This is a genomic window from Mucilaginibacter lappiensis, assembly GCF_900155965.1.
Lineage (GTDB): Bacteria > Bacteroidota > Bacteroidia > Sphingobacteriales > Sphingobacteriaceae > Mucilaginibacter > Mucilaginibacter lappiensis.
This window is the reverse complement of sequence record NZ_FTMG01000005.1, coordinates 1-115,343: the sequence shown is the minus strand read 5'-3', so window position 1 is coordinate 115,343 and position 115,343 is coordinate 1. Positions and strand designations below refer to the sequence as shown.

At 41.4% G+C, this 115,343-nt stretch carries 112 protein-coding genes, 1 tRNA gene and 1 riboswitch (1 of these 114 running past the window's edge); of the genes, 48 read left to right on the top strand and 65 right to left on the bottom strand.

The window, feature by feature from the left end:
• From BW976_RS11720 to BW976_RS11690, 7 genes are all read right to left on the bottom strand, one after another.
• Positions 1-278 carry the 5' portion of a hypothetical protein gene (locus tag BW976_RS11720; RefSeq protein WP_076373484.1) on the bottom strand. It extends 112 nt beyond the left edge of the window, so the window shows 278 of its 390 coding nt (coding positions 1-278); its start codon is at positions 276-278; the stop codon falls past the left edge of the window.
• Between the two features lie 4 nt (positions 279-282).
• Entirely contained in the window at positions 283-471 is a 189-nt protein-coding gene (locus BW976_RS11715; RefSeq protein ID WP_076373483.1) for a hypothetical protein, read from the bottom strand.
• A 164-nt stretch (positions 472-635) separates the two neighbouring features.
• Positions 636-1,064 carry a hypothetical protein gene (locus tag BW976_RS29345; RefSeq protein ID WP_076373482.1) on the bottom strand — a complete coding sequence of 143 codons (429 nt, stop codon included), beginning with the start codon at positions 1,062-1,064 and terminating at the stop codon, positions 636-638.
• A 64-nt stretch (positions 1,065-1,128) separates the two neighbouring features.
• On the bottom strand, positions 1,129-1,563 hold the full coding sequence (locus BW976_RS11705) for a hypothetical protein (protein ID WP_076373712.1): 435 nt from the start codon (positions 1,561-1,563) through the stop codon (positions 1,129-1,131).
• Positions 1,564-1,574: 11 nt separating this feature from the next.
• Positions 1,575-2,888 carry a hypothetical protein gene (locus tag BW976_RS29340; protein ID WP_175614093.1) on the bottom strand — a complete coding sequence of 438 codons (1,314 nt, stop codon included), beginning with the start codon at positions 2,886-2,888 and terminating at the stop codon, positions 1,575-1,577.
• A 443-nt stretch (positions 2,889-3,331) separates the two neighbouring features.
• Positions 3,332-4,546, bottom strand: a complete 1,215-nt coding sequence (locus BW976_RS11695) for a tyrosine-type recombinase/integrase (protein ID WP_076373480.1) — start codon at positions 4,544-4,546, stop codon at positions 3,332-3,334.
• A gap of 150 nt (positions 4,547-4,696) precedes the next feature.
• Positions 4,697-4,768: transfer RNA gene (locus BW976_RS11690), tRNA-Arg, on the bottom strand.
• Positions 4,769-4,893: 125 nt separating this feature from the next.
• Between BW976_RS11690 and BW976_RS11685 the strand changes: the two genes are divergently transcribed.
• Positions 4,894-5,757, top strand: a complete 864-nt coding sequence (locus BW976_RS11685; protein WP_076373479.1) for a capsular polysaccharide synthesis protein — start codon at positions 4,894-4,896, stop codon at positions 5,755-5,757.
• Here the strand turns inward: BW976_RS11685 and BW976_RS11680 are convergent.
• The 5 genes from BW976_RS11680 to BW976_RS11660 all read right to left on the bottom strand — a co-directional run bounded on the left by BW976_RS11680 (position 5,746) and on the right by BW976_RS11660 (position 8,954).
• The gene (locus BW976_RS11680) at positions 5,746-6,120 is read right to left on the bottom strand and encodes a DUF1801 domain-containing protein (protein WP_076373478.1); all 375 of its coding nucleotides are present in this window, start codon (positions 6,118-6,120) and stop codon (positions 5,746-5,748) included. The genes BW976_RS11685 and BW976_RS11680 overlap by 12 nt on opposite strands.
• Positions 6,120-6,515: a hypothetical protein gene (locus tag BW976_RS11675; protein WP_076373477.1), complete on the bottom strand. Its 396-nt coding sequence runs from the start codon at positions 6,513-6,515 to the stop codon at positions 6,120-6,122. Before BW976_RS11675 ends, BW976_RS11680 begins: the two co-directional genes overlap by 1 nt.
• Positions 6,516-6,578: 63 nt before the next feature.
• Positions 6,579-7,229 carry a hypothetical protein gene (locus BW976_RS11670; protein WP_076373476.1) on the bottom strand — a complete coding sequence of 217 codons (651 nt, stop codon included), beginning with the start codon at positions 7,227-7,229 and terminating at the stop codon, positions 6,579-6,581.
• 89 nt (positions 7,230-7,318) lie between these two features.
• Positions 7,319-8,122, bottom strand: a complete 804-nt coding sequence (locus BW976_RS11665; protein ID WP_076373475.1) for a helix-turn-helix domain-containing protein — start codon at positions 8,120-8,122, stop codon at positions 7,319-7,321.
• A 19-nt stretch (positions 8,123-8,141) separates the two neighbouring features.
• The gene (locus BW976_RS11660) at positions 8,142-8,954 is read right to left on the bottom strand and encodes an oxidoreductase (RefSeq protein ID WP_076373474.1); all 813 of its coding nucleotides are present in this window, start codon (positions 8,952-8,954) and stop codon (positions 8,142-8,144) included.
• 231 nt (positions 8,955-9,185) lie between these two features.
• Between BW976_RS11660 and BW976_RS11655 the strand changes: the two genes are divergently transcribed.
• On the top strand, positions 9,186-9,914 hold the full coding sequence (locus tag BW976_RS11655; RefSeq protein WP_139332282.1) for a hypothetical protein: 729 nt from the start codon (positions 9,186-9,188) through the stop codon (positions 9,912-9,914).
• A 15-nt stretch (positions 9,915-9,929) separates the two neighbouring features.
• Here BW976_RS11655 and BW976_RS11650 read toward each other — a convergent pair whose 3' ends face one another.
• From BW976_RS11650 to BW976_RS11610, 9 genes are all read right to left on the bottom strand, one after another.
• On the bottom strand, positions 9,930-10,328 hold the full coding sequence (locus tag BW976_RS11650) for a response regulator (protein WP_076373472.1): 399 nt from the start codon (positions 10,326-10,328) through the stop codon (positions 9,930-9,932).
• An 80-nt stretch (positions 10,329-10,408) separates the two neighbouring features.
• Positions 10,409-11,017 carry a TetR/AcrR family transcriptional regulator gene (locus tag BW976_RS11645; protein ID WP_076373471.1) on the bottom strand — a complete coding sequence of 203 codons (609 nt, stop codon included), beginning with the start codon at positions 11,015-11,017 and terminating at the stop codon, positions 10,409-10,411.
• Positions 11,018-11,141: 124 nt separating this feature from the next.
• Positions 11,142-11,885, bottom strand: coding sequence for an SDR family oxidoreductase (locus BW976_RS11640; protein ID WP_076373470.1), 744 nt, complete (start codon positions 11,883-11,885; stop codon positions 11,142-11,144).
• A gap of 185 nt (positions 11,886-12,070) precedes the next feature.
• Positions 12,071-12,664, bottom strand: coding sequence for a LutC/YkgG family protein (locus BW976_RS11635; protein WP_076373469.1), 594 nt, complete (start codon positions 12,662-12,664; stop codon positions 12,071-12,073).
• On the bottom strand, positions 12,661-14,046 hold the full coding sequence (locus BW976_RS11630) for a lactate utilization protein B (protein ID WP_076373468.1): 1,386 nt from the start codon (positions 14,044-14,046) through the stop codon (positions 12,661-12,663). The genes BW976_RS11635 and BW976_RS11630 overlap by 4 nt, the downstream gene beginning before the upstream one ends.
• Positions 14,039-14,782 (bottom strand): (Fe-S)-binding protein, encoded by a 744-nt coding sequence (locus BW976_RS11625; RefSeq protein WP_076373467.1) that lies wholly within the window; start codon positions 14,780-14,782, stop codon positions 14,039-14,041. Before BW976_RS11625 ends, BW976_RS11630 begins: the two co-directional genes overlap by 8 nt.
• A 267-nt stretch (positions 14,783-15,049) precedes the next feature.
• Positions 15,050-15,697, bottom strand: coding sequence for an START domain-containing protein (locus BW976_RS11620; protein WP_076373466.1), 648 nt, complete (start codon positions 15,695-15,697; stop codon positions 15,050-15,052).
• A 131-nt stretch (positions 15,698-15,828) separates the two neighbouring features.
• Complete coding sequence (locus BW976_RS11615) at positions 15,829-18,504, bottom strand: alpha-L-rhamnosidase (protein ID WP_084192166.1); 2,676 nt, start codon at positions 18,502-18,504, stop codon at positions 15,829-15,831.
• Between the two features lie 264 nt (positions 18,505-18,768).
• Complete coding sequence (locus BW976_RS11610; RefSeq protein ID WP_076373465.1) at positions 18,769-18,978, bottom strand: hypothetical protein; 210 nt, start codon at positions 18,976-18,978, stop codon at positions 18,769-18,771.
• A gap of 281 nt (positions 18,979-19,259) precedes the next feature.
• On the opposite strand from BW976_RS11610, the gene BW976_RS11605 reads away from it, so the two are divergent.
• The 6 genes from BW976_RS11605 (at position 19,260) to BW976_RS11580 (ending at position 25,261) form a co-directional block, all read left to right on the top strand.
• Positions 19,260-20,015, top strand: a complete 756-nt coding sequence (locus tag BW976_RS11605; RefSeq protein WP_076373464.1) for a YdcF family protein — start codon at positions 19,260-19,262, stop codon at positions 20,013-20,015.
• A gap of 41 nt (positions 20,016-20,056) precedes the next feature.
• Positions 20,057-20,758 carry a response regulator transcription factor gene (locus tag BW976_RS11600; RefSeq protein WP_076373463.1) on the top strand — a complete coding sequence of 234 codons (702 nt, stop codon included), beginning with the start codon at positions 20,057-20,059 and terminating at the stop codon, positions 20,756-20,758.
• Positions 20,742-22,109, top strand: coding sequence for a HAMP domain-containing sensor histidine kinase (locus BW976_RS11595; RefSeq protein ID WP_076373462.1), 1,368 nt, complete (start codon positions 20,742-20,744; stop codon positions 22,107-22,109). Before BW976_RS11600 ends, BW976_RS11595 begins: the two co-directional genes overlap by 17 nt.
• Positions 22,110-22,214: 105 nt before the next feature.
• Positions 22,215-22,694 (top strand): hypothetical protein, encoded by a 480-nt coding sequence (locus BW976_RS11590; RefSeq protein ID WP_076373461.1) that lies wholly within the window; start codon positions 22,215-22,217, stop codon positions 22,692-22,694.
• Between the two features lie 25 nt (positions 22,695-22,719).
• Entirely contained in the window at positions 22,720-23,652 is a 933-nt protein-coding gene (locus BW976_RS11585) for a bestrophin family protein (RefSeq protein WP_076373460.1), read from the top strand.
• A 310-nt stretch (positions 23,653-23,962) separates the two neighbouring features.
• Positions 23,963-25,261, top strand: coding sequence for a glycosyltransferase family protein (locus BW976_RS11580; protein WP_076373459.1), 1,299 nt, complete (start codon positions 23,963-23,965; stop codon positions 25,259-25,261).
• Between the two features lie 107 nt (positions 25,262-25,368).
• Here the strand turns inward: BW976_RS11580 and BW976_RS11575 are convergent, their stop codons facing one another.
• Entirely contained in the window at positions 25,369-26,451 is a 1,083-nt protein-coding gene (locus BW976_RS11575; RefSeq protein ID WP_076373458.1) for an acyltransferase family protein, read from the bottom strand.
• A 90-nt stretch (positions 26,452-26,541) separates the two neighbouring features.
• Positions 26,542-27,630, bottom strand: coding sequence for an acyltransferase family protein (locus BW976_RS11570; RefSeq protein ID WP_076373457.1), 1,089 nt, complete (start codon positions 27,628-27,630; stop codon positions 26,542-26,544).
• 249 nt (positions 27,631-27,879) lie between these two features.
• Here BW976_RS11570 and BW976_RS11565 point away from each other — a divergent pair, with 249 nt between their 5' ends.
• From BW976_RS11565 to BW976_RS11540, 6 genes are all read left to right on the top strand, one after another.
• On the top strand, positions 27,880-28,620 hold the full coding sequence (locus tag BW976_RS11565; RefSeq protein ID WP_076373456.1) for a proteasome-type protease: 741 nt from the start codon (positions 27,880-27,882) through the stop codon (positions 28,618-28,620).
• Between the two features lie 82 nt (positions 28,621-28,702).
• On the top strand, positions 28,703-29,551 hold the full coding sequence (locus BW976_RS11560; RefSeq protein WP_076373455.1) for a transglutaminase-like domain-containing protein: 849 nt from the start codon (positions 28,703-28,705) through the stop codon (positions 29,549-29,551).
• Between the two features lie 194 nt (positions 29,552-29,745).
• Positions 29,746-29,855, bottom strand: a riboswitch (SAM riboswitch).
• A 264-nt stretch (positions 29,856-30,119) separates the two neighbouring features.
• On the top strand, positions 30,120-31,454 hold the full coding sequence (argH, locus tag BW976_RS11555) for an argininosuccinate lyase (RefSeq protein WP_076373454.1): 1,335 nt from the start codon (positions 30,120-30,122) through the stop codon (positions 31,452-31,454).
• A 58-nt stretch (positions 31,455-31,512) separates the two neighbouring features.
• Positions 31,513-32,622 (top strand): TlpA disulfide reductase family protein, encoded by a 1,110-nt coding sequence (locus BW976_RS11550; protein ID WP_076373453.1) that lies wholly within the window; start codon positions 31,513-31,515, stop codon positions 32,620-32,622.
• A gap of 18 nt (positions 32,623-32,640) precedes the next feature.
• Positions 32,641-32,844 carry a YwbE family protein gene (locus BW976_RS11545; RefSeq protein ID WP_076373452.1) on the top strand — a complete coding sequence of 68 codons (204 nt, stop codon included), beginning with the start codon at positions 32,641-32,643 and terminating at the stop codon, positions 32,842-32,844.
• 161 nt (positions 32,845-33,005) lie between these two features.
• Positions 33,006-33,701, top strand: coding sequence for a DUF1345 domain-containing protein (locus BW976_RS11540; RefSeq protein WP_076373451.1), 696 nt, complete (start codon positions 33,006-33,008; stop codon positions 33,699-33,701).
• Here BW976_RS11540 and BW976_RS11535 read toward each other — a convergent pair.
• The 8 genes from BW976_RS11535 to BW976_RS11500 form a co-directional block, all read right to left on the bottom strand.
• Complete coding sequence (locus BW976_RS11535; protein ID WP_076373450.1) at positions 33,698-34,624, bottom strand: DUF72 domain-containing protein; 927 nt, start codon at positions 34,622-34,624, stop codon at positions 33,698-33,700. The two genes, BW976_RS11540 and BW976_RS11535, sit on opposite strands and share 4 nt — an antisense overlap.
• Positions 34,625-34,889: 265 nt before the next feature.
• Complete coding sequence (locus BW976_RS11530) at positions 34,890-35,648, bottom strand: SDR family NAD(P)-dependent oxidoreductase (protein ID WP_076373449.1); 759 nt, start codon at positions 35,646-35,648, stop codon at positions 34,890-34,892.
• A gap of 289 nt (positions 35,649-35,937) precedes the next feature.
• On the bottom strand, positions 35,938-36,342 hold the full coding sequence (locus BW976_RS11525) for a helix-turn-helix domain-containing protein (RefSeq protein WP_076373448.1): 405 nt from the start codon (positions 36,340-36,342) through the stop codon (positions 35,938-35,940).
• 10 nt (positions 36,343-36,352) lie between these two features.
• On the bottom strand, positions 36,353-37,978 hold the full coding sequence (locus tag BW976_RS11520; RefSeq protein ID WP_076373447.1) for an amidase: 1,626 nt from the start codon (positions 37,976-37,978) through the stop codon (positions 36,353-36,355).
• A 130-nt stretch (positions 37,979-38,108) separates the two neighbouring features.
• A complete protein-coding gene (locus tag BW976_RS11515; protein ID WP_084192164.1) occupies positions 38,109-38,651 on the bottom strand; it encodes a YbhB/YbcL family Raf kinase inhibitor-like protein in 543 nt (180 codons plus the stop codon).
• A 172-nt stretch (positions 38,652-38,823) separates the two neighbouring features.
• Complete coding sequence (locus BW976_RS11510) at positions 38,824-39,669, bottom strand: helix-turn-helix domain-containing protein (protein ID WP_076373445.1); 846 nt, start codon at positions 39,667-39,669, stop codon at positions 38,824-38,826.
• An 18-nt stretch (positions 39,670-39,687) separates the two neighbouring features.
• Positions 39,688-40,956 carry an alkaline phosphatase family protein gene (locus BW976_RS11505; protein ID WP_076373444.1) on the bottom strand — a complete coding sequence of 423 codons (1,269 nt, stop codon included), beginning with the start codon at positions 40,954-40,956 and terminating at the stop codon, positions 39,688-39,690.
• A gap of 103 nt (positions 40,957-41,059) precedes the next feature.
• Positions 41,060-42,640 (bottom strand): GDSL-type esterase/lipase family protein, encoded by a 1,581-nt coding sequence (locus BW976_RS11500; protein WP_076373443.1) that lies wholly within the window; start codon positions 42,638-42,640, stop codon positions 41,060-41,062.
• A 183-nt stretch (positions 42,641-42,823) separates the two neighbouring features.
• Between BW976_RS11500 and BW976_RS11495 the strand changes: the two genes are divergently transcribed.
• Positions 42,824-43,285, top strand: coding sequence for a hypothetical protein (locus tag BW976_RS11495; protein WP_076373442.1), 462 nt, complete (start codon positions 42,824-42,826; stop codon positions 43,283-43,285).
• Between the two features lie 176 nt (positions 43,286-43,461).
• Here BW976_RS11495 and BW976_RS11490 read toward each other — a convergent pair whose 3' ends face one another.
• The 13 genes from BW976_RS11490 to spt all read right to left on the bottom strand — a co-directional run bounded on the left by BW976_RS11490 (position 43,462) and on the right by spt (position 57,729).
• Positions 43,462-43,884 (bottom strand): BLUF domain-containing protein, encoded by a 423-nt coding sequence (locus BW976_RS11490; protein WP_076373441.1) that lies wholly within the window; start codon positions 43,882-43,884, stop codon positions 43,462-43,464.
• Positions 43,885-44,029: 145 nt separating this feature from the next.
• Positions 44,030-44,791 carry an MBL fold metallo-hydrolase gene (locus tag BW976_RS11485; protein ID WP_076373440.1) on the bottom strand — a complete coding sequence of 254 codons (762 nt, stop codon included), beginning with the start codon at positions 44,789-44,791 and terminating at the stop codon, positions 44,030-44,032.
• Complete coding sequence (locus BW976_RS11480; RefSeq protein WP_076373439.1) at positions 44,788-45,060, bottom strand: hypothetical protein; 273 nt, start codon at positions 45,058-45,060, stop codon at positions 44,788-44,790. The genes BW976_RS11485 and BW976_RS11480 overlap by 4 nt, the downstream gene beginning before the upstream one ends.
• Before the next feature lie 215 nt (positions 45,061-45,275).
• Positions 45,276-45,842, bottom strand: coding sequence for a CAP domain-containing protein (locus tag BW976_RS11475; protein ID WP_076373438.1), 567 nt, complete (start codon positions 45,840-45,842; stop codon positions 45,276-45,278).
• Positions 45,843-46,013: 171 nt separating this feature from the next.
• A complete protein-coding gene (locus BW976_RS11470; RefSeq protein ID WP_076373437.1) occupies positions 46,014-46,781 on the bottom strand; it encodes a hypothetical protein in 768 nt (255 codons plus the stop codon).
• Positions 46,782-46,996: 215 nt separating this feature from the next.
• A complete protein-coding gene (locus BW976_RS11465; protein WP_084192163.1) occupies positions 46,997-47,977 on the bottom strand; it encodes a phosphatase PAP2 family protein in 981 nt (326 codons plus the stop codon).
• Positions 47,938-48,564, bottom strand: a complete 627-nt coding sequence (locus BW976_RS11460; RefSeq protein WP_076373436.1) for a sterol desaturase family protein — start codon at positions 48,562-48,564, stop codon at positions 47,938-47,940. Before BW976_RS11460 ends, BW976_RS11465 begins: the two co-directional genes overlap by 40 nt.
• A 239-nt stretch (positions 48,565-48,803) precedes the next feature.
• The gene (locus BW976_RS11455; protein WP_076373710.1) at positions 48,804-49,520 is read right to left on the bottom strand and encodes a CDP-alcohol phosphatidyltransferase family protein; all 717 of its coding nucleotides are present in this window, start codon (positions 49,518-49,520) and stop codon (positions 48,804-48,806) included.
• A gap of 28 nt (positions 49,521-49,548) precedes the next feature.
• Positions 49,549-52,110: a DUF5686 and carboxypeptidase-like regulatory domain-containing protein gene (locus BW976_RS11450; RefSeq protein ID WP_076373435.1), complete on the bottom strand. Its 2,562-nt coding sequence runs from the start codon at positions 52,108-52,110 to the stop codon at positions 49,549-49,551.
• A 653-nt stretch (positions 52,111-52,763) separates the two neighbouring features.
• Complete coding sequence (locus BW976_RS11445) at positions 52,764-54,080, bottom strand: inositol-3-phosphate synthase (protein ID WP_245834683.1); 1,317 nt, start codon at positions 54,078-54,080, stop codon at positions 52,764-52,766.
• Positions 54,081-54,311: 231 nt separating this feature from the next.
• Positions 54,312-55,298, bottom strand: a complete 987-nt coding sequence (locus BW976_RS11440) for an NAD-dependent epimerase/dehydratase family protein (protein ID WP_076373433.1) — start codon at positions 55,296-55,298, stop codon at positions 54,312-54,314.
• Complete coding sequence (locus tag BW976_RS11435) at positions 55,295-56,413, bottom strand: hypothetical protein (protein WP_076373432.1); 1,119 nt, start codon at positions 56,411-56,413, stop codon at positions 55,295-55,297. Before BW976_RS11435 ends, BW976_RS11440 begins: the two co-directional genes overlap by 4 nt.
• 104 nt (positions 56,414-56,517) lie before the next feature.
• Positions 56,518-57,729: a serine palmitoyltransferase gene (gene spt / locus BW976_RS11430; protein WP_076373431.1), complete on the bottom strand. Its 1,212-nt coding sequence runs from the start codon at positions 57,727-57,729 to the stop codon at positions 56,518-56,520.
• Positions 57,730-58,096: 367 nt separating this feature from the next.
• On the opposite strand from spt, the gene BW976_RS11425 reads away from it, so the two are divergent.
• The 4 genes from BW976_RS11425 to BW976_RS11410 all read left to right on the top strand — a co-directional run bounded on the left by BW976_RS11425 (position 58,097) and on the right by BW976_RS11410 (position 65,005).
• On the top strand, positions 58,097-59,440 hold the full coding sequence (locus tag BW976_RS11425) for a TolC family protein (RefSeq protein ID WP_076373430.1): 1,344 nt from the start codon (positions 58,097-58,099) through the stop codon (positions 59,438-59,440).
• 103 nt (positions 59,441-59,543) lie between these two features.
• A complete protein-coding gene (locus BW976_RS11420; protein ID WP_076373709.1) occupies positions 59,544-60,743 on the top strand; it encodes an efflux RND transporter periplasmic adaptor subunit in 1,200 nt (399 codons plus the stop codon).
• A gap of 26 nt (positions 60,744-60,769) precedes the next feature.
• Positions 60,770-63,949, top strand: coding sequence for an efflux RND transporter permease subunit (locus BW976_RS11415; RefSeq protein ID WP_076373429.1), 3,180 nt, complete (start codon positions 60,770-60,772; stop codon positions 63,947-63,949).
• 504 nt (positions 63,950-64,453) lie between these two features.
• Positions 64,454-65,005 carry a hypothetical protein gene (locus tag BW976_RS11410; protein ID WP_139332280.1) on the top strand — a complete coding sequence of 184 codons (552 nt, stop codon included), beginning with the start codon at positions 64,454-64,456 and terminating at the stop codon, positions 65,003-65,005.
• Positions 65,006-65,178: 173 nt separating this feature from the next.
• Here the strand turns inward: BW976_RS11410 and BW976_RS11405 are convergent, their stop codons facing one another.
• Positions 65,179-66,372: a pyridoxal phosphate-dependent aminotransferase gene (locus tag BW976_RS11405; RefSeq protein WP_175614092.1), complete on the bottom strand. Its 1,194-nt coding sequence runs from the start codon at positions 66,370-66,372 to the stop codon at positions 65,179-65,181.
• Positions 66,373-66,462: 90 nt separating this feature from the next.
• On the opposite strand from BW976_RS11405, the gene BW976_RS11400 reads away from it, so the two are divergent.
• Genes BW976_RS11400 through BW976_RS11385 form a run of 4 tightly spaced genes read left to right on the top strand, consistent with a single transcriptional unit; the run spans position 66,463 to position 69,747 of the window.
• Positions 66,463-67,437, top strand: a complete 975-nt coding sequence (locus BW976_RS11400; protein WP_076373427.1) for a cation diffusion facilitator family transporter — start codon at positions 66,463-66,465, stop codon at positions 67,435-67,437.
• Positions 67,437-67,880 (top strand): NUDIX domain-containing protein, encoded by a 444-nt coding sequence (locus tag BW976_RS11395; protein WP_076373426.1) that lies wholly within the window; start codon positions 67,437-67,439, stop codon positions 67,878-67,880. The genes BW976_RS11400 and BW976_RS11395 overlap by 1 nt, the downstream gene beginning before the upstream one ends.
• On the top strand, positions 67,877-69,142 hold the full coding sequence (gene bioA / locus BW976_RS11390; protein ID WP_076373425.1) for an adenosylmethionine--8-amino-7-oxononanoate transaminase: 1,266 nt from the start codon (positions 67,877-67,879) through the stop codon (positions 69,140-69,142). Before BW976_RS11395 ends, bioA begins: the two co-directional genes overlap by 4 nt.
• Positions 69,143-69,144: 2 nt before the next feature.
• Positions 69,145-69,747: a hypothetical protein gene (locus BW976_RS11385; protein WP_076373424.1), complete on the top strand. Its 603-nt coding sequence runs from the start codon at positions 69,145-69,147 to the stop codon at positions 69,745-69,747.
• Between the two features lie 194 nt (positions 69,748-69,941).
• On the opposite strand, the gene BW976_RS11380 is transcribed toward BW976_RS11385, so the two are convergent.
• The 4 genes from BW976_RS11380 to BW976_RS11365 form a co-directional block, all read right to left on the bottom strand.
• Positions 69,942-71,819 carry an LTA synthase family protein gene (locus BW976_RS11380; RefSeq protein ID WP_076373423.1) on the bottom strand — a complete coding sequence of 626 codons (1,878 nt, stop codon included), beginning with the start codon at positions 71,817-71,819 and terminating at the stop codon, positions 69,942-69,944.
• 170 nt (positions 71,820-71,989) lie between these two features.
• Complete coding sequence (locus BW976_RS11375; RefSeq protein ID WP_076373422.1) at positions 71,990-72,634, bottom strand: DUF4412 domain-containing protein; 645 nt, start codon at positions 72,632-72,634, stop codon at positions 71,990-71,992.
• A gap of 76 nt (positions 72,635-72,710) precedes the next feature.
• Positions 72,711-74,804: a ComEC/Rec2 family competence protein gene (locus BW976_RS11370; protein ID WP_076373421.1), complete on the bottom strand. Its 2,094-nt coding sequence runs from the start codon at positions 74,802-74,804 to the stop codon at positions 72,711-72,713.
• Positions 74,805-74,907: 103 nt separating this feature from the next.
• On the bottom strand, positions 74,908-75,243 hold the full coding sequence (locus tag BW976_RS11365) for a MerR family transcriptional regulator (RefSeq protein WP_076373420.1): 336 nt from the start codon (positions 75,241-75,243) through the stop codon (positions 74,908-74,910).
• Positions 75,244-75,359: 116 nt separating this feature from the next.
• On the opposite strand from BW976_RS11365, the gene BW976_RS11360 reads away from it, so the two are divergent.
• Positions 75,360-75,977 carry a hypothetical protein gene (locus BW976_RS11360; protein ID WP_076373419.1) on the top strand — a complete coding sequence of 206 codons (618 nt, stop codon included), beginning with the start codon at positions 75,360-75,362 and terminating at the stop codon, positions 75,975-75,977.
• A gap of 435 nt (positions 75,978-76,412) precedes the next feature.
• Entirely contained in the window at positions 76,413-79,118 is a 2,706-nt protein-coding gene (gene alaS, locus BW976_RS11355; RefSeq protein WP_076373418.1) for an alanine--tRNA ligase, read from the top strand.
• Between the two features lie 161 nt (positions 79,119-79,279).
• Here the strand turns inward: alaS and BW976_RS11350 are convergent, their stop codons facing one another.
• The gene (locus BW976_RS11350; protein ID WP_076373707.1) at positions 79,280-79,642 is read right to left on the bottom strand and encodes a winged helix-turn-helix transcriptional regulator; all 363 of its coding nucleotides are present in this window, start codon (positions 79,640-79,642) and stop codon (positions 79,280-79,282) included.
• 162 nt (positions 79,643-79,804) lie between these two features.
• Between BW976_RS11350 and BW976_RS11345 the strand changes: the two genes are divergently transcribed.
• From BW976_RS11345 to BW976_RS11330, 4 genes are all read left to right on the top strand, one after another.
• Positions 79,805-80,554 carry an SDR family oxidoreductase gene (locus BW976_RS11345; protein WP_076373417.1) on the top strand — a complete coding sequence of 250 codons (750 nt, stop codon included), beginning with the start codon at positions 79,805-79,807 and terminating at the stop codon, positions 80,552-80,554.
• A gap of 434 nt (positions 80,555-80,988) precedes the next feature.
• A complete protein-coding gene (gene gatB, locus BW976_RS11340; RefSeq protein WP_076373416.1) occupies positions 80,989-82,458 on the top strand; it encodes an Asp-tRNA(Asn)/Glu-tRNA(Gln) amidotransferase subunit GatB in 1,470 nt (489 codons plus the stop codon).
• A 1-nt stretch (position 82,459) separates the two neighbouring features.
• Positions 82,460-83,584 carry a TlpA disulfide reductase family protein gene (locus tag BW976_RS11335; RefSeq protein ID WP_076373415.1) on the top strand — a complete coding sequence of 375 codons (1,125 nt, stop codon included), beginning with the start codon at positions 82,460-82,462 and terminating at the stop codon, positions 83,582-83,584.
• A gap of 97 nt (positions 83,585-83,681) precedes the next feature.
• A complete protein-coding gene (locus tag BW976_RS11330) occupies positions 83,682-84,371 on the top strand; it encodes a response regulator transcription factor (protein ID WP_076373414.1) in 690 nt (229 codons plus the stop codon).
• Positions 84,372-84,451: 80 nt separating this feature from the next.
• Here BW976_RS11330 and BW976_RS11325 read toward each other — a convergent pair whose 3' ends face one another.
• Both BW976_RS11325 and BW976_RS11320 read right to left on the bottom strand, forming a co-directional pair.
• Positions 84,452-84,679, bottom strand: a complete 228-nt coding sequence (locus BW976_RS11325) for a hypothetical protein (protein ID WP_076373413.1) — start codon at positions 84,677-84,679, stop codon at positions 84,452-84,454.
• Positions 84,680-84,863: 184 nt separating this feature from the next.
• A complete protein-coding gene (locus tag BW976_RS11320) occupies positions 84,864-85,346 on the bottom strand; it encodes a hypothetical protein (RefSeq protein WP_076373412.1) in 483 nt (160 codons plus the stop codon).
• 155 nt (positions 85,347-85,501) lie between these two features.
• Between BW976_RS11320 and BW976_RS11315 the strand changes: the two genes are divergently transcribed.
• Complete coding sequence (locus tag BW976_RS11315) at positions 85,502-86,221, top strand: RluA family pseudouridine synthase (RefSeq protein ID WP_076373411.1); 720 nt, start codon at positions 85,502-85,504, stop codon at positions 86,219-86,221.
• 475 nt (positions 86,222-86,696) lie between these two features.
• Positions 86,697-87,707, top strand: a complete 1,011-nt coding sequence (locus BW976_RS11310; protein WP_076373410.1) for a glutamine synthetase beta-grasp domain-containing protein — start codon at positions 86,697-86,699, stop codon at positions 87,705-87,707.
• Positions 87,708-87,768: 61 nt separating this feature from the next.
• Here BW976_RS11310 and BW976_RS11305 read toward each other — a convergent pair whose 3' ends face one another.
• Positions 87,769-88,164, bottom strand: coding sequence for a gamma-glutamylcyclotransferase family protein (locus BW976_RS11305; protein ID WP_076373409.1), 396 nt, complete (start codon positions 88,162-88,164; stop codon positions 87,769-87,771).
• A gap of 119 nt (positions 88,165-88,283) precedes the next feature.
• Here BW976_RS11305 and BW976_RS11300 point away from each other — a divergent pair, with 119 nt between their 5' ends.
• From BW976_RS11300 to BW976_RS11280, 5 genes are all read left to right on the top strand, one after another.
• Positions 88,284-89,642, top strand: a complete 1,359-nt coding sequence (locus tag BW976_RS11300; RefSeq protein ID WP_076373408.1) for a glutamine synthetase family protein — start codon at positions 88,284-88,286, stop codon at positions 89,640-89,642.
• Positions 89,643-89,720: 78 nt separating this feature from the next.
• Positions 89,721-90,758, top strand: a complete 1,038-nt coding sequence (locus tag BW976_RS11295) for a hypothetical protein (RefSeq protein WP_217696241.1) — start codon at positions 89,721-89,723, stop codon at positions 90,756-90,758.
• A 119-nt stretch (positions 90,759-90,877) separates the two neighbouring features.
• Positions 90,878-91,750 (top strand): HAD-IIA family hydrolase, encoded by an 873-nt coding sequence (locus BW976_RS11290; protein ID WP_076373406.1) that lies wholly within the window; start codon positions 90,878-90,880, stop codon positions 91,748-91,750.
• A 542-nt stretch (positions 91,751-92,292) separates the two neighbouring features.
• Positions 92,293-93,348: a UDP-glucose--hexose-1-phosphate uridylyltransferase gene (locus BW976_RS11285; RefSeq protein WP_076373405.1), complete on the top strand. Its 1,056-nt coding sequence runs from the start codon at positions 92,293-92,295 to the stop codon at positions 93,346-93,348.
• A gap of 62 nt (positions 93,349-93,410) precedes the next feature.
• A complete protein-coding gene (locus tag BW976_RS11280) occupies positions 93,411-94,571 on the top strand; it encodes an aldose epimerase family protein (RefSeq protein ID WP_076373404.1) in 1,161 nt (386 codons plus the stop codon).
• A 207-nt stretch (positions 94,572-94,778) separates the two neighbouring features.
• Here BW976_RS11280 and BW976_RS11275 read toward each other — a convergent pair whose 3' ends face one another.
• The 3 genes from BW976_RS11275 to BW976_RS11265 are packed head-to-tail and all read right to left on the bottom strand — an operon-like array spanning position 94,779 to position 96,983.
• Entirely contained in the window at positions 94,779-95,366 is a 588-nt protein-coding gene (locus BW976_RS11275; RefSeq protein ID WP_076373403.1) for a nucleotidyltransferase family protein, read from the bottom strand.
• A 5-nt stretch (positions 95,367-95,371) separates the two neighbouring features.
• Positions 95,372-96,523 carry an XdhC family protein gene (locus BW976_RS11270; protein ID WP_076373402.1) on the bottom strand — a complete coding sequence of 384 codons (1,152 nt, stop codon included), beginning with the start codon at positions 96,521-96,523 and terminating at the stop codon, positions 95,372-95,374.
• A 13-nt stretch (positions 96,524-96,536) separates the two neighbouring features.
• Positions 96,537-96,983: a hypothetical protein gene (locus BW976_RS11265; protein WP_076373401.1), complete on the bottom strand. Its 447-nt coding sequence runs from the start codon at positions 96,981-96,983 to the stop codon at positions 96,537-96,539.
• Between the two features lie 135 nt (positions 96,984-97,118).
• Here BW976_RS11265 and moaA point away from each other — a divergent pair, with 135 nt between their 5' ends.
• The 5 genes from moaA (at position 97,119) to BW976_RS11240 (ending at position 102,212) form a co-directional block, all read left to right on the top strand.
• Positions 97,119-98,147 (top strand): GTP 3',8-cyclase MoaA, encoded by a 1,029-nt coding sequence (gene moaA / locus BW976_RS11260; protein ID WP_394333016.1) that lies wholly within the window; start codon positions 97,119-97,121, stop codon positions 98,145-98,147.
• A 107-nt stretch (positions 98,148-98,254) separates the two neighbouring features.
• Positions 98,255-99,448, top strand: coding sequence for a molybdopterin molybdotransferase MoeA (locus tag BW976_RS11255; RefSeq protein WP_076373400.1), 1,194 nt, complete (start codon positions 98,255-98,257; stop codon positions 99,446-99,448).
• 88 nt (positions 99,449-99,536) lie between these two features.
• Positions 99,537-100,007: a cyclic pyranopterin monophosphate synthase MoaC gene (moaC, locus tag BW976_RS11250; protein WP_076373399.1), complete on the top strand. Its 471-nt coding sequence runs from the start codon at positions 99,537-99,539 to the stop codon at positions 100,005-100,007.
• Positions 99,988-101,157, top strand: a complete 1,170-nt coding sequence (locus BW976_RS28875; RefSeq protein ID WP_175614091.1) for an NTP transferase domain-containing protein — start codon at positions 99,988-99,990, stop codon at positions 101,155-101,157. The genes moaC and BW976_RS28875 overlap by 20 nt, the downstream gene beginning before the upstream one ends.
• Positions 101,157-102,212 (top strand): HesA/MoeB/ThiF family protein, encoded by a 1,056-nt coding sequence (locus tag BW976_RS11240; RefSeq protein WP_076373398.1) that lies wholly within the window; start codon positions 101,157-101,159, stop codon positions 102,210-102,212. The genes BW976_RS28875 and BW976_RS11240 overlap by 1 nt, the downstream gene beginning before the upstream one ends.
• Before the next feature lie 175 nt (positions 102,213-102,387).
• Here the strand turns inward: BW976_RS11240 and BW976_RS11235 are convergent, their stop codons facing one another.
• From BW976_RS11235 to BW976_RS11225, 3 genes are all read right to left on the bottom strand, one after another.
• Positions 102,388-102,810, bottom strand: coding sequence for a molybdenum cofactor biosynthesis protein MoaE (locus tag BW976_RS11235; protein WP_076373397.1), 423 nt, complete (start codon positions 102,808-102,810; stop codon positions 102,388-102,390).
• On the bottom strand, positions 102,803-103,234 hold the full coding sequence (locus tag BW976_RS11230) for a GNAT family N-acetyltransferase (protein WP_076373396.1): 432 nt from the start codon (positions 103,232-103,234) through the stop codon (positions 102,803-102,805). Before BW976_RS11230 ends, BW976_RS11235 begins: the two co-directional genes overlap by 8 nt.
• A 119-nt stretch (positions 103,235-103,353) precedes the next feature.
• Positions 103,354-103,596, bottom strand: a complete 243-nt coding sequence (locus tag BW976_RS11225) for a MoaD/ThiS family protein (RefSeq protein ID WP_076373395.1) — start codon at positions 103,594-103,596, stop codon at positions 103,354-103,356.
• Positions 103,597-103,824: 228 nt separating this feature from the next.
• Here BW976_RS11225 and fdhD point away from each other — a divergent pair, with 228 nt between their 5' ends.
• The 4 genes from fdhD (at position 103,825) to BW976_RS11205 (ending at position 107,880) form a co-directional block, all read left to right on the top strand.
• Complete coding sequence (gene fdhD, locus BW976_RS11220) at positions 103,825-104,715, top strand: formate dehydrogenase accessory sulfurtransferase FdhD (protein WP_076373394.1); 891 nt, start codon at positions 103,825-103,827, stop codon at positions 104,713-104,715.
• Between the two features lie 64 nt (positions 104,716-104,779).
• Positions 104,780-105,136, top strand: a complete 357-nt coding sequence (locus tag BW976_RS11215) for a DUF7009 family protein (protein WP_076373393.1) — start codon at positions 104,780-104,782, stop codon at positions 105,134-105,136.
• Positions 105,133-107,451, top strand: coding sequence for an FdhF/YdeP family oxidoreductase (locus BW976_RS11210; protein WP_076373392.1), 2,319 nt, complete (start codon positions 105,133-105,135; stop codon positions 107,449-107,451). Before BW976_RS11215 ends, BW976_RS11210 begins: the two co-directional genes overlap by 4 nt.
• Positions 107,452-107,628: 177 nt before the next feature.
• Positions 107,629-107,880 (top strand): hypothetical protein, encoded by a 252-nt coding sequence (locus BW976_RS11205; RefSeq protein ID WP_076373391.1) that lies wholly within the window; start codon positions 107,629-107,631, stop codon positions 107,878-107,880.
• A 13-nt stretch (positions 107,881-107,893) separates the two neighbouring features.
• Here the strand turns inward: BW976_RS11205 and BW976_RS11200 are convergent, their stop codons facing one another.
• The 4 genes from BW976_RS11200 to BW976_RS11185 all read right to left on the bottom strand — a co-directional run bounded on the left by BW976_RS11200 (position 107,894) and on the right by BW976_RS11185 (position 110,586).
• On the bottom strand, positions 107,894-108,610 hold the full coding sequence (locus BW976_RS11200; protein ID WP_076373390.1) for a beta propeller repeat protein: 717 nt from the start codon (positions 108,608-108,610) through the stop codon (positions 107,894-107,896).
• A 97-nt stretch (positions 108,611-108,707) separates the two neighbouring features.
• On the bottom strand, positions 108,708-109,589 hold the full coding sequence (locus tag BW976_RS11195) for a hypothetical protein (RefSeq protein WP_076373389.1): 882 nt from the start codon (positions 109,587-109,589) through the stop codon (positions 108,708-108,710).
• 2 nt (positions 109,590-109,591) lie between these two features.
• Complete coding sequence (locus tag BW976_RS11190) at positions 109,592-109,948, bottom strand: VOC family protein (RefSeq protein ID WP_076373388.1); 357 nt, start codon at positions 109,946-109,948, stop codon at positions 109,592-109,594.
• Positions 109,949-110,028: 80 nt separating this feature from the next.
• The gene (locus BW976_RS11185) at positions 110,029-110,586 is read right to left on the bottom strand and encodes a Crp/Fnr family transcriptional regulator (RefSeq protein ID WP_076373387.1); all 558 of its coding nucleotides are present in this window, start codon (positions 110,584-110,586) and stop codon (positions 110,029-110,031) included.
• Between the two features lie 114 nt (positions 110,587-110,700).
• On the opposite strand from BW976_RS11185, the gene BW976_RS11180 reads away from it, so the two are divergent.
• Complete coding sequence (locus tag BW976_RS11180) at positions 110,701-111,015, top strand: ferritin family protein (RefSeq protein ID WP_076373386.1); 315 nt, start codon at positions 110,701-110,703, stop codon at positions 111,013-111,015.
• 77 nt (positions 111,016-111,092) lie between these two features.
• On the opposite strand, the gene BW976_RS11175 is transcribed toward BW976_RS11180, so the two are convergent.
• On the bottom strand, positions 111,093-112,100 hold the full coding sequence (locus BW976_RS11175) for a Kelch repeat-containing protein (RefSeq protein ID WP_076373385.1): 1,008 nt from the start codon (positions 112,098-112,100) through the stop codon (positions 111,093-111,095).
• A gap of 164 nt (positions 112,101-112,264) precedes the next feature.
• Between BW976_RS11175 and BW976_RS11170 the strand changes: the two genes are divergently transcribed.
• A complete protein-coding gene (locus tag BW976_RS11170) occupies positions 112,265-112,834 on the top strand; it encodes a Crp/Fnr family transcriptional regulator (RefSeq protein ID WP_076373384.1) in 570 nt (189 codons plus the stop codon).
• A 68-nt stretch (positions 112,835-112,902) separates the two neighbouring features.
• Positions 112,903-113,925 carry an alpha/beta hydrolase family protein gene (locus tag BW976_RS11165; RefSeq protein ID WP_076373704.1) on the top strand — a complete coding sequence of 341 codons (1,023 nt, stop codon included), beginning with the start codon at positions 112,903-112,905 and terminating at the stop codon, positions 113,923-113,925.
• Positions 113,926-114,076: 151 nt separating this feature from the next.
• On the opposite strand, the gene BW976_RS11160 is transcribed toward BW976_RS11165, so the two are convergent.
• The gene (locus tag BW976_RS11160; protein ID WP_076373383.1) at positions 114,077-115,105 is read right to left on the bottom strand and encodes an IS110 family RNA-guided transposase; all 1,029 of its coding nucleotides are present in this window, start codon (positions 115,103-115,105) and stop codon (positions 114,077-114,079) included.
• Positions 115,106-115,343: the final 238 nt, after the last annotated feature.

Here is a 115,343-nt window from a genome sequence, read left to right as displayed (position 1 = left end):
GCTTCAAAGGGGTCTTTAAATTTGATTCTGGCGTACACATCTTCCGGACTCTTTATATACAATTTAAAAGTAGCCTCAAACTCATCTGGTGTATACCATTCTTTACCCAACGGATCAAATATCCACACCTTTTCTTCTCGGGCTTTTGCTGCTATACGTAGATAATGTTCACGGACATATTTTTCCTCTTCCAGTTTTCGCTTATAAGCTAAATCCTCTTCTCGCATTTGAGTTTCAAATGCTTTCATGTCCCTTTCTTTACGATAATTGCCAGCCATGTCACTATCCCTCCTGATCTACTACCAGGTGATAAATATCTGGAAATAGCTCCTTTATGACCTGATTCTTATTTTCATTTAACCGCTGGCTTTCTGTTTTATTGATTACCAAATCCTGATGAGTACCAATATAATTTTTAAACTCCTGCAACCGTCTCTCTATGGAATACGGAATTGGGCCATTCTTTTTCATTATGTAAAATTGCTAATATTTATAGCAAAATGCAAAATGTTATTTTTGGCTAAACTTTCATGCTTTTATCTACGACTCGTTTTCGTTCTACTTTTCTCAGTCAGTGGATCAATAATGATGACCAAACAGTTATTCATAGAAATTGAGTGTGTTTCAGGCTATAACTAATAAACTTTCTTATAAATACTATTATAGTAGCCTGGTATATCCTTTATAATTCGTTCCCGTTTTTCACAAATATCGTTAACCAAACCATTTAAAGATCTATTCGGGGATTTCTTGTTTATTGTGAAATGCCCATAGGATTTCCCACTTCTATCTAGTATTACGGGAGGGTATTTGGCTTTCTCATTGAATGGTGAATAATTGCTTGTTTTGCTGCCATAATTACCATCAGAATTCCATATTGAGTTAGCACCATGTATAATACCGTAGTCACTATACGAACTCCATATCGAATTTAGATCTTCAGTACCGCAATTTAAACAACCCAAAAACTGATTGTGCTTCTTGCCGCCATAAATTTTAAATTGCGCCTTAGCGTTGAGGGATATAAAAGCGATTAAAGCGAATAATATTGTTAGCTGTTTCATAATACTGGATCGCCGCTGGCGTATACGTGCGCCAGCTTAGGATAATTTGATTTGTGATTTCAGATTAATTAACCCTACTGAATATTTTAGCATAACGTTCTACTCCGTCCTTTAAAACCATATCTCTCTTATCGCAAATCAGATCAGCAACCGATCCCTTTAATCGATTGGGATTACTCTTGTTTATAGTTAAGTAACCAACAACTTTCCCATTTCCATCAATAACACGAGGGGGGTATTTTGCATTTATCTTATATGGAGAATAATTACTTTTTTCACTACCATAGACACCGTTTTTATTCCATATGGACTTTGCTTTGTGAGTAGATCCGTAATCACTTAATGGGCTCCATATAGAATTTGGTTCATCATCATCGCATGTCATACAGCCCAAAAACTGATCATAATTTTTACCTCCATAAATTTTTAATTTAGATTGAGCATTTCCGTTAAATGAAATGAAAATAATTATCGAGAATAATAGTGCTAACTTTTTCATAATTATCATGTTTATGGTGTGCATTTAGTTCCTACTGAATTACCCTTTGTCACGTCCTTTTCTGAGGTGTTAAAATATTGATTACTTGTATCATTTAAAAATATACCCCCTCTTGCAAGTCCAGTGGCTCTATCAACAGGAAAATTGGGATTATAAGCTAATATAGCATCTCTGAGTTCATCCGTGAAATAATCTGCCATTGTTCTGTGTTTCGGATCTACTTGGGCCATTGTTGTTCCTTGATCAAAATAATAATCATATTGATTCTTTACATTGCCAGAAAAATTAGGTCTTTGCACAATATTTATTGCTGGATACTTAGTCTTGAATCCATCCTCTCCCAAATTAAGTAACTGCAAATCTAAATATGCATGAAGGGCTTCATGATATAAAGTAACTAATCTATACTCATTTGATGCATTGGCTAATACATCGGGATTGATATATATTTTACCAACGCCATTGTCATATTCTGTATAACCATCTTCTTTGGTATGTGTTGCAAAATAAGCTTTATCACCTTCTAGGAAAACTATATCATCACCATTTTTTGAACCAAAAGCTTGGTAAATAAGCTTTGCAATATCAGACTGCATATTGGGCAACGAGGATATCAACGCCCCTGCACACGGATATTTTTTGCTTAAGCTATCTATGATTTTTGGTGTAGGTGTCTCAACATAGCAAGGCCCTTGCGGCGGCGGAAATCCATCACCACCATCAGGTGGTACATCATTTACGGTTAATTTTCCGCTTGAATTAATGATTGGTACAGGGCCAGGATGAACAGCATCATTGCAAGGCGGAGGTGGTGTTGTTGTAGATGGGCCACCATCACTGGGGCCACTACTACCGCCGCCACCATCACCTCCTCCTCCGATGCTGCCCGGACCACCTCCGGGGCCGGAACCGCTCGCACCACCATCACCGCCCGAGCACATGGTGAAAAGATAGATCATTACATCGGGGGCACTGGTTAACCAATAATCATAACATTCCTCAGACATCGGCTTTAGCTTTGAAGTACCCAAGCTTTGTACTTTTACTCCGGATGAACTACCAGGATTTCCCGGCGTAACAATATGCCCATTCTTATAACGCCATCCCCCAATATATTTACCGTTTGGGGTAAAATATAGCACCAAGCCACTATAATCAGCATCACGTTTATTGTATTTATTGCGATCAAGCTTGCTCCGGTCATTTTTGAGATAGGCCGAATCGGCTATTAGGGTCATTACATAGGCATCATAACCACCACCGTTATTTATTAAAATAAACGAGCTTCGGCTATAAGTATTATTACTGCTGCGGCCAGTAGTCATATTTTTTATGGCCGGGTTAAATTTTGATGAGGGATCCAAAGGCAATTCAATTACCTTTTTGTTGAACCGGGTGTAACTGACATTGTGCTGCCAGTCGGGTTTAATAATCTGACTCAGCTCGGAATTTGTCCCGTTAGCCTGGGTGGTTACCTTGGTCGCATTTACCGGGTAAGTGCTTTCGTACCAGGTTTTAGCCTGGGCGATGACTGGATCAGTAACGGAATTTTGTTGATCAGTTCGCGAGTCCTTTTTACAACTATTAATAATAACGGCAGCTAGACACACAGTGGCGAGTACTAGCCAGGAGGCTTTTTTTAGAATGAGTTTAGGCATAGAAGCAGGAGTTTATTTTATATTTAATATATATGCCCAATATGTATTTAATATTTCAGGGTAGCAATAGGTGAAAACACGGTATTTTATATCATGGCTTGATTAAAGTATTATCCAAAAATTTCATCTGCTGCCTGATCCAGAACATCTTCTTTCCTTATATCATTTAAATATTGCTGATGTACAGCTAATGACGAATGCCCCAACAATTCCATAGTTACCATGGGGTTATTAATCTTATCTATTGCCATACGCGCGAAGGTGTGTCGGGCGATATGGGAAGATAGGGGCTTGTTGATACCTGCTTTGGTTGCGACTTCCTTTAGATTTTTATTTACGATGGTAGTACATGATTGCTTGTGCTTAAAAGTCCTTCTTTGATTATCGAACTCACTCAATTTCGGATCATGGGTTAAGTTGAACAGAGGAAATAACCTCTGAGATTTACCTTTATATTTATTGACTATTTGCTGTGCCTTAGGTATTAGCTTAGAATCAACATTGTTTTTGCCGGTTGTATTATCAGCCGTGTATCTGCCGTCTTTAAATTGACTAGAATAAGCTTGTAATAGGGCTCCAATTCTACAACCACGTAAGTATACTTGCATCAGAAATATGTCTCTTGAAACTGCCAGTATTGACCCTTCTTTTAAAACCAGTGATTCTATACTATGCAATTCTGAAGCTGTTAATTTTTGCTTCATTGGCTTTTTGGTCGGAATTCGGAACTTTTTCACGTCATCGGTTAATGGGGAAGACGACCATTTTTCGATAACCCGTCTCACGTCTTTAATTTTCTTTTGTGACGTCGTACCAATATTACCAGGCCTGATCAACTTTCCATCAATCAAGAGGTCATTGGTCAAAAAAGCAGCGTATCTTTCGAACCAGCGTAAGTTGATATCTTTTATGAGTGTATTTTCAGAATCAAAATAATGATACAGTTCGTTTCTGTATCCTTTTACCCTAGATTCTGTCATCGGCTTGACCTCCTTTTTATACCGAATGAGTTCCTGTTGTAGGACAAAATCTAAAGTGAGTTCCTTATTTTCTTCAAAGAAATTGGCTGGACTTTCTCCGTTTATTACCTTTATTAGCTCTCGCTCATATTCAGTATATTTTTCAGAGATCAAATTGTTAATATAGGCGGAATTGGGAACTTTTGATTTAACTCGGTTTTTATTATAATCCCAATCACTTTCCTGACAGGAATAGATGCCTTTTTTCTTTACCTTGCCATTTAAATAAAATTGCAACTGAATTGGGTGTGTTCCATCGGCATGAGTCTTGCCTTTGAATAGTCTGACTTTTAAGTTAATGCTCATATTAGATAACTTTGTAACGGTGTCTAATGGGTGTCTAAAATAACCGATTAATAACGCTACAAAGTTATGCTAATAAATTTAGCAAGTTGCATTTTTATTGAATTAAGGCTTGATTTTTGAATCATATCAAACCGTATCAATTTTAAAAAGTGCTCCCGACGAGATTCGAACTCATATCGATGGTACCGGAAACCATAATTCTATCCGTTGAACTACGGGAGCATTTGCTGCAAAGATATACATTCAATTGTTTATCCGGGTATGGAATCTGCAAAAATACATGAACGTAATTTCTGCATCATCATTCCATATTTTGTAACAAATTTGATCCTGGTCCGCAGCTCACCATGAATAATTTATATTTGGGTGTAATCGTATCATTGAAAAATAGTTTTGCTGTGATTGATCATTATCCCCCTAAAATAATTTGGTTTTTGTGGTTGCAGGGAATGGAGAACGCCCCCTTTGTAGTATCTAAATGCTACCAATCGTGGGTAAAACATAATCCCGACTGGCAAATTGTTTTTTTGGATGAAACCTCAGTTAAGAGTTATTTTTCTGCAGAATATAAGCAAATAACCAAGCAGGCATTTTCAGATATCCTGAGGATCAATTTGCTTGCACAATATGGCGGCGTATGGGTTGATGCAACCTGTTTTTGTACAAAGCCTTTAGATTCCTGGTTGCCGGATTATATGCATCGGGGCTTTTTTGCATTTGAAAGACCAGGGCCCGATCGAATGATATCCAGTTGGTTTATAGCATCAGCAGCCAATAACCATATAACCGGCACTTTTAAGCAGTTAGTTTTGGATTATTGGAACCAAAACAAAGGGATGACTTTTATTGAAAATTCAAAGTGGAAGTTTTTGAATAAATGTTTGCGGTTGTTAGGTACTCAAACCTGGTTTCGGCCTTTTGTTACCAGGGTGTTACGAATACACCCCTATTTCTGGTTCCATTATTTGTTTGAGAAAAACTACCTGGAGGACAATAAGGTAAAACAACTATGGAATGATACACCTAAAATAAGTGCCGACATACCACATGGTTTGCAATTTGCCGGATTGTTTAACCCAATAACAGAGAAGGTAAAAGTGGATATTGATCATAAGGTTTCGCCATGTTATAAATTGATGTGGAATTATCGGGCGGCAGAGCTTAAAGAAGGGACAGTGATGGATTACCTGTTAAATATATCAGCTGTTTAATTTGATTACCCCGGTTCTGTACAGATCAAGGGCCTGCTTTAAAATGTTATTTATTGTTTCTACCGGCAAATCTTTATCGGCTTCAAAAAGCATGATCTTCATACGGGAACGTTTTTCAATGATGAGGCCGGGATGATCAAATCGCTGTCCTTCAACAATGCCGATGTAGGGTTGGTGGTATTTTTTGTGTACCCACAGGTAACAGAACATTTTACCCTTATAGCAAAAAAATGGCATCCCATATTTCCATTCTGCCGATATGTTTTGGTCCTGTTTCAGGATGATGTCTTTAAGTGCCAGTAAACAACCCCGGATGGGTTCGTCCTTTTGCAGATAAAAGTTATAGAGTTGCGTTAAAGTCATTACCGTTTCTTAACGAGTTTGGAGGCTATAAATGCAAACAGCCCCTGTACGAGTCCAGAAGCTATACCAATTACAACACCTATAACTGCCAGGGCCGCTTGTGGCGGGATATGGTAGGGGTTACCGTTATACATGGCCGCTTCCTGCGCGTGACCGGCTTGGTAGTTTTTATAAAAAATAGCATGCGCTGCAATAATCCATACACAATTGATCAGGCTAAGACAAAAGCCATGGGTAAAATACATTTGTGTACAGTTTTTGGCGATAATATAAGCGCAGATGATAAAAATAACCGGCCAGATAGCTCCCTCAATGTTACTCGGAATAAAAAATGCTGTCACCAGGCCCATGGCCAGACCAAATACCGAGAGTTTAAGGATGAGGTTCCAATTCATATTAGGGGTTTTAGGTTTGCCAGTATAAATCTATCTAAAACAAAAGCTCAAAACAAATAAGACCTAAAACTGGGGAAGCAGGAATGAAATGCCCAGTATTAATGCTGAGATCAATATCATAAACAATACAAATGTTTTAATATGCTTTAAAGTACGGCCTTCTTTCAATAGTAAATCCCGGAATGGTTCGGATATCAAAAGCGTAAGGGATAACAACAGCATAAAACTTAATCCCAGGTGCATACCTATGAATGGAACTTTATTGTTCTGAAATGAATGAACAAAATTGGGTAGAAACAAGAGATTCCAGATCACCACAATGGCGATGGCTGCCGGAATTTTCATGGTGAAACCACCTTTTTCCTGCATCGAGGTAATCACCGTATCATCATAATGAGGCAAAGGTACTTTATTATCTAAAAAGCCTGTTTGTTGTATTTGTTGCAGAATAGAATCAGCATTGGTGAATGATTTAAAAATAACAGTTGAATAGTATCCTTTTACTTTGTGCTTAATGCGGATGCCGTTCGAAAAAAAACTCATACCCGACTTGGTTATAGATACCACGTCCTCTGGTCTGAAATGCAGGTTTCCAAGTAAGGAGATATTGAGTTCCAGTTCATTTTTGTTAACCCGGAGTGCCGCAAAGGGCCATGTGGCATTCATCACGCCATATGTGGCACCACCGGTGAATTCAAATTCGGCTGAGGTCATTTAGTAAGTAACTATTAGGGTAAGCAGGATAAAACTATCAAAACAAATCATTAAAAAGCAGGATTTGAAAGATAATTTTATGCATGGGTTTAAACCCTTGAAGGCGCTATTCCAAAAGTCTTTTTGAAAGTGTACGAGAAGTGCGACAAATTCTCGAAACCTACATCAAGATATACTTCTGATGGTTTTTGGCCCTTTTCCCTGATGAGGTAATAGGCCTCATTCAGTCGTTTTTGCTGCAGCCATTGTCCCGGTGATATGCGGAAGACCTTTTCAAAATCGCGTTTAAAGCTGGCCAGACTTCGGCCTGTGAGCTTGGCGAATTGAGCGGCAGGTACATTAAACATGAAATTTTGATTCATGTAGGCTTCCAGATCTATCTTGTAAGGCTCAGTGAAATCAAAAAGAAAATCATAAAAATCGGGATTGAAATTCAGGAGCAGGTCAACGGCTTCTTTGGTTTTCAGCTCGGCCATGTTATCGGTGGCCCTTTCCGGATGATCAAAATAGGGCATTAAAGAATCAAAATAGCCTTTAATGAAGGGATCTGGCTGTAAGAGGTGAATGGATTCGCCGCTGTAAGGTTTGGCCGGCGCGAGTTTATGCTCGGCACTGTATCTGCGTAAAAATGCCTGATCTAAAAAAATATTGATTGATTTAAATTCTCCATCCAACCCAGGAATTTTTTCTGTTTTTACCAATTGATTCCGGCGTACAACCCCTACAGTGCCGGCGCTGAATATGCGCGTGCCTTCGTTGGTTTTCTGGTGCGTTTCGCCCGATATGATGTACCCGAAAGCGTGTTCGGGTACAAATGACTCGTTGTTGCGTTGTTTTTTATCAACGCAGGAGTACATCAGGTTGTTAAACAGTACGTGGCTTTTATTTTCCATGATCAATTTAAATATACAACTACTTTAGTTGAGCCAGTAGTATTTTATCAAATGTACGGTCGGGTAGTATTTTGCGCATGAATAATATCAGGCCAGCCATATAGCCGCCATGATAACGGGTTTTAGGCTGTTTGGCGGCTATAGCTTTTCTCACCAGGTCAACTATAACTATCGGCTCGGCATTTTTTTCGCTAATTTTCAGTACGTTATCAGAAATTTTTTTAGCTAAGGGACCATAGGGTGTATCTCCCGAAATTTTAAGCAGGTTATCCATCGCGATGCTGCCCCATTCAGATTTTACGCCGCCGGGTTCAATCACCACCACATTAATACCAAATTGTTTTACCTCATTACGCAGACTATCACTCAGGGCCTCAAGCGCAAACTTGCTGGCATGATACCACCCACCAAACCCCATAGCAAATTTGCCACCTACAGATGATATATTAATGATTGTACCAGAGCCCTGTTTACGCATATATGGTAACACCAGTTGTGTTAAATGAGCCGCGCCAAAAACATTCACTTCCATCTGATAGCGCGCATTGGCAATGGGTACGTCCTCAATGGCTCCGTATGAACCAAACCCTGCGTTATTGATCAAAACATCAATATTACCTTCGGCTTTTACTATAGTTTCAATACCGGAAATCATGGAAGCCTCATTAGTTACATCCATAGACAATATCTTCACGCCAAACTGTTTTAGGTCGGCCATTTTCTCTGTACGACGGGCCGCACCGTAAACTGTGTGGCCATCCTGTGCCAGGTGCCTGGCCATTTCTTTACCCATGCCGGCAGACGCGCCGGTTATTAATATAATCTTTTTCATTTTTTCTTTGCTCTGTTAATTACATAACAAAGGTGGGGGTAAAAGGAGGGGCGTAGGTTTGCTGTGAAGCTCAACTTTGCTTTGGTGAGAAGCTCAGAAAAATGTTTCATCCTATTATACATAAAGGATAAAGAATTACAAAAAAAGACGTTTATATTTAAATAATAGCTTTTTATAATTTCATACAAAACTACCAATCAAATAATGTTCAAAAACGGTTATACATTGATCATGAAAAGCCTGTTAATAATAATACTAATTGGGTGCTTTTGTAGAACAAGCTATGCTCAAGGTAAGTTTGGCGGACAGATATTTGAGAACAATACCAAAATACCACTTTCCGGAATTAACATAGAAAACTTAAGTTCTCATTTAAAACAAATTTCGGCTTCGGACGGCAGCTTTGCCATTGGCGCGAAGATTGGCGACCTGCTGTCTTTTTCATCGCCTTATTATCAGCCGGATACTATTTATATTACGAATTTGAGTTATTTGAAGATCTACCTTAATTTAAAGACCAAGACTCTCCAGGAAGTTAAAGTAACTTCTTCCGAACTACATACAGGGTCGTTAAAAGCTGCCCCATCAAAAGGGCCATTTAATAGTGAAACAGTATTGTACCAAACGGATGCTGCTGGTCGTCCCATAGGAGGGATCAAAATCATGATACATGATTGGAATAAAGATGAAAATAGAAGAATAAGGGAGCAGCAATTTTTGCTGGACGAGGACGAAAAAGTTCAGATCTCAAAAGTTTTCAGTCCCGAAAACATTCAAAACTATTTACCTATCAGCAATCAGGAGCTAAAAAACTTTATTACACTTTATATTCCCAGTATTAAGACCTATAATAGTAAAGGCTTTAATTTGTTAGATTATTTAACCTCCAGTTATAAGGAATTTCTCAAAATCCCGGCTGAGCAACGACAGTCGGAAGATTTTTTAAAGATCAATAAATAGTAAGAGTAGGGTCGGCTAAAAATCGCAATCGGCATGTTCTACGTCATTACCGGCTTTCAGGAAACAGGTTTTGATGGTATCCGTTATATCGGAAAGATTGAAGGGTTTGGCTATAAAAGCATCTGAACCATAATTACCCAAGGACTCCAATACGCGGGGATAGGCCGATACCATGATTACTGGGATGTTTGCCGTTTCGAGCGTGGTTTTAAGCATATGGCAAAGCTCGCCACCGTTTATTCCAAATAGTATGTAGTCCAGGATAACCATATCGGCATTGAAACTGATAGCTGCCTTGCATATGTCATCGGTAAAATTAATTCCCTGAACTTCGTAGCCCTCCATCTCGAGCGCTTCTTTCATCACGTCAAGTACATCCTCGCTATCATCAAGGATTAAGATTTTTTTAGGCATATTATTAAATTGGTATCCTCTATAACGTTGAGTTAGCAAATTTTGTTTTTAGGCCCCCAATTATTGCTGTAATAATTAGGTTACATGCTTGTTTTAAGCTGTGTGATGATAGTATCTACTGTTTTTAATACCTTATCCAGGTTAGCCGGGGTATTGGTTACCTTGGCTATCATAATACCCCCTTCAATCAGCGCGATAATAGAAAGGGCTGTTTGTGGGATATCAATATCTGTTTTAAATTCGCCGGCTGTTATGCCGCCCTCTATCAGGTCTTCAATCCTTTTCTTCCAGTTAATAACTACCTGTGCGGCTTTTTCTTTTAATACTGGATTGGTATCATCGGCATCAACAGCCGTATTCAATATGGGGCAGCCGCCTTCGGGAAAACTTACGGCGTTAAATCTGTGATAAACCTGGGCATAAACCATAAGTTTATCATGATAGGTAGACGCCTGATCAATAAAGTGTTTGATTTGCTTGCGTACTTTTGCGGAGTTGTATTCAAATACAGCTACGGCGACTTCTTCTTTGTTTTTAAAATTACCGTATATGCTACCCTTGGTAAGCCCTGTAGCCTCGGTAAGGTCCGATAACGAAGTACCCGCGTATCCTTTCTTATTAAAGATACCCGCAGTTTTTTCTACGATGAACTGGCGGGTTCTTGCAGCTTTTGATAATTCCGTTTCCATAATACAAATGTACCAATTGGTATTTTAATATTGCAATTTTGTTTAATGCCTGTAACATAATGACTTGTAAAAGCAATAAAAGCATATCAAACGATATGCTTTTACTAAAGATCATAAAGGCAAATTATGATTTGCGCGCATTCATAAAGTTTAATGCTTCAGTTGGAGATGATAGGTATAACTGGTAAAGCTGTTCGGTATTTCCTACCCTGATCTCATAATTATCGGTTTCTAAAGAAGCCAAAAATTCATCGGCAACTTGTGATGGCGGGATACCCAAGTGACCACCAATTTCGGTCGAAAATTCAGTATCAACCAATGGTGGCATCAATTCAAATACTTTAACGGTTGTATCTGTCAGGGCAACTCTTAAGGCTTGTGTATAAGAATGTAACGCTGCTTTACTGGCTGAGTATGTGGCGGTTAATTTACCGGGTACAAATGCTACTATGGATGACACATTCACAATAGCGGCCTCACTTTGGTTTTTAAGCAGAGGCAACAGCTTTTCGTTCAGCCTGATAACAGATAGGTAATTGGTATGCATTTCGGCACTTGCTTTTTCAAAGGTGTCGGTATTGTTTAACAGATCACTTATAGAAGCAGCCCCTGCATTATTGATCACTACGTTAAGATGTGGGAAATCGCTGAATAATTTGGCAACCAGGTTTTCAACATCGGCAGCGTTGGAGATATCGGCATTGATGGCCGTTACGTTTTGTAACTGGGCAGCGGCTTTTTGTAAACGCTCTGGATTGCGGCCAATAATAATTACATGATTATTTTTAGCTGATAGTTGTTTGGCTATTTCAAATCCTATGCCGGCGCTTCCACCGGTTATGAGTACAGTGTTCTGTGAAGTTTTCATTTTGTTTTAGTGTTGATGATTAATTTCAACAGGACAAAAATATACCAATCGGTATATTTATACAATAGGCAAAACTCATCCTTGTGTCATCATTGTGAAGACACCAGCTTTAAGGTAGCGGTAACAAAAATAAGGCCTGTTATATCAATAACAGGCCGGCATATGATGTATTATATAAGAAGGGGTTAGATAAGAATGAACACAGATAAACTCCTTGGGCCATGCGCACCAATTACTAATGATTGTTCAATATCGGCAGTTTTTGATGGCCCGGAGATGAATGCCCCATAACCATAATCAGCATTACCTATTTGATCATAGGCTTGCGCCATAGTAGGTACAAGGGCATCTTTACTGATCACAACAGCCAGATGCTGGCTGATGAATGGCAGCACCCGTATATTCATCTGGCTTTCGGTAAGCCATAAGGCGCCGTTTTCGGCAACACCCAGGTTTGATGATAGTATGGTCAGCTCTGCATCGGCAAAGCTGTGTGATGATTCCTGTAGTACATTACCGGCGTAGGTATACTCATCCAGTTCGGGAATGCCCGATATGATCTTTACACCGGGTTTAAATTCTTTGTGCAGGATGGTTTTTATGGCTTCCCAATCTTTTACTTCATAAACAAAGCTACCCCCTGCGCTGGCCACACTGGTGTATTGCGGTGTTAAATCATCCCCGGTTGCTGTCAGGCTGTTTAATATTTCCAGATCGGGCAGTGGGGCATGGGTAAACTGATTTTTTTTAACGGCTGTTAATATTTTTTCCCTGCTCATTGCTTTCCTTCCTTTCTTTTGTTGTACCATTCGCCAAATGATTGTTCTGGTGCTTTGGGCATTTCGCGGTGTTTGTACCATGGGTTTAAGCTATTATTTACCGCAAACGGGGCATATTTAAATACCAAACGGCCAACTTTACCGCCTGACCGGTATAAGGTGGGTGAGGATAGGGTAAAGGCCATCGCTTTCATGGCCATAGTTTTTGCTGTAGGGCTGTAACCTTCCTTTACAATAACCTGCCGCCATTTATAAAGCTGGTCGTGGATATCAATTTTAACCGGACATACGTTACTGCAGGAGCCACAAAGGGTAGAGGCAAAGGGTAGGTCGGCATACTTTTTCATGTCCAGGTTGGGCGCCAGTATCGAGCCTATAGGGCCAGCAACGGCAGTATGATAGCTATGACCGCCGCTTTTACGATATACTGGGCAGGTGTTCATACAAGCCCCGCAACGGATACATTTTAATGAATTGCGAAAATCCTCGCGACCTAATTGTATGCTTCGGCCATTATCAACAATCACAATATGGATATCTGTACCCTGTTGTGGTCTTTTGAAGTGACTGGAATAAGTGGTAATAGGCTGACCGGTAGCGCTGCGGGTCAGCAACCTTAAAAAAACACCCAAATGTTTTCTTTCCGGGATGATCTTTTCTATTCCCATCGAGGCAATATGGATTTCGGCCAAATGGGCACCCATGTCAGCATTGCCTTCGTTGGTGCATATCACAAACTCGCCGGTTTCGGCAATCGCGAAGTTAACGCCGGTAAGTGCTGCTCGGCGGGTCAAAAACACTTCACGCAAATGCTGGCGGGCGGTTTCGGTCAAGATTTTTGGATCTGATTCACCTTTGGCGGAGCCTAAATGTTCGTGAAAAATATCGCCTATCTCTTCTTTCTTTTTATGGATACAAGGCAGTACGATGTGGCTTGGCGGTTCATTGGCTAACTGAACAATGCGTTCGCCCAGGTCAGAGTCAATTACATCGATACCTTGTTCTTTGAGATATTCATTCAGATGGCACTCTTCGGTAAGCATGGATTTACTCTTGACCATGCGATTGATGCCGCGCTCCTGTAATAGGCGGTGTATGATCTGATTATGTTCTTCAGCATCGGTAGCCCAGTGTACTATAATACCATTGTTGATCGCGTTGGCTTCAAATTGTTCCAGGTATGTGCTCAGGTTTGATAATACGTTGTTCTTGATTTGTGATGCGGTTTCTCTTAACAGTTCCCACTCGGGCAGTTTATGCGCCTGGACATCGCGTTTTTGGCGTATCCACCACAAGGTTTCGTCGTGCCAGTCAACTCGTGGTTCATCCTGGTTAAAGATGCTGGCCAACTCGGCATGGCTTTTTCCTGTAACGTTACTCATGGCTGTAGTGATTTAAAATTTCGGCCACATGAATTACTTTGACATCGCTTTTTTGACGGCGTAAAATGCCTTCCATATGCATAAGGCACGAAAGATCGGCCGAGGTAATGTATTGGGCGCCATGTTCAATGTGATCATCTACACGGTCTTTCCCCATTTTGGAGGATACCGCTTCTTCGGCAACACAAAATGTTCCGCCAAAGCCACAGCAATCATCCTGCCGGGTTAAGGGTACCAGTTCCAATCCCTGTACCATATCCAATAATTGCGCTGGTTTGCTGAAAGCAGGAGCAACCAGCTCGCTCATTTGCGATATCCGCAGACCGCGCAATCCGTGGCAGCTTTGGTGTAAGCCTACTTTATACGGGAAGTTAGCTTTTAACTGCGTCACCTTTAATACATCAACTAAAAACTCGGTAAGCTCATAAACCCGTTTGCGGATATCAACAGCTTGTTCTTCTTTTTCTGGTGAATGTAAATGTTCTTTGATATGCAGGGTACAGCTACCCGAGGGGCATACGATATAATCATAGCCCGAAAAATTATCAATAAACAAATTATTGCAGCCGGTAGTAAGGTGTTCGTAGCCAGAATTGGCCATGGGTTGCCCGCAACAGGTTTGATTTTTAGGATAGTGTACATCAACGCCAAGTTTCTCCAGCAGTTCCAGCGTGGCAATAGCTGCCTTGGGGTAAAACTGGTCGACATAGCAGGGTACAAATAAAGCTACCTTCATTTTATAGTGTTTACTTTAATTGGTTAAAGCAATGTTAGCGGTTATAAATTGTAAAACTGTCATCAGGTATCTGCAAGTATTACAGTAACAGCATAAACAATTACAGCTAAGCAACGAAATTACGTTTATAGCACGCAACTGTTATCAGCTTTTTTTGCAAATGATTAATGGTAATTAGCGTTATTGGGGCATTGTTATTAATGCTTTCGCTCTCATGGTTGTTCTGCTGAACCAGTAAACAATTAAATAACGTAATGGCCCAATGACCTAATCCGTAATATAAGGGAGCTTGATGTTCTTATAGGTGGGTTTCTGCAATTGTACTTTCAGCTTTTTAAAACTTTCTGTAGGGCCCTGGGTAATAAACATATTGAGTAACCAGGCAGGTACGTTACCACCCGCATCTAAGTGCAGGGTATATTCAATTTTTACGTGGCTGCTGTCTATCGGTGTAATTATCCATTTACCTACTGAGTGCTCAATACGCACTATGCCATCTTTACGTGCTATCATATCTGCCAGACATGGAGCATCAACGGTAACCACTTTGGTTTTAGGATCCTGGGTAACTTTGATATGGGCAATAAAATCGCGGTTGTGTAAAGGCCAGGGTATGGATACTTCGGAATAGTAATATAATTCTGAGGGTGATACCTGTTTGATCATATTAACAGACTTGGTATGATAAACCCAATCAATACTGCCTTTGATATCCAGTAATACAGCAACCAATTGGGCGGCCGAAGCATTAAACTCACATTCAACTTTAATAGCCTTTACCTTTGAATCTGGTACATGCCTGGTATAAACTTTAACACCCTCTTTATTAGTACTTAAAGCCCAGGGTTCATCGGCATGGGTGATGTTGATCAACGAAAATGCAAGCAGGACTAATAAAGTGACTTTTTTGTACATGATATAGAGCCGATATAATGTAACAAAAGTATATACAAAACAAGCCGGTTGGTGAACCGGCTTGTCAGCAAAAGGTCATTTGATGTTAAGCGAATGTAAATATGAAATATCTATGTCAATTAAAGTGTTGATTATTTCACTTCAAAAATATAGCTTCCGGCGGCTGTCTGGTAAGGGCCGGAACCCGTGATCAGCTTGCCACCCAGGTAAGTTTTGCCGGCCGGTAAAGTAATGGTCGCGGTTGAGTTGGCTGGTATAGTAACCCTGTAAGTTATGCCATGATCGTTACGTTGCCACGAGGATATTATTTTGCCGTAAGGGCCATCATGTGTGGCCATAAATTCATTAAGTCCGGCCACAAAATGGGGTTGTAGCAGGATGTTTTTAAAGCCAGGATGATCCGGATCTGTATGGATACCTGCTATGCCTTTATATAACCAGGCGCCAATCTCGCCAAACATAATATGGTTGAGGGATATATCTGATTTAGCATCGATCTTCCAGTTTTCATACAGGGTAGTGGCCCCGTTCACCATCCACCATCCCCAGGAAGGGAAAGTTTCCTGTGATGCTATTTTGTAAGCCACATCCGAATAACCATTATCGCTCAAGGCACTTAAAATGGCTTTGGCGCCCAGGATTCCCACATCCAGATGGTAATTATCGGCAGCTACACGCTGCGCCAGGTTGGCGGCCACTTTGCTTTTCAGATTTTGCGGTACTACATCCCAGTAAAGCGGTACACTCAGTTCGGTTTGTAATCCCTTGCCATATATACCGGTTTGGGTATTCAGGTATTTAATATTGATGGCATTTTTGATCTTATTGGCCAGTGCCGAATATTTTACAAAATCGGCTTGTTTGCCCAATATTTTGGCGGCTTTAGCCAGGATGCTGGCATCGGTATAATAATACACTGAAGATGTCAACTCAACCGGAGACACGGATTTTACCGGCACCCAGTCGCCCAAACCCCAGGTAGTTAACCCGCTTGGATAAAGCTCATCAATGTGATTTACATACTTTTCGATGCTGGTATAGCTATCCGCCAGTAGTTTGCTATCGCCATAAAACAAATAAATATTCCAGGGTATAATGGCTATGGTGCTTGTCCAGTCGGGGCCATTACCCCACTCGTAACCCCAGCCATCGGTTGGGATAATGGATGGGAGAACACCATTGGGTTGCTGTTCGTCGCGATGATCGGCCAGCCATTTCTCGTAAATGGTGATGGCGTCAAAATTATATAAACCAGTTTCGCTGGCTATGTGAGCATCACCTGTCCATCCGTTTTTTTCACGCTGCGGGCAATCGGTAGGGTAGCCAAACAGGTTACTGAGGTAGGAGTTATTCGTAGCACTCCAGATCTGGTTGATGGTTTTGTTTGATGAGTTTATGGTGCCGATTGGGGCTACATCGCTATGCATAAAATAAGCTTTCAGGCTTTCTTTGTTTAGCTCTACTGGTTTGCTGCTGCTAACTTCTACATATTGAAAGCCTTTGTAGTTAAATTTAGGCATAAAGACTTCTTCGCCTTTGCCGTTCAAAATAAAGATGTCAGTTTGAAAGGGGTCTTTATCATCAGTAGGGCGATAGTGCAGGTCGATGTTGGATTGATCCACATGCCCATTTTTGTTCAGCCGCTCGGCATGTTTTAAACGGATCACGGTACCTGAATCACCTTTGACGGTGATCTTGCTTACGCCGGATATATTTCGCCCAATATCAAACACCCACAGGTTATTGTCAATTTTGGTTACGCTTTTGGCAGCTATCTCTTCTACATTACGAATAGGCTGCAGACTCTGCGCAACAATGTTTTGTGAGGGAGCCGAACGGTTAATGACCTGTTTCCAGGCAGTATCTATAAAACTAGGCGTATTCCAGCCCGGTTGTTCTTTGCGGGCATCATAATGTTCGGCAGTGTAAATGCTGTTAAAAACTACCGGGCTTAACGAGGTCTTCCATTGGGTGTTGGAGGTTATGGTTTCTACAGAACCATCAGTATAAGTAATCCGCAGATCCATACAGAACGTTGGCCGACCACGCCACGGTGCCTGGTGAAAATACCACACGGCTGTACTCTGGTGGTTATACCAGCCGTTGCCCAGCAAAACCCCAATGGCGTTTTTGCCGCTTTGCAGTTGTGCGGTAACATCGTAGGCTACATACAAGGTGCGCCTGTCAAACCGGGTATACATCGGGTCGAGACGATGATTACCTATCTTTTGTCCGTTGATATACAATTCATAAAGACCCGCTACGGCGATATAAGCCCTGGCAGAACGGATCTGCCGGGCTACTTTAAAGGTATGCCGAAAGTAGGGTGCAGGGTTTACCGCGATGCCTTTATTATCACTTATCCAGGAACCTTTCCAATTGCGCATATCCATCATCCCGGTTTCAAAACTGGCTATGGCTGATGACGTAAGTTTTTTACCGGCCTGATCCCACAGCAGTACGCGCCAGTAGTATTTGGTAAATGGTTGCAGAGGTTTGCCTTGATAGCTAACCAAATTTACTGAAGACACAACTTTAGTGGTTTGCCAGCTATCGCTTTTACCGTTAATTACACCAACAGAATCGGTACCAACAATAAGCTGATAAGCAGTTTGTGCCGCCCCATGCCTTTCATCCATAAGTAACCAGCTTAATCGTGGATGTTTGGCATCAATACCAATAGGATTAACGAGGTGTTCGCATTGTAAACCGGTTGCTTTGCCTGGTGTATCGGCGAAGCCTGTAATAACAAAAAAATTAAATAGCAAAGCCATGTAAAGCCTGCGCTCACATAAAAGTAGTTTCATATAATGCAATAAAGCGGTTTATAAAGGTAAGCAAGATAATTTAAGGGCTTACAGCAATGTTAAACCGATATTTCTGCTTACGCAACCCTCACTGTCCTGAGGCGTGGGTAGGTGTAACAGGAGTAGTCCAAACTATAATAACCGCGTCTGTTTTTTGCTATATCAAAGCCAGGAGCGACTCTGTTTTGGCATTTTTTAGGCCATAGCCAGCCGTAAGGCTGTCGCCAAAAAAGGAATATGATGCATGACAGTGTAACAGCTATTTTAAAACCTGTTGTTATCCCTGAAGTTTTGGGTGCGGACAGCTATTTGCTCTAAGGTAAGCTCTCCGTATTTTTTAGCACGATCCATCCACTCAGGCCCGTTCTCGGTAAGGTCGTCAATGATCGATTTACCATTCGGCCCCTTTTTGGTCACATAGTTTATGCCGTAAGCAACCGCTGCACCAACGACAAGAAATTTTAGTAAGCCCATAATTTTGTTTTTTTATTGTTTGTATGACAATGATGATGCCAGTTTGTTACGTACCCGGGTTAAGTGAAAATCAAGGTTAACACATTATATCAGGAATATGTATTTAGTATATTGATTATCAATAAATTAAGTCGATGTTAACCATGAAATATGTAAACCATGTAAACCCACTTTGTATATACTAACGGCAAACAAATGATTTTCTGTTTGTCTCCTGATTCCTGATTCTAATATCTTGACTCTAAATTTTAATTACTTTTACGGCAAAAGTATACCGGTATATGTTTTTTATCCTGTCAAAAATATTGGCGTTCTTGCTTTTTCCGCTGTCGTATGTATTTGTTTTACTGCTGGTGGCGGCTTTTGCGAAAAATGCAAAACGTAAACGCAAATACCTTTTATGGGGTATCGGGGTGCTTTATTTTTTTTCTAATTCATTCCTGATCAACCGGCTGGCTCATGCCTGGGACATAGCGCCCGTTGAGTTGGGGAAAGACAAAACATATAGCGCAGCCATTGTGCTTGGGGGCTTTGCGTCAGACGATAGTGAAGGTCGTGGTATGTTCGGTCCTGCGGCAGACAGGTTTATACAAGGGGTTCTTTTGCAAAAGACCGGCCGGGTGAAATACATTTTAATTTCGGGGGGTAATGGCAATTTAAATCCATCCGCTTTCCGGGAAGGGGCCTGGGCCAGATACCAGCTAAAGGCCGCACAGGTACCCGATAGTTGTATCCTGATAGAAGATCAGTCGCGCAACACTTTGGAAAACGCATCTTTAACAAAAAGCTTGCTTCAAAAGCACGGACAGCGAGGCCCGTATTTATTGGTAACCTCTGCTTTTCATATGCGTCGCTCGGTACGGATCTTTAAAAAAATGGGTGTTGATGTAATGCCATACCCCTGTAATTATATGGCCGGAACCGGCGACTTTAGCTTAAGTGAGTTTGTACCCAGTGCCGATTCACTAAACAAATGGAGCTTTTATATCAAAGAAATAATTGGCCTTGCCGTTAACTATATCTCAGGACGCGGTTAATACGCTATAATGTTCGGAGCTTAAAATTTATAAATAATATTATGGGGATATTGCTGGTTGAGGATGAACCCAATGTGGTATCGGTAATAAAACGCGGACTTGCAGAATTTGGTTACGAAGTAAGCGTGGCGGGCAATGGAGCAACTGGTCTGCAAATGGCGCTTGATCATGATTTTGACCTGGTGATATTAGACGTAATGTTACCCGTAATGGATGGTATACAGGTGTGTAAACTCATCAGGCAGCAAAAAACAACCATGCCTGTTATTATGCTAACCGCCCTTGACTCAACCGAAAATATTGTGAACGGTTTGGATAGCGGTGCCGATGATTATCTGGTAAAACCCTTTAAAATTGTCGAACTGGCTGCCCGTTTACGTACCCTGCTGCGTCGTAAAGGCGGCGATCAACAGCCTAAAAACAATATATTTACCATTAGCGACCTGGAGCTTAATGCCGAATCAAAAATAGCTTACCGCAACCAGGAACCATTAAAACTAACGGCTACAGAGTACCGATTGCTGGAATATTTTGTAAAGAATCAAAAAAAGATACTGTCACGTATCCAGATACTGGAAAGTGTGTGGGATATTGATTTTAATATGGGGACTAATGTGGTTGATGTATATGTAAACTATCTGCGTAAAAAACTGGAAAAGGGCGGTGGTTCAAAACTCGTACACACGGTTTTTGGTATGGGATATATCATGAAGGAGGGAGAGCCCGATGAAAATACAAAGTAAAATAACCTTACTGTTCCTGTTGCTGTCGGGTGTAATATTGGTATTGCTCAATATCACTATTTTTTACCTGGTATACAGGTTTGGTTTCGACGATTTTTTTAAACGGCTGGAAGCCCGTGTAAATATATCTGCAGAAGTGCGCCTGTTTCCTGGTGCCAAAAGCCAGGCTTACCAGGAAGTAAGGAATCGTTATCTGGAAAAACTGGAATCAGAAAAAGAATATTTTTTTAGTACGGATACGCTTAACAAAATTAATATAAACGGTGGAATTAACGTTAAAAGCAGTTTTATTAAAAACATCTTAAAAGATAGTGCAGCACGCTACAAGGTTGACAATATTTTTTATGCCGGTAAGGTATTTACAAAGGGTAACAGTAGATATATAGTTATCGTTTCGGCCATTGATCCGTCGGGTTTTCAAGAATTGAAAGACCTACAGAGGATATTGGTCTATGGCTTTCTGGCAGCCATGATACTGGTTTATTTTGTAGGTAAAATATTCTCCTTTTATACCTTTCAGCCGGTACGGCGTATCATTAATAATGTTAAAAATATAACAGCTAATAACCTGCATTTCAGGCTGGATGAGCTGAGTGGTAAGGATGAGATAGCCGAACTATCCTATACCTTCAATGATATGCTTAACCGCCTGGAAACAGCTTTTGAAACCCAGAATAACTTTGTAAGCAATGCCTCGCATGAGTTGCGCACACCCTTAACCATTATTAGTACCGAAGCCGAACTGGCACTAAGTAAAACCGATGCGAACCCGGAGCAGCGCCAGATATTTGGTACTATTTATTCAGAATCTGAAAAGCTGGGTCAAATATTAAATAGTTTATTGACGCTTGCCCAATCGGGTTTTGACGGCAAAAAACAGCGCTGGGAAAGTATCCGGATGGATGAACTCCTGATGACCGCTTCAGAATCAATTAAAAGGATCAATACCGATAGCAATATACAAATCGATCTGGAAGATATGCCAACCGACGAACACTTGCTTTACGTAAGTGGTAACAGTAACTTACTGCGCCTGGCCGTTACCAACATCATCAGCAATGCCTGCAAATACTCGGACAACCGCATGGTGAAAATAAGGTTGCTGGCCGAAAACAATAAAGTGATCATTTCCATCACCGACCAGGGCATCGGCATACCCGAAAGCGAGCTGCAGCATATTTTTGAGCCATTTTTCAGGGCCTCCAACACGCATAGCTATGAGGGGCACGGGGTGGGCTTGCCTTTAACACTTAACATTATACGTTTGCACAGGGGTAGTATAGGTATCCGTTCAGACGTTGGTAAAGGTACCGAGATCAAAGTGTTTTTACCTTTAGAGGCATCGGCATAAAACTCTAATCAATTTCTAATAACTTTCTTAGATCATCTTAATTATTGGGGGCTACACTTGTATCAAACAAAGCAGTACAAGTTAAACCATTAAATAATTACGACTATGAAAACGCTGTTCATCCCCACAGATTTTACGTACCAATCGCTCCAAAGCATTCCAACCATAGCTCAGCAATACTATCCGCAAAAAGTAGATATAAGACTGGTACACATGCTGAAGATTACTGATAACATAGGCGAACTGCTAATGCTGTCGCGCCGTTCGACCGAGTACAGGCAGATTCCTGATAATTTTTATATCCGCTGCCGCGATCTCGAAAAAGATTTCAGCCATCTGATCAACCGCATCCATATCGATATTTTTTATGGCAGTACCGTAGCTGTTTTTAATAACTACCTGGATGCGCATGATGTGGATGCCATTGTGCCCCCGCACGATAATTATCAATTGTTATTTAAAAACAGCATCGACCCCGAAATACTAATTGAAAAATGCGGTAAACGGGTACTTGCCAACCCAGAAACAGATGGCGTAATAGCAAACCTTATTGCTCAAGAGCCAGAATTAACAGAACAACAGTAATTAACCCCTTAATTATTAAAATATTATGCTACTAAAAGAAAACATCCCGGTTACATATGTATTCGGAAAAATAAAAAAAGAACTCATCATGGTGGCCATTTATGCCTCGGCCATTTACCTGGTGCATCAGTACTATGACTTAAAAGAAGTATCCATCCCGTTAACGGTACCTACCATATTGGGTACTATTATATCCCTGTTACTGGCTTTCCGGTCAAATCAGGCATACGGTCGTTGGTGGGAGGCCCGTATTTTGTGGGGTGGCATTGTGAATGATTGCCGTACAATTACCCGCCAGGTACTCACCTTTGTTGACAGCAGTATCGACGGCGACGAGAAATGGGCGCTCAAAGAACGGATTGTAAAACGGCAGATAGCCTGGTGCTACAGTTTGAGCCGCCACCTGCGTAAACAAGATGCCAAACAAAACCTGGAGGCGTTTTTAAGCGATGATGATGTCCGGAATATTCGTAATGTAGATCATGTGCCGCTGGCTTTAAATGAGTTACAAGGGCATGATTTGCGCACCTTGTATAAACTGGGTTGGGTTAACGAGTATCAGCAGGTAACTATGGATGGCACCCTGACCAGTTTTATGAACTCCATGGGGGGGTGCGAGCGGATCAAGAATACCGTATTCCCGGTTACATACAGTGTGTATATCCATTGGCTGGTACTGTTTTTTGTGCTGCTGCTACCTTTTAGTCTGATGGAGTCTTTTGGCATATTACAGGTGCCCCTGGTAATTGCTATTTCATCGGCATTTTTCCTGATCGAAAAAATGGCTATCCATTTGCAGGATCCATTTGAGAATATGCCAACAGATACTCCGACAACCGCCATCAGTAGGAAAATTGAGCAGGACCTGAAGCAAATGCTAAAAGACGAAATGCCACAAGTGACCGATATGGTGACCAACAATCAGCAACAAAAACAGGCGGTATTCTATATTTTATAATAACGGTTTAAAAAGTAATAAGTAGTTAATAGTTAATTGATTGCTACTGAACGAGTGGTTTTTGACTCTCCTGTTGTCTTAACCAAACGGCCCGGTATCTTGAAAAAGAGCCGGGCTGTCGTTTGTTATAAATACACGAAAAATAATACTGAATCAGAAGACTTTAGTTCTGAATAGGTGAAAAAATGGACTTTGGCCAGTGTTACCACAGCGCCACATGCGCAGGATCAAAAATAAGGCTCTCTTTATCTTCAGGAAAAAGCGTTAAATTTCCCTAACTTCATGGCGTAACGGAACCTGCTAACCTGGTATGAACATTAAATTTAAACGTAATCCTTTTCTTCTTTTTTTACCATTCCTGCTGTATTACGTTTATTATATCCTGAAACACAAATGGCCGGTTTTATATGGTGATGAACCCCGTTATATTAGTTTTGCGGTAAACCTATTGCATGGCTTTTATTCGCCGCCGGCTCCCGTTATTAATTTGTGGAACGGCCCCGGGTATCCCATCGCATTGATGCCCTTTGCAGCACTGCATTTACCCATTATATTTTACCCTTTGCTTAATGCGTTGTTTTATTACCTTTCCATTATTTTTCTTTACAAGGCTTTAACCTGTGTAGCCCGCGAAAAGATAGCCCGTTTTTTTGCTATTATATGGGCGTTTTATTTTAATATCTACACTTATTTACCGGCTATCCTCACCGAAATATTTTCGGCTTTCCTCATCGCGGCATTTATTTACAGTGTGGTATTGTTTTATAATGGCGGTAGGTTTAAGCACCTTGTACTTTCGGGCTTTTTGCTGGGCTTTTTAACCTTAACAAAAATCATTTTTGGGTACGTGCTGCTCAGTAGCTTACTGGTATGTCTTATACTTTTGGTTTTGGGTAAGGTAAAAAAGAATTACCAAAACTCCCTGTATATTATCCTGATTGCCTTTATAACTACGGCACCTTATCTTTTGTATACTTACAACCTTACCGGCAGGTTTTTTTATTGGGGAAACTCTGGTGGTATGAGCTTGTATTGGATGAGCACGCCAGATAACCTGGAATACGGCGATTGGAAGTTGCCCAGCTTAACCAATTTGCTATCACCACAGCCTTTTAATACTACTGAGGGGGATTCATTGCTGAAGGCCAATCATTCAGCCGAGATTGCGTCGATCTTAAAACACGAGGGGGCTGAGCAGGATGACCTGTTTAAAAAGGCCGCGATCAGAAATATCCGGGCGACGCCAAAAAAGTTTATCAAAAATTACTTTTATAACCTTTCGCGCATGTTATTTGATTTTCCGTATTCCTATTCATACCAGATCCCGCAAACCATTATCAATATCCTTACCGGCTCATTGGTGTTTTGGGCCAGTGTAGTTGCTCTAATACTAAGTGTTATCAACCGGCGAAGAATTGCTTACGCGATAAAATTCATCATGCTCATTTTTGTGTTATATTTTCTGATCAGCGGGCTGGTTAGCGCTTATGCGCGGCAGTTTGATGTGATGATGCCGGTAGTACTCTTTTGGATAGCCTATATGGCTGATAAACTTCCAAAAATCAGTCTGCGGTTCGCAGCAGAACCTGTAGAAAATGGATTGGGCTAGAGTGTACTAATGATTTTCAGAACCATGGAAATATTCATCAGCAAGGGCTTCAATCTGTGTCATATTTATAGGTAACTCCATCGTTTTTTAGCTCTTTGGTGGGCTAGTTATATATCACTTTTTCTTTTATTGGAGAGGTATCTGCGTACAGGAATATCATAAATTTTCATGGTGAGATAGGCCACACCTACCAGCAATATGGTTGAAATAGTAATGATAAGGGTAAATAGGCCCGGGCCGGGTTTATGACTGCTGTAATAGTCGGCAAATATCCACATAACCGTATAATGGGTCATGTAAAGGGGATATGATATTTCCCCCAAAAAAATGCAGAATTTTTTTAATGCCGGGGTTAAGATAGCTCCCGCTCCAAGTGTAATTAATAAGGGAAAATAAATCAATACCGACAGCACTTGTACCAGGCGGTATCCTTTTGAAAAAGGCATGGTAAATGCCAGTACCAATAATAAAGCCATACCAATAAAACCGAGTTTGTTTTTAATTATCCACTTGGAACGATAAACGAGCAAGCCCGCTGAAAATGAGTAACAGATACGGGCACAGCCATCCCACAAGGTGTCCAGACCCCAGCCGCCAATCAGGGTTCCGGAATGATAAGCTACCTGATAAATGAAGATTGCCGCAACTATAGTTAATAAAATCAAAAGCCGTTGCCCAATACGGCAAAGAATAAAAGCATACGCGATATTGGCCACATACTCCCAAAATAACGACCAGGCAGGGACGTTAAACAGGAACAAAGGAAAAGAATGATCATACCTTAGTGGGAGTGGGATAAGTAATATAGAGCTTACAAACAACAAAATGAGCTTGCCCGTTCCGTATAATTCTGTATGATTGCCACTATAAGGGTTGAAAAGATAAGCTAACAGACCCAATACAGAACCGAAAACAACCAATGGATGCAGCCTGATAATGCGTAATTTAAAAAACTCCATGATACCCATTTTTTGGATGCGGTTATCGTAGGCGTAGCCAATCACGAATCCGGATAAACAAAAGAAAAAATCGACCGCTAAAAAACCATGTTCTAAGAAATTGCTTGCATAATTTACCTGCAGAAAATGGTAAAGTACAATAGCTAAAGCGGCTACCCCCCTTAAACCATCAAGTACTTCAAAGTGCTGTTTGGTTTTAAGTATATCCGGATTTAACTGATTCTGGGGCATTAATGGTAATGGTGTAAAGTTTATGACTGAATGAGGAATAAATACTTATTTAAAAGTCCCTTAAGGTATAAAAAATACCTATTGCATCCCTCAAGCTTGTTTCCTTTTATTAGTCAAATATCTGCGTACCGGGATATCATAAATCTTCATCACCAGGTAAGCTATACCAACCAGTAGTATCGCCGATATCGAAATAATCAATCCCAACTGAGCAGGACCGGGTTTGTGGGCAGCATAGTAGTTCCCAAACATCCACATAACCGCGTAATGCGTCATGTATAGCGGGTATGATATTTTTCCGAAGAATACGCACAGTTTTTTCAGCCCCTGAGTTAAGACAGTTCCTGCACCTAAGGCGATCAACAGCGGGAAATAAAAGAGCACTACCAGTGTTTCGGTAAGCCAGTTCCATTTATTGGAGAAAGGCATCAGGAAGGCTAAAGACAGCAGCACCGCCAGTCCTAAAAAGCCCAGCTTGTTTTTGATGATCCAATTGAAGCGGTATATCAGCAAACCGGCTAAAAACGAATAACCGATACGAGCGCCGCCATCCCAAAAGTTGCCCTTACCCCAGCCACCCATCAGGTTTCCGGAGTGAGAAGCCACAAAACAAATACCTAGTGCCGCCAATATAGTGAGCACAAGCAGCAAGCGCTTATGAATACGGCAAAGCACAAAGGCATAAACAATATTGGCTATATATTCCCAAAATAGCGACCATGCGGGGGCGTTAAAACCGAACTGGTTAAAATAGCGGTCTGACATCACGGGGAAGGGGATAAGCAATACAGATAGTAAAAATAGCAGTATCAGCCTGCCTGCGCTGTATACTTCGGGGTGGCCGCCAAAAGGATCAAACAAAAAGGCTAACAAGCCCAGTACCGAACCGAAAATAACCAGGGGATGCAGCCTGATGATCCTGGATTTAAAAAACTCCATGATACCCATTTTCCCTATACGATCATCATAAGCATACCCAATCACGAAGCCCGACAGGCAAAAGAAAAAATCGACCGCCAGGAAACCATGACCTATAAAGTTTTGGCTGTAATCAGAATAAGCTATTTCCATAAAATGGAAGATCACCACCGCGAAAGCCGCTATTCCGCGCAAGCCATCTAAAATTTCAAAATGCTGTTTAGTTTTTAAGATCTCAGGTTGGAGTTTGTGTTCGGTCATTGTGTTTATTTATTGGTAAAAGCAGGTGCGCCGGGGTTGCGCGCAAAGGTCCAAGAATACCAAATAATAACGATTTAGCCAATTTTTTTGGATATTGATGGTCGTTCTTAGTGGATTAATTTTTCTAAATTATCCTTCACATGTTAATTTGGTTACGGTTAACCATCTATTTATTCATCATTCCCATAATCTCCCTTTATTTAATTACTTTGGTGGTTTCAGAATTTTTAACGCGTTACGTTTTTTAAGATGACCTATTGCCTGGGAATTAAAGTTAAAGAAGGGTTGCTGGCTATTGCCGATACCCGTATTACTTCTGGAACCGATACTACTGTAAAAAAGAAGATTACGATAGCGCAAAAGGATCATTTTTCGCTTTTTATCATGACCAGCGGCTTGCGTTCGGTGCGGGATAAGGCTATTACCTATTTTACAGAACAACTGGAAACCCGCGAGTTTAACAAGCTTTACAAAGCCGTAAACGCCTTTGGCGAACAGGTAAAACTGGCAGCCGAAGAAGATAAAGTGGCGCTGGAGCATGCGGGTTTTAAGTTCGATTTGAATACTATTATTGGCGGGCAGCTAAGTGACGACGATGAGCACAAACTGTTTTTACTTTATCCAGAAGGTAACTGGGTGGAGCTGGGCGAAGGTTCGCCCTATGTGGTTATCGGGAACGCGGCGCATGGCAAGGCTATTTTGAACCGCACACTTACAGAAAATTCAAGCCTGAAGCTGGCTCTTAAAACCGGTTTCCTGTCGTTTGATTCAACCCGGGTAAGCGCCAATAATGTGGATTTTCCGATTGATGTAGTGCTGTATAAAAAAGACAGTTTTGAGGTAGTAGAGCAGCGCTATGAGAAAAAAGACCTGGAATTTATATCGGCACAATGGGCCGAAGAACTAAAGAACGCGCTCAACCACGTTTCCGATGCCTGGATGGATCCTGCTTTTGAAAAACTAAACGAAATTAAAATTAAGACAGGATGAAAGGATCTTTGGAACAAGGAGCCAGGATTTTTTGGGGCCAGGACTATAAAAATTCACTAATTCATTAAATCACTCATTAGTTATGAAGTTCAATGTGTTTACCCAAATGCAATATGAGGCAAGGTCGGAAGGCACATTGGTATTAAATATTCATGCCTTGCGTACCCCAAACCAGTTGGTGCTTAGCGAAGAATTAACCATCGATCCATATCTTAAAGCCGAAGAATTAATAGCCATACAAGGCGAAAGCAGGCTAATGAGGGTTGAACTGACCGAACCTTGCTCATTGAAAATTACTTACCGTGCACTGGTTGATAATTGTTATGAGTTGCATGATTTTAGCCATTTGCCCGAAGCGTTGGTTTCGCAACTGCCTGCCACCGTGCTGCATTATTTGAACCCGAGCCGCTATTGCCAGTCGGACAAGTTATACCGTTTGGCGCATAACCTGTTTGGGTACATCACCAATCCGTTTGAGCAGGTGGTCACACTTACCGACTGGATACATCAAAATGTGCAATACCTGAGTGGTTATAGTAATGCACAAACATCGGCTTTTGATACGGTGACCGAGCAGATAGGTGTATGCCGGGATTTTGCCCACCTGGGCATAGCTTTATGCCGGGCACTCACCATACCGGCGCGTTATTTTACAGGTTATGCTTATCACTTAAAGCCAGCTGATTTTCACGCCTGCTTTGAGGCTTATCTGGGTGGCAACTGGGTGCTTTTTGATGCTACAAAACTGGTGCCGCTCAACGGGCTGATCAAGATAGCCACCGGCCGGGATGCTGCAGATACGGCCATAGCCAATATATTTGGCGATATTAATTTTACCACCATGGAGGTAAGCTGCGAACTGGCCGAAGCCGAAAACTTTGAGCCGTTTTATTATGAAGCGGGCGGCTTTAAAGGGCTGGTGTATTTGTAACTATATGCTGAATAATGGCTATCTGGCAAAATCCTGAAACAAGTTCAGGATAACTGCTGGTAGAGAAAATTTGACGTCGCGGGCAGATTCGAACTGCCGTAGAAGGTTTTGCAGACCTTAACCTATCCTCTCGGTCACGCGACTTTCTTAAAAAAAACTATAAATCACTTATGGAAGATGGAAGGGTAAGATCTTGTTTATCTTTCTCCTGGTATGGAGCAGGAATTAGCACCTTTTACATTATGCGGATGTACAGGTTGCTAAGACGTCTTTGGGCCTTTCCCTCAGTCTTTCTTGATAAGCGTAATAAAGAACTATTTGTCGTTGTTGACCCTGCAAATATAAAAACTATTTATATAATTCCTATGGATTTAGTAGAATATTTTAAATAAATTATTTTCTTGTGTTTTGACAGGCGATAATGAGCAAAGATTTTTGGATTAAGGAACAAAGACTTTTGGGGTTTTATCCTTGCTCATTGGTCCAAGGATCCTTGTTCTTTTTGGGTGAGTCAACCCGTCTTGATATTTTTTAACCATTATTTCTCATTAATGCACATATTTGCATCATGAGTAAGTTATGGCAAAAAACTACCAATGTGAATGAACTGGTAGAGAGTTTTACTGTTGGCCGCGACAGGGAATTTGATGAGCAAATGGCAGCCTTTGATGTGTTAGGATCATTGGCCCACACCCGTATGCTGCAAAGCATAGGATTGATGGATGCTGCTGATCTGGACCTGGTACAGCGCGAGCTAAAAGCCATATATACCGATATTGAAAAAGGCGGTTTTACCATTGAAGATGGGGTAGAGGATGTGCACTCGCAGGTAGAGATGCTGCTTACCCAGCGCATAGGCGATGCCGGCAAAAAAATTCACAGCGGCCGCTCCCGGAACGACCAGGTACTGGTTGATCTGAAACTATTTTTCCGCCACCAGTTACAGTTGGTAGTTGAAGAAACGGAAACGTTGTTTCGCCAGTTAATAACACTCAGCGAAAAACATAAAGACATTTTGCTGCCTGGCTATACGCATTTGCAGGTAGCTATGCCATCGTCATTTGGTTTGTGGTTTGGTGCCTATGCCGAAAGCCTGGCCGATGATCTGGAGCTTGTTTTGGCGGCTTACCGTATCACCAATAAAAATCCGTTAGGTTCGGCGGCAGGTTATGGCTCGTCGTTTCCCTTAAACCGTACTTTAACTACCCAATTGCTGGGCTTTGATAGTTTGAACTATAATGTGGTATACGCCCAGATGGGCCGCGGCAAAACTGAGCGAATCATAGCACAGGCTTTATCGTCTGTAGCAGCTACCCTGGCCAAAATGGCTATGGACCAGGCTTTGTACCTGAGCCAGAACTTTGCTTTTGTAAGCTATCCGGATACGTTGACTACCGGCAGCAGTATTATGCCGCATAAAAAGAACCCCGATGTTTGGGAAATTATGCGCGGCAAATGTAACCGCCTGCAGGCACTACCAACCGATGTAGCCATGATGACCACCAACCTACCATCGGGTTATCACCGTGAGCTGCAATTGCTGAAGGAATTGTTATTCCCCGCTTTTGCCGATCTGAAAAGCTGCCTGCATATGGCCACCTTTATGCTGCAAAACATCAGCGTAAACGCCGATATACTGAAAGACCCGAAATACGCTTACCTCTTCAGTGTAGAAGAAGTGAACCGTATGGTATTGAGTGGTACCCCTTTCCGTGATGCCTACAAACAAATAGGACTGGCCATAGAACAGGGTGATTTTAACCCCGACAAAACTGTAAATCATACCCACGAAGGCAGTATAGGCAACCTCGGTAACGAGCAAATTACGGCTTCTTTTAATAAACTGCTGACCAATTTTGATTTTGAAAAGGTTGACAAGGCGATAAAAGAGCTGGTGAAATAGGTGACACAATAAATTGGTTATTATGTTGTTATTGCATAATAACCAATCACTTAAACCTATGAAAAACCTGCAAAACTTGTTTGTTGTATCACTCTTACTGCTTGTGGCTTTTGTTTCTTGTAAACATGACAATAGTATAACCATTCAAGGTGATATTAAGGGTTTAAATGCAAAATGGGTATACTTACAATCCAATTATCCAATAGGCTCTCTTCCAATTGATTCAGCAAAAGTTATTAATGGAAAATTTGAGTTTGTCCGCCATCCTGATACCCTGTTTATAGCCGACCTGGTTTTGTTGAAATATAAAGATGAAAAAGGTAAAAGTAACTTCCTGAGCGTCGCTGACCCTTATAAAGCAGATAAAAGCAAGCCATCATTGTATGCCGCTTTTATAATGGAACCAGGTTTGACGACGCTTACCGGAGATCTGTCAAATAACAAAGGCATAAGCATAACAGCGGGGCATCAGAATGAGTTTTATTTCAAAAATTTAGATCTGCCATTTATCAGAATTAGTAAGGATAGTGTTAAAAGATCGGCCCAAGCTGCACGTATAAAAAAGCTGGTTGAGGATACCCCCGATGCTTATTGGGCGCTTTTTGCATTTAATGATTTCAAGTATGATTTAAATCATCAGCAGATTAAAAGTATTTTTGATGAATTTAATGATGAAGTAAAATCATCTTACCAAGGCAAAAATATCAAGCAATTTCTTGATGACCAGCCCAAAAACAAGAACGAGTTTCCAAATAGTGTTTTTGCTGATCAAAATGCAAAACCAGTAACGCTGGTTGATACTACCAGGAAATTGAACATGGTTGTATTTTGGGCCAGTTGGTGCGGGCCATGCCAGCGCGAGATTCCGTCGTTAAAAAAAATAGCATTTGCCTGTAAAAACGATAATTTGAGATTTGTAAGCGTATCGATTGATGATCAAAAGACCGAATGGATAAAGGCCGTGAATGAAGAGAATATGCCATGGCAGCAATTAATTATACCCGCTAAACAGGTTAACCGGGCCAACGCACAATATAACTTAGGATGGGTGCCTCAAATTTACCTGGTTAATAATAAAAGGCAAATAGTAAAAAAAATAGATGGTTTTGATGCCGGCAACGAAGAGATAGTAAAAACTTTTATAACCAATTACCTGGCAAAAAACTGATATTTGCCACTTATATATATGAACGGACAAAACAGAAGCGATATATATCCAGGCCTGGAGGTTGACATTATCCTGAAAAAAGATCAGCGTACAGGTAATCTTACGCGCGGTTTTGTAAAAAGACTGCTTACCAACTCCGCTTATCATTCGCGGGGTATCAAAGTGCTGTTAGATGACGGGCAGGTTGGTCGTGTGGCCTGGATAGTAGAGGAGGAAGATTAGGAGAGAGTCAAGAGATAAGAGTCAAGAATCAAGACAGTGCGAAAATTGTTGATCAGATTGGCTTGCAGTTATTTTTTCTTGACTCTTATCTCTTGATTCTTTTCACATAATTCATTAATTCTACACAATTCATCGCCATATTTACGGGATAAACTTTTCTTATGCCTGCAAATAAAATAAAATCAAAGGTTTGGTTTCGGTTGGATGCTCATTACCGGGTGCTTATTTCGTTAGTGATAAGTGGTATCGTGTTATTTTTGTCACTGGGGCATTTTAGCGCGCCTGCAGAAATATTGATTATCTGGATAGCTTTCGCGTTAGCAATTATCATCATGGATTGGATAATCATCTTGTCGTCCCACCCAATGGAAGTGCGCCGGATAGCCCGTATTCAAGATAGCAGCCGTACATTGATATTCCTGTTCGTGATCATAGCTTCATTGGTGAGTACGCTGGCTATATTTTTCCTGCTTAAATCATCCAAACACCTATCGCCAGAAGCGGTAACCGAGCATGTTTTGCTGAGTATGGCATCAGTTATTGTTTCCTGGGTGCTGGTACATACCATATTTACGCTACGCTATGCGCATATGTATTATACCACTGATGTGGACGATGATAATAATAAAAAAACATTAGGTGGCCTTGACTTTCCCGGCGACGAAAAGCACCCAGATTATCTGGACTTTGTTTATTTCTCCTTTGTTATTGGCATGACGTTTCAGGTATCTGATGTGGAGATTTCTTCCCGCCAGATCCGCCGTTTGGCCTGGATACATGGTATGATATCCTTCGCATTCAATACAGCCATTGTAGCATTGGGTATCAACGTGATATCGGGCCTGGTATCCAGCTAAAATAAACTGCTTTGTGCCTCGATGAATTTAGGGCGAAGCAATTGTGTTCCTAATGCTTTATTCAGTTCATCGGTTACATAATCGGCTAGTATAGGCGAGTAGCGTTCATCATGCTGGTGCATGAAGAACCATACCGATCTTAGGCCTTGTTGTTGCCATTGTTTAATACGGGCAACCCATTCATCCAAACGGGCTTTGTCCGAATCAAAATTGCCATCCACCAGTCCGTTACCCACAAAGCGAATAAAAGCATGAGGTGTAGGCAGGTTCATGTGTACCACATCGCGACGGCCGGTAGCATCGGTAATTACTGCGCCGATGCCCAGATCATGCAATAGTTTAAAAACCTTTTCGCTGTTTTCGGGTACGGAAAACCATTCCTTATGCCGCAGCTCTACAAAAACAGGAACATCTTTAGGTAATTGCTCCAAGTATGCTTTGAGCTCCGGAAAGCTTTTTGGGGCATAGTTATCGCTCAGTTGTAAAAACATGGGGCCCAGTTTATCGCCAAAAGCCAGAACGCCTTCGTAGTAATTGGTGGTAATATCTTCGGCGTTTTTTAGCCTTCGGATGTGACTGATGCTTTGCGAAAATTTTGGACAAAACTTAAAATCGGGATTGTTATCGGCTTTGGCTTTCCATTTGGAAATGGTATCGGGCCCGTAAACATTATAAAAGGTGGCGTTAAGTTCAATACAGTCAAAATGCTTTACGTACTCATCCAAAAAATTGGCTTCTTTAGTTTTAAGGGGGTAGATCTGACCTATCCACTCTTTACGGCCCCATTTGGCACAACCCACGCGAACCTGTAATGGCTCTGTGCTTTTTGCAGCTGCCAAAGTGCTTAAAGTAAGCGCTGTATCAGGCGGTAGGGTAAAATCTACAGAAGCTAATTCTTGCGGGGTAACGCGGCCAAATTCCATATCGATGTATTATTTTATGCAAGATAGGATTTTGTTAGAATAGGTGGAATTTATACAAAAGAGACTATATCATAAATCAAATTGACCACCCTTGGTGTTGTGTCACCTATGAATTGAAATTTAGCCGATAATATTTACACAAAAGTGGGTTTACATATTTTTTTGAGAAAAATACATAATTAATTGATTATCAAATATATAAATCAATTTTAGCCATGAAAAGTGTAAACCATGTAAACCCACTTTTTGTTGATCTGTAAAGCAATTACAAGAACATGCCACCCGAAGCTTCAATACGCTGCGCATTGATCCAGCGGGCTTCTTCGGTACATAAAAAGGCTACAATACCGCCAATATCATCTGGCATACCTGGTCTACCTAAAGCGGTGATGCTGGCTATCCTGTCATGCATACCTTCATGAGAAAAGGCCTCTTTGGTAAAGTCGGTTTCAATAATGCCTGGTGCAACCACATTGGCCGCAATGCCACGCGGGCCAAGCTCTTTGGCGAGGTATTTGGTCAACACCTCAATAGCACCTTTCATAGAAGCATAAGCGGCATACCCCGGGGTAGCAAAGCGGGCCAAACCGGTTGAAAAATTGATGATGCGGCCTCCATCGGCAATAACTGGCAGGCTTTTTTGGGTTAAAAAGTAAACACCTTTAAAGTGTATGTTCACGAGGTTATCAAAATCCTCTTCGGTAGTTTCGGCAAATTTTGAGGCTGCGTCAATACCCGCGTTGTTGATCAGGAAATCAAAAGTGTTGCGCCCCCATTTTTCTTGCAATACCGTGGTAAGCTGACTGATAAAACCATCGAATGATTTAACGATGCCAGTATCCAGTTGCAAAGCGGCGGCTTTTTGACCGCTTTTTTCAACAGAGGCAACAACTTCTTCTGCTTCCTCTTTTTTACTGCGATAGGTGATGATCACATCAATTCCTTTTTTGGCCAGATGTTGGGCCGCGTTTTTGCCTAAGCCGCGACTGCCGCCCGTAACCAAAGCTATTTTATTTGTGCTCATTTTATTTTTGTTTAAAGTTTATGATACAAAGTTGCAGTTAAATAGTATGGTAATTATGGTGACTACTTCAGTTTAAATGGTAACTGTTTCAGATTAAATGGTACTCATTTCGTGGTGTAAAAAGGCCTGTCCACCATGGTTCGACGGGCTCACCATGACACACTGACTCCCTTATGTCATTGCGAGGCACGAAGCAATCTCGTAGCTATTCCTATCCATGAGAACGCGATGAGATTGCCACGCTGCGCTTGCAATGACATATTTTTATATAGATGCTCCATGACACCTTCTAGTCCACCTGTTCATATTGTTTGATCAATATCCCTTCACGGTACTGTTTGGGTGTAACTCCCTCAAAACGCTTAAAAAATTTGGTGAAATTAGATGGATCAAAAGTAAGCTGGGCGGCAATTTCGGCAACGGGTGCAGTGCTGCTCTCAAGTATCTTTTTAGCTATCCGCATGATCTTTTCTTCAAAAAAAAAGCAAGGGGCACGGCCCGTGGTTAACTTGATAGTATTGCTTAAATGGGTAGGGTGGATGTGCAATTGATCGGCAAAGTCGCGGATTTCCATCATATCCATTACCTTATGTTGCAACAGGTCATCCAGATGCTGATCAACGGCTTTCAAAAAGTCGCCGGTTATTTCGTGCTGCCTGGCCAGTATCTTTTTAGGAATGGGTGTTGTTGCCATGATACCAAAGTTAAGCAAACAAGTCTGTCTTAAAGACAGGCTCGGCCCTTTTTTTCGAGGCCTGTTCATAGGCATAGGCCAGCGTAATGATGTCGGCCTCTTTATAAGCGGTACTAAAAAACGACAGCCCCACCGGCAATTCATGTACCTTACCCATAGGTACGGTGATATGTGGATAACCGGCTTTAGCAGCAGGCCCTGAGAATGAAAAACCGTTATCATAATCGCCATTGATGAGGTCAATGCAAATAGAAGGCCCGTTGGTTGGGCCAATGATGGCATCCAGTTTGTTATCTGTGAGTATTTTGTCTATGGCTTTGCGGGTACCGTCGCTGGTTTGTTTCAAGGCCTCCAGGTACTCTTTGCTATTCAGGTCGCCTTTGCTTTGCGCAATTTCCAACGTTTCCTGTTTAAAAAAGGGCATGGCCTTGGCTTCGTTCTGCTTATTGAAAGCGATAACATCGGCCAGCGTTTTCATTTTACTGTTGGCTGTGCTCAGGTATTTATTAACGCCATCTTTAAATTCATACAGCAATACGGTAAACTCACCCCGGCTGATATCTTTCAGCACTTTGTTCAGTTCTACTTCAACAATGATGGCACCTTTGTTTTTCAGGGTGTTGAGCGCATCGTTCAATAAAGCCACCACGGCCGCGTTACCCTCCAATGCCGATTTCTCTACCCCTAGTCGTTTGTCTTTCAATCCGTTTGCATCCAAAAATTTGGTATAGTCTACCGCTGCTTTTCCTTTACTGGCAAGGGTGTAGCTGTCCTGTGGGTCAATACCGGCAAGTATGCCTAAAACGATGGCGGCATCCTTAACCGTTCGGGTCATGGGGCCGGCGGTATCCTGTGTTTTGGATATGGGGATGATGCCCGAACGACTCCACAAACCTACGGTGGGTTTAATGCCCACTAGGCCGTTTACCGACGATGGCGATACGATAGACCCATCAGTCTCGGTACCGATAGCCACAGTGCACAAATTGGCAGCTGTTGCCGATCCTGAGCCTGCACTTGACCCACTCGGGTTTCGATCCAATATATATGGGCATTTGGTTTGGCCACCCCTGCTGCTCCATGCACTGGTAGAGTGCGTTGAGCGGAAGTTGGCCCATTCGCTTAAATTGGTTTTGCCCAGTATCACCGCACCTGCTTCGCGCAGTTTGTGCACAATGAAAGCGTCCTGTTTGGCAAAGTTATCAGCCAGTGCCAGCGCTCCCGCAGTGGTGTGCATATTGTCGGCGGTATTAATATTGTCTTTGATGAGCACGGGTATGCCATGCAAAGGGCCGCGTACTTTGCCTTGTGCGCGTTCTTTATCCATAGCGTCAGCCATGTTGAGTGCATCTTTATTAAGTTCGATGACAGCGTTGAGCTTTGGCCCATTCTTGTCTATTTTATCAATACGTTTCAGGTAAAGTTCGGTAATGAGGCGCGAGGTATACTCTTTGGCCTGCATTTTTTGCTGCAGATAGGAGATGGTAACTTCCGATAGTTCAAAGAGGTCGTCCTTGTTGTTGGCAGCCTCATCGATCTTTTTCTCTTCGGCCGGCTGACTGCATGACGCTGCAACCAAAGTTGATATTGTTAAACCTGCTAATGAGCCTGTTTTCAGGAAGTTTCTTCTGTGCATAACCGGTGGGATTTTAAGCTATTACAAATAACAAAATATTTAGCTAATTAAAAATAGCCAATCCGATTATGTATGTACAAAATTACATCCACCCCCAAATAAAGGGCAGATGTAACAAGTTAGGTTTGTATTATCTTTTATAATATACCACCAATGATGCTTTGGCTATCACATTCTGGTTAAGCATAAAACCGGTTAAGGCCGCCGAGACTTTATTATCAAGAGCAAGTTTAGCTGATTTTAGCGCATAAACTGTAATTACATAGCCATGGGCCGCGTCATTTTCTGGTGGGCAGGGGCCTCCGTAACCGGGAACACCAAAATCGGTAAGTCCCTGGATACTACCCGTTGGTGCTATTCCTGCCGATAGGCTGCCTGCTCCCTGTTTAAGTTCGTGCACGTCCGCCGGAATATCAAAAATAACCCAGTGCCACCAACCGCTGCCGGTAGGCGCCTGCGGGTCATAAATGGTTACGGCAAAGCTTTGTGTGCCCGGCGGTGCGTTTTGCCATTCCAGTTGAGGAGATTTGTTGCCACCGCTGCAGCCAAAGGTATTGGAAGTAAACTCGTTGGTGAACTGGCCACCCAGGTCTTTGCTTTTAAGGGTAAAAGTTTGTGCATTTACAACGGAACCAAGGCTTACAGCCAGCACAAATAAGATGAATGTTTTCATGATCTTTTGGATAATATTTATTTACCCAAAAATGCAGCTTTTTAAGGCTCTGCTGTTATTGTTGCAGGCTCAAAAACTATTGAAAAAAGCTCATAAAATGAGACGCATGTAAAGCGTCTTTACGTTCAGGTTGCGTTGTAGAGACACATTACATGTGTCTCTCGTAATATTTTTATTGCGCGCTAAGCTGGTATTGCTTGGGGCTCACGCCGAATTTCTTTTTAAAGGCTGATGAAAAGTTCGACAGGTTATCATAACCCAGATCGAGATATAAAGATGTGGCATTTTTTCCTTGCGATAATTCCTGCCGGGCTACTTCCAGTTTGCGTTCACGAATGTATCTGCCTGGAGCAATCTGGTACGCTTTTTCAAAGTCGCGTTTAAATGATGCCAGGCTTTTATGGGCCAGAAACGCCAGTTCTCCGAGGGTAAGGTTATTGAAAAGATTGTTCTCCACTACATTTTTTAACAACTGGGCGGGTGAGGGTGCATTGCTTTGTAACAAAGCGATCAATTGCGACCGGTGGCTTTGCAGTAAAACCAGTAATAGCTCTTCTACTTTGTTCACTGCCAATTCATAAGGCAAGTTTTGCTCCTCGTGTATCAAGGCCTGCAAACTTTTAATATAACCGGCCAAATAACTGGTTTGCCTGAACTTGATATAATCCGGTGTGGCGGAAGCTTTGGTATTGAGTTGATGTTTATTTAAAAAAGCAGTAGCCACACTCACCGGGAAAAACACCAGGATGCTGCTATACTGATGTTCGTTAAGGGTATGCTCGGCCATAATGGAGTTGCCCTGAGGTATTACTATACCCTCGCCTGTGGCTACTACGGTGTTATCAGACGGGCGATAAATGGCCTTTTCACCATTGATCACAAAGCTGATGGCATAACAGTTAAATACTACCCGGCTATTTTGCAGACTATCCTGTTCCTGGTAATGTACAAACGAAATATTACCCGCAGTGATCCTGCTTTGGTTTTCGGTAGCTTCGGGTATGTAAATATTAGTCATGCGTAGCAAGTGCTATTTTTATTTCTTTTTAATCAGAATGGTATGCGCCAGTTTATCGGTGCCATCTACCTTACCGGTATATTGAAGCCCTAATATACTTTTTACCAGGTTAAAAACCGCTACGTTTTCGAATGATGGAATAGTGGTATGCTTTTTAAATGCAGGGCCCCAGGCCAGGAAGGTGGCGTGCATATCCTTAACCAGGGTAGGATCGTATCCGTGCCAGCCCTGGTTTATTTTTCTTTTGGATAAGTTAAACACTTTAGGATAATGGGGTATTAGCAATATATCGCCAATGCGATTGTGCCAGTCATCAGCCTGGCCGTAGTGTAACCTGGTGGGGATATTGGTTTTGAGATATACGTCGTAATCAACTGCTTCTTGTTTTAGTTGTTTGTAGGTGGCATCGATATCGGTTTTGTTTTTGGCATAGAGCTCAACCAGGATGCCATCGCCGGAAACCAGAAATTTAGAGGTATCAATAGCTGCGGGAATGCTGATGGGGTGTTCTTTGTCTACATTGGTCATGCCGTGGTCTGATACAAAAATGAAATTGGCTTTAATTCCTGTGGTTTTTACCGCTTTATTCAGTTCATTAACTGCCGAATCTACAAAATGTACTTCGCGGGCTGTTTCTGGTGCGTCGGGGCCATACATGTGTCCGGCGTGATCAACCTGCGGAAAGTAAAAAGTGATCAGGTGGGGGCGCTCAGCCGGTGGCAGTTTTAACCATTTAACTACGGCATCGATGCGATCATGAATATCTATCTTTTCATTATAGGTATAATAATAAGTTGGGCGGATGTTCTGTATAGCCGCCTCTGAAGCTACCCAGTAAAAACTGGCCGAAAGCATACGCTGCTGTTCTGCAAGCACCCATAATGGGGAGCCATAATACCAGGAACCATCGGCTACCTTGTTTTTGGCCCCCATGTAATAAGAATCATGCCGGTCACGATCATAAAAAGCGTTATTAACCAAACCCGAATGAGAAGGATATAGGCCACTCACCAAAGCATAATGATTAGGGAAAGTAACTGACGGATAGGACGGAATCATAGATATAGCTCTAACTCCTTCCTTACTTAAAGCAAGGAGGTGTGTGGCCTGGTATTTTTTAGCATAATCATATCTGAAACCATCTGCCGAAATAAGGATGACGTACGGCTTGTTTTGTTGTTTGGCACTGTTTTTACGACCAGTGGTAATTTTCTGAACGGTATCTGCCTGACTAAATGCGATTATAGCTTGCAAAAGTGCTGCAATGAATAGGATGAGTTTTTTCATACGAAACGATATGTGCAAATTTATATAAATAGCGTTATCGTTTTGATAAGATTGGGTTAAGGTTACCTCCCTCCCAGCAAGAAGAGAGGTAACCGTTATCTTTCTACTTGCGTTTTAAAGCTTCAGTAATGGCCTTTTCTACCAGTGGTTCCATGACTTTGTAACCGGCCAGATTGGGATGTACGCCATCACCTGATAATGTTTTGGGTAAACCTTTGCGTTCATCGACCATGGCTGAAAAATAATCCAGGTAAACCAGGTGATTTTTATCAGCAAAATCTTTGATCATGGTATTCAGGCGTACCACTTTTTCGGCAGGTTCCATCCCCGGGCGCCAGGGGAAATTAAATGCAGGCAATACCGATGATAGAACAACTTTGATACCGGCTGCTCTAGCCAGCAAAGCCATGGATTGTATATTGCCAAAAACATCTTCCAGTTTGATGGGGCCATTGTTTTCGGCAATATCATTAATTCCTGCCAGTATCACTACCACGCCGGGTTTTAAATTGATCACATCATCGCGGAAACGCACCAGCATCTGGGTAGTAGTTTGACCGCTGATACCACGGTTATAATAAGATTTACCTGCAAAAAAAGACGGGTCGTTATTGATCCAGAAATCGGTGATGGAGTCGCCCATGTAAACTACACTTTTCGGGTTAGGTTCCAGTGCAATTACTTTATCATTATCGGCAGCATAACGTTTAATGTTGGCCCAGTCTTTATGCAGCTGTTCATCATATTTTTTACGATTGATCTCTGCCTGTTCTTGTTTTTCCTGCGGCGATTTCGCCTTGGGATCTATCGGTTTTAAAAAGCCCCTAAGGCCCAGCCAGTCGTGAAAGCGTTCTATCCAGGTATCTGTAGGGATATTTTGTTTACGCATCCCAAAGCCATGGCTTCCCTGTGCATATAAATGCAGTTCAGCGCTGTGTTTTGAAGCGAGCCATTTAGAATACAGGTCAACACTATGTGGAGCGAGGTTCAGATCATCGTCAGTTGCCGCGGTCAGGAACATAGGCGGTGCATCTGCAGGGATGGCGGATTGCAGGACGGCAGGAAAATATGGGTAGATTGGTGCCACAAAATCGGGGCGGTTGGCAGGTGTGTATTTATATGCCGAAGCCGCGGCCAAAGTGCCTCCTGCCGAGAAACCCATAATGCCTATGCGTGATGGCGACAGGCCATATTCAGCAGCATGCTCACGTACGTAAGTGATGGCTTGCCTGGCATCAGCAATACATAAAGGGATTATTTTACTTATTTTTTGCTCAAAATCCTTTTTAGCCATGTTGGTAGCAAGTTCTTTCATCGGGTCGTCAGTGAGGCTTTGTGTCAGTCTGTATTTTAATACAAAGGCGGCAATGCCATGCTGGTTAAGCCATTTGGCTACCTCATTGCCTTCGCTATTGATAGATAATACCTCGAAACCACCACCCGGACAAATAACAACTGCCGTGCCTGTGGCAATAGTGGGATCGGGCAAAAATACTTCCATAGAAGGGTGTACTACATTGTAAACCAACTTAACATTATACGCCTTATTTTCACTTTCACCTTCGGTCCAGTTCCAATTTTCGGAGCCCGGAGCCGCACCGGGGTACAATTGGATGATTTTTTGCTGTGCTTTTGCTGTCGTTGCAAAAAGCAACAACCCTATAAATATTAATTTCAGTTTCATATAGTTGGTATGATTGGTAGCTAAATGTAGTGCTTAATTATAATATTATAAAAGCATTTAGCACAGATTGTAGTATCTCTATCCAATCATACTTGTTGTGTAATAATAAGGATACGTAAGGAATATCACTACTATACTGAAAATGTTTTCGTTATATTCATAAAACTGATTTTTTTTGATGTGATGGTATCTGGTAAAATAAACAAGCTGTTCTTTCCTGCCATACTTCCGATATTATTGCTGTCATGCAGCAAGCAGCCTAAAGTTTTTGAGAGCAATTGTAATGATGGAATAGATTTTAAGAAGATTGCATTTACAGAATTGGTTAATCATCTTAAAAATTATAATGGTCAGTACGTGGAGGTTACCGGGAAATATGTAGAGGGTGTTGAGCAATCAGCCTTATTAAACGATAGCCTCTTTGCCGATCATTCCTTAAAAAAGGCGCTTTGGGTTGATTTTAGCCAGGAATGCCCATTATACTTAACCGGTACACGGGTAGGCTTGTTTGAATACAATAATGGAACATTTACCCAGATCAATAAACGATTCATTACTATAAAAGGTAAAATTAATGTTCGTAATACCGGGCACTTAAATAAATATAAAGGTGCTATAGAAAAGGTGAGCTTTATTAAGCTATAATCAAATTGTAAATTTTATTAATTTTTGATAAAGTAAATAACTAATTATAAATTTGCAAGCAGTGTTTGTTAAGTTATAATTAAAAAATAAGCTGTTTTAATAAAACATTAGCTAGCACTTATTGTTTTACCGTTAATAATACATCGCAAAAGGGGCAATTATTATAAAAGCGGAGGTTAAAAAGAAATATATAATTTATTGTTATCAACAAAGGTTTTAAGCATATTAACAGTAATATGTTCGGGATTGCCATTCAAGTTTAAGTCAGGCGAACTGAGAAATCCTTCAATTTCCTGTAGCGTTTCTGAATTTATAGAGGCAAAACCCATTGACCAATCCGGAAAGTTTCTTTTTTCGATAATTCCGGAAGCCAGTTTAATGATGTTTTTGTGTCTGATATCTAGTTCAATAACCTTGTAAATCAGTTCAATGGAACCTTTTTCGCCCTCCAGAACCTGCATAAACGTACCCTGACAATACAGCAACATGCCTGTAACGTTGTACTTTTTATTTTTGGTGCGTGCGATAGTAAGTAACTCTAAAAGCTCGTCTTCAGTCATCAGCCTTTTGGCCGTGCTTACGTAAACAATATATTCCATCTAATAGGGGCTTGCTATCCGAATAAGTACATATTATGTACGCAAACGGATGCCTGCAAATATTGTTTTTTTTTGTGCGAAAATTGTCTTATTTTCTACTTATTTGTAGTAAAATGTTAAACACCAGCGTTGTTAACACACTTGCTCAGATAATGAGTTTCAGGCCATCATAAGCCAGTTCAATATTCTCCGGTAGTTCTTTTGAAACGTCGAAATGAGTACCTAAACGATGGCTGATATGTGTAAGATAGGTTTTTTCGGCACCTATTTCATTTGCAAAATTGATGGCCTCATCAAGGGTGAAATGAGATATATGGCTTAGCTTTTGCAAGGCGTTAATCACCAGGATTTTTGTTCCTTTTATCTTTTCTTTTTCCGTTCCTGGTATTGTTTTGGCATCAGTGATATAAGTAAAATCCTTTATTCTGAAACCTAATATGGGCAGTTTGTAATGTAAAACCTCAATGGGGATAAATATGGTATGGCCGATTGGAAAGGGACGAAGGTCAATCGGGTGTACCACTACCTGAGGTATGCCAGGGTACCCAGTTCCGTCAAAAACGTAAGGAAACTCGCGTACCAGTGCTTTTTGTACCCTTAAATCAGCGTAAATATCAACCGGACTGTTTTGTTTATAGTTGAACGCCCTGATATCGTCCATACCGGCAATATGATCCTTATGTTCGTGGGTAAATACAATGGCATCCAGGTGCTTTACGCCGGCGCGCAGCATTTGATGCCTGAAATCGGGCCCGGAGTCAACTACTATGGTTTTATCCTCAGTCTCTATTAAAATGGAGGTGCGTAAGCGGTTATCGCGGGTATCTGTTGATGTACATACCTCACAGCCGCAGGCTATAACAGGTACACCCTGTGAAGTTCCGGTTCCTAAAAATGTTATGGTCACAGCTGCAGTTTAGTTTGTTTGATCTCCTGCAAAAACGCAACCTGTTTTTCGTCAAGCAGTTTGTAATCTACTTCAAGTTCACGCAACATTTCAACGATGGCTAATATTTTACTTTCCAGGTTCGAGAAACGGTTAACAATTACCATACGACTGCTGAGCAACAGGCAGGAACCCGTTTTAAAATTGCCTTTCTCATACCGCACTTTGTATCCGGCCGATTTAAGCAGCATTTCCAGTTTTTCAAGCGTATGATTGGTAGCGGGTAGCATTATTCCAAAATTAACAAAAGTATGTGTAAATGCACTTTGAATTTGGGGAATTTTGAAAAGCTGACTTTCAGATTGCCGCGGATAGGTGTGATGTATTTCGACACTTTTGTACAGAAGGTTATATCATGCAGGATAAAAGCTGGTAATGCAGATTAAATCAACGTTGCTATTCAATAATCTGCACATCTGTATTTTTTGCACATCCACACATCGATCTAATCATGCCCTGTTGCCGGTTGCTGAACCATATGGTACTTGCCAGATTTGATGAGCTTTTGCTGTTCGGGCGAAAATAACTGGCGCCCGCCAAAATCCTGTACCCAGTAATTCCGGTACATGGCAACGCCTACTTCCTTAAAGTCGGGATTCATGAGGTTTTTGCAATGCCCTTCACTTTTAAACCAGCCGTCCATTACTTCGGCAATACTCTGTTGCCCGGCGGCTATGTTTTCGCCAATGGCAAAACTTTTATACCCCTTAAATTTATAGCCAGCAGCAACTATACGGTCTTCCATACTGCGGCCATCCTTGCTGGTATGGTCAAAGTAATTTTGCCGGGCCATGTCTTTGGCGTGTCCTTCGGCAGCATCCTGCAAGTCATCATTCCAGGTTAAAGCTGGGGCAGGAGCGTAATATTTTATACCACAATTACAGCCCTTTTGCCTGATTAAGTTTATACGGTATAAAAACTCATTTTTAAATTGCCTGCTTTGCCCATAAGTTGTACAAAATGTAAGTAATGTAGTAAAAGTAAAAATGGTTTTAACGATCAGTTTCCTCATATCTTTTCAGTATGACAATTTTCCGGGGAAGTGGTTTAATTAAAGTATCCTGGCGATATAAGCAACGTTATGATCGTGTTTTTCTTATGCGTAACCGCCATTTACTGAGTTTGCGACGCCTTGAATAAATGATCACAGCTATTGAGATCAGCGCAAGCGATATAACCAATACTACAACGAGGCTATGCGTTTGACGGAGCTTGTTTTGGAGGTTTTTTTCTTGTTGGAGGTAAGTGCTTTTTTTTTGACGATGACCGAATCTCGTTTTTTAACCTGGATGGAATCCTGTGTATTGATACGAGCCAGGCGGTCAATTTCTGCCTGGTGCAGGCTATCATCAATCTCCTCATGCCGTTTTATGGCCAATGAGGCTTTATCAAAATCGTTCATTTGCCGGTATAAGCCGGCATAGCCTACCTGCACGGCCGATTCATTTTTAGGGTCTTTGTTTTTAATGGAAAGTGCCAGTGCTTCATTCAGATCATGCATGGCCCATTTGTAATCTTTCATATCAGCCTTTATAGCCGAAAGCTCAATTAAGGACGCAATGATGTTAGGTGCGTCTTTTTTCTGACGGGATATGCCGTTCGATTGAAGAATGAACCACTTGGCCTGGACATATTTGTATTGTTGACGATAAATTTTTGCCAGATTATTATAACAGGTACGTAAACCCAGGGAGTCTGAAAGATTGGAGAAATTATGCAGGGCCAGCATGGTATAGTTTAGGGCCTCGTACTGGTTATAATACCTGAAGCGCCGGCTTTTGATCGTATCATTTTTTAATAAATACTGGTTAGCGATCTCCATATATATGGGGCCTTTTAACGAATCTTTGGTGACTTGCAGCTTTTGCTTAAGACTATCCAGATCATGTGCCTGCGCTGATAATCGCAGTCCGGCTAGGAGGATAAAAAGGCAGGTAATCAGTTTCTTCATGTAAGGGTTATCGTATCAACAGTTAATTTGAATATACCCCTTCAAATAGCGTGCCTGTTTCCTGTTTATTAATCTAAATACAGGTGATATTGAGCGATTTGTAATTTTTTATACCTTAAAGATATTTTTCTAATCAAGTTTAATCTTAAACATTAACCGGTAGAAGAGACCATCTTTTTGCAAAGTGGGGATGGTATAGTAAATAGTACAGTAATTTATAAAATTACCTGCTCGTATTTATTAATAGACATCTGCAACCATTTTACCTTATTCATTAAAAGGTTAAATAGGGATATACCCACTGTAGCAGTAGTAATGCCTGCCAATACATCCAATACATAATGGTGACTGGCATAGACGGCAGTAAACCAAATACCCAGCATTACAATGGCAAAGAAAATACTGGCAATTTTGTACCGGTTTTTTATACCGTAATACAAAACAATAACCGGGTAAGAGGAGTGAAGCGATGGCATGGCCGCGAACACATTGGAGCCTTTGGTATAAATGGATTTGAAGATACCTGCATGAAAATAAGCATCAAACTTAGCCAGGCCAGCAACATTGCCCGCTGTGAGCGGTGTAAAATGGAAACCATAGTATTGAACATACCATGGCGGTGCAGCCGGGAAGGTATAATAAATTACAAAACCCAACAAATTCACCAGTACAAAAGTGAGCGAGAAATATAAAAACTGCCGTTTGTTTTTAAAGAATAGAAAGGCGGCAAAACCTAAAGGTACAGGTATCCAGCACAGGTAAAATAGTCCAGTTACTACATCTATAAACGTTGTGCCATGAATGCGCCAGTATTCATTAGGAGTTAACAATTTACCATTGTCATGTATCCCGAAAATGTGCTTTTCAAAATTGTACAGATCGGCTATATGAACGGCGGTATAATGGTAATTGGGGAAAGCCTTCATGTAGTCAAATATGATCCAGTATACAATGAATATGCTGAAGCCTAATATGAACTTACGCGTAACGGCAGATAGGTAAAAGAGAGTGTTAAATATTGCTACTAGAACCAGTTCAGAGGAGTTATAGCCGATAAGGAAGTAAGAGATCAGTAAATAACCTATTGAAAGAAGTGAAACAGTGAGTATGCTTTTTGGATTAACTGTTACGCTATGATGCCCGGTATTATCCACCTTTATTTTTTTAGAAAGCCTGAACGGAATATTTTGTCCCATAGCGGCGAACTCACACCGTAACCTTTTTCAGGATCCTGGTAATGATGCAGCATATGGTGTTGTTTTATTTTTTTGAAGAGGCCGCTTTTAAAGTTAAAATGATGCATAGCATAGTGCGATATATCATAAAATAAATAGCCTAATATAAAACCTGGGAAAAAACCGAATATATAGTTTACAGGTAACAACGCTTTAAACAAAAAGTAAAAGCCGGTAGCCAGTGGAATACTTAATGAAGGTGGCAATACCAAACGTTTGGCATCGCTAGGGTAATCATGATGTACACCATGCATAATAAAATGCAGCCTTTGCGCCCATTTCCAATTTTCATTTGGCTGGTAGTGGAAAACGAAACGGTGCATAATGTATTCCACAATGGTCCAAACAAATAAACCGCCTAAAAATAAACCAGCATATAGAAAAAAGTTCATTCCTGCTTCAAAAAAGGCTTCGTAAGTACATACCAAAATAACAGGCACAAAAATATACAAGGGTACGGTATAATGTACCTTTGATAAACCTTCAAAAAAGTCGCTTTTAAACATTCTCACAGACTCCTGAGAATTGGAGACATAATTCTTTTTCATAGCATATCAGGTTTTAAAATTTTAATGATTTCTCTGCCTGTTATTGTCTTTTTAATAATATAAGTTAGTAAAACCTAACCAGGTTCAATTTTAATAAAGATTTACTCACATGTAAATACCTTTATTAAATTGTTACGAAGATATGATATTTAGCCCGGTTTTGAGTGCCGAGTTTTGAGTTTGGATTTGAGTAATTATTTTGAGAACTCATCACTCAAAACTTTACCACTTAAAACTAATTATCTTTTCTCTGCTTCAATTAAAGCTCTTTTAGCCTCTCTTAACCGGTTAAACGCAGTAATATTAGTAAGTACAGCCAGTATCACTAATGGAATGGTGAATATAGATATGGTTTCAAACACGTGAAACTTAATACCGGGTATAAACAATTTATAGTTACCGCCAATGTACTGCGCTACTATACCACTTAAAGCGGCGCATAAGCCAATGGTTACTACACGCTCTGGTCTTTGCATTAAGCCCCCTTTAACCTCTACACCTAAGCCTTCGGCACGGGCCCTTACGTAACTAACCATCATGGAACCTATCAGAGCAATAAAGGCAGCTATGGAGCTTACAAAATAATGATGGGCAACAAGGTAATAACAGATACCCAGGAACATGATCAACTCACTGTAACGATCCAATACAGAATCATACAAAGCGCCAAAGGTTGATTTCATATTACCCAAACGGGCTACCTGTCCGTCGAGCATATCGAACAGGCCCGCAAACAAGATTAAGCCACCAGCCCAGCCCACGTAACTTAGGTCGCCTCTGTTGCCCTCTTCGGCACCCAATATAAATATGGCGGCTACACCTACATTTAATACAAAACCAATTGAAGTAACTGCATTTGGGGTTAACCCAACCTTGATAAGAATTTTTACAAAGGGATCAATAACCTTGTAAATGCCTAACTGTAGGTTTGTTCTTATGGATGTTTGCTGTTCCATTTTTTTGTATTTATTGTGCTGTACAAAACTAAAAATCAAATTTAACACGAACACGGATACCATCACGAGGTACATCCGGGTGGTCTAGATAATTAAATCGCCTCACGTAATCAATCCGTATAAATTTAAATATATTTTCGATACCAACGCTACCTTCAACATAAGGAGTACGATCTAATGTATAGGTTAAAGGCACTCCCTTATCATCAACCGGGAACTGGTATAATGATGGATGTAATGCTGGATTATTTCTGTCGGTTAAACCACCATACAGTACTTTTGCCGAAAAAACTTCACGCCATTTTAATTTTTTCAACAACGGTACTTTGTTAAAAAAGAAACCGCCAAAGTGATGATCGATCCTGAAGCTTTCATAATGATCACTAACAAACTCCATAAAGTTCATCAGGTTATATGAATCAATATCATAAGCATAAGTTTGATTAGCCTGGTGAATGGTTAACAGCGGAAATGGCACTGTACCGAATATTTTACCGGCTGCAAGACTAATGTCTGAATAACCAAGCTGCGATAAGTATAAACGCTTATCGATCCTGAAATCAAGCTTTTGATAGTTGTACTGGCCGTTGAAAAGGTTCTTAACACCAGCAGCGTAATCAAGCTCAAGTGTCGGGTATTTATTCGGGATCGGTACCCTGTAAATTTTACCCTGATAAAATTCTTCATGCGGAGACCAGCGTATACTGCCGGTAAGCTCCGTAGTAGTAAGCGCGTTTATTGAATTAGGTTGCCCATTTATGGTATTGTTGAAATACAACGAACCTGCCGGCGATTGTCTCCAGTTTTTAAATCCACCGCTAAATGACAAGTGGCTTTCCAACTCATGAACATAATCTAAACGATAAAAATCATTGTACAGGTATTTATCATTTGTACCACGTTTAAATGACAGCAAAAAGTTATCTTCCTGCACAAACTGGAGGTTTGCACCTGGTATTTTAGTATCTTTCTGGTAACTTACCCTGATATAATTTTGCGGGAATTTGTATATAGATTTGTTGTTAAGCGAGTAGGTAGCACTTAAAAAATATTTCCATTTCTCGTCCTTAAAACCATAGGCGGCATAAGTTTCAAAATAGTAGCGCTTGCTTAATTCAGGTGTGGTACGGCCACCAATTCTCAAGCGCAAACCTTCAACGGGGTTAAAACTATAGAACGTGTTGGCAGGGCCAATCTCAAACTTGCCGAAGCCTTTATAACCAGCGAGCAAAAGTGTTGCAATATCTACCGTACGTTTGTATGATGGCATGTTCCTTAGGCTATCTACGTTCTTGTAAACTTTAGATTCGGCCGTTGTTAAGGTATCCAGGCGATTGTGCTCCCAGAATGAAGCAGGTCGACTTTTTGCCTCATCTGTTGATTCTTCTGATTGTTTAGTGTAAGCCGTATCCGGTCGGGGATGATTCACTACGTAGTTTTTATACGTAATAGTGCGCATACCCAGCAGCCCGCTTTTACCCTCTTTTTTGGTAGCACCAAACTCGGCTATGGTATTGCTGCGGCTCAGGTGGTAACGATTGTCGGGGTTTTGTTCAAAATCCAGATCAACCTCCATAGAGCGTATAAAGTTGATATTAATGTGTTTATTGATCTTCAACACCGCTTTTTGTACCGCATAGTTACCATCAAGGGTAATATATATCATCCCTTCAAAAAGTACATCGTTACTATTACGCGGCGTAAAGCTCAGCTCAACCAATTTTTGGTTCTTGGCATCGGTAATAGTATCGGTTATGAAGAATTTATAATAGTTTGGAGAATTATTAGATATCGGGCTTAAAAACTGACTGGTAATTAAAAAGATATCATTGTCATAGATATCCACATTGTTGTACAGGTGTTTAAAATATTGTTTAACACCTTCATTATCAACTGCAGGACCGAAGTTTACCCCACGTTGGCCTAAAATCACCTCGCGTTTCTTTTCGGGGTTTTTGCGGTAGTAGTTTTGTGAAAGTTTTTCGTCGAGATAAACCGGTAATATCGATTTTCCGGGTAAAATGCTACTGTCACGGTTGTCGATAATGAACTTGTATTTTTTGAAGAATTTTCTGTCTGAAAACGCGGCTGATACGTTGATGAACCCGAACATCATTTTATCATACTCGCGGTATTCTACATAGTCATAAGCCTCAGGGCGGTTTTTGGGTTTGTTTTCAATAACCTGGCGTATCAATTCCACAGCGGGATTATCCTTGTTACGATATTTAGGTTTTTTTCCCGATTTGATAACCACCTCGTTCAATTGCTTGGCCGAAGGGAAAAGCTTTACATTAATGACCTGTTCTTTGCCTGGCTCAACAGATAAAAAAGCATCTTTATAACCTAAAAAAGAAATTTTTATTTGCTTAAGTGTAGCGTTTGTGGTCGAAAGTCGGTATTTACCATTATTATCGGTGGGTACACCAATTGTTGTGCCTGTAAATGAAACGGCGACATAAGGAAGTGTTTGTTTATTACTGGCATCAGTAACCGTACCGGTTATAACAGTAGTTTGCGCAAATAATGATGAAGCAGAAAAAAAGAGTATTAAAAGAAATAAACTTTTATAAAAATTTTTAAAATCCATGTACTTTATGCAATTATGCAAATACAAACTCTTTGTTTTATCTCCAATCCCCTTATTATCTGTGACAAACTATCTGCATCATTTGTAGTGATGCGGACAGCTAATTGTTATTTTAAAGCACAAATCGTCGTAACTAATACCAATTAAATCGATATTTCTTTACCTCCTGTATAACGGCAGGAATAGTTCGCCAAAGCTTATTTTGCACTGGCGTAGCTATCCCATTAGCTTGTAATTGCGCTTCAAAGGTAGAAAAATTTATTACAGACTAATGTGGTCAAAAAGTCAAATATTCCCTGTGGAAAGCGTTTAAACCACGTTTATCTGTTAAATATTACCCTTAAATTATATTACACTGAAAACGGCGCTATGCCTTATATATTATGAGCCTGTTTATGAACTGTTTGTTTTATAATTTACGTAAAGTGTTGAATTTTAGATTGCTTTGGAACAGGCCGGCATAAGTTGTTATCAAATACAACAATGTTTAACCAGATAATAACAAATATTTTACACAATCAATAAATTAAGGCTTTAAGTATTATAGGTGAGGTATTAGCTAACCGGGAGCAATTATAAGCAAAAAAATAACCAGTTGTATACAGTTTAATCTGTAAAACAACTGGTTTTATAAGAATTTTGTTTAGCTGTTTTTACGCTTCCGCGTAAACCTCTTCATAATAATCTAAACCAAGATGAGTGATCAGATCTTCGCCCATCATGTAACGTAAAGTATTTTCTAACTTGATGAGTTGTTTAAATATATCATTTTCCGGACGAAGGCCTTCGGCTGTTTGAGGCGATTTCAGGTAAAACGACAACCATTCCTGTATACCGCTCATGTTGGCTCTTTTAGCCAGATCGCAGAATAAAGCCAGATCAAGAGCGATAGGAGCAGCCAGGATAGAATCACGACAAAGGAAGTTGATTTTGATTTGCATTTTGTAGCCTAACCAGCCAAAAATATCAATATTGTCCCAGCTTTCTTTGTTATCACCGTGCGGAGGATAGTAGTTGATGCGGATTTTGTGATAGATCTCGCCGTAAAGTTCCTTGTTTTCTTCGGGCTTAAAAATATCTTCCAGCACACCTAATTTAGATACCTCCTTGGTTTTAAAATTGTCCGGATCATCCAGTACTAAACCATCGCGGTTACCTAATATATTGGTCGAGAACCAGCCATGTACGCCTAATGAGCGCGCGGCCAGGCCCGGAGCCAGGATAGTTTTCATTAAGGTTTGTCCTGTTTTGAAATCTTTACCGGCAATTGGAGTTTGAGTTTCTTTAGAAAGCTCAATTAATGCAGGGATATCAACAGTTAGGTTGGGGGCTCCGTTTGCAAAAGGTATGCCTAATTTTAAAGCAGCGTATGCATAGATCATACTTGGCGCTATGAGTTTATCATCATCAAGCAAGGCTTGCTCAAAAGCGGCCAATGTTTGGTGTATAGCTGATGCCTCATAATAGATCTCGGTTGAGCCGCACCAAACCAAAACAACCCTGTCTAAGCCGTTTTGCTCTTTAAAGTTTTTGATATCTTCCATCACCTGCTGGGCAAGCTCATAGCGGGTACCTTGTTTTACGTGTGTACCATTGAGGTTTTTGGCGTAGTTTTTATCAAAAGCAGCTTTCATTGGCTTAATAGATTCCAATTCTGCCTTAACTGAGTTTAATAACCCCAGCTCCAGAACTTTGGCATTAGTAGCAGCTTCGTAAACGTTATCTTCGTAAACATCCCATCCGCCAAAAACTACATCTCCCAGATTGGCAAGTGGCACAAATTCCTTAATTTTAGGATTGCGGTTCTCCGTTCTTTTGCCTAAACGGATATGCCCCATTTGGGTAAGTGAACCTATGGGTTGTGAGATACCTTTTTTTACAGCTTCAACACCGGCAATTAGTGTAGTTGCCACAGCTCCTAAACCTGGGATAAGGATACCCAGTTTGCCTTCGGCGGGTGAAATTTTCATTTTCATTGACTTATTTATTATTAATTAGTAGGGTAAGCGTGGTTAGCTCAATTCCCAGGTTTTTAAACTATTTTTAGTTTTCGGCACTACTTAAACGTTTAAGTAGTGCCGAACAGGATTAATTCTTATTTTATTAATTCCGTGTTCAAAAATAACTTAAACGTTTAAGTTATAGATTATAAACAACAGAATTTTTACTTTTATTATTAATAAATTATTTAATTGTTGATATCAAAGCCACTTATTGGCCTTGTACCAGGTTAGTGTTTCGGCTAAACCCGTTTTCAAGTTGTAAGCCGGATAAAAGCCCAAATCTGATTTTGCACTTTCGTTGTCGCAGTACCAGTTTACTGCCATAAGCTCATCTATCTTTTCGATATTCACTACGGCGGCTTTATTTCTCAAAGAACTTACTTTTTCTGATATAGCGGCTATTATTTTTACAAAATTTACAGGCAAATGAAATTTAAAGGTAGTTATATCCAGTATTTCTTTGGTCAGATCGCCCAACTCATACTTGTCATAAAAATTTCCGTCGCTCAGATTATAGGTTTGATGATTTCCGCCGTATAGAGCCTTTATTGCCGCTTTGGCCACATCTTTTACATATATAAAGCTTAGCTTTTGCTGGGTTTTGCCAATGTATGGTTCAAGCCCCTTTACCAGTTGCTTGAAAAATATAAATATGCCGGTGTCCCTTGGGCCATAAACGGCGGTAGGGCGTAGTATAGTATAATTTAAATTTTCAACCGTTCTTAATTGTTCTTCGGCCAGGAGTTTACTCCGACCATAAGCCGTTACCGGGGCAGGAGGGGTAGCTTCGGTTATAATACCGGTTAGTGTTTTAAGCGGCCCAATAGCTGCCAAACTGCCTATCAATACAAACTTTTGCAAATTGGGGCAGGCCCCAGCTGCTGCAGTTGCCAGGTTGTGTGTATAAGTAGCATTGATATGATTGTATTCGGCTTGTGAACGGGCAGAGGTAACACCGGCTGCATGAATGATGTAATCTGGTTTAATATCAGCGAGTTGTTGTTTTAAAGTAGGCAGATCTTTATAGTAGAGTTGCACATAATTGATAGTAAAATGCTTTAGATGATCAATATTGCTGCTTTTGCGCACTGCCGCATAAACGTCTAGATCATTTTGTAACGCTTCCTCAATTAAGTGATACCCAACAAAGCCACTCGCACCGGTTATTAAAACCCGCTGTTTCATATGGCCTTTTCATATAGTCTGTATTTTTTATACGGATTACCGTTTATGGCTTCTATGGCACGATTTACCATCTCGTTGTTTTCCAGAGTCCAGCCGGCTTCGGCCTGTTTCATGCCTTTTCTTCTGTACTCTTTAATAATAGAGCCATATAAACAGGCTTCGATACCCATTTTACGATACCCATCAATAACCCCCAACGCGTATATCCGCAGGCTTTGTATTTTTTTACGGCCGAACAAAATTTTGAAAATACCGGTTGGCAGTAAACGCCCGCGTTTAATTTTCTTGAATATCTCGTTGTAGTTGGGCAGGGCCAAGCCAAAGGCTACTATTTTACCTTCCTGTTCAGCAACCAATACAAAGTCAGGGTCGAGAATCAGTTTAAGGTCTTTGGCCAGATAATCGTACTCATCATTACTTAAAGGAACAAATCCTTCATTATGATCCCAGGCCGAGTTGTAAACTTCGCGCAGCTTTACCGCCTCCTCTTTAAACTTTTTCATGTTTAATGTACGGATTATGATATTACTGCGTTTTAAACGATCTTCTAATGCGGTTAATAAACGAACTGATTTATCGTCGTAACTTTTATCGTCCCAATGCCAGGCAATCAGATCGGCGTTTTTAATAAAGCCAAATCCGTCTATCAGATCGGCATAATAAGGAGCGTTGTAAGTCTGCATTAAAAACGGCGAGCTGTCAAAACCTTCTATCAATAAACCGCAGGGTTCGTTGGTAGAAAAATTAACAGGGCCGATCAATTTTTCGGTTACTCCTTTTTGTTTCAACCAATCGGTAGCGGTATTAAAAAGTGTTGTGGCTACTTCTTTGTCATTAATGCAATCAAAAAAACCAAAAAAACCATCGTTGGTGTTGTTGAATTTGTTGTGTGCATTATTGAGTATAGCTGCGATACGACCAACAATTTTATCGCCATTATAGGCTAAAAAAGTTTGTACAGTGTTATGTTTATGAAAAGGGTGGATGGTTAACAGGTCACGTTGAGCTATGAACAATTCCGGGACGTAGTATGGATCGTCCTGATACAAATCATGTGGAAAATCAATAAATGAAGCTAATTCTTTTTTAGAACTAACAGTTACAATTTTTATCATGAGTAGTATTATAAAATTGTTGCGTAAGGCGTAAATATGAAACGCCCGTGTGCAGAAGCTTATTTTAATAAATAGCTATGCGCACACGGACGTTTTTTGTTTAATTAGATATTTTCTTTAACAGAGGCTGCAGATACACCAACTTCTTTAAACGCTTTTGAAAGTTTTTCAACAGCTTCGTCAATTTGAGCAAAGGTGTGGGTAGCCATTAATGAAAAACGCAGCAATGATGAATCTGAAGGTACAGCTGGCGAAACCACCGGGTTAACAAATACGCCTGCAGCTTGCAGATATTTGGTTACCAGGAACGTTTTCTCGTTATCACGTACATAGATAGGTAATATCGGACTTTCTGTAGGGCCAAGGTCAAAGCCTTCGTCTAACAAAAGCTTTTGTGCATAATTGGTATTGTCCCAAAGTTTCTGGATACGCTCCGGCTCAGATTCAATAATATCTAAAGCCGCAATTACACTGGCAACCGAACCTGGAGGCATGCTGGCACTGAACATTAATGAACGTGCACGGTGTTTAATATAATCAATAGTATCTTTATCGGCAGCAATAAAACCGCCTAATGATGCCAGCGATTTACTGAATGTACCCATGATCAGATCAACGTCATCTGTAAGGTTAAAGTGCGATGCTGTACCTGCACCTTTATGGCCAATAACACCTAAACTGTGAGCGTCGTCAACCATAATGTTGGCACCAAACTGGTCGGCCAGTTTAACTATCTCCGGCAATTTAACAATATCACCCTCCATGCTAAATATACCATCCACAGCGATAACCTTCACAGCCTCTTCAGGCAGTATGCTCAGTTTACGCTGAAGATCGTCCATATCATTATGGGCATATTTGATCACTTTTGAAAATGATAACCTGCTACCGTCAATGATAGAAGCATGATCATATTCATCTAATATAATATAATCATTACGGCCTGTAATGCATGAAAGCACACCCAGGTTAACCTGGTAACCGGTGCTGAGCAAAACGGTGGCTTCTTTACCAACAAAGTTGGCAAGCCTGTTCTCTAACTCAATATGAATATCAAGTGTCCCGTTCAAAAAACGTGAACCGGCACAGCCTGTACCGTATTTGTCAATTGCCTTCTTTGAAGCTTCTTTAATCTTTGGGTGATTGGTTAGCCCTAAGTAGGAATTGGAACCAAACATTAACACCCTTTTGTTATCTATTATTACTTCAGTGTCCTGAGCAGACTCAATAGGCCTGAAATAAGGATACAATCCCTTCTCCCGGAGCATATTTGCAACCTGGAACTCGGCGATTTTCCCATGTAGTTTTTTAACCATGTATTAACCCTGCTTAAATTTTGTGTAAAAATACCATGAATAAGCATATAACCTATATGGTAAATGTAATTTTTTTAAAAAATGCTTCTCCTGAACTCAAAAAGGCCAGAAACATTCTAAATTCTATCACGGCAAATTAATTAAATTTTTTATTTATTTCGTACCACAATTTTTCATTTTTTTGTAAAAAGCCCAAAAACATATGATTTTGGCATGTTTTTATAAAATCTACGTAAAATTCTTGTTCTTGATTTTAATTTAGTAATATTAATCACATATTCGCACTTCCCCTGTGCAAATCAACAAAAACTATAAGATTAAATTTTTGTTCTTTTTGCGGACAATGAACGTCACCTATAGCCATCCTATGAAAAAAAATAAGTATTTAGTATTTTTCATCACCATCGCCTTAACATTAATTTTACATTCGCCAATCTGGTCACAAACTGTAGCTGATAGTATTAACGGTCCTGTTTCCTTAAAACAGTGTGTAGAGTTCGCCTTACGAAACCAACCCGCTGTACGCCAGGCTTCTATTGATGAGCAGATCAATGAAAAAGACATCAGGATAGGGCTTTCTGCCTGGTTGCCTCAGATAACCGGATCGGGTATATATAATTATTATTTCCAGGGTACGCCACAGGCCGGGGCATCAGGTGCCAACTTTCCGGCCAGTTCCGGGATACGCAATCTTTCAACGCTGGGCTTACAGGCCAGCCAGGTTATTTATAATAATGATGTGTTATTGGCGGCTAAAACAGCAAAATACTCCCGTCAGTATTATAAACAAAACATCCTCAGCAGTCAGATCAATGTAGTGTCTGATGTGAGTAAAGCGTTTTTTGATGTATTGCTTTCTCAAAAGCAACTGAACATCACCAATGAAGATATCACCCGTTTGCAAAGGAGTTTGAAAGATGCCTATAACAGGTATCAGGCTGGAGTATCTGATAAAACAGATTACAAACAGGCTACCATATCGCTTAACAATTCGTTAGCCACGCGTAAACAAACCGAAGAGGCCATCAAAAGTAAAACGGCTTATTTAAAACAGATCATGGGCATTGGCGGAGCAAAAGATTTATCGCTGGCTTATGATTCAACGCGTTATGAACAAGCTGCCGTTATTGATACCAATCAACAGTTAGATGTAAACAACCGTATCGAATACCGCTTGCTGCAAACTAATAAAGTACTACAGAATATTAATGTGAATTATTACAGGTATGGATTTTTACCTTCCCTGTCTGCTGTGGGCAGTTATAACCGGGCCTATTTAAGTCATGATTTTTCTGATCTGTACAAACAGGCATATCCAACAAGTTATGCTGGTCTTACTTTAAATCTTCCAATTTTCCAGGGGACAAAGCGCTTGCAGAATTTAAGCAAAGCAAAATTGCAGGTTGAACGTACCGATCTTGATCTGGAAAACAGCAAAAATACCATCAATACCGAATATGTGCAGGCATTGGCCAGTTACAAAAGTAATTACACCAGCTACCAGCTGATCAGGCAAAACGTCGATTTGGCTAAAGACGTATATAAAGTAGTAAGCCTGCAATATCGCGAAGGTGTTAAAACTTATCTTGATGTTATTGTATCCCAATCAGACCTGCGAACTGCAGAGTTAAACTATTATAATGCATTGTTCCAATTGTTATCAAGCAAAATAGATCTGCAAAAGGCTTTGGGAACATTAAATGTTGAATAATTGAAAGATAGGATCGCCTTAAAAAAACAAACAACCAACGAATAACGGCACAGCACTCATGAGTACCGCTAAAGAAACAAACAACCAACGAATAATCACTACGATGAAAAACAGATATATATACTGGTTAGCCCCTGCCGCCTTATTGGCATTAGCTTCTTGCAAAGGTAAAAGTGCACAAAATGCGCCATTGCCGCCAACTCCTGTAAACTTAGTCGAAGCTAAAAAAGCTGAGGCCATCTATTACGATCAATTCCAGGGTACGGTGGTTTCTATCAATACCACCGAGCTCAGGAGCCAGGTGCCCGGTTTTGTGACCGGCATATTTTTTAAAGAAGGTGATGTGGTGCAGAAGGGGAAAGTATTATATGAAATTGATAAACGCAAATACGTAGCTGCTTACCAACAGGCAGAAGCCAACGTGCTGAGCGCGCAGGCCAACCTGGTTAAAGCGCAAAAAGATATCGACCGTTATAATATGCTGTTGAAGAATGACGCGATTGCCCGTCAGACAGTTGACCAGGCTGCTGCAGCTTATGAAACAAGCAAAGCTGATGTGGCTGTGGCTAAAGCAGCGGTATCATCGGCACGTACCGATCTTTCTTATGCTACTATTACGGCGCCATTTACCGGCCGTATAGGTATATCACAGGTGAGGCTGGGGACGCAGGTAACAGCAGGTTCTACCTTATTGAACACCATATCTGCCGAGCACCCGATGGGCGTTGACGTAGTGGTGAACGAACAGGATATTCAACGCTTTTATAAATTGCAACAGGCAAGCAGCGATACAACCTTTAAACTGCAAATGTCTGATGGGGTAACCACTTATAATAAACCGGGTAAGGTTTTAGCTATTGACCGTGGTGTAAATAACCAAACAGGTACCATTAAAGTAAGGATCCAGTTTCCGAATGAGGATGGTATATTAAAAGACGGTATGAGCTGTGTACTTAAGGTGCTCAACAATCAATCTGGTGATAGGGTACAAATTCCTTATAAAGCCATCACCGAACAAATGGGTGAGTTTTTTGTGTTTGTAAGTAAGGATACTTCTTTTGTTGACACAACTAAAAATAACGAAAAGGTAGAAGCGCTCATTGCCAAACAGCATAAAGTTCTTTTAGGTCCGCGTGTAGGTACCGATGTAGTGATCATGAGCGGTGTTGAACCTGGCGACAAAGTGGTTACCGAAGGTTTCCAGCGTTTACGCGATGGCGGTAAAATTGTACTGGGCGATCCGTCTAAAACACCTGCCCTGGGTCAGGGAGCACCAGCACAGGGAAAACAACAAGGAAAGTAACCGGTATTTTATAAAAGACAACCAGAATGATAGCAGATACCTTTATACGAAGACCAGTTACCGCTATAGTTATATCCTTAGTGATAGTAATTGTTGGTATCCTGGCAATAAGTAGCCTGGCCATAGGTCAGTACCCGGAAATTACACCGCCAACGGTAAACATCACCGGTACTTATACCGGTGCCGACGCGCTAACAGTTGAACAAACGGTTGCCACCCCTGTAGAAGTACAGGTGAATGGTACACCGGGCATGACCTACTTGCAAAGTAACAGTACCAGTAATGGCGCTATGAGCATGACCGTTAACTTTGAGGTGGGTACCGATATTAATATAGCCGCTCTTGACGTACAGAACCGTGTGGGGATTGCCACACCAACATTGCCGCAAGAGGTACAACGTTTGGGTTTAACCGTACGTAAACGTAATCCAAGCATTTTGATGCTGGTGGCTATGTACGCCCCCAAGGGTTCACATAATGTTACCTTTTTAGATAACTACACCAACGTTTTTGTTAGAGATGCACTTTTACGTGCTAAAGGTGTGGGCGACGTTTTTACACGTGCCGATGACTTTAGTATGCGTATATGGCTTAAGCCAGATAAAATGGCCGCATTGGGTATGACCGCGGGTGATGTAACAGCAGCTTTGGCCGAACAGAACGCCCAGGTAGCTGCCGGTTCGGTAGGTTCAACTCCGCAGGAAAACGGGCAGCCATTTGAATATACGGTTTTGGTGAAAGGACGTTTAAGCAGCCAGGCAGAGTTTGAAAATATTATTGTTCGTACACAACCCAGTAACGGGGCTATTGTGCATCTGAAAGATGTGGCCCGCGTGGAGTTGGGTAAGTTTAACTATGCCGGTAACTCCTTTGTCGATGGCAAACGCGCTTCTTACCTGCTGGTTTATCAGGCTCCGGGCAGTAATGCCCTTGAAACTGCTGATAATGTATACTCTACAATGGAGGGGTTAAAAAAATCATTCCCTGCTGATGTGGATTATGTAGTGCCTTTTGAATCTATAACGGTTGTAAAGGTATCGGTAGAAGAGGTAATAGAAACGCTGGTTATTGCGCTGGTGCTGGTTATTGTGGTGGTATTCCTGTTTTTACAAAGCTGGCGCACCACGCTTATCCCGGTATTGGCTATCCCGGTATCTATCATCGGTACATTCATCTTCTTTATACCTTTAGGTTTCACCATTAATACGCTGACGTTGTTTGGTTTCGTACTGGCCATCGGTATTGTGGTGGATGATGCCATTGTGGTGGTAGAATCGGTGCAGCATTATATGGACGAAGAGGGGATGTCGCCAAAAGACGCTACGACACACGCCATGCGTGATATATCCGCGCCGGTTATAGCCATTGCCTTAATATTGGCGGCGGTGTTTGTGCCGGTAGGGTTTGTACCGGGCATTGTGGGGCGCTTGTATCAACAATTTGCTATCACCATTGCTATATCTGTATTGATCTCGGCTTTTGTAGCGCTTTCTTTAACGCCTGCCCTTTGTACGATCTTATTGAAACCCCGTAAATTAGACCAGGAATCAAAAGGCCTTGATAAGTTCTTCTTTAAATTCAATGCGTGGTTTGATCGTGTTACTGGCAGATACCGTAACGGTGTTGATAAGAGTATCAAAAACTCTAAATTCATCATCATTATACTGGTATGTATTATTGTAGGTACCATTATTTTGTTTCAGCGTAAACCGAGCGGCTTTATCCCTACAGAGGATGATGGTCGTATCTATATCACTTATGATTTGCCCGAAGCATCATCAACACAGCGTACTGTACAAGTACTGCATGAAATGATGCGCACCCTGGATAGTATTCCAGAAATAGGCCATTACGCAGCATTGGGTGGTTTGAATGCGGTAACCTTCGCAACCAAATCAAACAGTGCTACCATATTTGTGCAGCTAAAACCATGGGATCAGCGTAAAGGCGAACAGCATACCATATTCCCGTTGGTAGGTATGCTGCAAAAACGCTTGTCGCGGTTTAAAGAGGCCAGTGTGGTGGTAATTCCACCACCGGCTATACCTGGTTTAGGTAATACCGCGGGTTTCTCCTTTATATTGGAAGAAAAACAAGCCGGGGGCGATATCAAGAACTTTGAATCGGTAATGCGTAATTTTATTGCCGAAGTAGGTAAACGTAAGGAAATATCCAAAGCGTTCTCCTTCTTCACTGCGCGTACGCCGGCTTATCAGCTCACCATTGACAGGGAAAAAACCAAAAGACTGGGTGTGGCGCTGTCTGATGTAAACGCGGCTCTGCAAACCTATATGGGTAGTACTTACATTAATGACTTGACCTTATATGGTCGTACATTCCGTGTACTGGCACAGGCTGATACAAATTATCGAACCAGCATCCAGAATATAGGTCAGTATTTTGTGCGTAACCAGGCGGGTACCATGGTACCTCTAAGTACTTTAACAACGTATAAAGTAATAGAAAACGCCCCGTTAATATCACACTATAACCTGTTCCGTTCGGCAGAGATAGATGGTAACTCCGCACCGGGTTACAGTAGCGGTGATGCGCTGAACGCTTTGGAAGAGGTAGCTGCCAAAACATTGCCGCAAGGTTATGGCTACGAGTTTTCTGGCCTGAGCCGTGAGGAAAAATTATCGGGATCAAAAACCATTTACATCTTTATGTTGTCAATCGGCTTCGTGTTCCTGTTCCTGGCCGCTTTGTACGAGAGCTGGTCGGTACCGTTCTCGGTACTATTAGCTGTACCGCTCGGCGCATTCGGGGCTATTTTATTCCTATCGTTCCACGCCAAGCTTGATAACAACGTTTACGCGCAGATAGGTTTGATAACCTTGATCGGTTTGGCGGCCAAGAATGCGATCCTGATCGTGGAGTTTGCCAAAGAACGTGTGGATAGCGGTATGGAACTGGAGAAAGCGACATTAGATGCTGTACGTTTGAGATTGAGGCCGATCATCATGACATCGCTGGCATTTATATTAGGTGTGACGCCATTGTTATTTGCAACAGGTGCAGGTGCAGTAGCCCGTCAAACTATCGGCTGGACAGTGTTCGGCGGTATGCTTGCAGCCACTTCTCTGGCTATATTCATTGTGCCGGTATTGTTCTTTATCATTACCAAATTTGCTTACGGTAAAGAAAAACTAGCAGAGTTGGAGAAGAACTATGATCCGCATAAAGGGCACGAACCCGAGGTTTAAAATATCTTTGGAAATAAACAAAAAAGGAGAGGCAACGCCTCTCCTTTTTTGTTTCAGATAAATTGGATGTTATGCTGAGTTTTAAAATCCGGGGCCTCTTAAGATGAAATGACGTGTTACATTGCGGCGTCGAAGCATGGTGGATGGGCCTCTGTGCGCGGGGCCTCTGATAAGCCCTGACCGACTGCCCTTATTTTTGACTTTTTTAATAAAACCAAACAAAAATTCGGCGTTTACCTACACTTAAATACCAGGTCAGTGATTACTTTTTTATGATTTTTTAATCTGGAATTAAGATTTGTAACTGAAGGTATTGATTTTTGATTTATGGTCTAAATGGTTTGATAGTCAGTTGGTAAGGGGGATTTAAATCTATTTGCTATCATGAAGTAATCATGAAGGGCTGACTACTGGCGTGCAAAATTTATGATAGTGGCAAAGTATTTGTTAAGATGGTGTTAATACAATAAAAATATTGTAGAGTTAGTACTAAAAAGCACAATTATGAAAACAATGACAAAAATTATAGCCGGAGCGTTTACTGCCTTAGCTATATTTATCGGAACAAATGTAAAAGCGCAGTCGGTACCAAAAGACGCATTGCGTTTTGGAGTAGGTGTTGAAGGCTTATTGCCAACAGGTAACCTGCATGATATCTCTAACGTAGGTATAGGTGGTACAGCGCGTTTACAATATGGAATAGCCAATAACCTGGCATTAACGCTTACTTCTGGTTACTATAACTTTTTTGGTAAGAAAATAGGAGATGGTACGGATGCTAAATACCCATCTTTTGGTATGGTTCCCGTTAAAGCTGGTATCAAAGCATTTTTTACCAATAACTTATATTTTGGTGCCGAAGTGGGTGCCGGTTTTGAAACCAAAGATTTTTATGCGAATGGCGATGGTTCAAAGAATACGAAGCTTATTCTTGCTCCGGGCTTAGGTTATGCATCTAAATCATGGGATGTAGGTGTACGTTATGAAAACTACTCGGGCCAGAGCAATAACTATGGTACTGTTGGTTTACGTATAGCTTACGGATTTGGTCTGTAATTTTACAACAACCATTTAAAAAGAAAGCCCCTCAGTATTTTACTGTGGGGCTTTCTTTTTTTACCTTTTGTCATTCTGAACGTAGTGAAGAATCCATTAGTCTATGTGCATATCTTAGTGTGCAAGTTCATCAATAGATCCTTCGCTCCGCTCAGGATGACAAACTTTTATGGTTATTTCAATTTACCCAAGGCCTCTTTGATCCTGCGTACGGCTTCTATCAGTTTATCCTCGGCAGCAGCATAGGAGATCCGGATAGATGACGGATCACCGAACGAATCACCACCTACAGTTGCTACATGGCCTTCTTCCAGCAGATAAATGCTCAGTTCATCGGCATCTTTAATGGTGCGGCCGTTATAGCTTTTGCCAAAGAAAGAGGTAACGTTAGGGAAAAAGTAAAACGCGCCATCGGGCAGGTTAACTTTAACACCTTCTACTTCGCTCAATAATTTATAAACAATGTCACGGCGTTTTTTGAATGCAGCACGCATCTCTAGTACAGACTCTAAGCCACCTTCGTAGGCAGCCACACCGGCGCGCTGGGTAATAGAGCAAGTTCCGGAAGTAATCTGACCCTGCATTTTGTCACAAGCTGCGGCAATTTCAGAGTTTGAAGCGGTATAACCAATTCTCCAGCCGGTCATGGCAAACGCTTTTGACCATCCGTTGATGATCACTACACGGTCTTTGATATAATCAAACTGTGCTATCGATTCATGTTTATCAATAAAGTTAATGTGCTCGTAGATCTCATCACTCAGGATGTATACCTGCGGATGTTTTTCAAATACTTTGGCCAATCCTTCCAGCTCATCTTTACTGTAAACACTACCAGTAGGGTTACAAGGCGAGGAGAACATGAACAACTTGGTTTTGGGCGTAATAGCCGCTTCCAGTTGCTCAGGGGTTATTTTAAAGTTTTGTTCAACAGTAGTATTAATGAATACGCTTTTACCTTCGGCCAGTTTTACTACTTCGGAGTATGATACCCAGTATGGAGTAGGAATGATCACCTCTTCGCCCGGATTTACCAAACACAATACAGCATTAGCAATAGCTTGCTTGGCACCGGTTGATACCACGATCTGGCTGAAATCATAATCAAGGTTGTTCTCGTTCTTCAGCTTAGCGGCAACAGCCTTGCGCAGGTCAGGGTAACCGGACACCGGAGTGTAGTAGGTGAAGTTTTTATCCATGGCCTGCTTCGCTGCCTCCTTGATGTGCTCAGGGGTATGAAAGTCAGGTTCGCCAAAGCTAAGGCTGATCACGTCGACACCTTTAGCGGCAAGTTCACGGCCTAATTTGGCCATCTTAATTGTTGCAGATTCGGATAAGTTATTGATCCGGGTACTTAATGCGCTCATATAAATTATGTTATCGCGGCAAATATAGAAAATAACTTTACTGCTACTTACGCTTGTTATTTATAAATTTGTCGCCTAATACCGATTGGCTTGAAAGAACAAAAAAAGATCATATTAATTTCGCTGATTACGGGCATTGTGCTGATGCTGGCGAAGTTTGGAGCATATTTTTTAACAGCATCTAATTTTGTATTGACCGATGCCGCCGAAAGCATTGTAAACGTAATTGCCAGCGCTTTTGCCTTCTTTAGCATCTACCTTTCGTCACAACCCCGGGATGAAAACCATCCCTACGGGCACGGCAAGGTGGAGTTCTTCTCTGTTTTTATCGAGGGCTCGCTTATCGGCATAGCCGGTGTGATCATTATCATTAAATCTACGTATAGTTTATTTTATCCCAATGCTATCCATGACCTGCTTGTAGGTGCTGCTATTATTGGTGCTACTGGGCTTATTAATGGTGCCTTAGGCTATTACATGATTAAAAAAGGCAAGTCCTTACGGTCAATCACCCTCGATGCCGATGGTCGGCACCTGATAGCTGATATGGTTACTAGTATTGGCCTGGTAGCGGGCTTGATACTCATCCGGTTTACGGGTATCCTATGGCTTGATAGTGCTTTGTCTATTCTGGTGGCTTTATATATTATATATAGCGCCTACAAACTGATACGTAAATCAGTTGCCGGACTCATGGATGAGGCCGATTTTCAGGTGGTAACCGATATTATTAATGTACTGAGCGAAAAACGCCGTGAATCCTGGATTGATGTACACAACCTGCGTGCCCAGAAATATGGCAACGAATTGCATATCGACTGCCACATGACCCTGCCCAATTACTTCGACCTGAATCATGTGCATGCCGAGGTATCTTTGGTTGATAAAATGATCAATAAAGAGGTGGGTATCAAAACGGAATTGTTTATTCACTCAGACCCTTGCGTACCCGATTGCTGTCACTACTGCAGCATGCCCAATTGCCCCATACGGTCTGAACCGCAAACAGAAACTATAGCCTGGACAATGGATAAGGTAGTACGCAACAAAAAACACTTTGAATAATGGAGGAGTATTTTAACGTAAGGGTATACGGTCTGTTGATCAACGAAAATAACGAAATACTGATCAGTGATGAGCAGGAATATGGCCATCGTTTTATCAAATTCCCGGGTGGTGGATTAGAGATAGGCGAGGGATTGATAGATGGGCTGAAACGCGAATTTGTAGAAGAGTGTGAAGCCGAAGTAGAGATCATTAGTCATTTTTATACCACTGATTTCTTTGTACGGTCGGCATTTAACAACTCGCAGATCATCAGCGTATACTATAAAGTTAAAAATACCACTCCCTTAAATTTTCCTATAAAAACCATCGCTTTTGATTTTGATGGCGAAGGCGACGTGCTGCAGGCTTTCAGATGGGTTAAAATAACTGATCTAACCACTGATGATGTCACTTTCCCTACCGATAAACGTGTGGTAGAACTATTAAGAGCAGAACTATGAATTTAACCGAACGCGACCTTAAAGTAATATGGCACCCCTATACCCAAATGAAAACAGCTGCACCGCCCATAGGCATAGTACGTGGCGAGGGAGCCGGCCTGTTTGATGAAGAAGGCAAAAAGTATATCGACGCGGTATCATCCTGGTGGGTAAACATTCACGGGCATGCGCATCCGTATATCGCCAAAAAAGTATCGGAGCAGTTGCTTAAGCTGGAGCACGTAATATTTGCAGGTTTTACCCATGAAGGCGCTGTTGAACTGGCCGAAAGACTACTGGCCATTTTACCCGATAACCAGCAAAAAGCATTTTATTCAGACAATGGCTCAACAGCTATTGAGGTAGCCATAAAAATGTGCCTGCAATACTGGCTCAACAAAGGTGATCAGCGTACCCGAATCATGGCATTTAAAAATGCTTACCACGGTGATACTTTTGGAGCCATGGCAGTAAGCGGTCGCAGCGCATTCACTGCCGCGTTTGATAGCTTGCTGTTTGAGGTGGAGTTTATAGACCTGCCCAATAAGGATAATATAGAAAGTCTCAAATCTCAAATCTCAAATCTCAAATCTGAATTAGCTTGTTTTATTTTTGAGCCATTGATACAGGGATCAGCCGGTATGATCATGTATGAAGCTGAGTATCTGAACAAGCTCATGGCACATTGCAAACAAGAAAACGTGCTGATGATAGACGATGAGGTATTTACCGGTTTTGGCCGCACAGGTAAACGTTTTGCCTGCGATCATGTGCAGGTGCAGCCGGATATTATGTGTTTCTCTAAAGGCCTTACAGGCGGTACCATGGCACTTGGCTTAACCACCTGTACCCAGCAGATTTATGATGCTTTTTTATCGGATGATAAGCTGAAAACCTTATTTCACGGGCACTCCTTTACAGCCAATCCGGTTGCTATAGCCTCGGCGCTGGCCAGTCTGGATCTTTTCCTGGAGCCGGCCACCGTAGCTAATATGCAACGCATCGAGACATCGCACCAACAATTTGCTGCTAAAATAAAACATCATCCTAAAATAAAAACCATAAGGCAAACGGGTACCATTATTGCCATGGAATGGGAAACCGGCGATAATACCTCGTATTTTAGCTCCCTGCGTGATAAATTGTATCAGTATTTTTTGGCCGAAGGTATTATATTGCGACCGCTGGGCAACGTGATATATATTTTACCCCCATATTGCATTACTGATGCCGAACTCGGTTATGTTTACAGCAAAATTGAGCAGGCACTTGAAGAAATATAATTATGCTAAACACATTACTACCACAAATAATAGCTGATAACGAATTGCACTCCCGCTGGTTAAACACGCTGTCTCTAATGGAAAATACCGGCGCGCGTAAAATATCAGCCAGCGAAGATCCGCATACCGTTACTTATATCATCCTAAAACATGCAGCCGAGGAACACCGCCATGCTTTCTACCTGAAAAAACAGTTGGAAAAAACCGGTGTGGAACTGCCAACCTATGCAGCAGAATATCTACTAGCTCCTGGTTCAAGCAAATATTACCTGAACCAACTGGACGTGGATGTTTGCCGTTACTTGAAAAAAGACTTGGGCTTAAGCGGTAGCGAACTGCGTTTTGCAGCTTATCTGTTGGTTACCTATGCCATTGAAGTTCGTGCCGATGAGTTGTACCCCATTTACCAGGATGCGCTTGACGAGGCCGGCAGCAAAGTAAATGTAAAATCGATCATCCTGGAAGAAGAAGGCCACCTGGAAGAAATGCTGAACCAGCTGCACAAATTCTCACCCGACTGGGAACGCCATGCCAACAAGGCCGTAGATTTTGAAACCCGTTTGTTTAATCAATGGGTAGAGCAGTTGGGGAAATCGCTGAGCTAAATCAAAATTCAAAAGTAAAAAGTCAAAAAATATCCTGTCTGTCATCCTGAACGGAGTGAAGGATTTATTCTTAGATATGATTAGTCAGTTTGATAATAGATTTTTCACTTCGTTCAAGAAGTTGTTCTTCGCTGCGCTCAGAATGACAAGGAGTTTTTAATCAGCGAAATCAACGTAATCAATCCCATCAACGGTCAAAAGGCCATATACTCCGTATAAACCAGTTGCAAAAAAGCTTTGCCCTGCTGTAGGGTTTTAGCTGTAACCGCCTCACCCGCGTTTTTATTGCCTTTATAAACTATCCTCCGACCAGAGTTGTCATAGGAGATGCTTTGCTGTGGTGTCATAAATCCGAAACCGTTATCCCAGGTAAAAAAGGCAAAGTCCTTACTAGCTGGATCAAGCAGATCTTTCGACCAGGTAAACTGGTTATGAGGCACACCCAACTGGCTTAACAATGTGGCCGCAATATCGGTTTGTCCCCCCAATTTATTGATCTTTTTACCCCGGTATTCCGGTTTAATCACATCGCCAAAAAACAATAGCGGGATATGGTATTTGACCGGATCATAAGCCTCTGCAACGTTACGTGGCAGACGGTGCCCATGATCGGCCACTAATATAAACAGGGTGTTTTTATACCAGGCTTGTTTTTTGGCCTGTTCAAAATAAGCGTTAAGGCAGGAGTCGGTAAAGTAAGCCGTGCTCCTGAACTGATTGCTGGCATCGCCATCCTCATCAGCCGGAAAATGCGCTTTTACAGGCAATACAAAAGGCTCATGATTGGTTGAGGTCTGCAGGTATGAAAAGAAGGGCTGTTTTTGCTGCTGCGCAAATTGCAGATGCCTGGTTAACAGTACATCATCATAAACACCCCATTTAGTTTGTACCTGTGCGGGAGCGAAGGCGCTCTCATCAGTGATCTGATCTATCGCGTGACTGTTCATGAAGATATTAAAATCCATGTAACTGCTTTTGCCACCATAAAAATAGGAAGTGTGGTATCCCGCGTTTTTAAATACAACCGATAGCGCAGGGAGTTTCCGCTGTTTCAAGGTATCGGCAATAATGGTGCGTATCGCTTGTGATGGGAAACCGCTCATGATGGATATAATACCTTTATCGGTACGATCTGCCGAGGAATAAATGTTATTGAACAGGACACCTTGTTGAATGAATTTTTCAAAGTTAGGTGCTACTCCTTTATCGCCACCTAATGATTCAATAATGCTTGCCGTATAGCTTTCCAGTTGGATGATCACCACGTTGGGCCTGTCGGTGGTTAGCATTTTTAATGAGGAGTCGGCCCTGGTCGTATAGGAATCATGCACCAGCTTTTCTGCGTCGGCAGGTTTCATGAACGTGTAGGGGTTGTAGGGCTTACGGAAATTCTCAAATATATTATTGAACAGGTTCCACTCGGTATTTAATGCCGATTGATTCAGGATCTCCTTGTCAGCAAAATAAGCCGCGTTTTGATTAATAGGCTCCGTTTGCAAACCACCCCGCATAAAAAGGAAGTTTACGAATACCAGCAAACAGATCAGCACTATTTTAAGACCGGGTTTGGCTGCGGGCTTCTTGAAATTATAATCAATAACATAATAAGATAATAAAGCGCCCGAGCTCAGTAATAGTATGCCTATCAGGATACACTTGCCCACCGGCGATGAACCCGATGATGCCAATGCCTCTGAAGGTGCATGATAAAACGAGCTGAATACCCTGAAGGTAACTTTAGTCCCCCATTCTCTGAAAATATTAAAGTTGAGTATAGTGTTTAAGGAAATACAAAACAGGATAATACCCACGTAAATTTTGAGCCAGATGGGTTTGATGCGGCTTGAAGGGATACACCAGTTAATGATAAACACCAGTAAAGGAATGGTACAGATATAGGCCGTAGCCGAAGCATCCAAACGAAAACCGTAAAAAAATGTCTGCAGGATATCTCCGAAGCAGGCACCACGTATTTTATAAAAAAAGTATAATTCAAACGTGAGCCGTGTGATCACGAAGAACAATAGCCAGAATATAAAGAATCTGATTATACTAAAAAGGTTTCTTAACATAAAGCTGACAAAAGTAGTACTTTATGTTAAAAAACCTTTAAAGAATTGTTAGTGAATGCGCTTGTGAGCTTTTGACTATGGGATTGTTGGACTATTGGACAGGATGAATAATTCTATTCCTTATTTAATAATCCCATAGTCTCAAAATCTAATAACTCATCAGCAAGGCCTTATCTGCCTCCGCTCATTGCTTTCAGATCATCCAGTGATATCTTTTCAAAGTCAGCCGGGATGCCGAATGTACCCGCCGGCGCTTTCTCATCTACAATGCTTTTAACGGTAACATCAGTGCTTTGTCCCTGGCTAAATGAAGTGTATTGTACCGGGAAACCACCTATTTCACGGTAATATTTGGCAATACCAGTTATCGGAACAACCACATCGTTGGTGATCCAGATATCATAAGTTTTTTTAGTTTTTGCATCTGTAGCTACTACTTTTTTGCAGTTAAAACCCGAGATCTGTTTAGTTTCGGTAGATGGTGCAAAAGTAAAGGTTGGCATATCTGCCTGGGCCTGATCTACTTCGTCAGGTGTAGCGATAGCTGCTTTTTTAATGCTGGCAACAGGCACATCAACCAATATGGCCATTGATTTTCCGCTTACATCGGTTAAGATTTTTATAGTAGCAGGACCTGCAGTAAATGTGAATGCGTTGGAGTCGGCACGGAAATACCCTTTCGCATTAACTTCCTGACCCCTCATATTGGTAGTGAAGTTAACAGTACCCTGGGTGTATTTTTTCTGCGCGCTGGCGCTCATGGCTGTTGCGGTAAGAGCCAGGCCCAGGGCAACGTTAAAAAATTTAATGTTCATAGTGTTAGTTTGATTTATACCAATTTACCTGTTTTTGATTAAAAGACAAATTTATTGGTACTTGGTTTAATTTTTTTCAGTTAGATACGGCAATTAACGAAATGTTACGCTTTAATATACTATAATTTATACGCTTTTTCTTTGCTTGCTGTTCAAGCTGGTCAATAAGCCTGGTACTATTGCTGCCATCAATTACAAGTGTTTGATAATCATAATTCTTGTTGATCAGGTCCAGGTCGGCGTATGGGTTACCGGTGATGTACAAATAATCGGTTTTTAATTTTTCCGGTAGCTGTAAGTTGAGCATTTGTTTGTCAAATACCAGTATCTTTTGATGATTGAATTGGATAAGGCCTCCTTGTTTCCTAATGAAATTTTTGCTGATGCCCTGGTTAAGGGTGAACAATTCCACATGACTTATTTTGCAGCTATCCAGGTACGGCTGTATCGAATATTTATAGTTTTTATCGGTATCAGTAAGATTAGTGATCACAACGGCCCTGTCACCATTTTTAAAAACGATACCGGTATTTTTACGCAGGTTTAAAAAAGCAACAGAGCTACTGTTATCAGCACGGTATGTTTTTATACTAATGCTTACGCATAATAAAAACATACAACCTATGCTGAATTTAAGCAACCAGGATTTTTTATCGTACAAAAAATAAAACAGGCTAATGATCAAAGCATAAGTAAGCAGGTATTCGGCTGTAGTGAACCATATTTTATTAATACTGGCGAATGGGGCGTGTTCAATAATGCTTAACGCTTTGTTCATAAACAGTATCGATTTTTCCAATACCCAGGCTAGTACAGTCGAGAGCCAGGGCACCCAGGCCAGCAGCAGATAAGCTATACCGCTATACATAATAATCATGGTAGGGATAATGATGAGCAAGTTACTCAGCAAAAAATAAACAGGGAACTGGTGAAAATAATAAGCGCTTAAAGGAAAAGTTATTACCTGCGCCGCTATGGATACCGAACACAGCGCCCACAATTTATCGGCCCATTTGTTTTTGAATTTGAACCACTCATATACCACAGGCTGCAATACGATCAAGCCTACTACCGACAGATAGGAAAGCTGGAAACCCACATCAGTTATAAAAAACGGATCGTACAAGAGCAGCAACAGGGCCGATATAGCCAGGATGTTGAGCATGCTGATATGCCGCACAAAGGTATTACCGATAATAACCATACTGATCATCACAGCGGCCCGGCAAACGGCCGGCGAAAAACCTGTTAACATAGCGTAATAGCTTATCAGCAGTATCATGATGGTCATTTTTAAAAGCCGGCCATATTTGTAGCGGTTTAAAAAGCTCAGCATCCATTGCATTAACAAATAAATAATAGCCACATGCGCGCCCGATACCGATAATACATGGATGGTGCCTGTTTTGGAATAAGCTTGTAAAATATCATTACTCAAATCGGCCTTGTAGCCCAGTATCAGGGTGGAGGCCACGGCTATAGCATTTGGATCATGCAGCTTTTGCCTGAATAACACCACCATTTGCTGCCGCAGCTTTAAGGCGTAGGCAATAAATGGATTACCAGTATCGTGCTTTAACAATTTGTATTGGCCGGGAAATAAAAATACCTGGTAATAGATGTTCTGATGGGCCAGGTATTTTTTATAGTTAAACTCGGCTGGGTTAAAAGGTGGGTCGATAGGAGTATAGTTAGCCGGTACCAGCAGTTCATCGCCATATTGCAGGGCAATGGCATCACTATCTTTTAGGGCGAGAAGTAAGGTGCCGTTAGCATCCGCAGTTTGCCGTTGGTTGATGCTTTGATGAACGCTAGCTGTAAATCGTACCAACCCGTTTTTAAACTGTGGCTCGTTACTGATGTTTACCGCCAGGTATTGTGATTGTATTTTTGAAAAATGATGCCGGTTGTTCAATTCGTTATAACTGATTACGCTGATCCACCCGGCCGAAAATAAAATAACACCCATCAATAAACCGCCGATCCAGCGGACTTTATAAATAACCAGGCGTTGGTAATTTAAGTTCAGCGTAATAAATACGATAGCCAGACAGATAAAAGTAATGGCTAAGGCAGGCAAATAAATATCCGACATCAACTGCATCCCAGCAGCCAAACCCAGTAAAAAAGGTATAAGCAGAATAACAACCGGGATTTGGCCTTTATACATTCAGATATGAGATGTTAGATATGAGATTTGAGACAGAATATCCGGTGCCGATTTTAAGAAAGAAATGTATCTCAAATCTCATATCTAACATCTCATATCTATTCTATAGTTCGTCCCTAACTTCGAGCAGGAATTTTTTGATATTTTCGAGCGAATCGATCACGCGCTGGTTCTCTTTGGTATCGCTCATATTATGTTTGAGGTGCTCTTTGGCACCATTAAGTGTGTAACCCTTATCGCGGATGAGGTGAAAGATGATCTTGAAATTTTCGATGTCCTCGGGAGTAAAATAGCGGTTACCCTTTTTATTCTTTTTGGGCTGCAGCACATCAAATTCCTTTTCATAAAAACGAATAAGCGACTGGTTCACATCAAACATGGCCGACACCTCGCCCATGGTGTAATACATCTTGCTTATTTCGCGGTCTTTATAAGGCATATGCAAAGATAAATTTTATTTTGGATTTGCGATTTTAGAAAATTGCAACCTTGGCGAAAATTTTATGCGAATTATCAATAATTTATTAAGTTTGACAACATTTAAATCTAATCCTTATGATCAATAAAACACTTTTAGCCGTAGCGGTAGTTCTCGCGTTATCATCTTGTGGTAACTCTCAAAAAAAAGAAGAAGAAAAATCAGGTTTTGAAAAATTAGCAGAAGGTGCCGGCAATTTAAGCAAATTTGCAAAGTCGGGCGAGAAATTGAAAGAGCAGACCGAGAAACTTAAAAAACTAACACCGGCAACTACAGAGGAATTGAAAGCTGTAGTACCCGAAAATGTAGGCGATTTCAAAAGAAAAAGTTACAGCGCAGGCGGTACCGTGGCCGATATTGTTGCTGCTGATGCGGAATATTCAAAAGAAGATAATAAGACTATTCATGTAAGTATTTTAGATGGCGCCGGCGAATCTGGTAGCGCTGTGGTTAGTTTATTAGCCATGGGACTGAGTATGCAAACGGAAGCAGAATCGAACGGTACCGTTAGCAAAAACATCGATGTAGATGGCGTGCGTTATTCTACAGAAGATACTAAAAATGGCACCACAGTAAGTTCTTCTTTGAAGTTTATATACAAGGAGCGCTATGCTGTTACCTTAGAAGGCCAAGGTTATAGTCTTTCTGATTTGCAGGACTTTTTAAAGAAATTGGACCTGAGCTCATTAAAGTAAGCCTATCATTGGAGTAGATATTCTGCCCAATATTGTGTATGTTTGTATATACACCAGCCCGGTTTTCCTGATCAAAAAGGAAAACCGGGCTGTTTTGTTAAGGAGAAAAACAGAACAAAAATCGACTGTTTGGTGTCTAGTTATTTGATAGTCAATAAATTATTACTTTTTAAAGTTTTTAAAACTGCTCAAAACTGCGTTAAAATTTGTTAAAAAGTGTTAAAATGAGGATTTTTTGAGTGATTTTGAGCTGTTTTTAGCCCGTTTTTGAGCAGAAAAGTGTTAAAATTTAAGGTTTAAAAAGTTTTTTGGAGGAGCGCAGGCTGTCAGTCTGAGCTCGTCGAAGACCGGCGGGTAGAGGCCTTTAGACAAAATTCTAAATCCGAAATCGAAATTCCGAAATCCGAAATCCAAATAATTCTATCTTTGCACTCTATGACAGCTACCGAAATACGACAGGCTTTTCTTGATTTTTTTGTTTCCAAAGGGCATATCATTGTGCCTTCTGCACCTATTGTAATAAAAAACGACCCTACCCTCATGTTCACCAACGCGGGGATGAACCAGTTTAAAGATATATTTTTAGGCGAAGCACCCGCCAAAGCGCCCCGTGCGGCTGATACACAGCGCTGTTTGCGTGTTTCCGGTAAACATAACGATCTGGAAGAGGTAGGTATCGATACCTATCACCATACAATGTTCGAAATGCTGGGTAACTGGAGCTTTGGCGACTATTTTAAAAAAGAAGCCATTGCCTGGGGCTGGGAGCTGCTGACAGAAGTTTATAAACTGCCTAAAGACCGCCTATACATTACCTATTTTGAAGGCGACGACAAGGAAGGCCTGGAAAAAGATACCGAGAGCCATGAGCTATGGAAAGCCCTGGTTGCAGAGGATCACATCCTGCGTGGCAATAAAAAAGATAATTTCTGGGAAATGGGCGAAACAGGTCCATGTGGCCCATGTTCAGAGATCCATTATGACAGTCGCCCGGATAGCGAGCGTGCCGAAATTGATGGTGCCACCCTCGTTAATGCCGATCATGACCAGGTAATTGAGATCTGGAATATCGTATTTATGCAGTTTAACCGTTTAAAAGGCGGTGCATTGCAGCCATTGCCGGCAAAGCATGTAGATACTGGTATGGGCTTCGAGCGTCTGGTACGCGTGCTGCAAGGTAAAAGCTCAAATTACGATACTGATGTTTTCCAACCGATGATCCAGTTTATCGCCGACAAAAGTGGTAAACAATATAACAGCAAATCCAAACCCGGCGATGCCGATTGGAACGAAGCCGTAGCCATGCGCGTACTGGCTGATCATATCCGTGCCATCAGCTTTGCTATTGCCGATGGACAGCTGCCATCAAATAATAAAGCGGGCTATGTGATCCGCAGGATATTACGTCGTGCGGTGCGTTATTCTTATCAGTACTTAGGTTTCAAAGAGCCATTTTTGAATCAACTGGTACATTTACTGGCCGATCAGTTTAAAGGGGTTTTTGATAATTTATATAGTCAAAAAGATTTTGTGCAGAAGGTGGTTTTGGAGGAAGAGGTTTCTTTCTTGAGGACTTTAGAAAAAGGTATCACTTTATTCGAGGATCTTATAAAAGATCATAATAGTAAAATACACGAATCTGGTTCTGTAAGCTATGTTAGTGGGTTTGGAGAAGAAAACGTGACAAATAAAAATGTTATCCCGGGTTTGTTTGCTTTCGTGTTGAACGATACTCACGGCTTTCCGATAGATTTAACGGAGTTAATGGCACGTGAAAAAGGATTTACCGTAAACATGGTTGAATATGAAGCCGCTCTTCAAGAACAAAAAACACGCTCTCGCGCGGCATCAGTTGTAGATACCGGCGATTGGGTGGTTTTAAGAGATAATGATAATGTTGAGTTTACCGGTTACGACGAAACTGAAACCGTTGCCCATGTGGTTAAATACCGCAAGGTAACCGCTAAGGGTAAAGAGCAATACCAGATCGTGCTGGATAAAACTCCTTTCTACGCCGAAAGCGGTGGCCAGGTAGGAGATAGAGGTGAATTGGTTTTCCCGGATGGCGAAATTGTAAAAGTAACCGATACTAAAAAGGAGAATGGCCTTATTGTACATTTTGTAGATAAACTGCCCGAGGATATTGATGATGCCTTAACCGCTATTGTTGATCCTGCCCTGCGCAGCCAAACCAACAGTAACCACTCGGCTACGCACCTATTGCATGCCGCGATGAAACAGGTTTTGGGCAGTCACGTAAATCAAAAAGGCTCATTGGTCAACTCCGATTACCTGCGATTCGACTTTTCGCACTTCGCCAAAGTAACCGACGAAGAGCTAGCACAGATTGAGGCTATCGTAAATCAAAAAGTACGCGAAAATATCCCCTTGAAAGAAGAGCGCAGTGTACTATATGCCGAAGCCATCACCAGCGGCGTAACCGCCCTGTTTGGTGAAAAGTATGGTGAATATGTGCGCGTGATCACTTTCGAAGATACCTTTAGCAAGGAACTTTGTGGCGGTACCCATGTAAAAGCTACTGGACAGATAGGTTTCTTTAAAATTGTGGCCGAAAGCGCTGTAGCTGCCGGGGTGCGCCGTATCGAGGCCATTACTGGTGTTGCTGCCGAGGTTTATATCACCAATCAAAACCAACTGATAGATCAGTTAAAAGAGCTGCTTAAAAATCCAAAAGATCTGGCCAAAAGCGTGGAAAGCTTATTGGATGAGAACGCCAAACTGAAAAAAGAGATCGAGAAATCGATCCTCGAAAAATCATCAGGCTTAAAAAATGAACTGGCACAAAAGGTGGAATCGATTAACGGTATCAACTTTATCGCTCAAAAAGTAGCTTTACCAAATGCCGAGGCGGTTAAAAACCTGGCTTACCAGCTAAAAGATATCGTAACTGATCTGTTCCTGGTACTGGCTGCCGATTTTGATGGCAAACCAAGTTTGACCGTAATGATAGCCGAAAACCTGGTGAAGGAAAAAGGATTGAACGCTGGTAATATTGTACGTGAACTGGCTAAAGAAATCAAAGGTGGTGGCGGTGGTCAGCCCTTCTTTGCAACCGCAGGCGGCAGTGATGCCAGCGGCTTAGATGCGGCTTTGGCCAAGGCTAAAAGTTTTGTTGGATAAGAAAAGACGCATGTAATGCGTCTCTACAGAAAAAACGATTACTGACGTTTAAATATAAACCAATTTGTCATTCTGAGCGGAGCGAAGAATCTGCTCTTTAATATGCATGTCTGCGAATAGATCCTTCGCTGCGCTCAGGATGACAAAATTGGCAAAAGATCTCACGCTGTCTTTTGCCTTTTAATGATCATCTGCCGGTGCTCAATACCCCAGCGTACCATTTCATTGATCATCGGAATCATTGTTTTTGCATAACTGGCCAATTTATATTCGGCCTTAGAAGGCTGATCGGGATATGCGTTTCTGGTTACAAGCTGGTTGATCTCCAGTTCTTTTAACTCTTTGGAAAGCGTTCTTTTGGTTATGCCGGTTAAACTTTTCTCAATTTCACTAAAACGGATATTGCCCACACATATAGATTTAATAATACGTAGTTTCCATTTACTGCTAATTATATAAATGGTATCCTGCAGGGCAAGATCGTTCTGATTGCAGCTGGCTGTTCTGTTTCCTATTATCTTCATATGTTTGTCATTATCAGGCATATTTCTTTGTTACTGTTCTGCAAGATCTAAGCCAGGTACACATACTCAGTGTGTTATTAAGGTATACTGCGGTATACTGATCTGTAAAGTTATGGCATTTGCAAAATAGCTTTGTGTATTGTTTAATTAAATTACTTAATCATGTCAAACAGTTTTAAAAATAAAACAGCCGTAATAACCGGCGGAAACAGTGGTATAGGTTATGCCGCCGCTAAAGAGTTTAAAGAACGCGGAGCTACCGTTATTATAACTGGTCGCCGCAAAGATGCGCTAGATAGGGCCGCGGAAGAATTAGGGGTACACAGTATTTTAGCCGATCAGGGTAGCCTTGCCGATATTGATCAGCTGGCAGCAACGGTCAAAGCCCAATATAACAAGATTGATTTCTTGTTTATCAACGCCGGGATGACCGGGGGGGTATTTCCGATAGAATATGGTTCTGTAGCTAATTTTGAGGAGGTAATGAACGTTAATGCCAGAGGGCCCTATTTTACGCTGAGCAAATTTATACCCTTGTTAAATGATGGCGCATCGGTGGTTTTTTTATCGTCAATAGCAACACAGGTAAGCGCGCCGTTGTTTTCGGTGTATTCTGCAAGTAAGGCGGCATTAAATGCTATCGCTAAAACTGCAGCGTTAGAGCTTGCTGCCAGGAAAATCAGGGTAAATATTGTAAGCCCGGGCCCAACCAATACCAACCTAATGACCCGGGCTGGTGTTGATCCTGAATTGCAGCACAAAATTTACGAAGGCATTATGGCTAAAAGCCCTTTAGGAAGGAAAGGTGAACCCGAAGAGATAGCAAAAACGGTAGTTCATTTATGTGAAGATAGTTCAGCTTATATTACTGGTGCCGATATTGTGATCGACGGGGGTATGGCACTTAGTTAATGATACGTTTAATTTAAGGCGTAAATAAGTGTCTCTGTATTTTGTAGAGACACTTATTTGTGTCTCATCATATCAAACAAAAAAAAGACCGCGTAATAGACGGTCTTTTAATTGTTAATATATATTGGGGATATAAATGCTTATTTGTACTGATAGACGAGTCTGTATCTAAAAGGTTTAAAGCATTAAAATATTTTATTCACAATTCATTTGCGTATGGTTAAGCGCTCCAATAAAACCACACTTACCAGGTAATCCGTTTAAACTATATAAAATCAATAGTTTTACTTGGCTTGTTAAGCTCATTATAGCTATAAGTGCTGCTTTAATATAAATTTTATGCGTTGTTTAATAGTTAAATTGTAATTATACTGTATTAACTTTTATATATTTGACCTTACAATCAGTAAAATTTATAGCTGAATTTTTATTTTATGACAGTTCTCGCAAACGGGATAAGTGACAAGTACGAGTTGGTTGTAGGCCTCGAGGTACATGCGCAGTTGTCCACTTTAAGTAAGGCATTTTCGGCCGATTCTGCCGCCTTTGGTGCCGAACCTAACCATCACATCAGTGCCGTATCGTTGGGGCATCCGGGCACGCTGCCGTTCCTGAATAAAAGAGCGGTGGAGTATGCTGTAAAAATGGGCCTTGCCTGTAATTGTACCATCAATTTAAATAACAGCTTTGCCCGTAAAAACTATTTTTATGCGGATTTGCCTAAAGGTTACCAGATCACACAAGATCAGGCGCCGGTTTGTTTGGGTGGATACGTACCTGTAAGATTAGCCGAGGGTAAGCAGAAAGATATCGCCATCCACCACATCCACATGGAAGAGGATGCCGGTAAAAGTATGCACGATCAGCACCATGCCGATTCACTCATCGATTTGAACAGGGCAGGGGTGCCATTGATCGAGATCGTAACACAGCCTGATATTCGTAGTGCTGAGGAGGCTGGTCAGTTTTTGACCGAAACCCGTAAGATACTCCGTTATCTGGATATTTGTGATGGTAACATGGAAGAGGGCAGCATGCGTTGCGATGCCAATATTTCGGTAAGGCTTCACGGCGCAACCGAGTATGGTAACCGTTGCGAAGTAAAGAACCTCAATTCTATACGTAACGTACAGCGCGCCATTGAGCATGAATTTGTCCGCCAAGTAGATATCATTGAAAATGGTGGTCGGATAGATCAAAATACATTAAACTTTAATGCTGATACCGGCGAAACATCAGTTTTACGCTCAAAGGAGATGGCCAATGATTACCGTTATTTCCCGGAACCCGATCTGCCCCCACTAAAGCTCACCGAACAATACCTGGAAAATATTCGGAAGAGTTTGCCAGCATTGCCAAATCAGTTGTATCATAAATATATAGAAGAACTGGGTCTTTCGGCTTACGACGCTTCGGTAATAACAGCAGAGCGCGACTTGGCTCTTTATTTTGAAGAACTCGTTAAACATACCGATCATTACAAGGCGGCTGCCAACTGGATTATGGGCGCTGTAAAATCTTATTTAAATGATCACGATGTTACCATCAGTAACTTTGGCGTTACAGCGAAGCATCTGGCCGAGCTGATCAAACTTGTTGACAGTGGCGTGATAAATAATTCTGTAGCTTCGCACAAATTATTCCCTGCCATGATCAAAGAACCGGGTAAAACCCCCGATGATCTGGCTAAAGAACTTAACCTGTTGATTAGTGCAGATACCGATGATGTAAGTCGTTTTATACGCGATGCCATTGCCAAATATCCGGATAAGGTTAAGGAATACCAGAAAGGGAAAAAAGGCGTTTTAGGCTTGTTTATGGGCGAGATCATGAAAAGCTCCAAAGGGAAGATCGATCCGCAGAAAACAAACCAGCTGTTGATAAAAGAATTAGAATCAAAATAAAATGAAGAACCGCATTATTGCATCAGGCGTATTTTTACTGGCCGTTTTCCTGTTTTCATGTAAGGATAAATCGTCATTTACTATTTCGGGCGCTATCAAGAACCCCGCGGCTCTGAAAATGGTTTACCTGTTGGAAGCCGACAGCTCACAGGTAAAAGTGATCGATTCGACCACCTTGAGCGAAAATGGTAAATTTCAGTTCAAACACCAAACGTTATATGCTAACCTATATAAACTACGTGTAGCTGATGCCGTTTATGACCTGATTGCGAAAAATGGCGATGATATCGACTTTAGTACGGATCTGAAAGATAGTACCCATTCCTATGTGATTACCGGATCTGATGATTCTGACAAGATTAAAGAATTTAACAAGATTAGTAATTTTTACGGCGGAAAAAACAACAAAGTGGTTGCCGAATACCAGGAAAAATCTCAGGCACTGGGTAAGCAATCAGATTCGCTGCTTAAGGTATATATGCCCATATTTCAAAAAAATATGGCCGATTATGGTACCGCAGTACTCAAATTCGTGAACGATAACAAAAAATCATTGGCTGGTTTTTATGCGGCTACTTCATTGGATGTATTTAAATACGAACCACAGCTGGTAGCTTATGCCGATGAGATTAAAGGCAGTTTCCAGGATAATCCTGGGGTACAGCAATTCATTAAACAAATGGAAAAGGTAAAACCCGTTTCTATTGGTCATAAAGCCCCAGATTTTACAACCGGGGGTATTGATGGCAAGCCTGTAAAACTATCTGATTATAAAGGTAAATATGTAATGATAGATTTTTGGGCCTCATGGTGTATGCCTTGTCGCCAAGAAAATCCTAATGTGGTAAAACAATACAATACCTTTAAATCAAAGGGATTTAACATCCTAGGCATATCATTGGATAAAGAGACAGGTGCATGGAAAAAGGCCGTTGCTGATGATAAACTGACCTGGACGCACGGATCTGATCTGAAAGGATTTGAGGGCCCAACAGAAACACTGTACCATATTGAGGCTATACCGTCAAACTTTATTATTGATCCTCAGGGAAATATAGTGGCAAAGAACATCACTGGCGCCGATTTGGAAGCTTTTTTAAACAAAACATTTAGTAAGCCTCAATAAATCGTTAATATAAGGTAACCTTTAACAATTTGTTAATATTAACTTAACTTTTAGCTTTTGTAAAGCGTATACTTTTATACAAAAAATTTAACGTGCCATGAGCAACTCTTCAAAACAGAAAATACTTATTGTTGATGATGAACCGGACATTTTAGAGCTGATAGAATATAATCTGAAAAAAGAAGGTTATCAAGTGTTTTTGGCCCGTAACGGACAGGAAGCCGTTGCAGAAGCAAAAAAATCATTGCCTGATCTTATCGTACTGGATATTATGATGCCAAAAATGGATGGCATTGAGGCTTGCCGTATTATGCGTACAATGCCTGAGTTTAAAAATACCTTTATGGTGTTTTTAACTGCCCGCAGCGAAGAATATTCTGAAATTGCCGGTTTTAACGTAGGGGCAGATGATTATATAGCCAAACCTATAAAACCTCGTGCTTTGGTAAGTCGCATAAACGCCATACTGCGTCGTAATGCTCCTGCTGAGGATACTCCTGACAATAAATTGGAAATAGGCAACCTGGTTATCGATCGCGAAGCATATTTAGTTTATAAAGATGGAGTTAAGGTAGTTTTAGCCAAAAAAGAATTTGAATTACTTTATCTTTTGGCCTCAAAACCTGGTAAAGTATACACCCGTGAAGTGATTCTGAAAAATATTTGGGAAGATTCTGTAGTGGTTACTAACCGTACCATTGACGTGCACATTCGCAAACTTCGCGAAAAATTAGGCGACGATTGCGTTGCTACCGTAAAAGGTGTAGGATATAAGTTTGAAGCTTAAATTATCCCTTCCTAATAAAATAAAAAAAAGCGACAGGATTTTTCCTGTCGCTTTTTTATGAAATGACCTCACTTTAGCTTTTAGCCGGTAATTTTACCGGTTACATCCTTTATTTTATCGGAAGCTTTAGTTTCTAAATCGTCTACTATGCCCTTTATTTTGTCGCCTGAGAATTCCGACGCTTTTTCTTTTAACTCGTCTATTTCTTCTCCAACTTTATCCTTTGCGTTTTCCCACAATTCTCCGGCAGATTCTTTGATCTTATCAAAAAAACCCTTTTCTTCTGGTTCGTTCGGTGTAGTGCTCATGATGTTTTCCTTAATTATGAATAATTGATTTATTTAGGTATTTACAATTAAAGTTAAAATTTATTTTTCAATCTATTTACTGAAGTGAGGTTTATATTTTGCTATAATTTCAACTGTATCAATAATATAAAAAAAGCGGTGGAGTATTTAACCCCACCGCTTTTTCAAAACCTATAATATAGGTTTATTTGGCTGCATTAGTCTTTTTCTTTACTTCTGTAGCCACTTTGGCCGTTTTTGTAGCTACTGCCTTTTTAGCATCAACAGCTTTAGTTTTTGCAGTATCGGCAATTTCATTAGCCTTCGCAGTGGTTTTGGCTTTAGCAGTAATTGCTGCTTTTTTTATAGTAGCGGCTTCGTCTTTAGCTTTTGCGCTTACAGCTTTTGCTTTTGTATCGGCTTTTGCTTTTACATCTGCTGCAACTGTTTTTACTTTAGCGGCAACGCTGTCGGCTTTTTTAACAACGGCGGTTTTAGCTTCTGAAGCTTTTTTGGCCACAATTGCTTTTTCATCAGCGGCTTTTTCTTTTAAGGCATCTATTTTGTCTTCGGCTTTATCTTTTAATTCTTCGGCTTTGTCTTTTGTGCTGTCCCAAAACTCTTCAATTGTTTCTTTAACCTTTTCAAAAAATCCTTTCTCTTCGGGTTTTGTTGCTTTGTTACTCATGATTGTTTTTTTAGATAGATATATGTTAATTGATGTATTTAACCATTATGATTAACCTTTGTTTTACAACCAATTAACAATTGGTATTTTATGATCAGCAAACCTAACTGCTGTTTTAAATTATAAACCGTATTTTTGCCGGCTATATTTAAAGTATGAAGTTTCCAAAATTTGCCGACCTGATATTGTTTGAGAATGATGACGTGATTGTGGTAAACAAGCCGCCTTTCCTTAGTTCCCTGGATGAGCGTGAAGGAGGGGAGGTTAATTTACTGCGTTTGGCAAAAGCTTACACAGATGATGCACAGATATGCCACCGCCTGGATAAAGAAACTTCAGGGGCACTTATTATAGCAAAAAATCCCGAAGCTTATCGCTTTGTATCCATGCAGTTTGAAAAGCGCCAGGTTAAAAAAGTTTATCATGCCATTATTGATGGTACGCACACTTTTGATAATCTGTTGGTTGATCTGCCTATTTTAAATGTAGGTAAAGGTAACGTGACTATAAGCAGGCAGGAGGGTAAAAGAGCCGAAACCTGGTTTCAGTCGTTAAAATACTTTAAACATTATACCTTGGTAGAGTGCAGGCCGGTTACCGGTCGTATGCACCAGATTCGTATCCATCTGGCTACCCAAAGGGCATCTATTGCTGGCGATGAGATGTACAAAGGCGAACCAGTTTTCCTATCAAAAATAAAACGTAAATATCATTTGGGTAAAGATCAGGAAGAGCTCCCAATCATGAAACGTTTTGCCTTGCATGCTTATGAAGTTACCTTTAAAATAAATCCCGAAACAGAGGTTACCATACATGCCCCTTATCCTAAAGACTTTGAAACGCTTCTAAAGCAGCTTGAAAAGTTTGATAGTTAAAAATTAGCATTATAAATGTTGGTTTTTACTCCGCATCAAGCATAGTTTTATAGTAAATTGCTGTTCCATGTTTAATTGGCATGCTTTGCTTGTTGATTAAGCGATGGGATTGCTGCTATTTGCCCAATCTTATTCTATTAATAAAATAGTTTTATAATTAGTTACATTATAAGCCTTTTATCTTGATTTATGTTGGGATAGTGGGGTAGGAATGTTCTGTTTTTATATTTTTTGCATTTTTGATAAAAAACAGACTATTTGCTGTTGTAAAAATGCAAAAATGATAAAATGAATTTTTGTTGAGTTGCTTTTTGCATATTTTGCCTGTTAAAATGTGATTTGTTGAAAAAATTTATAAAAAAATCACAATTTTATAATGATTTTTATAAAAATAATTTAAATTCGCCTTCATAATTAGTCAGAATAACAGATAAAACTATTATTAGAACCATAAATTTTACAAACTAACTTAAAAATGGCAACTAAACTCGAGTACATTTGGCTTGATGGGTACAAACCAACACAAAGCCTGCGCAGCAAAACTAAAATTGTTAAAAGCTTCAGCGGTAAAGTTGAAGATTTAGATAACTGGAGCTTTGATGGTTCATCAACTGAACAAGCACCAGGTGGCTCATCTGATTGTATCCTGAAACCGGTTTTCACTGTTCCTGATCCACAAAGAAAAGATGCTCACCTGGTAATGTGCGAAGTGTTAGATTCAACCGGTAAACCTCACGAGTCAAATGGTCGTGCTCTTATTCAGGATGATGATAACGATTTCTGGTTTGGGTTTGAGCAAGAGTACTTTTTATGGGATCCTAAAACCGATAAACCTCTTGGTTTCCCGGCAGGGGGTTACCCAGCTCCACAAGGTCCATATTATTGTTCGGTAGGTGCAAACAACGCTTTCGGTCGCGAAATTGTTGAAGAGCACTTAGACGTTTGTTTAGAAGCTGGTTTAAATGTTGAAGGTATCAACGCCGAAGTAGCTGCTGGTCAGTGGGAATTCCAGATCTTTGCTAAAGGCGCTAAAGAGGCTGGTGACCAAATCTGGGTTGCCCGTTATTTGTTAGAAAGAATCGGCGAAAGCTATGGTGTTGCTATCAACTGGCATTGCAAACCATTAGGTCAATTAGACTGGAATGGTTCTGGTATGCACGCTAACTTCTCAAACACATTATTGCGTACAGCAAATAGCAAAGAGAAATTTGAAGCAGTTTGCGAAGCATTCCGTCCGGCGGTAAAAGAATGTATTGCTGTTTATGGTGCCGATAATGATCAGCGTTTAACTGGTAAACACGAAACTGCTTCCATCCATGACTTTAGCTATGGTGTGTCTGACCGTGGTGCTTCTATCCGTATCCCACTCTATGCAGTTGATCACAACTGGAGTGGTTACTTGGAAGATCGTCGCCCTAACTCAGCTGCAGATCCATACAAAGTAGCTGCAGTGATTATCAAAACAGTAAAATCTGCGAAAGTTTAATCCCCCTTATATACTTTAACTTCTTCCCCCGGCCCACAAGGCCGGGGGATTTTTTTTGTTTTTATTTAAAATATCGCCCTGATGGTATTTGCGGTAAATTGGCAACCGATAAATGATATAAATAGATCCAGCATTGAACTGTACCCATATCAGTTTCAATGCTGGTTAACTCCCTAGTAAACAAATTGGGTTGTTCCTGATCATCGCCAAAGCCCTCATAATCATCAATAAAATTCAATATTTTTTCGGGTTCATCCATCTGATAAATGCTGCCGTGTACATATTGATCGGTACTTTCGTCAACAATGGCGCCTGGGTATTCGTCTATATCATAAAGCTTTCCTTTGAACTTGCCTTTTTTTAGTAGGGTACAGTGCTGTTGCAGATACGCTCCATAGCTGTTACCGCTATCAAGCAAGGTGCCGTAAACAAATAAATGCGAACAAACAGGCTTCATATTGTAAACAAAGGTAATAGCAAATTCGTATGAAATGATGTAAACACACAGGGCATTTTTTTATGTTTACATGATTAATGGCTACCTTGCTATAGTAACCTGCGTTTACATTTTATATTATGAATCACGAACAGATCAAAGCATATTTAGAAGAAAATAATATACAGAAGATAAAATTCGCTTTTGCTGATATCGACGGCATTTTGCGTGGCAAAGTAATTCACCCTAAAAAGTTTATAGATGGTTTGCAAAGCGGCTATGGCTTTTGTGATGTTGTTTTTGGTTGGGATAGTAGCGATGTTTGTTATGATAATGTACAGCTTACCGGCTGGCACACCGGTTATCCGGACAAGCTTTGCCGTATCGACCTGTCTACTTTACGAAATATTCCCTGGCAGGATAATATTCCGTTTTTCCTGGCAGATTATAGTAATCCCGAGGGCGACGATTTGCCCGCCTGCCCGCGTAGCCTGCTTAAACACATTACCAAACAATGTGTAGATATGGGATATCATGCTGAGTTTGCTCAAGAATTTGAATGGTTCAATTTCAGGGAAACACCGCAGTCCATCAACGATAAAAACTTTACCAATATCAATACGCTTACGCCGGGTATGTTTGGATATTCTATCCTGCGTACATCAGAGAATAGCGATTTCTATTACGACCTGTTTAACCTGCTTACCCAGTTCAATATCCCTATTGAAGGTCTGCACACCGAAACCGGGCCAGGCGTTTATGAAGCTGCAATTGCACATGATGAGGTTTTAAGTGCTGCAGATAAGGCAACGTTGTTTAAAACCGCTGTAAAAGAAATTGCCTATAAGCACGGTATCATGGCCTCATTTATGGCCAAATGGAACGAAAATTTACCCGGTTGCAGCGGTCATATTCACCAAAGCTTATGGACAAAAGATAAAAGCGAGAATCTTTTCCACGATGCCGCGGATGAACATAAAATGAGCGAGCTGCATAAACACTACCTCGCCGGGCAATTATATTGCTTACCTCATATACTACCTATGTATGCGCCAACCATTAATAGTTACAAACGGCTGGTTGAAGGTGCATGGGCACCAACCACGGTTACATGGGGGGTAGAGAATCGTACCACAGCACTTAGAGTGATTAATAGCACACCGGCTTATACGCGTCTGGAAACCCGTATACCGGGTTCCGATACAAATCCATATCTGGCTATGGCAGCTGCACTGGCTTCGGGTTTGTATGGCATCAAAAACAAGCTGAAATTAGATATCCCTCAAACAATAGGTAATGGTTACCAGGATAAAAAGAACGGTGTGCTGGCTGCCAACTTACATGACGCCTCGGTAATGATGCAAAACTCACCTATAGCCAAAGAGCTTTTTGGCGAAGGCTTTGTAGAGCACTTTACACAAACCCGCCTTTGGGAGCACCGTCAATATATTAAACATGTAACCGACTGGGAATTGAAAAGATACTTTGAGATTATTTAAGTCCAACTTATACTCCTATAAAAGATGATACAATTTGTTTAATATTGCACCCGCAAATTCCAAATATAAACCATCAGAATGGACTTTTCTTTAATTGTACGCAAAGCCTGGGAAGGTTATGATTCTTCAAAAACCATTAAGGTTATTGAAGATATCAGTGCTATGGTATCAACCAATCACGTTTATCGCATCACTTTTGATGACGATGATATCATTATTGCCAAACTATCTTACTTTGGTAAGTTTGAGCATTTTAAAGAAGACCACCGTATTATACAAACCCTGGCCAATAACCTGCTTTACCCGTTCGAGAATTTATTGGCCCGTTCGTTACTAAAGAATAACCGCGTTTACATTTATCATTACAAGCATGGTAAAACAGATGCCTGGGTAGTATTTTATAACCCTACACGCATATTACAGCGTTTGCCGCGCCGGCTTGATGAAAATCAGATCAAAAAGCTGGGCCAGCAGGTGGGTAAGTTCCATAAGGCTTGTTCGAGGGTAAAGAATGTATTGCCAAAATCGTCAAAAACACTGCGCACGGATATATCTTCGTTACTGACCCAGCTTAATGCAGATGAAAAGCAGTTTGGTACGGCTATGCAAGCCGACTTTTTGAAATATCATTGCGAAACTTTCCTCAAGAACCGCTCTAAATATAACATGAGCTCCTTCGAGATCATCCCGGTATTTATTGACTGGAATATTGGTAATTTTTCGGTTACCCCTAATCTGGAATTATACTCCCGCTGGGATTATGACTGGTTCCGGATGAGTTATCGCGTGCTCGACTTTTACTTTTTTAGCCGCGTGGTATCTGATATTGGCGATCGTACGGTATTCAGCTACGTGATCAATACCATGATGGAAGACCGTTTTATCATTTTCCTGAAAGAATATCACAAAGTAAACCCGCTTACGGCTGACGAGATCAGGTTTATGAAAGAAGCTTACCGGTTTTTTATCCTGAATTATGTAATTAAGGATGGCAAGCACTTTTTTAGCGAACAATATGCCGAAAAATTGCAGGCCGAAGCATTTAATGTTTATCTTCCATCGGTTGACAGGGACTTTGATGCCGAAAAAATCATCGAAGCCTTAAAATTAAAGTAATAGATAGTATCAATTAGTTAGTATCAAGTATCAAGTTTTTTCCGTGTAAGCTTTTAAGATTTTGATGCTAAATAAGTCACTAATTTACTAAATCAATAATTCAATAATTAACCAGGCGCATGAACAGAATAGATAACTTTAAATCCATCATTGACCGATACAAAGTTGTTTTTTTTGATGCTTTTGGTGTACTGAAGAACTATAATGGTTTACTACCGGGTATTGAGCGAACATTCGCCTATCTGGAGCAGCAACAAAAAGAGTATTACATAGTTACCAATGATGCCTCGCGCAGCCCTGCTCAGCTGGCTGAATCCTACCAGATCAAGGGATTGCACACCATCACCCCCGATCATATCATATCCTCGGGGATGCTTACTAAAGATTATCTTGATTTGAAAGTAAATGATGGGATAGTGGCCTACCTGGGCACACCTGATTCTGCTCATTATATTGATAGTTCGGGTCTGCATACGCTCCCGGTAAGTCAAATAGATGCCTCTAACATTGATAAAGTAAATGCCCTGATTTTTTTGGATGATGAGGGTTTTAACTGGTTTGAGGATCTGAACAAGACCGTGAATATATTACGAAAACGCCCCATTCCTGTCATAGTAGCTAATACCGATCATGCTTACCCGGTAACCAAACATGATGTATCCATAGCCGTAGGTGGTTTAGCCAGTATGGTGGAAAAAATTGTAGGGAAGGAGTTTATCCGTTTTGGTAAGCCTGATTCGCAGATGTTTATGTTTGCCTTCGACCTGCTGCGTGAGCAAGGGGGGCCTATCAGCAAAAAAGATATTGTAATGGTTGGCGATACCCTGCAAACTGATATCCTCGGAGGCAATAAATTTGGCCTGGATACGGTACTGGTACTCTCCGGTAATACCCAGGCCATGGATGCGGAGAATCGCATTAACGCCACAGGTATAGTGCCTACCTACATCTGCGACTCGGCAGTGGTTGAGTATGGTGAGCTGGGGTTTTAATCTACAGCAAAAAGGATCATCTCCTTTAGGTTAAAGGTTGTGGGGGCACCCTCTTGAATATACGCGAATTTCTTAAAAAGTGGGTTTACATGGTTTACACTTTTTATGCTTAACATTGATCTAATTTATTGATAGTCAATTGTTTAATTTAAAATTCAACAATTTTGTGTTAACCGACTTTTTGCTCATTTAAACATTCACGCTTACTCCTATTCAAAGTCTTTGACTTCGAATAACGCGGAGATTTGTAAACCCCATCGGGGGTTAAAGCTTTGAAGAAAAAGCTAAGCCTTAATTCAGTGCCGTAGGTACTGCTCTTAAGTTGCATACCTACGGCATGCTAAATTCCTATGATTTGTTTGCTACAAAGCTTTTACTCCTACGGAGTACTCATACTTGACATTAAAAATGTCTATCTGACAAATAAATTTTATTTTAAATGTAAACTTAACATTTGTTTTTTTACTTTTGGCTCAACAAGAGCATTTAACCCCATGCCTACAGGCGCGTCAGCACCCCAAAACCTGAATTAATTAAACGTGATGAACAACGAAAACTTTGATCTGAAAGAACATCCGCATAGTCGTTTGAATATTTTGACCGGCGACTGGATATTGGTATCGCCACACCGCACCAAGCGCCCCTGGCAGGGCAAGGTAGAAGCAACGCAGGCTGATCAGCGGCCACCATATGACCCTATATGTTATTTATGCCCCGGAAACAAAAGAGCTGATGGAAGCGAGAATCCGGAATACAAAGCCAGTTATGTTTTTACCAATGATTATTCGTCGTTATTATTAAACACCCCGGATGGTGGATTGAATGATGAGGAACTTTTGGTAGCTAACAGCCAGCGCGGCATTTGCCGGGTGATTAGTTTTTCACCCCGCCATGATCTCACATTGCCCGAGATGGAAACTGCCGACATCAGGAAGGTAGTGGATGTTTGGCAAACCGAATATCAGGATCTGGCTACTTACCCCTGGATAAAACACATCCAGATATTTGAGAATAAAGGCGATATTATGGGCTGCAGCAATCCGCATCCGCACGGGCAGATTTGGGCACAAAACAGTATCCCGGTTGAGGTGGCTAAGGAAACCCAACAACAAAAAGCCTATTTTGAGCAAAAGGGTAGGAGCCTATTAGGAGATTACCTGCAGCTGGAACTCAAAAAGCAGGAACGCATTATTTTTGAGAACGAACATTTCGCGGTGCTGGTTCCTTTTTGGGCGGTTTGGCCTTATGAAGCTATGATTATGAGTAAAAGACATATCACTAGTCTGCTTTATTTTACTGACGACGAAAAAACTGCCCTTGCTGATGCTATTAAACGTTTGACGGTACGATATGACAATATGTTCGAAACCTCATTTCCGTATTCGGCAGGTATGCATCAATCGCCGGTAAATATGGGCGATCATCCTTATTGGCACTGGCATATGCACTTTTATCCGCCCTTGTTAAGATCAGCCACAGTTAAAAAATTTATGGTAGGGTATGAGATGCTGGCCAACCCGCAAAGAGATATTACTGCCGAATTTGCGGCCGAAAAATTGAGGAATTTAAGCGAAGTGCATTATAAAACTAAGGGATAAGCAAAAAATACTAATTTAGGGCAACCAAACTAAACGGTATCAACCAACTATTTACGAAAACTATGAGACATTTATCAAAAAACCTCTTATTAATCATGTTACCGGCATGTGTATCTTTAGCAGCCTGTAATCAATCATCTGACAAGAAAAAAACAAATATGACGGATAGCACCCAAACATCAGCTTCTGCCTTCGAGAAAACAATCGATGGAAAACAAACTCATTTGTACACTCTTAAAAATAAAAACGGTATCACTGCTACTTTTACCAACTATGGCGGTCGTATAGTGAGCCTGTTGGTTCCGGATAAAAATGGTAAGCTTACCGATGTGGTGCTGGGCTTTGAAAGTGTAGAGGGTTTTGAAAAATCAACCGAGCCGTATTATGGTGCAACTATTGGCAGGTATGGTAACCGTATTGCCAAAGGCAAGTTTAAAATTGATGGTAAAGAATACCAGTCGTCTATCAATAACACGCCCAATACCCTGCATGGAGGCAAAAATGGCTATCAGAGCGTAGTATGGGATGGCAAACAAATTGATTCATCTACCGTAGAATTTACCTATCTGTCAAAAGATATGGAAGAGGGCTTCCCTGGTAATCTGAACGTAAAGGTTACTTATAGTTTAACTGATAATAACGAATTTAAAGCGGTTTACGAGGCCACAACCGATAAAAATACAGTGGTTAACCTAACCAATCACGCCTTTTTTAACCTGAATGGCGAAGGCAGTGGTACTATACTTGACCATTTAGTACAGATTGATGCTGATAATTATGTTCCGGTAGATTCAACACTGATCCCTTTAGGTAAAATAGAAAGCGTAAAAGGTACGCCGTTTGATTTTACCAAACCAGAAACTATTGGCAAACGCATCAATGATAACAACGTGCAGCTAAAAGATGGCAAAGGATACGATCATAATTTTGTACTAAACAAGCATGATATCAAAACACCGATAGCTACGGTAGTTGGTGATAAAAGCGGTATAAAAATGGAAGTATTTACCGAAGAACCCGGGTTGCAATTTTACAGCGGTAACTTTATGCAGGCCAAAAATGTGATGAAACGTGGTATCAAGGATGAGTTCCGTACTTCATTCGCGATGGAAACACAGCATTATCCTGATTCACCAAACCAGCCACAGTTTCCATCAACAGAGCTTAAACCTGGACAGACTTATAAAACACAATCGTTATATAAATTTTCGGTAGTTAAATAAGTCGGGAAGATATATCGATAACACAAACGGGTTCTGTTAATTGACAGAACCCGTTTGTGTTAATAAGAATAATAAAATGTTTGTCATTCTGAGCGATAGCTAAGAACAATTTCTTGAGCGAAGTGAAAAATCTCTTCTACGGGTGCATAGTTCACAAATAGATCCTTCGCTATCGCTCAGGATGACAAGTTAAGAGAATATGCTATCTCAGTGCCCATGCAACTGCTCATAATCCTCCAGAGTATCTATATCAATAGCTCCAAGAGGAAATGCGATCTGCGTTACGTCATTTGGGAAAGTTTTGATCAGTTTTTTTGCGCCTTCCTTACCTTGCAGCATTAATAATTGGGGGAAATAGGACGCCTCAAACAATACCGGCACACCTAATGTGTCCCGGTAGGCGCAGGCAATAATGCCAAAATCGGTTTCGGCCTTTTTCTCGGTGAGTTGATATATCAGCAGGGGATCAACAAAGGGCTGGTCGCACAGCATTAATATGGCACCGGTTATTAAAGGTTGTATGTTCAGTAATTCAGTAATTCCTAGCCGTATAGATGATGCCATGCCTTCCTGCCAAAGGGTGTTATAAGCAATATGCACCAGCTGATCGGATATCCCCGGACGTATTATCCCCTCATTAGCCCCCAATACCACCACCACATTTTCATGACATACGGAGGTAAGTGCGGTTTGAATGGCACGCTGCAATAATGTTTGCCCCTGGTAAACCAGGTTTTGCTTGGGCGTACCCAAACGACTCGATGAGCCCGCTGCTAATATGATTAATCCGGTCATAAGAGTTATTGCATGGTTTGCGTAATAATTTGCTCTGAATGGCGGTTATGGATCGTGTTTTTATATCGTAAGGAAGTGCCGGTTCTGTTTTTTAATACCGCCTGCATTTCGGCAATAATGGATAAAGCAATCTCGTCGGCATTCTCAGATCCGATATCCAAACCAGCCGGTCCGTAAATGCTGGTTAAATGTTCATCGGTTATTTCCATACCCTCATTTTTGAGTTCATCCAACATACGGTATAATCGTTTTTTAGGTCCTAATGCTCCAACATAGGGTAACTGCAAAGGCAGTAGTTGTTTTAATACGGCCAAATCGTAATTATAGTTATGCGTCATCAGGATAATGACGGTGCGTTCATCAATAGTTATTTGCGACAGGGCATTTTCTGGTTTGGCTGTAATGATCTTTTTGGCCAGCGGGAATCTCTCAGGTATGGCATAATTGGAGCGCCCATCCACCATGTAAATATGCCAACCCAGTACCGAAGCCAGCTGTACCAAAGGTATGGCATCATTTCCTGCCCCAAATATAACGAGCGATACGGTGGGTTGCAGCAACTCAATAAAACAGGTGAATTTATCGCCATAGACATAGGTTTTAGTAACAGAGTTGCCATTGATCAGTACATCGTTGGCATCGGCCAATAATATATCTTTTATCGTGTCATCCGGGAAGATACCTTTGATGTTCCCTTCCTGCGTTAATAGCAAACAGGTGCCGGGTTGCAGAGCCTGCTTATCATTCATGGTGAAAATGGTGATGAGCACCACTGGTTCGCGCCGGCTTAAAAATAGTTTAAAAAGCTGTATTGGGTTGTCTTGCTTGGTTGCAGATATCGGTTCGATCAGAATATGAATAATACCATTGCAACCCAGGCCAACACCAAATTTAGCATCGTCATCGTCGGTTGTGTCATAGGTTACCAGCATGGGTTTGTTTTGGGCCATTACTAGTCGGGCTTTGCGCAGGGCATCGCCTTCCAGGCAACCACCGCTGATGGCGCCTATAAGCTGTCCATCTTCGGTAATCAACATTCGGGCACCTGCGCGGCGGTATGATGAGCCTTCTACATGCACCACCGTAGCCAGGGCAGTTTGCTTGCCTGTTTGATGAGCCCGGTCAAAAGCCTGTACGATGTCCTGTAGTTCTTTCACAATTGGTTTAAAATTATTTCTTCTTGATGGGTTTCCAATTAGCAGGCTCCCAGATATCTAAACGCGTAATGTTCTCAATGCTGCCGCTATTCATTCCCATGTGTCCAGTCATTTCACTGTTATAAGTGCCTTCCATAATTACGTAATGGTCGCTATATTGTTTCAGGTTGCTAACCTCCGGATGTTTCGGTCCAATACTAACCCAAATTGAATTTTTACTTATAGCATGGTCATAATCATCTTTGTGGAGATATAATCCATTACCTTCAAATTCAAGGTGTAAGTAGCCTATCACCCTGATCTTTTTTCCATTATATTTATCTGGGTTGGCTATTAAATTGACTAATGAAACATCGGGCTCCTGATTTAATACAACATGATCGCCTATAATTATATTGTTGTTTAATTTGTGATTAAAGGAATAAATAGTAAGCAATAACAAACAAGTAGCAATTTTCATAACTCAGGTAATATAGGTAACGTAAATATAAATCAAAATATTAATAACGGTGTTGTATCTGATATCTACAATGTATCACCTCAAAAAGTACATTTAAAAAACATAACGACCATTTGGAATATTTACTTTTACAATATGTGGCCTTCGGGGCTGCTTTTACATATGAATGGTTCATTGCTAATAGATAACCACGGCCGGAAAATCAATTACCTGCGTCTTGCCGTAACAGATAAATGCAATTTACGTTGCTTTTACTGCATGCCTGAGGATGGTTTGCACTGGCTTTCGCGTACAGAATTGATGAGCTATGAAGAAATGCTCCGTAGCTGCAGCCTGCTGGTAAAAATGGGTATCGAAAAGATCCGGATTACAGGGGGCGAACCTTTTGTACGCAAGGATATTATGCAGTTGCTCACGGCCATATCAGAGTTGGATGGTCTGAAAGAACTGAGCCTCACTACCAATGGTGTACTCACCGCGCCGCATGTTCCTGAATTGAAAAGGATAGGGGTGCGTTCGGTAAACCTGAGCCTGGATACGCTGGATGCCAACCGTTTTTTTACCATTACCCGCCGTGATGAATTTGCCCAGGTGATGGCAACGCTGGAAGCTTTGCTAAAACACGGCATCGAAGTGAAAATAAACGCGGTTGTGATGGACGGAAAAAATACCCAGGATATTCTCCCCCTGGTGCAAATGACCAAAGAACTGCCGGTAAGTGTGCGTTTTATAGAAGAAATGCCTTTTAATGGCGATGGTCATGTTTACACCGGTTTGCAATGGGATTATATCCGCATATTGGAGGAGATCAAAAGCCACTATCCGCAGATACAGAAATTACCGGATCCATCATATTCAACGGCTTATAACTATCAAATACCAGGTCACCAGGGTACGGTAGGTATTATAGCGGCTTATTCGCGTACATTTTGTGGTACCTGCAATCGCATCAGGATAACGCCACAGGGTGAACTGAAAACCTGTTTGTATGATGATGGCGGGCTGAATATGAAGGCCATGATGCGGACTGGTGCCAATGATGATGAATTGCAGACCGTATTGCTAAATGCCGTTAATCATCGGGCTAAAGATGGCTGGGAGGCGGAGCGTACCCGGGTAGTACATCCGGGAATACACGAATCTATGGCGACTATTGGAGGATAAAAAGTATCAAGTAGCTAGTATCAAGTATCAAGATTTTGAATGTTTTATAAAATAAATGCAGCTGTCATGATACTTGATACTAGCTACTTGATACCAAAAACTAATATATGACCACTGTTGAAGAAGCCGAAAAACTGATACTGGCGCAATTAAGAGATTATGGTACTGAAAGCCTGCCGTTTGAGCAGACTGTTGGTCGCGTATTGGCCGAAGCTATTAAAGCTGATCGTGATTTGCCTCCCTTTAACCGGGTAACAATGGATGGTATAGCCGTTAATTACCAGTCTATCGTAAGCGGCATCCTTAGTTTTAACATCAAAGCCACCCAGGCAGCTGGTGATGAGCCCGTTGCTATTAGCCATCCTGAGGAGTGTATCGAGATCATGACTGGCGCGGTGTTGCCGGTTTCGGTAGATACGGTGATCCGCTATGAAGATGTGGAAATAACCAGTGGCCTGGCTTTGGTAAAAGTGCAGGACATCAAAAAGGGACAAAACCTGCACCTGCAAGGAGTGGATAAGAAGGAAGGAGATGTATTAGCGTCGATTGGACAAATGGTCACACCTGCCATTATTGGTTTGGCTGCGTCTGTGGGTAAAACGCACCTACTGGTTAAAAAGCTACCCCGGGTGGTGATCATATCATCGGGCGATGAGTTGGTTGAGGTTGACCAGACACCCGCTCCATACCAGATCCGGAAATCAAACGGCTATACCATAAAAGCGGTACTACAGAAACAGGGGCTGCAATCAGATATGATCCATATTCCTGACGACCCAGAAATTACCCGACAACAAATACAACATTGCCTGCAAAATTATGATGTATTGCTACTTAGTGGTGGTATATCTATGGGGAAGTTTGATTACATCCCTCAGGCACTTGAAGATTCAGCAGTGAAAAAGATATTTCATAAAGTAGCCCAGCGCCCGGGTAAACCTTTTTGGTTTGGTGTACACGCGAACGGAAATCTTGTTTTTGCTTTCCCAGGTAACCCTGTGGCTACTTTTATGTGCCTGTACAAATACTTTTTAAACTGGTTAAGGGCTACTTTGGGTACGACAGAACAATCGCCGGTATACGCCGTTTTAGCTAAGGATTTTCAGTTTCAGCCGCCTTTACAATACTTTTTACAGGTAAAACTGCAAAGCAACCCGCATGGGCAACTGATGGCCTGGCCAATTGAAGGAAATGGTTCGGGCGATTTTGCTAACTTAGCAGATACCGATGCCTTTTTAGAATTACCCCTGGAGAGGACGGATTTTAAAGCAGGAGAGGTGTTCAGGGTGGTAAAATTCTGAACACGATTTCATGATTTTTCAGGATTATCATGATTGAACATAAGTGAAAAAATCCTGTTAATCTTAAGTGTCCTTAAATCGTGTACAAATGTTAAGCCATTTAGATAAACAAGGCAACCCCAGCATGGTTGATGTAAGCGAAAAACAGGTTACCAACCGCACCGCCACGGCGCGCAGTGTAGTTGTTTTACCTGAAGAGGTATTGCAATATTTGAGCAATGGCGAGGTGGTGAGTAAGAAAGGTCCGGTTTTTCAAACGGCTATTATAGCTGGTATCATGGCAGCCAAAAAGACCGGCGACCTGATACCGCTTTGCCATCCGCTGGGGATGGATAATTGTAACATCGTTATACAGGTTAATGAACAGCGGGAGGTTGTGATAGATTGTACCGCCAGCATCACCGCTAAAACTGGTATCGAGATGGAGGCCCTGGTTGGTGCATCTATAGCGGCGCTTACCATTTATGACATGTGCAAGGCCATGAGCCATGATATTATAATTAAAGAAACCAAACTGATAGCAAAAACAGGAGGTAAACGTGACTTTAAACGAGCATAAAAAACACGCGAAACTAGCCCGGCCAGCTTCGGGTAACTTCGGGCGTAACGAATGGTCCATTGTAGGTAGTCCATGTACCGTGATCAAATTGTTAGCCCATGATGTGATCGGGGCGCTATCTACCGTATACAAATGCGCTTATGCCGATACATCGCACAATGATGATATTACCCTGGTGCCGGGTAGGCTTACCAATGGAGCTATGCTTGATTATACCGATCAGATCAATTATCAGCAATTCAATTTTCAAAATCCAATTTGGCCTTATCAGCTTAAACAGCAATTTGCCAATGCCGATCTGGTACTGGTAAACGGCAATCACCAGTTGGCCAAAGCACAGGTGGTGATCATCGATATCAACAAAAAGGTCTCCTTACAAAGACGGCTGGAGCAGTTAACCAATGTACAGTTGTTTTTACTGGCCGATAATACTGATGAGATCTTTGATTTTATACAGGAAGCCATTCCGCACTGGCAGGATATACCCGTTTACCGCTTATCAGACAGGGATCGGATCATCGGTTTTTTTGAAACCAGCCTGAAGCTGTCGCGCCCGGTTTTAAACGGATTGGTATTGGCCGGCGGTAAAAGCGAGCGAATGGGTTTTGATAAGGGCAATGTGAACTGGCATGGCAAACCGCAACGGTTCCACATGGCCGATATGCTTAAATCTTTCTGTAATGAGGTTTTTATTTCCCAAAGGCCCGGACAGCATAATAATGAAACAGATGTTCAATATCCTATTTTGGAGGATACCTTTACGGGTCTTGGTCCTTTTGGGGCTATCCTGTCGGCCTTTCGTGAAAAGCCTGATAATGCCTGGCTGATAATAGCGTGCGACTTACCATTGATGGATGAGGCGACGTTGCGTAACCTTGCTGCCTGGCGCGATAGTTCGGCAGTAGCAACAGCTTACCACAGCCCGGTGACCGATTTCCCGGAACCATTGATAGCCATATGGGAACCCAAAAGCTATCCCATCTTATTGTCGTTTTTGGCGCAGGGATATTCGTGCCCGCGCAAGGTGCTTATCAATAGCGAGATCAACCTGCTTAATGCCCCCGACCCAGAAGCATTAACCAATGTGAATACGCCAGATGAACTGGAAAAAGTACAAAGGGTTATCCACCAAAAAACAGCTACAAACTAATGAAACCCGATATTTTAAGATATAGTTGCCAAATGGCCCTGCCCGGTTTTAACGAGCAGGCGCAAATACGATTACAGCAGGCCAGGGTATTGATAGTGGGTGCCGGCGGTCTGGGTTGCCCCGCAGCCCAGTATTTAACTTCAAGCGGGGTTGGTACCCTGGGTATTGCAGATTATGACGTGGTATCAGCCAGTAACTTACACAGGCAAATATTGTACTCACCTGCAGATATAGGCCAAAGCAAAGTGGCTATTGCCATTAAACGCCTGCGAGAGCAAAATCCTGATACCAAACTGGTACCTCATGTCGAAAAGATCACCTCCGATAATGTGCTGGGCATTATACAGCATTATGATATTGTAATAGATGGTACAGATAACTTTGAGACTCGTTATTTGCTGAATGATGCCTGTGTGATGACCGGTAAGCCACTGGTTTATGGAGCCATTTACCAGTTTGAAGGACAGGTAGCAGTTTGGAACATAGTGTATGACGAAAATACACGATCGCCCAATTATCGCGACCTTTTCCCGAAGGTTGATCCTACACAGATACCGAATTGCACCGAAGGAGGCGTAATACCTACATTGGCTGGCATTATTGGCTGTATGCAGGCTAACGAGGTGATCAAATACATCACCAAAACCGGCGATCTGCTGGTTGGCAAAATATTGATATTTGACGCGCAAAATATGCAAAGCCGGATCATCAAAATCGGCACCACTTCAAAAACGCCTGTAAGGAGCCTGGCTGCAACGATAACTATTCCCCTGATATCGGCACTGGAATTAAAAGAACATATGGACGATGATTCTATCGACCTGGTAGATGTACGTACCGAACGGGAGCGAGATGCCTTTGACATTGGTGGCATCCATATCCCCATTGAGGAGCTGGAAGGCTACCTGGCCTACTTTACCGACCCTAAAACCAAAGTGCTTTACTGTGCCACCGGTAACCGGAGCGAAGAAGCCGTAAAGCTCATCTTGAAACGCATTCCCGATGCTAATGTTTTTTCGTTAGAGGGTGGGTTGAGGGCTTATTTGGAGAAGTAGTTTATGATTTCGGAATTTGGATGTTCGATTTCGGATTTTGCTTTTTGTCTGAACCATGATTCAAAGGATTATTGAATAGTCATGATTCTAGTCAGACAAAAAATCCATTAATCCTTTCATTAAGTAAATCGTGGTTCAGAATAAATCCCAAATCGAACATCCAAATTCCCAAATCTTATGGATGTTCCGCTACCCAAACCTCACCATCTTCAAAAGCTTCTTTTTTCCAGATGGGTACCGTTTGTTTCAGGGTATCGATGATGTAGCGGCAGGCCGCAAAAGCGGCGTCACGGTGGGCTGCCGACACCGCAATGATCACTGGCACTTCGCCGACCTGTAAAGTGCCTGTACGGTGATGGATCAGCACCTTTTGTACCGACCATTTTTCAAAGGCTTGTTGTGCTATCTTCTCCATTTCGTTGATGGCCATGGGCTCATAGGCTTCAAAATCAAGTTTCAACACAGCTTTGCCTTTGGTTGCGTTACGCACGGTACCAATAAACACATCAATGCCCCCCGACTCAGGCGACATGATCCAATCAATGCAGGATTGAATGTTTAGTGGTTCGGCAGAAAGCACGATTTGTGTATTATTCATTGGGTAGCATTTTTATAAAATATTTTGGCGATTCTGTATAGCCCTGTCGTTCATAAAAGCGATGGGCGTCCACCCTGCGTAAATGACAATGAACTTCTATCCGGTCGCATTTTCTTTCAGTAGCCAATTTGGTGAAATGTTCTTCGAGCGCATTGCCGATGCCTTTGCTCCGTATATTTTCATCAACAGCAAAACAGCTTATCCGCGCATAATCGCCACGGGTGGTTAACTGCGGGATAAAATCAAAAGCGATAAACCCCGCCACCCCGCCATCAAACTCGTAAACCAGCACGGTTGATAAGGGCTGGTTAAGCATTATCTCCAGGCTTCGGGATAAATAAGCTTCCGTCCCCGGATAACCCAATTGTTCCAATAATTTAGATATTGCCGGATGATCGGCCAGGGTAGCTTTCCTGATAGACATGTTTTTTATTTGATTAAAGATTTTTGGATCAAGGAGCAAAGAGTATGGACTTTTTGTCCGCTTATAGCTTATTTTTTGTCCCCAAATCCAATAGTCCCCAAGTCCAATAGCCCCCCAAATTACCCTCCGCTTACCGGTGGTATAATAGCAATTTCGTCACGTTCATGTATGGTATCACCTGGTAGGGCATACTCGTTGTTTACAGCCACCATGTAGGATGCCAGTTGTTTCAATCGCGGATATTGCTGTTCAAGCAGGTATTTTAAATTGTATATAGTGGCATCGTTTGTCAATTCAAGGCTAACCTGCGAATTTCCAAATATCTCCTTTGCCACACCAAATGCCAGCACATTAATCTTCATACTCAAAATTAGGGCAAAATAGTTAAGAAAGGAAATATGGAGCAAGGATTAGGGGAATAAAGATTTTTGGATTGAGGAGCAAGGATTTTTTGGAACAAGGAGTAAGGATTTGGGGAGCAAGGACTGAACGAAATGTAAATATGAGTTGATAAGAAATCCTTGTTCTTTGCTCCTTTTATCCTTAATCAAAGAGATCCTTGCTCCAAAAGTAAATTGTATATTTGATGTATGGGTGCCAATTCCACACATAGTATTCGGATCATCAAGGTTAATGCTGCTGAAGTAGCTTCTGCTATCGATGTGCTCGCTATTGAAGAGCCCCTGGAAATCAGGCTGGAGCATGGTCCTGACGGGCAAAGACAGGTGCAGAATATCTCTGTTACCATGCGTACCCCCGGTCATGATGCCGAGCTGGCAAACGGTTTTTTATTTACAGAGAGTATCATCAAAAATTCGGAGGATATTGCTAAAACGGAGCATTGTTTTATTGCCTGCGCCGAAGATAAGGAGAATGTGATACAGGTAAGCCTGGCACCCGACATTGTACCCCACTTACAAAATGCCGAGCGTAATTTTTATACTACTTCCAGTTGTGGGGTTTGCGGAAAAGGATCGATTAATGCCATCCGCACGGTAAGCAGCTTTGTTGTTGAGCCCGAGGATAGCGATACTATACAATCCTCTGTTTTATACCAATTGCCCGTAATACTTCGCAAACACCAGCGGATATTTGAAGATACCGGCGGACTGCATGCTTCGGCCTTGTTTACTACAATGGGCGAGTTATTGCTGCTGCGCGAAGATGTGGGCCGGCATAATGCACTTGATAAACTTATCGGTGCCGCATTAAACTATAACTGGTTACCGCTGCGGCAAACCATATTATTGTTAAGCGGCAGGGCAAGTTTTGAACTGATACAAAAAGCAGCCATGGCAGGCATCAACATCATTGCATCGGTTGGCGCACCATCAAGCCTGGCCGTGCAACTGGCCCAGGAATTTAACATCACCCTTATTGGTTTTTTACGCGATGAGCGTTTTAATGTATATACCGCGGCACACCGCGTACAAATACCCCGTTATGAAACCATCATGAGTGCAGCTCACAAACCGGAATGAGTAAACCGGCGAAGGTTAGCTTCATTACCTTTAAAAAACAACTTATTAACGAATAATTACACCAATGAAAATACGTATTAAAGGCAATTCATTAAGATATAGGCTTACCCGCACCGATACTTCACTCCTGGCAGAGGAGGGGCATCTGCGTGAGTCGGTTGATTTTGGCAGCAAACAGCTGTTTTATGTTTTGCAGGTAGTAGATGCTGAACAGCTATCTGCAACTTTTAAGGATGATGCCATCACCGTATACGTGCCTAAAACACTGATACAGGAATTTGCCGATACCGACAAAGTGGGTTTTGAAGGAACGCACGGCAATCTGCACTTGTTGGTTGAAAAAGATTTTACCTGTTTGGATAACGTGGTCGAAGACCAGAGCGATAATTACCCCAATCCTTTAGCGGCTAAAAAGATATGAGCAAGAAAGAGCAGGAACAACCGGCAGCAGAAAATCCTGAGAAACTGCTGCATCTGAAAATAACCGAACAAAAACATTGGGCGGCAGGTATCCCTGCGGTAAAAGTCGCCATGGTTGATATTATACAGGAGGCCGGTTTTGTACGCGGCATGGAAGGCTTATTTAAAATGAACAAGAAGGACGGTTTCGACTGTTCTGGTTGTGCATGGCCCGACCCGGATGATGATCGCTCGCCGATTGCTGAATATTGCGAGAATGGCGCCAAGGCCCTTGCCGAGGAAGCTACCACTAAAAAACTGACTGCTGATTTTTTTGTCCGGAACTCTGTGTTTGATCTGGCCAAACTCAATGATTATGAGATAGGTAAAAAGGGGCGTATAGCCGAGCCCGTTTACCTGCCCAAAGGCGCTACGCATTATCAACCCATTAGTTGGGACGATGCCTTTAAAAAAATAGGCGACAAACTGAATAGCCTGCCATCACCCAATGAGGCCGCCTTTTATACCTCTGGTCGTACCAGTAACGAGGCCTCATTTACCTACCAGCTGTTTGTACGCGAGTACGGCACCAATAACCTGCCCGACTGCTCCAACATGTGTCACGAATCAAGCGGAGTGGCCCTAACCGAAACCATCGGCATAGGCAAAGGAACCGTTACCCTGGATGATTTTTACGATACCGATGTGATCATCATTATGGGGCAAAACCCGGGCACCAATCACCCGAGAATGCTCAGTGCATTACAAAAAGGCAAAAGGAGGGGCGCAAAAATCATCGCCATAAATCCTTTGCACGAGGCCGGGCTCATGGGTTTTAAAAATCCGCAAACGGTTAAGGGTATCCTGGGGATTGATTCGCACCTGGCCGATCTTTACCTTCAGGTAAAAATAAACGGTGATATGGCCCTGTTAAAGGCTCTTGAAAAGCTATTGTATCAAGCCGAACTGGAAAACCCGGGCAAAGTATTTGATCATGAGTTTATCCAAAACAGCACCGATGGTTATGAGGCTTTTTTGACGAGTTTAAAACGGTATGATCTGGATGAGCTGGCACATGAAGCTGGTGTACCTTTAGCCCAGATTAAAGAGGCTGCTGAAATGCTGAAAGATAAAAGCCGCATTATAGTATGCTGGGCCATGGGTATAACCCAGCATAAAAATGGTGTTGATACCATTAAGGAGATTGTTAACCTCACCGCGATAAAAGGAGCTATTGGTAAACCCGGTGCCGGTTTATGCCCGGTGCGGGGGCACAGCAACGTACAGGGCAACCGTACCATGCTGATATATGATAAACCTTCGCCTAAACAGTTGGATAAACTGAAAGAGGTGTTTGGCTTTGAGCCACCGCGCGAGCATGGTTACGATGTGGTGGAATCGATACAGGCCATGCACGAGGGTAAGCTGAAAGTGTTTTTTGCGATGGGTGGTAATTTTCTTTCGGCTACGCCGGATACTGTTTATACTGCCGAGGCTATGCGTAAGCTCGAAATGTCGGTACATGTATCAACCAAACTCAACCGCAGTCACCTGGTGCATGGCGAAGAGGCTTTGATATTGCCAACACTCGCGCGTAGTGATAAAGATGAGATCAATGGCGAAGCACAATTCATCACCTGCGAAAATTCGATGGGTGTAGTACAAATGTCAAAAGGGATGCTGAAGCCTATCTCAGACGATCTGATGAATGAGAATCAGATCGTTTGCAACCTGGCCAAAGCTACTTTTGGTGATCGTTCTGTTGTTAACTGGGATAGATACGCCATGAGCTACGATGCTGTGCGCGATGATATCGCCAAGGTGATACCCGGTTTTGAAGATTACAATCAGCGGGTACGTATCCCGGCCGGATTTTATCTCCCCAATGCCCCGCGCACCGGTAAGTTTGAAAATAAACTCAATGGTACTAAAATAGGTTTTGCTATCACCGAATTACCTAAACATGATATAGCCGCTGATGAATACCGCATGGGTACCATCCGCAGTCACGACCAGTTTAATACTACTTTATACGGCCTGGACGATCGTTATCGCGGTATTCATAACGAACGCCGGGTGATATTCATGAATGAGCAGGATATGCGTAAAGCCGGCTTTAAATCGCGCGAGAAGGTTGATCTGTTTAATTACTATGGTGGTGTTGAACGTGTAGCCCGCCTGTTTGTGGTTGTGCCTTATAATATCCCCGAAGGAAATACGGCTACGTATTACCCCGAAGCCAACGTGCTGATACCCATAGACAGCGTAGCCGAGAAAAGCAATACGCCCACGTCAAAATTGGTGTTCATTAAGATTAAAAAGCACGAAGGAGTATAAACAGGATAACCACAATTTGTCATTTCGAACGAGGTACGAGGAGAAATCTTTTACGTGAGGGCACTGCTCGTATAAGATTTCTCTCTCCGTTCGAAATGACAAGTGTTGGTTATTATTTACCGAAATAATATGATTTTAATTATATTGCTCTCCATCTAAAACTTAAAGCAATATAAAATGAAAACAGATCTGTACACCAAAATTGTATTAACCATTATCGCGGTAGCCTTAACCGTTAACCTGCTGAAAGGAAGCGCGACCACGGCACAAGCCGACGGCAAACACTACGTAAGCGTACCCCTTAATCCCGATGGCAGCCTGAACGTCACCATCAAAAACACCCAGGATGTAATGAAGGTAAGCATCAGCGATATTGATCCTTACGCTTTCAGGAATGTAACACCTTTGGAGGTTAAAGTCAGAAACTAAGCGAAATCAACACCTACGGTAACGCTTTGCGCGACACATAAATCACAGCAGGGGTATTGCTCGCGTTGAAGGTAAACGCATCTTTTTCCTGATTGTAAACACCACCGGAAGCGGCTACATACAGGCGATCGTTACTGTCCATATACAAATTCTCGATCCGGACCTTAAACGGGAGGCCGATACTTTTGCCATCCCTTAATATGGTTGTTGGCCCATGTGTATAAGCATTGCTATTAGCGGAAACGGGCTTGGTATTATATTTTAGCTCGTAGGTTACTTTATTTTGTGCTGATTGAACAATTCCAATGGGTTTGCTGATCTTCTGTGCCCGTTGGTAATCTAAGTAACGGTTCCAGCTTTTGCCCATATCAAGGGTATAGAATTGTGCTATCGAAGCTTTAAGGGTACCTTCCAATTCCAGCCCGCCGGTAGCTAATAGCGCCAGTACGGTATCCTTGTTGGCATATAAGCCTTGTATTGGGCCGTTAAAGTTTTTTGATTCCTGCCAGGTTTTTCCCTGATCCGTGGTAAAATAGGCTTTGGCTTTGGTAGTAACCAGTAGGGAGCCATCAATATTACCGGCAACAGCGTAGGCTGCGTCGCCATTGGGTATTTCCAATTTGATCCAGTTAGGGTCTTCAGAAGTTGTTACTATAGACGATTTATTATCCTTTTTGCAGGAGGTAATAATAAAAGGAATAGTGATGATGATAAGGAGTAATTTTTTCATATGCAGGGTTTGTTAAATAATAATACCATACTAAACGTATTAATATGGTATTATTGATATGACCTGCAATTTATAATTTGGTTTAATAATATAAAATTTAATCTGCCAGCTTTAATCGCCACGATGCACGGATACGGCCGCCACGACGCATATTTTCCAATTGCTCCTGGGTGGCGTTTGCCAGAAGGTATTTTAGCGAGCCGGAGTTTTGGTGCTCTGCTTCAGCTTCTTTGTCGATGATAAAACCTTCGGCTTTAAAAAACGCTTCGGCTTCTTCAAAACTATTGAACTTGTTTTCCTCAATACGGTGCTCCCGGAAAAACTCCTGCAGTTTATCGTTCATTTGAAGGTCCGGAAAACGATTTTGGGATTTAATGTAAATATCGGCCGTGATCCAGTAACCGCCCCGCTGTCGGAGCACCTTGCGGATGTTGCTGCACAATTTTCTTTTCTCATCCATATCCAGGTAAACCAACAAGCCTTCGTTTACAATCACTACTTCGCCTTTGGGGAAATGATTGGTTATGGATGTAAAGGCAGCTTCGTCAAGCGCGTTGAGGGCTAAAGTTTCCAGTTCGCCTTTAGGTTTCTCGTGCTGCAATAGGTCATCCAGCAAACTCAGCTTGATGGTAATTACCTCCGGCAGATCGGTATCGATATAATAAACCTCCCTGTTGATTACCGAGCTTAATCCGCGGAACGAAAAACCGGAAGATATTTCCAAAATATTCTGAATCGGCAAGCCGGATAGCAATTGGTTAATACTTTTGTAACGCGATTCAAAGTGTAATAGCCGCCCCCAGAAAGCAAGCTCTTTAATACTAAAATCCGGCTGGTAATGATCAGGTCGACTGATCAGCTTGGCTGCCTCCAGCGCAAAGGGAATATCCGTAAAGCCTTTCAGCAGTAATAACGATCGTGCCGAAGGACTAATACTGCTATAATCCCGCTCATTTGAAAATGTTTCTTCTTGGTTCATAATTAAATAGCCTGTTGAATAATGATACAAACGGTTGTTTCGTCGAGCACGGCAAATTCTTTTAAACCCCAGGGTTGGTTTTTGATCACTTTTAAGTTGGGATGCAATATTTCCGGATGTTTGGAGGTGACTTCCGCGTAAAACCCTTCAATATCATCGGTATCTATCCTCATTTCCGGGCGGTCATTCACATAAAAATCATCTTCGCTGGCTACTAAATAAATAGTAACGCCATCGCGGGCCATAATGTAAAATCCGTCCTCAGAGTATTTGGTTTCAAAACCAAGCGCGGCAAAAAGTCTAACGCCTATCTGAACATCTTTATAAATGATCTTGGGGATTATTTTTAATAAACTCATTTGATTATCGTATTAGTGATTAAACAAATCTGCGGAGTTTTAGTGGGGGATCATTTAACAAAAGATAAATAATACACAGGTCACTTGATTTTGTTGCGGATACGGCTCAGGGATACCTGCGTAATGCCCAAATAAGAGGCAATGTGCTGCAAGGGCACCCGCCTGATCACCTCCGGTTTTTGCCGCAACAGGTTTTCGTAGCGTTGGGTTGGGCTGTCTTTTAGGTACGAGAAAAAATGTTGCATAAATTCGGCTTGTTTATCGCCAGCTTGTTCAATAATAAACTGGTAGAGTACAGGATCTTTGCGCACCTTTTCCATATCTCTGGCATCCAGCCAACGAATGGTGGAAGGTTCCAGCGTTTCGATACTGAAGGGGCTTGGCGTATGTCTGCGCATGCTTTGTGGTGATGAAACTACATCACCCTCAAAAAAGAATTGAAAGCTGATCTCTTTACCATCATGATAAAACCAGGTGCGGATACTGCCTTTTTCAATTAAAAAGGCTTTACGACTAATATCGCCCTCCTTTAAAAGCAGGTACTTGGCTGGTACCTCTGTATACTTCCAAAGATGCCGGTACTTTTTCCATGCTGATATAATGGCGGGTTGCGCTATGAGAGGTTCTTCTGGTTTCATGAGCAAAGTTATGTAACACAGGTTGGGGTATCCTGGTTTTAATCTGTATCCTTTCTAAATATCGGTATATCAAAACAAAAGCGTAGTGCCATACCTTTTCAAAATAAAAATATTATGTCATTTGATCAATATCACGAACCGGCCAACGAATTATCCGCCGAGACCAGGACCTTTGCACGGATGATCGTATCCTTAACCGAAGAGGCTGAAGCCATCAACTGGTACGAGCAACGTATCTCTGTTGAAACCGACAAGGCAGCCAAAGCCATTATGCAAAATGCCCAGCAGGAAGAGTTTAAACACTTTGGTATGGATCTGGAGTTTCTGCTGCGTAAAAAGCCGGTTTGGCGTAAAACCTTACAGGCTATTTTGTTCCAAAAAGGCGATATTGTAAAGTTGGGTTCTAAAGGCGAGGAAGCGGCGGAGTAATTGCTAACCCAATAAAATTAACAAGCCATTCAGCGATAATATCGGAATGGCTTGTTATATATAAGATATAAATTTAATTATTTACTCGCGCTGTTGTTCAAAAACGGAGCTACATTAGCCACCTGAGTGGTTTGTAGTGTGGAGCTTCTGAATGCTTTAAAACGGGTTGAACCGCCAAAAACAAACAGGTAATTATTATACACTGCCGATGCGGTAGCCCTGCGCTGCTCCATGTTTGATTTGAGCTTTACAAACTGATTAGCTTTGGTATCGTAGTAACCAATAAAGTCCTCATCATCATAACCACCAACTACAAATACTTTGTCGCCACAGGCAGATACGCTGTTGGCTGCTAAAAATTCAGGGAGTTTGCCCATTTTTTTCCAGGTATTGCTTTTTATATCATACGCGTTGATGCTATATGATTGACGCTTAGTAAAAGCATCAAAGCCGCCAAAGGTATATATCACGCCATCAACCACGGCACCGGCAGCCTGCAGGCTCTCCGGCATATCGGCCAGTTGCGTGAATTTCGCTGTTTGTGGATCGAACTGGTACAGAGAATTTAAGGTGCGTTTTCCATCCCTGGTACCACCGAAAATGTATATTTTGTTGTTCCATTCTACTGCGCTACCGTATGTGCTGGCCATAGGATTTAAAATATGAAGGTTTTCTACCTTGCCGGTTTTAACATCTACCGTTTGCACACCCTGAAATATCTGACTTGCACCACGTGAGCCACCTAAACCACCAATTCCACCCATTACATAAATTTTACCGGTAGCAGGTACATAAGCCGCAGCAGTTTGTATCCTGTTTCCTCCCATATTTGCCAAAACCGACCATTTGTTAACCTGCGGATCATATTTTAATACTTCGGATGAAAAACCGCCAAAACCTTTATAGCCCGATATGGTATAAATATAGGTGCCATCGGTAACGCTGGTGGTCCACGTGAGGGGATAGGGTAAATTGGCCGCGCTTTTAAAAGTAATAGCAGCAGGCTGTTTGGTTTGGGCCTGGCTTTTATTCATGTTTAACCCGGCGATTACGATAAAAGCGCAAAGGAGATTCAGGATTTTCATTGGGCAATAAGTTTAAGTGAATTTACTAGTTAAGACTGATATGATTATAAATAGTTTAATAGTGTCGTAATATTTACAATTGGGTAACAATCAGTTTAATGGGTCTTATTTTTGTGGCTTAAACCGAGCTTGAGCAACAAATAAATAATGCTTATGTTAGCCTAATGCACCCCGCGTTACAAAAACAAATCGAAGGAAAAATCGTCCTCACTGCCGAACAGGAACAACTGGTAAGTAGCTGTTATAAACCCCGGTTGACCAAACGCGGAGAGATACTGCTCGAAAAAGGGAGCGTTGCCCGGTATTTATTTTTTGTAGTAAAAGGCTGTCTACGCGTTTTTTTAACTAAAGAGGATGGCAGCGAGTGGACACGTTTTTTGATATTTGAGGATCATTTTGGCACAGCCTTTCCTAGTTTTGTACAGCAAAAGCCATCGGTAGCGGCTATACAAAGTATGGAAGCTTCGGAGCTGTTCATGATTAGTCGCCAGGATTCGCAAATGCTGCTGAGGGAAATCCCCGGCTGGGAAACAATGATCCGCCTGGGATTGGAGCAGGATTACATAGCCTCCATTGAGCGTATTGAAAGCCTGATAACCCTCGATGCTAAAGAACGGTATAACATCCTGATGAAAACACAACCCGGATTGATACAAAGATTACCCAGCAAAATTATTGCCGATTACCTGGGCATATCGCAGGAAACATTGAGCCGCCTCAAATCAAAAAAATGATTTATTGACTATTGTCAATATTTTTCATGGGGCTATTAGCTTGCTTTGTATCTAAATCTGATAACCATATGCACCGCTCCATTTATATTACGCTCATCATTGCCCTGTTTCACCATACCATTTGTGCGCAAACGCACATTGGCGAACGCACCTTTCATTTTAAGGACGAAAAACGTAACCGCCCCTTAACCACCGAAATTTGGTACCCCACAACCGATACCTTAAAACAAAGCGACAAAGCTTTTTCGCCGTTTACGCGTGCTCAAACCGTACGCGATGGGAAATTCCCGACAGATAAATTACCGCTCATCCTGATCTCGCATGGCACTGGAGGCAGCCGCCTTTCGTTGGAATGGCTGGCTGATGCCTTGGTACAAAAGGGTTTTATCGTGGCTGCCGTTGATCATTGGGGCAATACTTATGACCATAAGATTCCCCTCGAATTTTTAAAACCCTGGGAACGCCCTCTGGATATGAGCTTTGTGATTAGTAGTTTGTTAAGCGAACCAGATATCAAGGATGTTATCAATCCCGATAAAATTGGTATGGCCGGGTTTTCATTCGGGGGCTATACAGCTATAGCGCTGGCTGGCGGACGTTTTGATTTTATGTCATTACTGAACTATTATAAAACTACCGGCAGGCAACAACTTAACTTACCCGAATTCCCTAATCTGGCCAAATATCTTGATGACAGCACCTTGCTGGCCGGTGCAAAAAATCCCCCGAAGTTGTACGACAAACGGATCAAGGCTTTCTTCTCTATTTCACCGGCATTAGGTCCGGGTTTTGTTTCTGATAAAAATATTTCTACACCCGTTTATATTGTTGGTTCACAAAGCGACAGTATTGCCCCGGTAAAAACCAACGCCCTGCGCTACCATCAGCTTATCAAAGGTTCGCAATGCTATATAAACCCAGGCAAAACAGGTCATTATGTGATGCTGCAAGAAGCTATTGATGATGTAAAAAAAGAAGCGCCAACTTATTTTACTGATGACGTAAGCGTGAACAGGCATCTGGTGCATTTAAAGGTTGATAGTTTGGCAGTGGGGTTTTTTGTAAAGAATTTAAATCCCCAGTTTCACTGAAGTATTTAAAAGATATGTCATTGCGAGATTCTGTGTTGATATGCAATTAATTGAGGGGATTTATTTTATCTTTGAGTCTTAGGCGGCTTTATGTCAGCCTGTTTAGGGCGGCCCTTTTTTAAAGCGGCTGCTCTAATTATTTAATGCCGGTTCATTCTGTTGTCCTAATTTGCAAATAATCCGCTTGATAAGGGGTTTTGGTTTTATAAATGGTATAAGCCATCTCCAGCAATTTTCGCTGCACGGCTACACATGCCTTCATTTTAATGCCGTTTCTGGAAACTATTCTCACAAAGACAGCCTTATACCTCTCTGAATGCCTTATGGCAGCCATAGCTGGCATATACATCGCCTTTCTCAGATATCGGTTTCCTCTTTTAGATATTTTGGACTTACCTTTGACCGATGTGCCCGATTCCTTCTCTTTAACATCCAGGCCGGCATAACTGGTTAGCTGTTTTTTACTACTTATTAATTCAAAGCCATTGGTTTCAGCTATCACTACAGCAGCGGTTAGCGGGCCTATTCCGGGTATAGATGTGATCAGTTCTACCGTGCGCTTTATTTCTACATCATCATCAATTATGGCTTTTGTTTCTGCCATTATTTCTTTGAGCTGGGTATTGATTACCTTGGTGCGGAATTTCATCCGCTCAATGGCGGTCTCGCTTGGATCAGCCTCTGTTTGCTCTGCATGCAGCTGATTCTTTAGCATAGTCCTTTCAACCGTTAACTGATCCCGCTCACGGGTTAGTTGCCTTAGGTTTCTGAATACTTTCTTTGGCTGAACCCAATCATCAAGCTTTTTTTCTAATCCAAATAAGGCAATGGCTTCTGCCATAGATTTATCCGTTATTGTTTTAGTTTCCAGAGTTTTGAAGAAGTTGGTGATCTTGTTAGGCATAACAATGCTTACACGATAGGCTTTGGCTACTAAGAAATAAGCTAGTGATTCATGATAGACTCCTGTAGCTTCCATAACATACCGTAACGGAAAGGCTTCTACTGTTTGTTTTGCTACCCATTGTACTAAAGCAGTGAATCCCTTTTGGTTATTGGAGAAAGTCTTAAACGCATAAATGAGGCTTAGGGCATCTTCGTCCATCTTTCCTAAGGATACGACAAGCTCTTTTTGAGCTACATCAATACCGACCACTTGTTTTAATAATCTTTTTACCATAAAATAGTTGTGACTGTTCACTTCGTAAGTGAAAACCTTCCTTCGTTTTTCCTCCTGCTGGCTATCCTGGATATACCGCTATGCAGTATTCCTTACATTCTGTTCAAACTCAAGAAAGTGTAAAGAATGAGGCAATATCTCGCAAACAATATGCCTATAGCTATTTAGGAGTAACGTGCTCTCATTCTTTTTCACTCATAAATCATACAAGTATAATTATTGACAAACATAGGAGGAG

Bases quoted from the DNA above. Each gene is read 5' to 3' on its own strand.
- BW976_RS11685 (WP_076373479.1), top strand. From the start codon at position 4,894: ATGAATAATTTATATTTGGGTGTAATCGTATCATTGAAAAATAGTTTT.
- BW976_RS11660 (WP_076373474.1), bottom strand. From the start codon at position 8,954: ATGAAAAAGATTATATTAATAACCGGCGCGTCTGCCGGCATGGGTAAA.
- BW976_RS29340 (WP_175614093.1), bottom strand. From the start codon at position 2,888: ATGACTACTGGCCGCAGCAGTAATAATACTTATAGCCGAAGCTCGTTT.
- BW976_RS11595 (WP_076373462.1), top strand. From the start codon at position 20,742: ATGAAAATACAAAGTAAAATAACCTTACTGTTCCTGTTGCTGTCGGGT.
- BW976_RS11320 (WP_076373412.1), bottom strand. From the start codon at position 85,346: ATGAGTAACAAAGCAACAAAACCCGAAGAGAAAGGATTTTTTGAAAAG.
- BW976_RS11365 (WP_076373420.1), bottom strand. From the start codon at position 75,243: ATGCCTTATAAAGACCGCGAAATAAGCAAGATGTATTACACCATGGGC.
- BW976_RS11530 (WP_076373449.1), bottom strand. From the start codon at position 35,648: ATGAGCACAAATAAAATAGCTTTGGTTACGGGCGGCAGTCGCGGCTTA.
- BW976_RS11610 (WP_076373465.1), bottom strand. From the start codon at position 18,978: ATGGGCTTACTAAAATTTCTTGTCGTTGGTGCAGCGGTTGCTTACGGC.
- BW976_RS11575 (WP_076373458.1), bottom strand. From the start codon at position 26,451: ATGCCCCAGAATCAGTTAAATCCGGATATACTTAAAACCAAACAGCAC.
- BW976_RS11450 (WP_076373435.1), bottom strand. From the start codon at position 52,110: ATGGATTTTAAAAATTTTTATAAAAGTTTATTTCTTTTAATACTCTTT.
- moaC (WP_076373399.1), top strand. From the start codon at position 99,537: ATGTTAAGCCATTTAGATAAACAAGGCAACCCCAGCATGGTTGATGTA.
- BW976_RS11665 (WP_076373475.1), bottom strand. From the start codon at position 8,122: ATGGAAAATAAAAGCCACGTACTGTTTAACAACCTGATGTACTCCTGC.
- BW976_RS11410 (WP_139332280.1), top strand. From the start codon at position 64,454: ATGAAAACAATGACAAAAATTATAGCCGGAGCGTTTACTGCCTTAGCT.
- BW976_RS11435 (WP_076373432.1), bottom strand. From the start codon at position 56,413: ATGATAAAAATTGTAACTGTTAGTTCTAAAAAAGAATTAGCTTCATTT.
- BW976_RS11535 (WP_076373450.1), bottom strand. From the start codon at position 34,624: ATGGAATTTGGCCGCGTTACCCCGCAAGAATTAGCTTCTGTAGATTTT.
- BW976_RS11445 (WP_245834683.1), bottom strand. From the start codon at position 54,080: ATGAAAATTTCACCCGCCGAAGGCAAACTGGGTATCCTTATCCCAGGT.
- BW976_RS11505 (WP_076373444.1), bottom strand. From the start codon at position 40,956: ATGAAAAAACTCATCCTATTCATTGCAGCACTTTTGCAAGCTATAATC.
- BW976_RS11290 (WP_076373406.1), top strand. From the start codon at position 90,878: ATGAACAGAATAGATAACTTTAAATCCATCATTGACCGATACAAAGTT.
- bioA (WP_076373425.1), top strand. From the start codon at position 67,877: ATGAATTTAACCGAACGCGACCTTAAAGTAATATGGCACCCCTATACC.
- BW976_RS11675 (WP_076373477.1), bottom strand. From the start codon at position 6,515: ATGAATTGGAACCTCATCCTTAAACTCTCGGTATTTGGTCTGGCCATG.
- BW976_RS11330 (WP_076373414.1), top strand. From the start codon at position 83,682: ATGAGCAACTCTTCAAAACAGAAAATACTTATTGTTGATGATGAACCG.
- alaS (WP_076373418.1), top strand. From the start codon at position 76,413: ATGACAGCTACCGAAATACGACAGGCTTTTCTTGATTTTTTTGTTTCC.
- BW976_RS11570 (WP_076373457.1), bottom strand. From the start codon at position 27,630: ATGACCGAACACAAACTCCAACCTGAGATCTTAAAAACTAAACAGCAT.
- BW976_RS11545 (WP_076373452.1), top strand. From the start codon at position 32,641: ATGAACGGACAAAACAGAAGCGATATATATCCAGGCCTGGAGGTTGAC.
- BW976_RS11405 (WP_175614092.1), bottom strand. From the start codon at position 66,372: ATGAGCGCATTAAGTACCCGGATCAATAACTTATCCGAATCTGCAACA.
- BW976_RS11655 (WP_139332282.1), top strand. From the start codon at position 9,186: ATGAAAAGCCTGTTAATAATAATACTAATTGGGTGCTTTTGTAGAACA.
- BW976_RS11205 (WP_076373391.1), top strand. From the start codon at position 107,629: ATGAAAACAGATCTGTACACCAAAATTGTATTAACCATTATCGCGGTA.
- BW976_RS11650 (WP_076373472.1), bottom strand. From the start codon at position 10,328: ATGCCTAAAAAAATCTTAATCCTTGATGATAGCGAGGATGTACTTGAC.
- BW976_RS11295 (WP_217696241.1), top strand. From the start codon at position 89,721: ATGGACTTTTCTTTAATTGTACGCAAAGCCTGGGAAGGTTATGATTCT.
- BW976_RS11480 (WP_076373439.1), bottom strand. From the start codon at position 45,060: ATGCTACCCGCTACCAATCATACGCTTGAAAAACTGGAAATGCTGCTT.
- BW976_RS11590 (WP_076373461.1), top strand. From the start codon at position 22,215: ATGAAAACGCTGTTCATCCCCACAGATTTTACGTACCAATCGCTCCAA.
- BW976_RS11335 (WP_076373415.1), top strand. From the start codon at position 82,460: ATGAAGAACCGCATTATTGCATCAGGCGTATTTTTACTGGCCGTTTTC.
- BW976_RS11415 (WP_076373429.1), top strand. From the start codon at position 60,770: ATGATAGCAGATACCTTTATACGAAGACCAGTTACCGCTATAGTTATA.
- BW976_RS11420 (WP_076373709.1), top strand. From the start codon at position 59,544: ATGAAAAACAGATATATATACTGGTTAGCCCCTGCCGCCTTATTGGCA.
- BW976_RS11470 (WP_076373437.1), bottom strand. From the start codon at position 46,781: ATGAAGAAACTGATTACCTGCCTTTTTATCCTCCTAGCCGGACTGCGA.
- BW976_RS11605 (WP_076373464.1), top strand. From the start codon at position 19,260: ATGTTTTTTATCCTGTCAAAAATATTGGCGTTCTTGCTTTTTCCGCTG.
- gatB (WP_076373416.1), top strand. From the start codon at position 80,989: ATGACAGTTCTCGCAAACGGGATAAGTGACAAGTACGAGTTGGTTGTA.
- BW976_RS11490 (WP_076373441.1), bottom strand. From the start codon at position 43,884: ATGGAATATATTGTTTACGTAAGCACGGCCAAAAGGCTGATGACTGAA.
- BW976_RS11225 (WP_076373395.1), bottom strand. From the start codon at position 103,596: ATGAAGATTAATGTGCTGGCATTTGGTGTGGCAAAGGAGATATTTGGA.
- BW976_RS11475 (WP_076373438.1), bottom strand. From the start codon at position 45,842: ATGAGGAAACTGATCGTTAAAACCATTTTTACTTTTACTACATTACTT.
- BW976_RS11300 (WP_076373408.1), top strand. From the start codon at position 88,284: ATGAATCACGAACAGATCAAAGCATATTTAGAAGAAAATAATATACAG.
- BW976_RS11275 (WP_076373403.1), bottom strand. From the start codon at position 95,366: ATGACCGGATTAATCATATTAGCAGCGGGCTCATCGAGTCGTTTGGGT.
- BW976_RS11540 (WP_076373451.1), top strand. From the start codon at position 33,006: ATGCCTGCAAATAAAATAAAATCAAAGGTTTGGTTTCGGTTGGATGCT.
- BW976_RS11640 (WP_076373470.1), bottom strand. From the start codon at position 11,885: ATGAAAACTTCACAGAACACTGTACTCATAACCGGTGGAAGCGCCGGC.
- BW976_RS11695 (WP_076373480.1), bottom strand. From the start codon at position 4,546: ATGAGCATTAACTTAAAAGTCAGACTATTCAAAGGCAAGACTCATGCC.
- spt (WP_076373431.1), bottom strand. From the start codon at position 57,729: ATGGTTAAAAAACTACATGGGAAAATCGCCGAGTTCCAGGTTGCAAAT.
- BW976_RS11380 (WP_076373423.1), bottom strand. From the start codon at position 71,819: ATGTTAAGAAACCTTTTTAGTATAATCAGATTCTTTATATTCTGGCTA.
- BW976_RS11465 (WP_084192163.1), bottom strand. From the start codon at position 47,977: ATGGGACAAAATATTCCGTTCAGGCTTTCTAAAAAAATAAAGGTGGAT.
- BW976_RS11525 (WP_076373448.1), bottom strand. From the start codon at position 36,342: ATGGCAACAACACCCATTCCTAAAAAGATACTGGCCAGGCAGCACGAA.
- BW976_RS29345 (WP_076373482.1), bottom strand. From the start codon at position 1,064: ATGAAACAGCTAACAATATTATTCGCTTTAATCGCTTTTATATCCCTC.
- BW976_RS11550 (WP_076373453.1), top strand. From the start codon at position 31,513: ATGAAAAACCTGCAAAACTTGTTTGTTGTATCACTCTTACTGCTTGTG.
- BW976_RS11345 (WP_076373417.1), top strand. From the start codon at position 79,805: ATGTCAAACAGTTTTAAAAATAAAACAGCCGTAATAACCGGCGGAAAC.
- BW976_RS11325 (WP_076373413.1), bottom strand. From the start codon at position 84,679: ATGAGCACTACACCGAACGAACCAGAAGAAAAGGGTTTTTTTGATAAG.
- BW976_RS11180 (WP_076373386.1), top strand. From the start codon at position 110,701: ATGTCATTTGATCAATATCACGAACCGGCCAACGAATTATCCGCCGAG.
- BW976_RS11215 (WP_076373393.1), top strand. From the start codon at position 104,780: ATGAAAATACGTATTAAAGGCAATTCATTAAGATATAGGCTTACCCGC.
- BW976_RS11160 (WP_076373383.1), bottom strand. From the start codon at position 115,105: ATGGTAAAAAGATTATTAAAACAAGTGGTCGGTATTGATGTAGCTCAA.
- BW976_RS11620 (WP_076373466.1), bottom strand. From the start codon at position 15,697: ATGTACAAAAAAGTCACTTTATTAGTCCTGCTTGCATTTTCGTTGATC.
- BW976_RS11630 (WP_076373468.1), bottom strand. From the start codon at position 14,046: ATGAGTAACGTTACAGGAAAAAGCCATGCCGAGTTGGCCAGCATCTTT.
- BW976_RS11580 (WP_076373459.1), top strand. From the start codon at position 23,963: ATGAACATTAAATTTAAACGTAATCCTTTTCTTCTTTTTTTACCATTC.
- BW976_RS11230 (WP_076373396.1), bottom strand. From the start codon at position 103,234: ATGTCTATCAGGAAAGCTACCCTGGCCGATCATCCGGCAATATCTAAA.
- BW976_RS11635 (WP_076373469.1), bottom strand. From the start codon at position 12,664: ATGAGCAGGGAAAAAATATTAACAGCCGTTAAAAAAAATCAGTTTACC.
- BW976_RS11395 (WP_076373426.1), top strand. From the start codon at position 67,437: ATGGAGGAGTATTTTAACGTAAGGGTATACGGTCTGTTGATCAACGAA.
- BW976_RS11265 (WP_076373401.1), bottom strand. From the start codon at position 96,983: ATGAAAATTGCTACTTGTTTGTTATTGCTTACTATTTATTCCTTTAAT.
- BW976_RS11200 (WP_076373390.1), bottom strand. From the start codon at position 108,610: ATGAAAAAATTACTCCTTATCATCATCACTATTCCTTTTATTATTACC.
- BW976_RS11280 (WP_076373404.1), top strand. From the start codon at position 93,411: ATGAGACATTTATCAAAAAACCTCTTATTAATCATGTTACCGGCATGT.
- BW976_RS11455 (WP_076373710.1), bottom strand. From the start codon at position 49,520: ATGGAACAGCAAACATCCATAAGAACAAACCTACAGTTAGGCATTTAC.
- BW976_RS11315 (WP_076373411.1), top strand. From the start codon at position 85,502: ATGAAGTTTCCAAAATTTGCCGACCTGATATTGTTTGAGAATGATGAC.
- BW976_RS11425 (WP_076373430.1), top strand. From the start codon at position 58,097: ATGAAAAAAAATAAGTATTTAGTATTTTTCATCACCATCGCCTTAACA.
- BW976_RS11370 (WP_076373421.1), bottom strand. From the start codon at position 74,804: ATGTATAAAGGCCAAATCCCGGTTGTTATTCTGCTTATACCTTTTTTA.
- BW976_RS11680 (WP_076373478.1), bottom strand. From the start codon at position 6,120: ATGACTTTAACGCAACTCTATAACTTTTATCTGCAAAAGGACGAACCC.
- BW976_RS11195 (WP_076373389.1), bottom strand. From the start codon at position 109,589: ATGAACCAAGAAGAAACATTTTCAAATGAGCGGGATTATAGCAGTATT.
- BW976_RS11495 (WP_076373442.1), top strand. From the start codon at position 42,824: ATGGTATCTGGTAAAATAAACAAGCTGTTCTTTCCTGCCATACTTCCG.
- BW976_RS11185 (WP_076373387.1), bottom strand. From the start codon at position 110,586: ATGAAACCAGAAGAACCTCTCATAGCGCAACCCGCCATTATATCAGCA.
- BW976_RS11705 (WP_076373712.1), bottom strand. From the start codon at position 1,563: ATGAAAAAGTTAGCACTATTATTCTCGATAATTATTTTCATTTCATTT.
- BW976_RS11165 (WP_076373704.1), top strand. From the start codon at position 112,903: ATGCACCGCTCCATTTATATTACGCTCATCATTGCCCTGTTTCACCAT.
- BW976_RS11500 (WP_076373443.1), bottom strand. From the start codon at position 42,640: ATGAAACTGAAATTAATATTTATAGGGTTGTTGCTTTTTGCAACGACA.
- fdhD (WP_076373394.1), top strand. From the start codon at position 103,825: ATGGGTGCCAATTCCACACATAGTATTCGGATCATCAAGGTTAATGCT.
- BW976_RS11235 (WP_076373397.1), bottom strand. From the start codon at position 102,810: ATGAATAATACACAAATCGTGCTTTCTGCCGAACCACTAAACATTCAA.
- argH (WP_076373454.1), top strand. From the start codon at position 30,120: ATGAGTAAGTTATGGCAAAAAACTACCAATGTGAATGAACTGGTAGAG.
- BW976_RS11285 (WP_076373405.1), top strand. From the start codon at position 92,293: ATGAACAACGAAAACTTTGATCTGAAAGAACATCCGCATAGTCGTTTG.
- BW976_RS11440 (WP_076373433.1), bottom strand. From the start codon at position 55,298: ATGAAACAGCGGGTTTTAATAACCGGTGCGAGTGGCTTTGTTGGGTAT.
- BW976_RS11510 (WP_076373445.1), bottom strand. From the start codon at position 39,669: ATGACTAATATTTACATACCCGAAGCTACCGAAAACCAAAGCAGGATC.
- BW976_RS11585 (WP_076373460.1), top strand. From the start codon at position 22,720: ATGCTACTAAAAGAAAACATCCCGGTTACATATGTATTCGGAAAAATA.
- BW976_RS11520 (WP_076373447.1), bottom strand. From the start codon at position 37,978: ATGCACAGAAGAAACTTCCTGAAAACAGGCTCATTAGCAGGTTTAACA.
- BW976_RS11565 (WP_076373456.1), top strand. From the start codon at position 27,880: ATGACCTATTGCCTGGGAATTAAAGTTAAAGAAGGGTTGCTGGCTATT.
- BW976_RS11240 (WP_076373398.1), top strand. From the start codon at position 101,157: ATGAAACCCGATATTTTAAGATATAGTTGCCAAATGGCCCTGCCCGGT.
- BW976_RS11645 (WP_076373471.1), bottom strand. From the start codon at position 11,017: ATGGAAACGGAATTATCAAAAGCTGCAAGAACCCGCCAGTTCATCGTA.
- BW976_RS11460 (WP_076373436.1), bottom strand. From the start codon at position 48,564: ATGAAAAAGAATTATGTCTCCAATTCTCAGGAGTCTGTGAGAATGTTT.
- BW976_RS11375 (WP_076373422.1), bottom strand. From the start codon at position 72,634: ATGAACATTAAATTTTTTAACGTTGCCCTGGGCCTGGCTCTTACCGCA.
- BW976_RS11600 (WP_076373463.1), top strand. From the start codon at position 20,057: ATGGGGATATTGCTGGTTGAGGATGAACCCAATGTGGTATCGGTAATA.
- BW976_RS11210 (WP_076373392.1), top strand. From the start codon at position 105,133: ATGAGCAAGAAAGAGCAGGAACAACCGGCAGCAGAAAATCCTGAGAAA.
- BW976_RS11175 (WP_076373385.1), bottom strand. From the start codon at position 112,100: ATGAAAATCCTGAATCTCCTTTGCGCTTTTATCGTAATCGCCGGGTTA.
- BW976_RS11515 (WP_084192164.1), bottom strand. From the start codon at position 38,651: ATGAAAACATTCATCTTATTTGTGCTGGCTGTAAGCCTTGGTTCCGTT.
- BW976_RS11615 (WP_084192166.1), bottom strand. From the start codon at position 18,504: ATGAAACTACTTTTATGTGAGCGCAGGCTTTACATGGCTTTGCTATTT.
- BW976_RS11670 (WP_076373476.1), bottom strand. From the start codon at position 7,229: ATGACCTCAGCCGAATTTGAATTCACCGGTGGTGCCACATATGGCGTG.
- BW976_RS11385 (WP_076373424.1), top strand. From the start codon at position 69,145: ATGCTAAACACATTACTACCACAAATAATAGCTGATAACGAATTGCAC.
- BW976_RS11310 (WP_076373410.1), top strand. From the start codon at position 86,697: ATGGCAACTAAACTCGAGTACATTTGGCTTGATGGGTACAAACCAACA.
- BW976_RS11715 (WP_076373483.1), bottom strand. From the start codon at position 471: ATGAAAAAGAATGGCCCAATTCCGTATTCCATAGAGAGACGGTTGCAG.
- BW976_RS11255 (WP_076373400.1), top strand. From the start codon at position 98,255: ATGACCACTGTTGAAGAAGCCGAAAAACTGATACTGGCGCAATTAAGA.
- BW976_RS11190 (WP_076373388.1), bottom strand. From the start codon at position 109,948: ATGAGTTTATTAAAAATAATCCCCAAGATCATTTATAAAGATGTTCAG.
- moaA (WP_394333016.1), top strand. From the start codon at position 97,119: ATGTGGCCTTCGGGGCTGCTTTTACATATGAATGGTTCATTGCTAATA.
- BW976_RS11170 (WP_076373384.1), top strand. From the start codon at position 112,265: ATGCACCCCGCGTTACAAAAACAAATCGAAGGAAAAATCGTCCTCACT.
- BW976_RS11360 (WP_076373419.1), top strand. From the start codon at position 75,360: ATGATCAATAAAACACTTTTAGCCGTAGCGGTAGTTCTCGCGTTATCA.
- BW976_RS11625 (WP_076373467.1), bottom strand. From the start codon at position 14,782: ATGAAGGTAGCTTTATTTGTACCCTGCTATGTCGACCAGTTTTACCCC.
- BW976_RS11350 (WP_076373707.1), bottom strand. From the start codon at position 79,642: ATGAAGATAATAGGAAACAGAACAGCCAGCTGCAATCAGAACGATCTT.
- BW976_RS11560 (WP_076373455.1), top strand. From the start codon at position 28,703: ATGAAGTTCAATGTGTTTACCCAAATGCAATATGAGGCAAGGTCGGAA.
- BW976_RS11305 (WP_076373409.1), bottom strand. From the start codon at position 88,164: ATGAAGCCTGTTTGTTCGCATTTATTTGTTTACGGCACCTTGCTTGAT.